The sequence below is a fragment of the Campylobacter sp. 10_1_50 genome, assembly GCF_000238755.1.
In the GTDB taxonomy this organism is placed as follows: Bacteria; Campylobacterota; Campylobacteria; order Campylobacterales; family Campylobacteraceae; genus Campylobacter_A; species Campylobacter_A concisus_R.
In genome coordinates, this window is the sequence record NZ_JH414888.1 from 581,735 (window position 1) to 696,775 (window position 115,041).

Here is a 115,041-nt window from a genome sequence, read left to right on the forward strand (position 1 = left end):
TTTACGCCGTTTATCTCTTTTACTATGACCTCAGGTCTGCCAAGTAAAAACTCATAGCCCTCGCGGCGCATATTTTCAGCCAAAATGGTGATCTGAAGCTCGCCACGGCCGCTTACTTTAAATTTGCCCTCGCCGATGTTTTCATACTTCATCGCGATATTTGTCTTCATCTCATTTGCAAGGCGCTCATCGATCTTGTTTGATGTGACGTGTTTGCCCTCAGTGCCTGCAAGTGGGCCGTCATTTACAGAAAATACAACACTAAGTGTTGGCTCTTCGATATGGAGCGGATCAAGCGGATGTGGGTTATTTGGATCAACGACGCTATCGCCAACGTCAAGTGCGTCAAAGCCAGCGATCGCTACGATGTCACCAGTGCCAGCCTCGTTTATATCGATCCTGTCAAGTCCCATAAAGCCGATGAGCTTTGAAATTCTACCAGTTGTCTTCGTGCCATCAGCTTTTGCAAGCATGACGTTTTGGTTTTTAGCTATCTTGCCGTTAAAAATCCTCGCGATGCCGATCTTGCCGACGTAGTTGTCATAATCAAGCGTGAAAACTTGAAGCTGAAGTGGGTTCTCGTCACTACCGCTTGGAGCTGGTACGTGAGCTAGGATAGTCTCGAAAAGTGGCTGCATATCTTTGTTTTCGTCGCTTAGTTTTAGCTTTGCGTAGCCATTTTTAGCAGCTGCATAAACGACTGGAAATTCTAGCTGTTCATCATTTGCGTCAAGTGCGACAAAAAGGTCAAAAATTTCATTTATAACGCGGTCTGGATCGCCTGCAGGCTTATCTATCTTATTTACGACGACGATTGGGCGAAGTCCAAGTGAGAGCGCCTTTTTGACGACAAATTTAGTTTGTGGCATAACGCCTTCTTGCGCATCGACAAGTAGTAAAACGCCATCAACCATCTTAAGAACACGCTCTACCTCGCCACCAAAGTCGGCGTGGCCTGGGGTGTCGATGATGTTGATCTTTGTATCTTTGTAGCGAATGGCGGTGTTTTTAGAAAGGATCGTGATGCCACGCTCTCTTTCGATGTCGTTGCTATCCATTACACGCTCGCCAAGGTTTTGATGCTCGTTAAATGTTCCTGACTGCTTCAAAAGCTCATCAACCATTGTTGTCTTACCGTGGTCGACGTGCGCGATAACGGCTATATTTCGTATCTTTTCCAAATGTTTCTCCGTTTATTAGTTTGATATTTTTCGCTTTATCAGTTTTAAAATAGGGGCAGATTATATCCAAATTTTTATAAATTTTAAGCTGATATCAAGAAATTAATTTTTGGAATAGATTTTGCATGTAAGCGTTAAGTTTTTAAATTTAAAGGGATTAAATGCAAGCTTACACAGCGAAAAACAACGTAGATTTGCTAGCTCCTGCGGCTACTAAAAAGCCTGCGGCTGCGAAGAAGTCTCAAAACAACGGCGAGTTTTTGTCGATGGTTTTGGATGCGGCTGCGAGCAAGGCAAATAGCGGTCAAAAGATCACCGAAAAGGATGTCAAAGAGATAGTAAAAACTGTTGATATCCAAAAAGAGACGATAGAAAAGGCGCAAAACGAAAGCGTGGCAAAAATTTCAGCCGCACTTGAAGAAAATTTGGACGAAGATACAAAAAATGAGCTCTATGAAAATGCAAATTTCATGCAGCTTTTGCAAGTTTTAGAAATTCTAAATGGCAATGAAAAAGTAAGCAAATTTCCAAATTTCAGCGACAAAATAGCAAATTTCTTAAGTGTGCCCCAAAATGTCGAAGAGCTTAGCAACGTTAAAAGCGTTAGCGATCTTATCGACCTTGCTAAGAAATTTGACCTTGGCCTTGAAAATATAGAAATTTCAAATGAAGATGTGCCAAAACTAAACGAGATGTTTAAAAATTTGGGCAAGCAGGAATTTTTCACGCCGATAAAGACCGAGGACAAGCATTTTTACCTAAAAGAGCTAAAAAACGAGGTCGAGCAAACTATTATCAAAAACGAGCCAAAAGAGGTCGTAAAGCTTGATACTTTGCTAAAAGAGGTTGTGGCAAATCCAACTGGTGAAGTTAAAAATTTAGTCAAAGAAGAGCCTAAAAAGCTAGATGATAGTGAAGTAAAGCTTGATGATGAGATAGTGGACGTTGAGCCAGATGAGCAGCCAAAAGAGCCAAAAGTAAAGGTAAATTTACACGAGCAAAAGGCGCAAAAAGCCCCAACTCTTGAGTCGCTACTCTTTCCAGAAAGAGAGCAGATGAGCGAGGCTGAGCCAAGCGAGGAGACCTTTAGCAGCGACAATAAATCAGAGCTAAATCAAATGGTAAAAGATATCGCAAACAGCGCTAAACACCAGCTTCAAACAAAGGCGGAGATAAAAGAGACGCTTAGCAACTTCTCTTCTACGCTAAAAGAGCAGGTGCAAAACTACAAAGCGCCGATCACTCGCTTTAACATCACGCTTAATCCGCTAAATTTAGGCGAGGTTGAGATCACGATGGTAAATCGCGGCAATAACTTGCATGTAAATTTTAGCTCGACCACAGCTACGATGAACCTCTTTTTACAAAACCAAGCTGAGTTTAAAAACAGCCTTGTAAATATGGGATTTACCGAGCTTGAAATGAATTTCTCAGATCAAAACCAAAGACAAGAAAAAAGAGAACAAGCAAAGAACAAATATAGCTCAAATCAAAGCGACGAGAGCGAAAACACTCAAGCGGAACAAAGCTTGCTTGAGCTAGTAATACCAAGATATATTTAGGAGAGATTATGGCTTCAGTTTCAGATATAACTACACAAACAACGCAACAAAAAAATGCCGAGAAAAAGGCAAAAGCAAGACAAGACGCTGCAGCTAGCACAGGAACTAATCCAAATGGACAGCTAGATAAAGATGCATTTATGAAGCTACTTTTAACAGAGCTTCAGCACCAAGACCCAACAAGCCCTATGGATACTGAAAAGATGCTAACGCAAACTAGCCAGCTAGCGTCAGTCGAGATGCAAGAAAATACAAACAAAGCGATGAAAGAGCTAGTAAATCAGCTAAAATCAAACGCAAATGCCTACGCTATCTCAGCCCTTGGCAAGATGGTTTCAACTGGCTCAAATGCAGTCACACTAACAGATGAGAAAAAAGATGCAAAATTTGCGCTTTACTTTAAGACAGACCTTGCAAATGGCAAAATCGAGGTCAAAAATGCAAATGGTCAAGTCGTAAGAACAACTGATCTAAATGAGACAAATGCAGGCGTTCATAACCTAGCTTGGGACGGCAAAGACGCGTCTGGCAACCAAGTGCCAAATGGCTCATACACCATTTCAGCGACTTATACTGGCAAAGATGGCAAAGAGTATAAAACACAAGTAGGCAACTACCCAGTCGAGGCGGTGAAATTTGTAGATGGCAAGGCTATGATGAAGGTAGCTGGCGAATACGTTTCAATGGATAAAGTATCTGAATATTACGAGGGCTAAAAGCCATGATGAGAGGTTTTTACAACGGGGTTAGCGGCATAAAGACGCAAAGCTTTGGCATGGATGTTTGGTCAAACAACATCTCAAACATAAACAATGTCGGTTTCAAAGCTTCAATCCCTGAGTTTAAAAATTTGATCAACCAAAACCTAGTCTCGGCTGGCAGTGGCCCAACTAGCGATCAAGTGGGACTTGGAGCTACCAAGCAAACGACTGCGCTTGATATGTCAAATGGTAGCTTTCAAAACACTGATAACAACTTTGACCTTGCCATAGGCGGAGATGGCTTCTTTGGCGTTGTCGATAAAACAGGCAAAAACTACTATACAAGAACAGGCACTTTTGACATAGATGCGGCTGGAAATTTAGTAGATACTAGGGGAAATTTACTCCTTGGCACGCTTGCAAATTTCACTCCGACCACGCCAAGTGCAACCGCTCTTAAAAAATATGGTCAAACCTCAAGCGCCCCACAAGCTTACACGGTCTCGCAAGAGGAGCTAAGTCTGGGCGATCCTGGCTCACAAAAGGGCATAACACTGCCTCATTTTTTATTTATGCCAGCTGAGGCTACTACAAACATCAGCCTAAAAGGCAACCTAAACTCAAGCCGTATAACAGATAAAAAAACGACAGCGCTTGATGCTAGCCAATACGCCTACACGCTTGATAATACAAACAAGACGATCTCACTAAACGGACAGATCCCGCTAAGCACCACATCACTTGGCGCAAAAGCTGGCGACAGCGTGGTCGTAAAAGTAAAAGATGGCGATGGTAAATTTAGCGAGTTTTCAACCACGCTTGAGAGTGACGGCACTTGGCAGATAAACGACAAGAGCCTTAAATTTATGGATTTTGCAAATTTAGAGGTAAATGCTGAAGTCACCTCGCTCGTTGAAGTGCCAAACAAAGAGAAACTAACCTCTGATATCTATAACGCAGACGGTACAAAGAGTTTGGTCACTATAAATTTAACCAAGCAGATCCCTCAAGCTGGCGACCAGACTATCTGGGACGCGGTGGCAACGATAACTGACGCTAGCGGAGCCGTGCAAAACACAGCAATGGGCTCGCTTACATTTAATGGCAGTGGCAGGCTTGTCGCAAATACACTAACAAGCGTTGGCGCCGTAAATTTAAACTTCGAAGGCGACGGCGATGCGGACGTTTATAACGGCATGACAAGCTCAGCAAACGCTAGAAAAGACTTCAACATAAAAAGAGATGGCTACGCTGAGGGGCTACTTTCAAAATATAGCGTCGATGACCGCGGCAACATCATGGCAAATTTCGACAACACTCGAGCATTCCCCGTGGCAAAAGTAGCGCTTTATCACTTTATAAATGATCAAGGCGTGGCAAAGGTTGGCGACAATCTCTATGAAGCCACAGCCAACTCTGGCGAGCCATTTTTTTACAAAAACAAAGCTGGCGAGACTGTCTATGGGGCGCAAATTTTAGCAAACAAGCTTGAGATGAGTAACGTCGATCTTGGTCAAGCACTAAGCGAAGTTATCGTCACGCAAAAGGCCTACGAAGCGAGTGCAAAAAGCATCACTACAAGTGATGAGATGATACAAACTGCTATCCAGATGAAGAAATAATCCTTAAAGTAAATTTGGGCGAGCAATCGCCCTATTTTTATAACTTTAAATTTACTTTATCCCTTTCAAATCCCCTAAAATACTCACTTTTCTCTAAATATAGCAATATAATTTTAAGCGTGCTGGTTATAAAATTCATTTAATTTCTTTTTTTAAGGATTGTCAAATGAAAATGCTATTTTTAGCCCCAGTGCTAGCATGTAGTCTTGCCTTTGGTGCTGATGTGATCGCAAAAGATGCGAACATAACACTTGATGGCAAGATGATCGGTAAGATCGAGGTTTTAACGCCAGTTGAAGTCGTCGAAAAAGGCGATAAAACGAGCAAGATCAAGGTTAGTGGTGTCGTGTCGGCAAACTACTTGGCTCAGCTTCAAAGAAGCGTAGAAGATCCTGAAGTTTTTGTAGCTTTTGATGACGAGAGCGAGACAAATTTCAAAAAAGTAAAAGATCTTGAAGATGACTACGGCGAGGTTTGGTACCAAGTTGATGGGCTTTATGAAGTGCCAAATGACGCGCTTGGTGGCAACAAAAAAGAGCTTTACGCAAAGGCAAAGAAAATTTACGAAGAGACCTGCTCGGCATGTCACAGGCTGCATGAACCAAACAGCTTCACAGCCGCTCAGTGGCCAGCAAATTTATCTGGCATGGTCGATGCTAAATTTGTCGCACTAGATGAAACTGATCTAAATTTAGTGCTTAAATACCTACAACACAATGCCAAAAAAGTAAAATAAATTTTCATAAGGGAGAAAATATGAAAAGACGAGATTTTATAAAATTTTCTGCACTTGCTGCCACAGCAGCGCAGGCAAACAAGATAGAGGGCGTGAGCAAGACCATTTTTGACCAAAACAAAACCTTTGGCGCAAATAGATTTGGGCTATTTTGGGCAAATACCAACTCAAACCAAATCGTCTCTGTTGATCCATTTGAGGGCGATAAATTTCCAAATACCATGAACAACAGCTTGCCAGACCTCATCCAAAACGAAAGCCGCGTGCTCTATCCATACGTAAGAAAGAGCTACCTAAAGGCAAAAGGTGCAGCAAAGAGCGAGCTTCGTGGCAAAGAGGAATTTGTGCGTGTTAGCTGGGACATGGCCCTTGATCTAGCAGCAAAAGCCTTAAAAGAAAATTTTGACAAATATGGCCCTGAGAGCATCTACGGCGAGTGTTACTGGTGGGGCGGTAGCGGCAAGATCAGCTGGGGTAGGACTGTTGGTCACAGGATGCTAAAAGTGCTTGGCGGATACGTCGAAGAGAGCGGCGACTACTCAACTGGAGCTGGTCTTGTCATCATGCCTCACGTTTTAGGCAACAGCGCCGTTTATGATGCTCCGACAAAGTGGGAGGCTATCGCTAAAAACGCTAAAAATGTTGTATTTTGGGGCACTGACCCACTTGTAACTGGTCAAATTTCATGGCAGCCAACAACACATGATGGCTATCTTGGCATCAAAAAGATAAAAGAGGCAGGTATAAAAACTTATAGCGTTTGCGTCTTTAAAAACGACACCACAAGATACCTTGGCTCTGAAGCTATCATCGTTCGTCCAAATACCGACGTAGCAATGATGCTTGGCATGTGCCACTATCTATATGAAAACAAGCTTTATGACGAGGAATTTATCAAAAAATACACAGTTGGCTTTAATAAATTTAAAGACTACCTACTTGGCACAACCGACAAGGTGGTAAAAGATATCAACTGGGCGAGCAAAATTTGTGGCGTAAAAGCTGAGGATATCGCTAAATTTGCAACAGCACTTGCAAAAGAGCCAAGTGTCATAATCGCAGGCAGGTCGCTTCAAAGACAAGATCACGGCGAGATGAGCTTTTGGGGCATAGTAACACTTAGTGCGATGCTAGGTCAGATAGGCAAAGAGGGTCTTGGATTTGAGTTTAACCTCAACTACGCAAATGGCGCTACAGACAAGATCGCTCCGTCGCTAAAAGGCATCAGCACCAGCATCAGCGAGAAATACGACAACGTAGATGGCGCTCCTTGGAAGAAATTTAAAAACGTCACCATCCCATCTTCAAGATCGATCGAGGCTTTGCAAAACCCTGGCAAAGAGATAGACTATGACGGCTCAAAGATCAAGCTACCACACATGAGAGTGGCTTACATGGCGTCTGGATCGATGTTTACAAGGCATCAGGATGTAAATAACGCCGTAAAAGCATGGCGTAAATTTGACACCGTAATAACCGCTGAGCCATTTTGGACAAGCACAGCAAAACTAAGCGACATCGTCTTGCCAGTAGCCCTTGAAGTCGAGAGAAACGACATCAACCAAAGCGTGCCTACAAACGAATACATCGTAGCTTACAAGCCTGTTGTTGAGCCTATGGGCGAGAGCAGGAGCGATTACTGGATCTGCTCACAAATCTGCAAACGCTGGGGCAGAGAAGAGGTCTTTACAGAGGGCAAAGATGAGCTTGGCTGGGCGAAAGAATTTTACGCAGACGCAGCTGAGCAAGCTAAAGGCATAAATGTCAAGATGCCAAGCTTTGATGATTTTTGGAAAGAGGGATATGTTAGATTTGAGCAAGATGACGAAGCTAGCAGATACTACACAAGGCTTAGTGCTTTTAGAGAAAATCCTCACAAAAACCGCCTAGGCACGCCATCTGGCAAGATAGAGCTCTACTCTCCAACTATCGCTAAATTTGGCTACAAAGACTTTGCACCGCACGTTGCTTGGATCGAGCCGTTTGAGTGGCTTGGCAGCGAAAAGGCTAAAAAGTATCCATTTAGCGTCACAACCCCACACTCAAGATACCGCCTCCACTCACAGCTAAATAACTCAATAATCAGAAACTACGCTGAAGTATGCGCACGCGAGCCAATGCTAATAAACGTAAATGACGCCAAAGCAAAAGGCATAGCAACTGGCGACGTGGTGAGAGTATTTAACGACAGGGGCGAAATTTTAGTTGGTGCGCTTGTCACTGACATCATCCCAGAGCACGTCATCGCCATCTGCGAGGGTGCATGGTACGATCCTGAAGTGCTAGGCGAAAAGAGCCTTTGCAAGCACGGCTGCGTCAATGTCCTAACTCGCGACAAAGGCACATCTAGCATCGCTCAAAGCAACTGCGGACACACAATCCTTGTAAATTTAGAAAAATATAAAGGCGAGATCAAACCAATCACTGCATTTTCTAAACCAAAAATTTTGCAATCTTTGTAGAATTTATATAAATTTAGCCCTCGCTTGGGGGCTAAATTTGATCATTTGCTGCTTTTAATCAAAATTATCTTGTTATTTAATTTGATCCATAGTTAGTCAATCAACCTGCCCTAAAGCGCTAAATATCACTTATTAAAAACAACTGGCGCTAGAATTTATCTATAAAACCAAAATGATCACTACTAAATTTAAATTTTGCAAATTTAGGCACGCTTTATCGCCTGATCAAAAGGCCACTAAGCAAACAAATTTCTATATCTTTAAAAAAGGCAAACTGCTACCCTGAAGTGCTTTTGGTTCAAGATGATTGCAGAGTAAATTTCAAAGTTAGTGTAAATTTGGCTAAAAATTTGCTAGTAAAATTTTAGATTTAAGTCTGAAGCGATTAAATTTCGCCGTAAATTTTCGTGCTGCTAAGTTTTCTCGTCAAATTTAATGAGAGAAGAGCAATCAACCAACTCCATTGTCGCTAGTTCTTAAAACACTGCAAGCGACACAAGGAAACCATTTTCTAATTTTCTACTAGCATAAATTCACAATTCACCCTGTTTTTACTCTTTAAATTTAGCTCAAGATACAAATTTACTAGTAGAATTTAGCTCCAGAAATGTTTAAAATTAGGCGCAAATTTCTATTTATGGTCAAATTTAGTAAGCGCATACAAACCATAGCTATCCTCTATTATCACGAGCCTTCAAGAATATTGCCGGCATATAATCCGCAAAAGAAAGATATTTCTCAGATAGCTTAAATTTAGTGCTTTCATAGTCATTTTTTCATTTTAGTGTTACAGCAGCAAGAGAAAATGGCTCCTTAAGATGACATATTTGCTTTTAAACTCGAAAATAGTACCACGCTTTACAACCATATATTTTATTGTTACAGGCACTAAAAAGCTCTTTAAAACAAGATATTTACTTTGATTTATCTCACAAAAAGACACAAATAACACTACTAGCAAAAAAACAAACCCTACATCTTGTCACCATTTTACAGGCAACTATCAAGCTCGCATTTACACCAATAGATCTTTCTGTCCCGCGCTGATTGATCTTGTTTAAGCCAAAAGTATGTTATAAAATTCGTCAAAAATGGCTCAAAATAGTTCATCAAGCCCACCAGCGCGCGTCTTTAAACGTTACTAAAAACGGCAACCTCGACACTACCGCACTTGCTCTAGGTTTTTATTATCTATTTATTTCTAATGGCGTAAGAATTTGATCTATAAATTTTATAAATTTAATGCAGATTGTTTGATAAGTGAAAATTTCTACTAAATTTTAAATAAGCAAATTTGATAAATTCAAATGAAAATCGAGTTTTTGATAATTTTAAAAATGGAGTTTAAAAAAGATGGTGCGGATGAGAGGACTTGAACCTCCACGCCGTGGGGCACCAGATCCTAAGTCTGGCGTGTCTGCCAATTTCACCACATCCGCACAACAATAATAAGTGGTACGCCCATCAGGATTCGAACCTGAGGCCTACGGCTTAGAAGGCCGTTGCTCTATCCAGCTGAGCTATGAGCGCATAAAGTCTTTCAAGTGGCGCGCCCGATAGGAGTCGAACCCATAACCTACAGATCCGAAGTCTGTCGCTCTATCCAATTGAGCTACGAGCGCCCAAAATGGGGTGAGTGATGGGAATCGAACCCACGACCCTCAGGACCACAATCTGATGCTCTAACCGACTGAGCTACACTCACCATTTAACATGGTCGGGGTGAAAGGATTCGAACCTTCGGCCCTCTGGTCCCAAACCAGATGCGCTAACCAGACTGCGCTACACCCCGCCTGAGTCGTGTTTGTAAGTTTATGCCACTACCTCATTAAAAAGTCGCATTTTATCTAAAAATATTATTCTTGTCAAGGAAAGAATAGTTTTTGTGTTTAATTTTATAATTTTTTATGTATTTCCAAAATGGCTTTAACTCTTAAATTACTATATTTTATTGCGTTTTGAAATAATTTAATAATCTTTAACACTATAATAAATACTTCTTATCCAGTGTATTAAATTTAGATGATTATCTAATAATTCTATTAATTACAATACAAAACAATATACTAAAAACCCAATAATTAGTTGTAAAAATATTAGGCATAGAGACTTATTATAAGTTTTATCCGTAAAAAACTTCTTAGAGCAATGACTAGAATGCTACACTAAGACCGCTAACAGGATATTCTCCAGTTTCACTTTCTTTTTCAACACCAGCTGCATTTATATATTTAAATTGATTATTTAATAATTTTTCGATACCTTTATTGCCTAATATTTTAAGACAAAGACTATCGTTTTGGTTTGCTCCTTTTTCAACTTTTATAACAGCAGGTTTTCCTTTGGTATCACCGGTATCGGTTACAAAATCTACCAAAGTAAATTTTATACATTTTTTGCCAGCAGCTGTCATATCAGCTATTTTTTTATTATTACCATCAATCTCTAATGGTACATTTGTCATTTGGCTTATATCAGAAGAAAATTTACCTTGTGATGTATAATATGTAGTTAAATCAGAGAGAAGGGTTTGAATATTTGCTGTAACCTTAGCTATTTCAGCATCATCTCTTGTTGCAGTTAGTCTTGGAACAGCAACTGTAGCTAGTAATCCTAAAATAACTATTACAAATATTAATTCAATCATTGAAAAACCTTTTCTCATGTTTACTCCTTAAACTAATTTGTATTTATTATACATTCTTTTAAGCAAATAAACACTTATTTTAATGATTTTATTTACAAATTAATCAATTTGTTATCCAAAAAGATATTTTAAGATATAATGATAAGCTAGTTAAAGATATGGAGATTTTAGTGAAAAAAATTTTATTTTGTTTACTGATGTTTTATTGTACTTTGATAGCAAATACCTCTTTTGAGCCTGTGCTTTCATCAGAATACGATGAGAAAAAGGCTTACATAGGCAAGAAACTCTTCTTTGACAAAAGATTAAGCACAAAAGAAAACTACTCTTGCGAAACTTGTCATAACTTATACTGGAACTTAAGTGGATCAAATTCGTCTCTAACTAGTCAAAAGGGGGTATTAAATCCACCAAGCGTGCTAAATGCTGCTTTAAATTTTATGTTTTTTGTTGATGGTCGAGCCAGAAGTCTAAAAGAACAAGTAAGCGAATCTATAATATCAAGAAATGAACTAAATTCAAATCAAAACGATATAGTTGAAAAAGTAAAAAACATAAGTGAATATGTAGTATTATTTAAGAGTGCATTTAATGATGGAGTAAACTATGAAAATATAGTAAGCGTATTAGTTGAATTTGAAAAAGCTGTTTTAAGTATTGACTCTCCTTTTGATGAATATTTAGCAGGTAATAATGATGCCATAAGTTTAAAAGCAAAAAAAGGATTTCAGCTATTTACGAAAGTAGGCTGTATAGCTTGTCACACTGGTAGAAATATAGGCGGAAATTTAATGCAACGTGTTGGGTTGAAAGACGCCAATGACATTAAACGCCTTTCACGCGTACCATCACTTAGAAATGTAGCAAGAACAGCCCCTTACCTAAGTAGTGGTGACATGAATGATCTAAAGGAGGTCATAAGCTTTGTAAGCTATCATCAACTACTTCACGCTTTAAATAATGAAGAGATTGAACAAATTTATCAATTTCTGCTAACACTAAACGGACGCAAGCCTAGGATATTAAATGAATAATAAACAAGCAAACCTTTTCTTAAAAGCCTTAATTATTTTAATAATAATATTTATATGTAGTGCGACTTACATTTATAAAGTAAATCAAACAATGAATATTATTGGTAAATTTAACGATACTATTTTAAATCTTATACTAATAAACAATAGATTGAAATTTACACTAGAAAATAATATACTTCGTCTAAACTATGATAACGTAAATAAAGACCTAATAAATTTTGATAGCAATTTAAGTAAACTTAATAAATTAAATAGTCTCATTCAAATCTTTCAAACAGAAAAAAGCTCTAAGTTTTTAAAGAACTTAAATGATGACTTTACTAGAAAAAGAAGACTAGTAGATAGATCGAACTATGCTAGTTCGTCTATGGCGACTTATATAATTTCAAGCGAGTTTGAAATAAATACAGAACAAAAATTTACTCCACTTAATGGAATATTTTATGCGATAAAAAGCACAGCTATAATTAATCCAGCAACATTAAACCAAACAGAAGAACAAATAAAAAAATATAAAGATCTCTATAAAAATGATTCAAAGGCAATATTGATATTAGATAAAGCCTCTTTTGCACTAGATTTTGCAAAAAGCCTAAACACAATAGCAGAAGAATCAAACAACATAGAACTTTGGAAAAATTTAAAAAATTTTAGAGAATACACTCTTGCATCTCATATGACAATGCTTCGTAATGTCGTAATCGCCCAATTCTTATGTCTAATAAGTTTTACATTTATATGTATATTGTTTTTTTATCAATCAAAAGCGATCAAACGTCATCTAAAAAAAATAAAACTTTTAGAAGATACTATAGATACCGCATATAGCTCAGTAATTTTTTGTGATACTAACAACAAATTTTTATATGTCAATAAAACTTTTGAAACAAAAACAGGTTATAAGATGCGTGATCTTATTGGTAGAACACCTAGTATTTTAAAATCAAATATGCACCCAGAGAGCTTTTACGCTGAGATAAAAAATGCTATAAAAAACCATATCTCTTGGGAAAGTGAAGAACTGATAAGCAGAACAAGAAACGGAAATTTGATTTATGAAAAAGTGCGTTTTGCGCCATTTTTCTTTGAGGGCAAGCTAGAGGGCTACATGGCTATAAAGCTTGATAGGACAAAAGAATTTAATATACTTGCTGAGCTAACTCAAAAAAATGAGCAGATAAAAATTCAATCCTCAATCGACAAGCTAACTGGCTTTGGAAACTATTTTGCTCTGACTGAGATGATAGAGGCGAAAAAAGATGGAATTGTGATCAGCATAAGCATCAAAAACTATAAGATGCTGCGATTTTTCTACCAAAACAAGGTCATCGAAGCCATGCTAAAAGCGGTGGCAAATACGCTAAAACTCTGCGTTGATACCTACTCTATAAATGCTGAGCTATTTAGGTTTCAAGATGATGCGTTTTACATCTGGTATCAAGGCGATGACATCGTTAGAGATATCGGCTTTATAAAAGAGTATTTTAACTTTAGCAGGATGAATATCGAGATAGATGGTAAATTTGAAAACCTACCTGGCATCAAGATAACTCTTGGCGTCTCTTTGTCAAATGACACACCGCAAACAAACCGCCTAATGCAGTCAATCCTAGCCAATCAACAAGCAAGTGATAGCGGCAACGAAATCTACTACTACTTAGAAAATGACGCGATCGAGATGAGATACTATAAAAACCAACTCATAACCGAACTCATCGAGTACGCCCTAGAAAACGACAAGGTGATAGTCGAGTGTCAGGGAATTTTTAACGTGCATGAAAATGAGACAGAGGCTAAATACTACGAAGTTTTGGTGCGCATAGTCGATCAAAACGGCAAGGTCCGCTACCCAGGCGAGTTTTTAGAGATCGCGATGAAAACGCAACTTTATCTTCAGATAACAAAAAAAGTGATCGCCCTAGCCTTTGATCTAGTGAAAAAATATCCAGACTATACGTTTTCTATCAACCTTTCAAGCTCGGATCTAACTGATCCAGGTGTTAGAGAAATTTTAGATGAAAAGCTAGAGAGCTGCCCAGATCCTAGTAGAGTTTGCTTTGAGATGCTAGAGAGCGAAGAGCTTAGCGACTACGGCATGGCAAATGAATTTATAAAAAGAGCTAAGAAATATGGATGTAAAATCTCAATCGACGACTTTGGCTCTGGCTACTCTAACTACTACCGAATTTTAGAGCTTGATATAGACAACATCAAGATAGATGGCTCGATCATCAAAAAGCTACCAACCGATGAAAACGCAAGGGTTTTGGTCGAGGCTATCGTGAGCTTTGCAAGAAGACAAGGCTATAAGATAGTGGCTGAGTTTGTGAGCAACGAAGAAATTTTAGAATATATAAAGAAATTTGGAATTTCGTATGCGCAGGGATTTTTACTAGGCAAGCCACATCAGATGTAAATTTCGCAGTTAATTTAGAGCCTTTTAAAGGGCTAAATTTAACTGCTTTTTGCTTTTATACTTGCAAGAAACCTCTTTTTAAATTTTGCTAGACGTGAAATTTGATCTCTTTTTATAAAACGAAAATTTAAGAACTTGTTTTTAGAAAGCTTGAAATTTGGATTAACTAGATTTTAAAGCTTATGTGGATAAGATTTTGACTTTTAGAAGTGGTGACCCATACGAGACTCGAACTCGTGTTACCGCCGTGAAAGGGCGATGTCCTAACCGCTAGACGAATGGGCCACGGTCGGTTATGAAGTTGGGATTATATTATTTTTTAACTTAAATTTATATAAAAGGACAAATCGTTGAAGAAATTTTCACTTGTTTTATTATCTGCTCTCATTTTTTCAGGCTGTGTTGCGACTAAAACGCCACAAAGCTCACAAGCTTTTCAGGTCACTTTATTTTCTCCGATGATAAAGATAAATGATGTTGGATTTTTTCACATTTATAAAAATGATCTAAATTTGCAAATTTATAGCTCTGGCGTAAATACCGCAAATATCAATATAAAGGACAAAATTTGCGTAAATAGCGCTTGTTTTAAAAAGACCGAATTTAACGAGAAATTTTTTCTAGCGCCGCATTATGAGAGTCTTTTTGAAGAGATTTTACAAAGGCAAAAAATTTATGACGGCAAAGGTCTAAGCACCACAGAGTGCGGCTTTAGACAAGATCTAAGTTCTTATTTTATAAAATACGAAGTTTGCGATAACTACGTCAAATTTATCGACAACAAAAATAAAATAAAAGTGATAATAAAAGAGTTAAAATGAGATACATAGGGGCTCACGTAAGTGCGGCTGGAGGCGTATCTAACGCACCGATAAATGCTGTAAAAATAGGAGCAAATGCCTTTGCGCTTTTTACAAAAAACCAGCGTCAGTGGAGCGCAAAGGAGCTAAGCGAGGGCGAGATAGAGCAGTTTAAAGCAAATTTAAAGGCCTCTGGCATAAGCGCCAATCACGTCTTGCCACATGCAAGCTACCTCATAAATTTAGGCCATCCAGAAAAAGAGGCAAGAGCTAAATCCCTTGAAGCCTTTATCGATGAGATAGAGCGAGCTAGCAAGCTTGGACTAAAGCTTTTAAATTTCCACCCTGGCTCACACCTAAAGCAAATAAGCCAAAATGAGTGCCTAGATAACATCGCAAGATGCATAAACGAAGCGCTAAAACGAACAAGCGGCGTAAAGCTTGTCATCGAAAACACAGCCGCACAAGGCTCAAATTTAGGCTTTGACTTTGCGCAGCTGGCGTATTTGATCGAGCGAGTGGATGATAAGAGCAGAGTTGGCGTTTGCATCGACACTTGCCACGCATTTGCCGCTGGGTACGATCTAAGAAGCAAAGAGGCTTACGCTAAGACGATGAGCGAATTTGACGCGATGATAGGCTATAAATTTCTATCTGGCATGCACCTAAATGACGCTAAATTTGGGCTTGGCTCAAAAAAAGATAGGCACGAGAGCCTTGGTAAGGGCGAGCTTGGGCTTGGCGCTTTTGAAAATATAATAAATGATGATAAAATAGGCGAAATTCCCTTGATTTTAGAGACGATTGACGAGAGTATTTGGGAAGATGAGATCAAAATTTTAAGAAACCTAGAAAAGGAAAAGCTATGAAAAGAGTGCTTTTAAGCATTGTTGCGACGTGTTCTTTATTAAATGCTGGGGGTTACAAGGTCCCTGAGCAAAGTACTGATTCTTTGGGGCTTGCTGCTAGTAATGTAGCCTTTAGTTTTGGGGCTGATGCGGCTTATTTTAACCCTGCAAATATGATGTTTTTAGACGGGCTTCACCATTTTGAAAGCACGCTTGGTTGGTTTCATATAAATTCCATCGACTTTAAAAGCGATGATGGCAAGAGCTACAGCTCAAAGAAATTTGACTCACTAGCTGGCACATTTAGCTTTGTAACGCCAGAAATTTATGAAAACTGGAGATTTGGACTAGCCCTTGCTGTGCCTGCTGCTATTGGCATCTCGTGGGAGGATCCAGAGACTGCTTTTACTGGCAAGAGGTTTAAACTACAAGTTGTCGAGCTAAATCCAACTGTAGCTTACCGCATAAATGACAAACTTGCCATTGCTCTGGGCGCTAGAGGCGTTTATAGCAAGGGCAAGATAGCAAGTGACTTTGGGCATTTTGGCTACAGAGAGATACAAGGTGATGGCATAAACTACGGCTACAACGTCGCTCTTACATATAGACCTATCGAGGAGCTAAGCTTTGCAGTGACTTACCGCTCGAAGGTAAATTTAGAACTTAAAGGTAGCGCTGATGCTGATTTTAACGCGCCGCTAGCAGCTATAAGCTATCATGGCAAAACAAGAGCTGAGATCCCACTGCCTGCACAGCTAGTGCTTGCGACTGGATATAAATTTAGCGACTTTACTCTTTTGCTAGCTTTCGAGAGGACTTACTGGTCTAAATTTAAAGATTATGACTTTGAATTTGATGATAAGACGGCTATTCATTCACACCACCCTGCTTTTAAAATGTTTATGGACGATCCAGTCGTTAAAAACGCAAAGGATACAAACACATATAGGATAGGCCTTGCCTATGACGTAAATGAAAAACTTAGACTAATGGCTGGCTTTTCATACGATGAGGATATAACTAGCAGCGAGCACACTGGCTTGGAGCTTCCAAACACCACCTCTCAGGCATATTCGTTTGGGGCAAACTATAAATTTACGCCAAATTTAGAGCTAGGGCTAGGCTATCTCTATCAGCACCGAGAAAAAAAACGTGCGACAGATATAAAAACTGGCACTGGCTCAATGTCTGGCGAATTTGACGCAAGTAGCGTCCAGATAGCTGCAATGACATTTAAATACTCTTTCTAGGGCTAAAAATGCAATACTCTTATAATAATTTTTATGAAATTTTGACCAAAGTAGCAAAAGAAAGTCCAAACCAGATAGCGATCTTTGATGAAAAAGAGAAGCTAAAATACCACGAACTAAAGCAAAATGTCGATAAAGTGGCGGCTTACTTGCAGCTTTGTGGGGTAAATTTTGGCGACAAAGTGGCTATGGCGGTGGCAAATTCGAAAGAATTTATCATCTCATACCTCGCCATCACGGCTATCGGCGCGGTCGCAGTGCCGATGAACACCTTTTTAAAGACAAATGAGTTTGAGTATATATTAAACGACTGCGGCGCAAGGGTGCTCTTTGCCTCCAGCTCGCTTGCAAAGGAGCTAATAGCACTTAGTGAGCTTGAAATTTTAAGAAAAATAATCTGGATCGGTCAAACGCCAAAAAAACTTCAAAGTGCCTCAAAGGACGACTATGTAAGCGTTGATGAGGAGTATGGCGAGAGTGCTTATCTCTCTTCAACTCCACAAATTTCAAAAGAGGATATGAGCAATGGCTATGAAAATAACGGCGTTGTAAAAAATGTAAATTTCAGCGAAGCGCTAAATCATAAATACACCCTAAGCATCACAAAATACCCTAAAATAGACGATCTCATGCACATCATCTACACCTCAGGCACCACTGGCAAACCAAAGGGCGCGATGATATGCTACAAAAATATCCTATCAAATTTAGTCGGCGCACACGAGCGCTTTAAAGTTAAAAAAAGCGATAGATTTATCGTATTTTTACCGATGTTTCATAGCTTTACGCTAACGGCGATGGTGCTTTTGCCGATATATGCGGGCGCTTCGATGGTGCTTGTAAGATCAGTTTTTCCATTTTCAAATGTGCTAAAGCAGACGCTACTTAAAAGAGTCACCGTATTTTTGGGTATCCCAGCTATATATACAGCCATTGGCAAGGCAAAAATTCCTTGGTATTTTAGATGGTTTAACCGCATAAGGCTATTTGTAAGTGGCGCTGCTCCGCTTGCTAAGCAGACTATCGATGACTTTAGAGTGAAATTCCCGCGTGCAACGCTCGTTGAGGGATATGGCCTTAGCGAATGCTCTCCGATCGTGGCAGCAAATTTATTTGACAAGCAAAAGCTTCTAAGTGTAGGCCCTGCGCTAAATGGCTATGAGGTTAAGATCGTAGATGATGAGATGATGGAGCTTCCACTCGGCCAGATCGGCGAGATCATCGTAAAAGGTGACTGCGTCATGCAAGGCTACTACGGCATGCCAGGTGTGACTGATGAGACCATCATAAATGGCTGGCTAAAGACAGGGGATCTTGGCAAGATCGATGAAGAGGGCTTTATCTACATCGTTGACCGCAAAAAAGACCTCATCATATCAAAGGGCATAAACATCTATCCACGCGAGATCGAAGAGGTCATCTATAAGCTAGAAGCCGTTGAAGCTGCAGCAGTCATCGGCGTAAAAGACGTGCACGCAGACGAAGAGGTCGTAGCTTTCATACAGGTAAAAGATGGCATGGATCTTGATGAAAAGACGGTTAGAGAGCATCTAAAGAAAAATTTAGCAAATTTCAAAATTCCAAAAAGTATTTATTTTGCCGAAGAACTGCCTAGAAACGCCACTGGCAAGGTACTAAAACGCGTGCTAAAAGAGCAGATAAAGGATAAAATTTAGTGAAGTATTTGCTTGATTTTCTAAACCAAGATCTTAAAAAAAGTAAAATTTACGAGCTTATAAAGTGTGGCGATGAAGAGGGAGAAATTTTAAAATACCTAAGCAAAGCCTACGTGCAAGGCACAGCTAGCATGAGCGTTTTTGAGCTGCTTGGAGCCGTTTTTGGCACGCAAAACGACAAGCAGCTTTTATACCTTAAATTTATAAAAAATTTGCTGGATAGCGGCTGGATAGTACAAAACTACGGCCTCTTTAAAATGCCAGAGAACTCGCAAAAAAGCTCAAACCAAGGGCTGCTTTCGCTACTTCACTCTGAAATTTCACTCTCAGCTACATTTTTAAAAATTTTAGAAGATGGCAATGCTGATATAAATTTACCAGAGCTTGCGCCTTATGAAGATCATTTGGAGTATTTAAAAGATCAGTTTTTAAAGATAGAGCTTTACTCAAAGGCTGCGATATTTGAAGGTGGCTCAAATGACGCTAAAAAGCGCATAAACGAGCAAATTTCTGAGCTTACAAAACGCATAAACGAGCGAGTAAAACTAAGCAAGATCAGCCTAAAAATAGAGCAAATTTTTAAAGAAAATTCGCTTGATGAAAAAGAGCAGATCATATTTTTAGCCCTTTTAAAAGAGGAGTACGCGGGCGACTTTGAAAACGGCCGCGACCTAAACACGCTAGTTGGGCTAATAAGCAAAGACGAGCTTGAACGCATAAAAAATCGCACTCTTTTAGAGGATGGCTCAAGGCTCATCGAGGGCGCACTAATCGACTACGACGAGGTTTTAAACGCTTATGGCAACGTTAGCAAGAGCTTTTTTATAAACGAAGAAATTTTGCAAAGCATAATGCACCCAAAAAATGACAAAAACAGCAAGAAAATCAAGATCGAAAGCCTAGTAAAAGAGCAAGAAATTTTTGAGCTCATTGAGCCAGTAACGAGCCTAGAAGACGTCGTGCTAAACGAAAAGACAAAGCAGCTTTTAAGCACGATACTAAAGCAAGTCGATAAAAAAGTGCTTGCTAGACTTAGCAGCTGGGGCATAAAAACTAGAAAAAACATAGACGCCAAGATCATCTTTTACGGCGAGCCTGGCACTGGTAAGACGATGAGCGCAGTTGGGCTTGCAAAGAGCCTAAAGAAGCAAATTTTAAGCTTTGACTGCTCAAAAATTTTAAGCAAGTATGTCGGCGAGAGCGAGCAAAATGTAAGGAAAATTTTTGATACTTACAAAGAAATTTGCAAAAAAAGCGGCAGTGAGCCAGTGCTCTTACTAAACGAGGCCGATCAGTTTTTAAGCACGAGAGTGGAGAGCTCAAGTGGGGCTGAGAAGATGCACAATCAAATGCAAAATATCTTTTTAGAGCAGATCGAGCGCTTTGAGGGCGTGCTGATCGCCACGACAAATTTCTTACAAAGCCTTGACGTGGCATTTTCTAGAAGATTTGACTATAAGATCGAGTTTAAAAAGCCTGATTATAACGGCAGGCTCGCCATTTGGCGTAAAATTTTGCCTGAAAATGCGAGCTTTGAAGATGGCTTTAGCGTTGAAAGGCTGGCTGAGTTTAACCTAAGTGGCGCGCAGATCGTCCTTGTGCTAAAAAACACCGCATTGAAAGTGGCGATAAAAGATGATGGGATTTTTACCTTTGAGGACTTCAAAACCACGATAGAGCGCGAGCTAAACTCAAGCTTTGGCGAGGATAAAAAGATGGGATTTGGCTCTTAACTTTTCCCTTAATTTATAAATTTGACTTAGCACTACAAAAATCACTGACCTTTATAAGAAATTTGCTTCACTCAATAAAATTTAGACGAGTTTTGCCGCTAAAATCATGAAAAGAGAGAGTTAAATTTAAGCTTTGGCGATAAGAAGTGCAGATGATTGCCGAGAGTGTTAAATTTTGTTTTTATACAGAGTATGCCCCTAAAAGCAACATGGAAAGTGAGCTAAATTCGAGCTTTGACAAGAAAAAGGATAAGCTTGCTCTTGGGTTTTTAAAGCTATACTGCAAGGTTTACGCTGTAACAAAGACAAAGTACGGATATCAAATTTGCTTTTATCTATTAAATTTACAAGAAGCCTGCCACCAAAAATTTATAGAAAAGGCGAAGCGAATTCGATCTTTGGCGTAATTCTCTTATGTTTTTTTTAAATATACGCTTTGCGTCACAAGGCAAAGTCTAAAGCGTCGGTACTTGCCAAACTAAACGTGGAATTTTTTACAATTAAATTTTGGCAAAAACACGGCAGGATAGATACCCACCCATAGGCTTTTTGCATAAATTTAACTCACTCGCTTACCTCAAATTTACTACCGCGCCCTTTACAAACAAGCAGTTGGTCTCAAATTTTAAAAATTTATCCGCTATCAACTGCCCTACTTTTTCATCTATTGCGGACTTTTTACATTATCGACGATTGCTGATCTAAGTGTGAAATTTTGCTTTTTATTAAATTTGAGCGAAAAACTACAGCTTAGCAGATGCCAACTTATAGGCACTAGCATAAATTTACTACCTTAGCCTTTGCAAAATAGTATTTTTATCCAAAAACCGCAAAATTTTGAAATTTATCCACTCTGCCTTAAACATCAAGCGTGCAAAGTGTATATCTAGTTGCGTATGCTTTTGCATTAATTTTGTTTTTATCTATGCAAATTTGCAAAAACCACAAGCATGACAAATGCACTCATAACCGCCTAATGTAAATTTAGCTCACCGCTTCAAATTTACTACCGCATTTTTTATCAAAAATCCAAAAAATTTTAAATTTTATCCGCCGTTTGAAGCGTGGGCGTGAGTGCTTTTTTATAACGTTTTATCACTTTTCCTAACACAAAAGCCGCTCACTTCATGAAATTTAGCCTCACAAAATCCTATAAATTTCAAATTTTCTACCATACTTTTTACAGCAGCGCCTTTCGCACCAAAAAATGCAAAATTTACCGATCTTTTTAATAATAAAATTAAAAGGCTATGAAATTTTAGTAGTCAAATTTATACAGAATTTACTGATTGATCTTATCAAGCAGCTCTTCGACCTCTTCAAGCGCAAAGGCCTCTTCTGAGCTTTGTTTTAAGAAGCTCTCCATAAATTCTTTCTTCGATATCGCAAGGTCAAGCTCCTTGTCGCTACCCTTTTGATATGCGCCGATGCGAAGCAAGACCTCATTTTCTTTTAAAAGCGAGTAAAGGCGCTTAAATTTCATCGCATTTAGCTTGTGCTCTTTGCCTATCACGTCGCCCATTACACGCGAGGCCGAGTTTTGGATATTGATAGGTGGGTAGATGCCAAAGTCCGTTAGCTCGCGGCTTAGCACGATGTGTCCGTCTAGGATAGAGCGGCTTTGGTCAGCTATCGGGTCGCTCATATCATCGCCCTCAACTAGCACGGTGAAAAACGCCGTGATACTGCCCTTGCCCTCCTCTTTGCCCGCGCGCTCCATCAGCTGTGGCAAGAGTGTGAGCGAGCTTGGCGGATAGCCCTTTGAGGTCGGTGGCTCGCCAAGCGCAAGGCCGATCTCACGCTGCGCCATCGCAAAACGCGTCACACTATCCATGATGAAAAGCACGTCGTTGCCCTGTTGTTTGAAGTATTCAGCCACGCTCATCGCACAAAATGCGCCGTATTTTCGCATGAGCGAGCTATCATCACTTGTCGCTACGATGATGACGGTGCCCTCTAGGTCGCCGCCTAGGTTTTTTTCAATAAATTCAGGCACCTCACGGCCACGCTCGCCTATTAGCGCGACTACTTTTATTGGAGCTAGCGTATTTTTTACGATCATACCCATGAGGGTTGATTTGCCAACGCCTGAACCTGCGAAAATTCCCAGCTTTTGCCCTTTGCCGCAGGTAAGCAGCCCATCTATCGTCTTTATCCCAACGCTAAAAGGCTCGTTTATAAGACCCCTTTTCATCGCATCTATCGGCGCTCTCATGATCGGCATATATTCAGTCGTATCGATCGCCCCTTTGCCGTCAACGGGCTTCATAAATGGATCGACCACGCGACCAAGTAAATTTGGCCCCACAGGTATGCTCATACCCTGATCGCTCTCATAGACAAAGTCGCCTATCCTAAAACCCTCGACAAAGCCAAATGGGCTGATATAAGCGCCATCTGTCTTTATCTGCGTGACCATGCCAAGGCCGTTTTTGCTCTTGTCTTTTGCGACTATGCGCACGATGTCACCGATACTTGGGCGAAGTCCGGTGATCTCTATCGTAGTAGCCGTGATCTTTGTGATGACACCGAAGGTATTTGAGAGCTTCACGCCCTCTTTAAGCCTTGAATTTATGCGCTCTAAACTCAAAAATGCGTTTCCCTAGGCGAATTTATCAGCGAAAAAAACTCTCGTCTTGTGTCTGCGTTTTTGATAAAGCAGCCTCTAAGCGCAGAGGTCGTGGTAGTCGAGTTTATCTTCTCAACTCCCCTCATCTCAACGCACATGTGCCTTGCCTCGACGACTACTCCAACGCCTTTTGGAGCGATAACGTCCTCAAGCGCCTTTGCGATCTGCTCGGTCATCTGCTCTTGAATTTGCAAGCGTCTGGCATAGATATTTACCATGCGTGGAATTTTACTAAGACCAACGACCTTGCCATTTGGGATGTACGCCACATGCACGCGGCCGATAATAGGCAGCAAATGGTGCTCACAAAGGCTGTAAAACTCGATGTTTCGCATTAAAACCATTTCGTTGTTTGAGCTGGTAAATAGCGCGTCACCAAGGACTTCTTTTGGGTCCTGATCGTATCCGCTAGTTAGAAATTTAAAAGCCTTATAAACGCGCTCTGGGGTTTTAATAAGCCCCTCTCTGTTTGGATCTTCGCCGATGATAGTTAGCATATTTTTAACTGAATTTTCAAAACTCTCTTGCATAAATTTTCTCCATAATTTTATCGCCAAATTCTACGTTAAAACGCCTTTTATATCTATAAAAATTTACAAATTTACAATGAAATAAGGAAAATTCTGCTATATTTTGGGCTAAAAATTTGTATTCATAAAGGAATTCGATGGAAATCAAAACCAAAGCTCTAGATAGCGTAAATACCCTAGCAAGCACGACTGTAAGTGCAGATGCTATAAAGTCTAGCGTAGAAAAACTAGCAAAAAAAGCAGCAAAAACTATGAAAGTAGATGGCTTTAGGCAAGGCCATGTGCCAGTCGCTGTCGTGCTAAAACGCTACGAGAAAGAGCTAACAAACGACGCTGAGCAAGATGTCTTAAGAGATGTAGTCGAAGAGGCTATCAAAAAAGCAGGCAAGAAAAATGACGACCTTATCGGCGAGCCTATCGTTTCAAAATTTGATAGAAAAGATGACAAGATCGACGTTGAGCTAACTGTTTCATTTAAACCAAGCGTCGATGTGAGCGGCTATGAGAGCTTGATACCTGAGTTTTCAAACCCACGCGTTTTGAAAAAAGATATCGATGAGAAAAAAGCTGAACTTCTAAAAATGATAGCTCCACTTGAAAAAGTAGAGAGCAAAAGAGGTCTAAAAGTTGGCGATTTTGCTAAATTTGACTTTGAAGGCTTTGTTGATGGTGTTGCATTTGAAGGTGGCAAGGCTGAAAACTACGTGCTTGAGATCGGCTCAAATCAATTTATCCCAGGCTTTGAAGATGGCATGGTAGGCATAAAAGCTGGTGGCGAAAAAGATATCGAGGTTAAATTCCCAGAAAACTATGGCGCTGCACATTTAGCTGGCAAAGACGCTGTTTTTAAAGTCAAACTTCATGAAATTCAAGAGAGAAAGATCCCTGAAAAACTAGACGAAGAGATGCTAAAAACTATCCTTCCAAATGAGGAAAACCCAACAGAAGAGCTACTTGAAGAGCGCATAAAAGAGCAAATTCGCCAAGAGAAAATTTATAAACTTATAAACGAAGAGCTAAAACCAAAATTTGCTGAAGCTGCGGTTGAGAAATTTAAATTTGACGTGCCAAAAAATATCGTCGAGCAAGAGATCGATATGCAGTTTAGAAACGCATGGAGCTCATTTACTCCAGACGATATGAAGAAATTTAGAGAAGACAAAGACGCTCTAGCCAAAAAACGTGACGAATATAGAAAAGACGCTGAAAATAGCGTTCGCCTAACTTTCATCATCGATGAGCTAGCTCGCGTAAAAGGCGTGAAAGTGAGCGACCAAGAGGTAGTTCAAGCGATCTATTTTGAGGCATATAGAAGCGGTCAAGATCCAAAAGCACACCTTGAGATGTACCGCAACCAAGGCATGCTCCCAGCTATAAAGATGTCGATGATCGAAGAGAAGCTATTTAGCGAGCTTTTCAACAAAGAAAAAGACGAGAAAAAAGCAAGCAAAAAAGAGAAGGCTGAGTAATGAGCTATTACGTTCCTGTCGTAGTTGAAAGAACTAGTAGAGGTGAGCGAAGCTATGATATATACTCCCGTCTTTTAAAAGACAGGATCGTTATGCTAAGTGGCGAGATAGAGGACGGCATGGCTGCTTCTATCGTCGCTCAGCTGCTATTTTTAGAGGCTGAGGATCCAGACAAAGATATCTACCTTTATATAAACTCACCAGGCGGCGTGATAACAAGTGGCTTTAGCATCTATGACACGATGAACTACATAAAGCCTGATGTTTGCACTATCTGCATCGGTCAGGCCGCAAGTATGGGTGCATTTTTGCTAAGCTGCGGCACACCTGGCAAAAGATATGCACTGCCAAATTCTCGTATCATGATACACCAACCACTTGGCGGTGCTAGAGGACAAGCGACTGATATCGAGATACAAGCTCGTGAAATTTTACGTTTGAAAGAAATTTTAAATGGAATTTTGGCAAAAAATACAGGCCAAAAGCTAAGCAAGATCGTAAAAGATACTGAGCGCGACTTCTTTATGAGCTCAGCTGAAGCTAAAGAATACGGACTTGTCGATAAAATTTTGGAGAAAAGTTTTAAATAAGGTCAAAAGTGATAAAGATAGATAACGCACCAGATCCTAATAAAAAATCAGCTGAAACAAAGCCAGTTATTAAAAAAGAAAAGGTAAATATCTATAAATTTTCAGAGGACGTTTTGCACGAGTTAAGCGACGATAACGTCCCATCTACACCGACAAACTACTCTATCTACTTTGAAAAGATGCTTGATAAGCAATCAGATGAGTTTAGAAAAGAGATAGGTGATACTATTGTAGCAAGTTCTGAAAGCTCAGTGCCAACTAATAGTAATATCTCTATTGAAAAAGAGGTAAAGCAGGGCTTCATACAGATAAAAAGTATGCTTCAAGCAGTCGTGCTCATCTATAAAAATTTAGGTGTTATGAGAGGTCTAGTACAAAAGCATATAGATGAGCTCAAAAATAATACAAACATCCTTGCACTTCAAAATATTCTAAGTGCTTTCAATCAAGATCTTGTTAGACTCAATGAGATTATGCATAAGCACCTTGATATTATAAAAGTAAGTTATAATGAAATTGGAAAAATGTTTAAATCCATTGAAGAGCAGTCTATTTACGATACAAACTACGAAGTTTATAACAAAAACTTTCTGCTTGTTACAGTACAAAGTGAAGTAGAAGCCATTAAAAGATATGGTTATAGCGCATCATTTTTACTAGTTAAATTAAAAGATAGATTTGCAAATCGAGTTAAGAATTTAAAAGAGCGGAATAATATGCTTAAAAGTATGTCGCAACTTCTTTTAAGAACTTCACGCAGAAGCGATATAGTCGCTCACTACGGTGATGGCTGCTTTGCTATGGTGATGAAATACACTGATGAAAGTGGCACAAAACAAGCATGCACGAGAATTTTAAATATGCTCTCGTCCATATCTTGGAGAATAGACAACGAAGAATGCAAACTAGATATACAAATCGTCTCAAGTATGATAACTAAAAAAAGGAGCGCTGAAGAGTTGATTTCATATACACTTGACCAGCTGATAGTCACACAAGATGACGAGCAACCTATATTTTTAGACGAGAAAGCAGATAATTAGTTTGATCCTAGAAGTTTTATCCTATCCAAATAAAAAACTTTATGAAATTTCAAAAGAGGTTGAGGTTTTCGATGAGAAGCTTCACAAACTTCTTGATGATATGTATGAGACGATGATCGCAAAAGAAGGCATCGGTCTTGCAGCCATACAAATAGGCGTTGCAAAGAGAATTTTCATCATAAATTTAGCCAACGAAGAGGGCGTGCAAGATAGAGAAAATTTAATCGAGATCATAAACCCAAAATTTGAGCTACGTGAGGGCGAGTGCGTCTATCAAGAGGGCTGCCTTAGCGTGCCTGGCTACTACGAGGACGTTAAACGAAGCGAGGTAGTTGCTATCAAATTTCAAGACCGCTTTGGTAAAGAGCAGACCTTAAAAACTGATGGGCTACTAGCGATCGCTATCCAGCATGAAAATGACCACCTAGACGGACATCTTTTTATAGAAAAAATAGGCTTTAACAAACGCAAGAAATTCGATAAGGAATACAAAAAGCAGAAAAAAGAAAAGACATCATGAAGTCCCTAAAATGTGCTACTTACGGCGACGGACTAAAGATTATTGATGTTGAGTCGATCTTTTCTCGTGGGCTTCCTGGCTTTAGTATCGTAGGACTTGCAAGCACCAGCATCAAAGAGAGCACAGAGCGCGTAAAGGCGGCACTTTTAGCGCTTGACTTTGCCTTTCCAGCTCAGAAAATAACCATAAATTTATCCCCCTCAGACCTGCCAAAAAGCGGCTCACATTTTGACCTAAGTATCGCCCTTTTAATCGCACTTCAAAAAGCAAAAAGCTTGGAGAAAATTTTTGTTTTTGGCGAGCTTGGACTTGATGGCAGTGTAAAAAGCACGGCAAATTTGTTTTCGATCCTACTTTTTTTAAGCACGCAGGTGCAAAAGGCTAAAATTTTAGTGCCAAAAGAGATAGCCGCCAAAGCTTCGATGATCCCAAATTTAGAGATTTATGGCGTTAGCACACTAGAGGAGGCAATAAAGTTTTTTAGTGACGTAGAATTTGCTAAAAGCATGCATTTTAGCGCCACACACGAGCTATTTTCAAATGTGATAGAAATTTCTGGCAAAAGATATGTTCCAAATTTAAATTTCGAGCTTGATTTTAAGGACGTCTTGGGTCAAGAAAGAGCCAAAAGAGCCTGCGTCATCGCAGCTGTTGGCATGCACAATATCTTATTTGAAGGTAGCCCAGGCAGCGGCAAGAGCATGTGCGCAAAACGCCTCGTCTATATCATGGCGCCACAAAGCCTAGAAGAGGTGCTAAAGTCCGCCGCCTACCGCTCGCTAAATTTGCAAGATAGCGAATTTACAAGCACTAGAGCCTTTCGCTCGCCGCACCACACATCGACAAAAAGCTCGATCTTTGGCGGAGGCTCAAACGTCGCAAAGATCGGCGAGATCGCACTTGCAAATGGTGGAGTTCTATTTTTTGATGAGTTCCCACACTTTTCTAAACAGGTGATAGAAAGCCTCAGAGAGCCGCTTGAGGACAATCAAATCCACATCGCAAGGGTAAATTCAAAAGTGACTTATGAGACTAAATTTATCTTCGTGGCCGCTCAAAATCCCTGCCCTTGTGGAAATTTATTCTCCCGCAACCTAAACTGCAAATGCAGCGAAAATGAGATAAAAAACTACAAAGCCAAAATTTCAGCCCCAGTGCTTGACCGCATAGACTTAAAAGTCGCGATGGATGAGAGCTCGCCAGATGACAAGGCTAGTTTGAGCTCACAGCAGATGAGCGAAATGGTTTTAAAAGCCTTTATCTTTCAAAAAAAGCGGGGTCAAGATGAGCTAAATGGCAAACTAAATGACGCGCAGGTGGCTAAATTTTGCACGTTAAACGCCGAGGCAAGTGAAATTTTGCAAAAGGCCGCCACGAAGTACAACCTCTCTCAAAGAGGCATAAAAAAGACGCTTAGAGTGGCTAGAAGCATCGCCGATCTTGATGAGAGCGAGCAAATTTTAAAGCCCCACATCCTAGAGGCGCTTAGTTTTAGGGCATAGAATGAAAAATTTATATTTAGACACGAGAATTTTAGACGAGCGAGCAGGCGAGAAATTTGACCTTAGCGAAGAGCTTTTGATGGAAAATGCAGCCACAGGCATAGCAAATTTCATACGCAAGAAATTTAAAAAAGGCGTGAGGGTGCTTGGCATTTGCGGTGGCGGAAACAACGGCGCTGACGTGCTTTGCGCTTTAAGGATGCTAGAGGGCGAGTATGAGTGTGAATTTATCCTAGCTAGTAAAAATTTAAAGCCACTAGCCACCAAGCAGCTCGAACGTGCTAAATTTGCTGGCGTGCGAGAGAGCAAAGATGTAGAAAGTAGCTTAAATAGCGCAAAATGCCTCATAGACGGGCTTTTTGGCTCAGGGCTAAATAGAAATTTAGACGAAAAGCACATAGAGTTAATCTCAAAAATAAACGCTAGCCCCGCTTACATCATCGCTTGCGACGTGTCAAGCGGGCTAAATAGCGAGGGCAAGGTACTTGGCGCTTGCGTAAGAGCAAACGCTACTATCACGATGGGAGCTAGAAAGCTAGCTCTTTATAGTGACGCGGCAAAGGACTGCGTGGGCAAGATAAAGGTCGCTACACTTGGCATAAGCGCGCAAAACTACGAGTGCGAGAGCGACTATCATCTGCTTGAAAAATGCGATCTCATGCTTCCAAATAGAAAAAATCAGTGCGTAAATAAAGGCGACTTTGGCCACGCATTTATCATATCTGGCGAGCACATAGGAGCAAGCAAGCTTTGCGCAAAGGCGGCATTTGCCTTTGGGGCTGGGCTAGTTAGCGTGATAGGCGAGCAGGATTTAAATTTACCAACGCACATCATGCAAGCTAGCAAGATAAGTGAGAAAATGAACGCTGGAGCCCTTGGCATGGGGCTTGGCAAAAGGGGCGTAGAAGAGCTTGAGGTGCAAATTTTAAAGGACAAAAAGCTTGTGCTTGACGCTGATATCTTTTACAGCCCAAAAGTGCTTGACCTACTAAGCGAAAACTGCGTCTTGACACCTCATCCAAAGGAGTTTTGCTCTCTTTTAAAAATTTGCAAAATAGCCGATATAGATGTGCAAACTTTACAAGAAAACAGATACGCTTACGCGAGGACTTGGAGCGAGAAATTTAAGGCTGTTCTTGTGCTAAAAGGGGCAAACACCATAATCGCCAAAGATGGGCAAATTTACGTCATGCCTTATGGTAAAAGCGCGCTTGCAAAAGGCGGCAGTGGCGACGTGCTAAGCGGTCTTGTGCTAGCACTTTTGGCTCAAGGCTATGAGCCTCTTGATGCTGCCATCTCAGCCACTTTAGCTCATGCGCTTAGCCTTAGAAATTTTGGCAAAAACAGCTACTCGCTGGAGCCAACAGACATCATCAAAGGAGTAAAATGCTTACGAAAAAGATAGCCGTGCTTTTTAGCGGCAGTGGCTCAAATTTAGAAGCGATACTTAAAAAAGTTCATAATCAAATTTTTAACGGCGTAAAGATCGAAGTTTGCCTTTGTATCTGCAACAAGCCTGGTGCTTTTGGTATCGAGCGAGCTAAGAAATTTGGACTTGAAACGCTCGTCATAGAGAGCGCTAAATTTAAAAATCGTGAGGAATTTGACGCTGTTTTGGTGGAGCAAATTTTAAAAAGTGGGGCCGATCTAACGGTGCTTGCGGGCTTTATGAGGATACTAACGCCAGTTTTTACGGCGCAGATAAAAGCCATAAACCTTCACCCCTCTATCCTGCCGCTTTTTAAGGGCGCGCATGCGATAAAGGAGAGCTTTGAGAGCGACATGATGATAGGCGGTGTGAGCGTGCACTACGTGAGCGAAGAGCTTGACGGAGGCAAACTGATCGCGCAAAGGGCGTTTGAGCGCGAGGACGGCATGAGTTTAGATGAGTGGGAGGCTAAAATTCACGCCATAGAGCATGAAATTTTGCCTGAGAGCATAATAAAAATTTTAACAAAGGAAGTAAATGTTTGAGTGGTTGAGTTCGCCAGAGGCGTGGATATCGCTACTTACGCTAACTGGCTTGGAGATAGTTTTAGGCATAGATAACATCATATTTATCGCTATTTTAGTAGGCAAATTGCCGCCAGAGCAAAGGGGCAAGGGCCGCATTTTAGGGCTTGGCTTTGCGATGATCACTAGGATCATCCTGCTACTTTCGCTATTTTGGATCATGAAGCTTACAAAGCCGCTCTTTAGCATAGGCGAGCTTAGCATCACTGGACGCGATCTAGTGCTCATAATAGGCGGTCTATTTTTGATAGTAAAATCATCAATGGAGATCCACGCAAACGCCACTGGCAAGCATGAAGAGGCTCACGAGAGCAAGTCTCATCCAGGATTTTTCGCGACTATCCTTGAGATAGGCATTTTAGACATAGTCTTTTCACTCGATAGCGTTATCACCGCAGTTGGCATGGCTCAGCACATCGATATCATGATACTTGCCGTCATCATCGCAGTTGGCGTGATGATGTTTGCCTCAAAGGCGATCTCAGAATTTGTCGATAACAACCCGACCATAAAAATGCTAGCGCTAGCATTTCTAGTGCTAGTTGGCTTTGCGCTCATACTTGATGGCTTTGGCGTGCATGTGCCAAAAGGCTACATCTACTTTGCGATGGGCTTCTCGCTAGCGGTTGAGTGCCTAAATATCTACGCTAGAAAAAGGGCATCAAGAGATCAAAAATAAAAATGTGAGCCAAAATGCAGATAAAAAATTTAGATCACATAATGATAGTCGTAAACGACGTTAAAGAGGCGCTTAAATTTTACTGCGACATTTTAGGCATGCGACCAGCCCAGAAAGACGGTCACATTAGCCTAAATTTTGGCTCACAAAAGATAAATTTACATAGGTTTGAGGGCGAGTTTTTACCTGCGGCAAAGCATCCAACAAAGGGTGGCGCTGATATATGCTTTTAGCTAAAAATGACATAGAGGACGTGCGCTCGGAGCTTCTTGCAAAAGGAGTGAATATAGAGCTTGGCGTCGCTAGGCGAAACGGAGCACTTGGGGCAATGAAGAGTTTGTATATTTATGGCAAAAATTTAATAGAGCTTAGCCCAGATGAAATTTAACAAGAAGACAGCTTGGACCTACTAAAAGACCCGCTAAATAAACTAATCATCTCGCTCTCGCTGCCAGCTGGCGTGGGCATGATGTTTAACACGCTTTACAACGTCACTGGCACATTTTTCGCCGCTAAAATTTCTACCCTTGCAGTTGCTGGCATGGCGATGAGCTTTTTGCTCTATCTAAGTGTCGTTGGCATCGGTCTTGGCTTTGGCTCGGCACTCACCGCGCTAATAGGCAACAGCCTAGGCGCAAACAAACCAAAAATGGCTAAGCTTTATGCGGCAAATGGCATCGTTTTTGTGCTTCTTTTTGCCTTATTTATGGTGCTTTGTGGCTACTTGCTAGCGCCAAATTTACTAATTCTTTTAGGCGCTGATCATCACTACATCAATGAAGCACTTGACTACGCTGGCGTCATCTTTCTTGCAGCTCCATTTTTCCTACTTATAAAATCGCTTAATGGCATACTGGTCGCACTTGGCGATACTAAAAGCTACCGCAACTGGCTATTTTGCGGCCTTTTTATCAACGCATTTTTTTGCTATCTTTTTGCCTTTATCTTTGCTCTTGGCGTAAAAGGTCTTGCTCTAGCAACGGCTAGCGTGCAGTTTTTAGGCATGATCTATCTCTTTTTTAAAGTTAGAAAAAGCAAGATGATAGAGCCTAGAAATTTAGGCTACTTCGTGCCAAATTTAGCCGTCTGGGCAAAGATACTAAAGCAAGCTTTGCCAGCTTGTCTAAACTACCTCTCAATGTCACTTGGCTCGCTCGTGCTTTTAAAATTTGTAAGCTTTTACGGCGTCAATGCAGTGGCAGGTTATGGCATAGCTTTAAGGATCGAGCAAATTTTAGTGCTTCCAACCATCGGCATGGCAGCAGGAGTGCTTAGCATCATCTCAAGAAACTATGGCGCTAAGAGCTTTCAAAGAGCATTGCAGTGCTACAAACTATCGCTTCTTTTTTTGCTCATCTACTGCGCCTTTGCCTACATCTTCATCAGGCTTTTTGGCGAGAGCGCGATCAAGCTCTTTGATGGCACGCCAGCCGTGCTAGAAGTGGCAAAGCTCTACCTTGGCATCAACTCACTTGCCTACATGGCTTACGGCACGATAAACATCTCAGGCAGCACGCTACAAGCGATAAAACGCCCAGTGGCGATCTTTTTGCTAAATGGCTTTAGACAGCTCGTGCTTCAATGCTCGCTCTTTTACGTGGTAGTCTTTTGGCTAGGACTTGAGATCAAATTTATGTGGTTAGCACTCTTTTTTAGCGTCTATTTTACGGCGATTTGCTTTTTGGCTTGGACGCTTTTTAGGTTAAAAAGAGCTACGAGCGCAAGCTTTTAAATTTAAAGCTAAACGCAAAAAAGCAAAGTGAGGCGACTAAGATGATGCTAGCTCCGCCTGTGAGGTTGAAATAAAAGCTGATCACAAGCCCGATAAAGCAAAAAATGATAGAAAAAATAGTTGAGATTAGCATCATTAGCCCAAGTCTTTTGGCAAAAATTTGAGCAATATATGGCGGTATGGTAAGTAGCGCGATGACAAGTATTAGCCCCACGACGCGGATCGTAGCCACCACGCAAAGCGCCATCATACAAACTAGCAGATAGTGAAAAAATGTCGTATTGACCCCGCGAAGTTTTGCAAACTCCGCATCAAAGCTGATCGCCACAAACTGGCGGTAAAAAAGCGCGATAAGAGCCAAAAACAAGAGGTCTAAAACGCTCATAAAGATAATATCTGTGCCGCTAACTGCAAGGATCGAGCCAAAAAGATAGCTCATAAGATCGGCGTTATAGCCAGGTGTGAGGTCGATGAAAATAATGCCAATCGCCATGCCAATCGCCCAAATAGCGCCTATTACGGAGTCTATGTTTGTCTTATCTTTTAGCGTGATCGTGGCGATGATGAGCGCTAAAAATAGTGAAAATATGCTCGCTCCAAAAAGTGGCTCGAGCGAGAAGAAAAATGCAAGCCCTATGCCGCCATACGCGCCGTGTGCGATGCCTCCAGCGATAAAAGTCATCTTATTTATCACCACAAGCGAGCCTATCATGCCGCATATTATGCTTACTAAAATGCCCGCAATAAAGGCATTTTGCATAAAATTTAACTCTAAAATTTCGCTCATTTTCTCTCTTTAAAATTTAAAAACATTGCTTTTTGTTTTTTCACAACCGCACTCGCCAAGTGCGATCTCGACATCACAAAAATGGCTATGCGTTCTAGCTAGATGCTCGATAAATTCCCTCTTTGCAAGGTTTTCATGCGTTTTGTGGATGTGTAAATTTTTACTCACGTAAGCGATCTTTGTAGCATAATTTAGCACGATATTTAGGTCGTGACTGACTAAAACCACACCCACGCCATTTGCGTTTATGCCCTTTAAAATTTCATAAATTTCAGCCTGCCCTTTTGTGTCGATGCTGGCTGTTGGCTCATCTAAGATGAGTACTTTTGCGTTTGCGCAAAGCGCTCTAGCGATATAGACGCGCTGCCTTTGACCACCACTTAGCTCGCCGATCCTTGCGTTTGCAAACTCCCTCATGCCGACCTTCTCAAGAGCACTTAGCGCTAAGGCTTTTTCATCTTTTGAGTAAAAACCAAAGATTTTTTTATCGATTAGCCCCATTAAAACGACTTCTAAAACCATCATCGGAAAGCTTTGATTTGAGAGGAAATTTTGCGGCACGTAGCCTATAAATTTGCTAACCTCGCTTGGCTCTTTACCAAAGAGCTTTATCTCGCCACTTTGAGGCTTAAGCAGACCCAAAATGAGCTTTAAAAGCGTGCTTTTGCCCCCGCCATTTGGACCAATTATCGCTAAAAACTCGTCGCTACTATACTCTAAATTAATATCCTCTAAAACGACTTGTTTATCGTAGCTAAAGTTTAAATTTCTAATTTTTATAATATCTTTCAAAATAGACTCTTTTGCGTAAATGTCGTGACAAAAATGAAAAGTCCAAGCCAAAGCATGATGCCAAGGGCTGCAAATTCTGCGTAGATTTTAAACTTTTTTAGCTTAATGTTCGTGCTGATCTTTGAGCCAAAAACTGCCGCTACAAATATCACCACACTCATGCCAAGCGCCATAAATACGCCACTTATTACGCCTGCAAAGTAGCTACCTATCTCATTTGCCAGCACAAAGACAAGTATCGTGCCTGGACAGGGCACAAGAGCTGCAGCGGCCGCTACTAGCCACTCCTCTTTGCTCTTTGGCTTTTTGGTTGAGCAAATTTGACAGCCACATTCACTTTTAAATTTTGTATTTTTACTCAAATTTTGGCTTAGATTTGATCTAAAAATATAAAATTTAGTCTCATTTTTGTTTGAAAGGTAAAATTTGATCTTTTTAACGAGCATAAAAATCGCTACAAAAAAGATCACGACGCCAGAAAACGCAGTCGTTATGCTAGCAGTGTCCTTTGTGAGGTCGCTGCTTACTTCACGAAGCAGTAAAAAGCTAGCAAAGACAAAGACAAATGCGCCCACGACGTGCAAAAAGCCGATCTTTAGTGCAAATAAAAACGCCCTTTTGTAGCTGCCACCAGTTGCGGCAAAATATGAGCTTGTTAGCACCTTGCCATGGCCTGCTCCAGCAGCGTGCAAGAAGCCATATCCAAATGAGATAAATGCCAAAAATAGCAGCGCAAGCGGGCTTTTATAATCCACGCTTCTTAAAATTTGCTTTAGCCTATCAAGCAAGCTTAGGCTAGTTTTTGAGACGATGTCAAATTTCGCCTCATCGATCTTATCTATCTGGCTTAAATTCTCATCGCTCGCGCCTACCACTGGCTCTTTTAGTAACTCTTTAAGCGCTGGCTTCTCGTTGTGAGCTTTGGCTGCTTCTTTGCTTGAAAATGTAAAAAATATCAAATTTGAGTTTGAATTTGGTATCGCCCAGAAGCTTTTACCCACCAAAAATGCGTTATTTTGCGTAAATTTGAAGTTAAAATAGCCCTCTTTGTCCTCCATATCAACCGACACGACAAGTCCGTCAGCGATCACTAAATTTGTCTTAAAACTCACGTCAAATTTAAGCCTGCCCTCATCAAAATAGAGTTTGTAATTATTTAAATTTGGCTCTATTTTAGTGGCGTTTTCGTCCTTGTAATAATACTCAATCTGCGTCAAATAGTGCCTTGGCACGAGGTAGTCTAGTAAATTTAAGCGGATCTTTCTAAGCTCTTTTTCATCTATCTTTTCATCTTGATTTAGGTCAAAATTTTGCTTCATCAGGTCTGAGAAATTTTGCGAAAAGGTCCAAGTAAAGGCTATCTGTGTGATATTATTTTCGTGTGCGACAAATTTCGCGCTAACGTGAGCTGTTGGGCTATAAAGCGAGCATAGAGCACACCCGAAAGCATTTATCGCAAGTAGGCAAATGACGATCAGGCGTGCTAACATTTTTATAGACTTTTTGCGAAAATTTCAGCCGTTTTTTTCATCTCGACTAGCCAGTTTTCAGGCAGTTGGTCTATCATGACGACCTTTGAGCCAGTCTCTTTTGCGATCAAATTTGCAGCCTTTGTTGGAAACTGTGGAGCCACGAAAATGACCTTTACACCGTGCTCTTTGGCTTCTTCTATAAGCTCTTTTAGCTCAGCTGGCTTTGGCTCTTTGCCCTCTATCTCGATGGCTATTTGCTCTAAGTTATAGCGCTTTGCAAAGTAGCCCCAAGATGGGTGATATACGATAAATTCGCGAGTTTTGACATCTTTTAGCTCGTTTTTGATAAAGCCATCAAGCTCGTCAAGACTAGCTTTAAATTTAGCCAAATTCTCCTCATAAAGCTTTGCATTTTGTGGGAATTTCTCTATTAGCGCCTTTGCTATGTTATCAGCTTGAGTTTTTACTAGGATAGGGTCAAGCCAGATGTGTGGGTCAAGGCCGTCATGGTGGTGATGATGGTGCTCGCCCTCGTGGTCATGGTGCTCATGCTTATGCTCGCCCTCGTGCTTGTGCTCGTGGTGCTCTTCATGTTCATGCTCCTCGCTCATAGCGATCTTTTCGATGCCCTCTTGCGTCTTTACGATGCGTAAATTTTTAAACGTCTTTGAGAAGCGATCTAGCCACGCGTCTTCAAACTCGATGCCAATAGCAAAGTAAAGCTCGCTCTTTTCAAGCTCCTTCATCTGCTTTGGTTTTGGCTCATAGGTGTGCGGATCAGCGCCTTTGCCAACCATCGCATTTACATCTAGCGTATCTCCGGCGATCTGCTCGACAAAAAATTTCGTCGGCAGTATGCTAGTAGTCACAACCGGCTTTGCAAAAAGAGACAAAGCACAAACAGCTAAAAAAACGATAATTTTTCTCATTATCTCTCCTTTAAAAAATAATTGCGAAGTTTAGCAAAATGCAACTTGGTTGCAACTTAAAAAGCAAATGCCTAAATTTAGCCTTTTCTTTTAAATATAGTTTAAATCTTTTAGCGTTAATATACGAAAAATGAAAAGGGCAAAGATGAACGCGAGAAATTTCTTAGAAGAGCGCAATATCAAGGCTACGACGCTTCGCATAAAGCTCGTTGAAATTTTGCAAAACGCCAAAGCACCGCTAAGCTACGACGAAATTTTGCAAATTCTTGACGCAAACAAGACGACCTTTTATAGAAGTATGGAAATTTTTGAAAAAGAAAATCTCGTGATAAAAACCGAAAACAACCACAAGAGCTACTACGAGCTAGCAAATGAGGCCAAAGCCTACTTCATCTGCGACATCTGCCACAAGGTGACAAACATCGATATGCCCCACCTAAGCGTCGCTAAAAATATAAAAAGCGCCGTGATAAAGGGCGTTTGCGACGAGTGCGATCACGAGTAAAGCGCGATGATCTCAGCCGGGATAGCTTTTGGGCGGTTTGTCTTTAGATCGATATAGACAAACTCTGTCTTGCCAGTTGCTATTAGCTCGCCATCCTTTTTAAACTCAAAATATCTGCAAGATGTCGCCTTGCCTTCAGTTTGCGTGTAGGTGTGAATTTCTATCTCATCCATCAGCTTTGCGCTTTTTATATATTTTGCTTCATTTTTTCTAATGAGCCAAATTTCACCTCTTTTATACTGCGCCTCAACCGTGTCGCCAACAGCGGCAGAGTGGGCAAATGCAGCCTCTTGCATAAGCGTGAAATAATAGACATTATTCATATGTCCGTGCATGTCGATGGCTTGTGGCGGGATGATAACGCGATATATAAAATCTCTCATTTTTGACCTTTTTTGCTAAAATTATAACCAAAAAGAGGAGCTAAAATGCAAAATTTATGGGATAAAAAGGCGTCAAACTACCAAAGATTTGACGGCAAGATCAGCGCTATCCAGCAGCAAATTTATGGAAAAGCCTTGGCTTGGGGAGTTGATTTTAGTAGCAAAGATATCCTTGATATCGGCTGTGGCACGGGTGTTTGGAGCATATTTTTATCAAAAACGGCTAAGCATATAACAGGCATCGATAGCTCAGAAAAGATGATAGAAATTTTAAACGAGGACGCAAAGAGATTTGGCGTGACAAATTTAACCAGCGAGGTTTGCTCGTGGAGAGAATTTAAGCCAGCAAGGCTCTTTGATATCGCCATTTGCACGATGAGCCCGGCCATTGTGAGCGATGAAGATTTTGCTAAATTTCAAAACTGCGCCAAACAAAAGCTCTATCTTGGCTGGGACAAGCCTAGAAGCTCTGATCTGCTTGAGCCATTTTTTGAAAAATTTGGCCGAGTGCTCTCTCAAAAAAACGTAGTAGGTAGGCTTGAAGTATGGCTAAATGAGCAAGGCATCGCTTTTAAGAGTGAAATTTTAAACGAAACTAGGATCGCTAGACGAAGCGTGCAAGAAGCAGCTGAAAATATCTGCTGGCACCTTGAGATAAACGGAGCTAAAAACTACGATGAAAAGACGGTTTTAGCGATGTTAAAAGAGAGATTTGAGGGCGAGTTTATAGATGAGAAAATTGACTCACAGATGAAGCTTTTTGTCTTTTAGAGCTTAAATTTAGAGCAAATTTGCTTGCCAAATTCGCTAAAAATGACGCCAAAGATGATGAGCATGGCTCCAAAAATTTGCCAGATGTTAAGTAGCTCGCTAGCAATAAAATAGCCAATTAGCCCAGCAGAGACTGGCTCTAGGCAGAAAAACAAGGCTGCCTTGCTAGCAGTCGTATATCTTTGAGCGATCGTTTGTACAAAGTAGCAAAATATGGTGCCAATCACAGTCGTGATAAATATCGCTATGAAAAATTCCCTATCAAATTTTGGCACGATACTGCCCTGAAAAAGCGCAAAAACAAGCGAAAGCAGGGCATTTGTAAGAAAGACCACAAAGACAAGCAAATAAAGCTCGCTCTTTCTTACAAAGTGGCCATTTAGCGTAGTATAAAGCGCGTAAAATATCGCGCATACAAGCGCTAGTGCCTCGCCGCTCCCAAGTGCTAGCGTGGCGCCACTTAAGAGCCAAAGCCCAAAAATAGCGATCATAGCGCCCAAAATGGCAAAAATGGTTATCTTATTTTTAAAAAAGATAGCCGCCATAAAAGGCACTATCACGCACTCAAGTCCCGTGATAAAAGCGACGCTCGAGCTAAAAGTGAGCTTTAGAGCGTAAGTTTGCGTGGCAAATGATAAAAAGAGCACCGATCCAAGGATAAGCCCGTAAATGACGCTTTTTTTGTCAAATTTCTTAGTAAATTTAAGCGCGACAAAGCCCATAAAGATGGCCGAGAGAAAAAACCGGCAAAAAAGCATGACAAAGACGCCATTTGTCTTTAGCGCATTTGCCATGGGTAAAAACGTAGCGCCCCAAACGACGGCAACTACGATAAGAGCGATGTCGGCTTTGTTTTGAGCGCTTAAATTTCTCATTTAAAGATCGAGTCAAGCACCTTTTTACCGCTATCTAGGTTAAAGCCGCTTCTTAGCCCCTTCTCCTTCTCGCTCATCACGTTAAATAGCCCATCTAGCGTCTTTCTCGTGATATAGGCGTTTAGATCCTCGCTCTCATCTGGCACATATTCGCTTGCGCCTAAATTTTTAGCTAGGCTTTTGACTGATTTTATCGTTTCGTTGTTTTTTGCTGAGCCGCCGATGAAAGAATTTAGCCCATTATAGGCAGTCGCAAAGCTATTATCACTCATCATTTTTTCAATTATCGGCGTAAATGCCGCCTTTAGCTTTTGGCTGGAGCTTTTCTCTAAATACTTCGTAACGCTATCACTGCCGCCATTAAAGAGCTTTTTGACATCAGCTTCGCTCATATTTTTTATGCTCTCGCTAAAAATTTCAGCAGCCTTTGGCACGGCCGTGGTCGCAGCGTTGTTTATCGACTTGCTAAGGTCTTGCGCCCACTTCTCACCGCCCACTTTTTTGGCTAAATTTGACGCCATTTCAAGGCTTTTTGGAAGCGGGATTTTAGCTGTGGCGTTGTTTATAAAACCCTCTTTTGAAAGCTCGCTCACAGCGGCATTTAGTGCCTCGCTAACTAAGCTTTTATAGTCGCCACTTGATGCGTGAGTGGCGATTTTCACGCCTTTATTTATCATATCATCCATGCTTGCGGCTTGTAAATTTAAAGCAAGCGCGCCACAAAGTATAACAAGAGATCTTTTCATATTCTCTCCTTTTTTAAATTTAAAGCAAAATCATACAAAAAATATCTAAACGCTTAAAATAAATTTAATATTTTTGCACTAAAATTTGCTCTTTTTTTAAAGGGAATTTATGCAGCTTTTACTTCTTAGCTTCGCTCTTAGCATGGATAGCGCAGCTCTAAATATGGCAAACGGCGCAAGGTATAAAAGCCTTGGCTTTGGCAAAATTTTATTTATCGCTTTTATGCTTGGCTTTTTTCAGTTTCTCATGCCGCTTCTTGGCTATTTTCTGGGCATTAGCTTTGCTAAATTTATAAGCTCCATTGATCACTTCATCGCATTTTTTATACTTTGTTTTCTTGGCTTTAAAATGCTAAAAGAGGCCTGTAGCAGCGAGGTTGGCGAGTCATTAAGCATGGATATTAAGACTATTTTTGTGGGTGCATTTGCCACGAGTATCGACGCACTCGCCGTTGGTGTCACGCTTAGCTTTGAAGCGGTTAGTATATTTAAAAGTGCGCTCATCATCGGCGTAGTCTGCTTCGTGCTAAGCCTAGCCGCCTTTTACATCGGTAAATTTATGGGTGAAATTTTAGAGAAAAAGGCACTTTTTTTAGGCGGAGCGATACTTATATTTCTAGGCTTTAAAATCCTCATCACCCACCTGCTTGAAGAGGGCGTGCTCTAAATTTCTATCTCTATGCCAACTGGGCAGTGGTCGCTACCAGCGATCTCTGGCAAGATAAAGGCGTCTTTTAGCCTATCTTTTAGCCCCTGTGAAATGAAGAAATAATCAATCCTCCAGCCGACGTTTTTCGCCCTTGCGTTAAAGCGGTAGCTCCACCACGAGTAGGCGTCCGCAACGTCGCCATTTACGGCTCTAAAGGTATCTATAAAGCCACTTTTTAGCACCTCATCTATCCACGCGCGCTCGATAGGCAAAAAGCCTGAAGTTTTGGCATTTGCCTTTGGATTTTTCAGGTCGATCTCGCGGTGAGCGGTATTTACATCGCCGCAAAATATCACCTCTTTGCCGCTTCTTACAAGCTCTTTACAGTAAGCTAGAAATTTCTCGTAAAAGTCCATCTTGTAAGCTAGTCTCTCGTCGTCCTTTTGGCCGTTTGGAAAGTAGATGTTAAAAAGCACGATATCATCAAATTTATGCTCCAAAACTCGCCCCTCTGTGTCGTCAAAAAAAGCCGCCTTTTGCGTTTGCACGTCAAATTTAGCAAGGCTCATCACACCAGAGTAGCCAGCCCTTGCGCCTGAATTTACACTGATATCTTTAAAGCCAAGGTTGTAAATTTCTTTTGGCACGTCATCCTCTTTGACCTTGATCTCTTGCAGTCCCAAAAAATCAGGCCTAACCTCATCAAGCCAACTAAAGCCATCTTTTGCCACAACTGCGCGCAGCCCATTTACGTTCCAGCTAATAAGTTTCAAATTTCATCCTTTTTTTAATTATAATTATGCCAAAAATCACAAAAAGGAAAGTTATGAGAAACCAGCCAGAGTATAAATTTTTAAAAAATTTTGGCTACGCAAGAGAGGGTTTTGCTGAAATTTTTAAAAACGAAAAGAGCTTTCGCATAGAAATTTGCATATTTTTGATAGCTACGATATCGCTATTTTTTTGGAAATTTGATCTTATTTTTAACCTATTTTTGATCTTTAGCATGGCATTTGTGCTAGTTTGCGAGTGCTTAAACTCAGGTCTAGAGCGAGTGACTGATCTTGCAAGCCCAGACTATCACGCCCTAGCAAAGGCGGCAAAGGACGCTGGAAGTGCGGCCGTGATGATCGCAAATTTCTTATGTGGCGCGCTTTGGTGCGTAGCTGTGTGTTATAAAATTTGGGGCTAGCGTGAAAGAGCAAATTTACAAAGCGCTTCTTGGCGAGAAAAAGGTAGAGATCATAAATTTACTTTGCGAGCTAAGCGATGAAAATGGCTTTATCATGCTTAAAATTTCAGACATTTGCGAAAAGCTAAATGTTAGCAAACCAACCGTGATAAGCACGTTTAAGCTACTTGAAGAGAAGAAAATTTTCGAGCGAGTAAAAAACGGGGTTTATAGATTTAAAAATTTATAGTGGCAAGCAAATGCCTGCCACTAGTAGTTTTAGCCGATAGTCTCAGCAGCGATCATGCCAAATGTCAAGCAATCAGTAATAGCCACTGATCCTAGACGGCTGGCTCCGTGAACGCCACCTGTGATCTCGCCAGCTGCATATAAATTTGGTATAGGCATAGCTGTTTGAGAGTTCATGACTTGGGCTTTTGTGTTGATATTTAGGCCGCCCATTGTGTGGTGAACTTTTGGCGTGCCACGCTCTGCGTAAAATGGCGGAACTGAGATATCAATGCCCTTTGTCGTAGTCGCAACAACTGGCTTACCAAAGTCCTCATCAACGCCTTTTTTGACAAATTCGTTGTATCTTGCGACCGTTTTTTTGAGCTCATCAACTGGGATCTTATACTCAGCTGCCAAAGCATCAAGTGTGTCAAATTTCTTGCAAATTCCAGCTGCGATAGCCTTTTCATAGTGAGCTGGGAGCATGTGAGGAAGAGCTCTTGAGTCGCAGAAGTTGATAGGGAAGTTTTTATCATCTTCGCCTTTTTCGTGGATGACTTTAAACATCGCTTCAGTTCTTGTCCTGCGGTCAGCTAGCTCGTTCATGTAGCGTTTGCCAGTTCTTGGATTGACTGAAATTCCAAACGGAAAAGCGCCATTTACGTTAAACATCGATCCCACGCCAAAGCCTGTCTCATCGGCACATCCCCAAGGGCCATACTGGATCCAGCTTGGCTGAACTGGATAAGCGCCCGCTCTAAATGCCGCTAAAAGCGCGCCAGCTGTTGAGCCTGGTTGGTTTGTTGAGTCTGTCTCAGGTGTGATCCTTGGATCTTGAAGGCGTCTAAAAATTTTATCTCTACAAAAGCCACCAGCTGCTAGTACAACGCCCTTTTTAGCTTTTATATATTTTGTATCGCCGCCTTTGTTTTCGACGTCGTCACTCATCAAATTGCCATCAAATTTGTAGTTTTCTCTAACGATGACGCCCACAACTGCACCCTTGTCATCAAAGACAAAATCATCAAATTTTGTCCTTTTTTTGATCGATGCGCCTTCTAACTTTTCAAATGTCGCAGTCATAGGAAGCACGATGCCAGCGCCGCTGCCGACCTCTGTTTGAAGGCTTCTTGGCACTGAGTGACCACCTGCGTGAGTGATCTGATCGATATATTTTGCACCACAATCAAGTGTGAGTTTGTAAGCATCTTGCGCTCTCTCGCCGATCTTTGCCAAAAGATCAACGTGGTTGATGCCGCGACCTGCTTTCAAGCAGTCTTTGATAAATAGCTCTGTGCTATCTTTTATGCCAGCTTTCTTTTGCATGTCGCTATTTGGAACGGCAAAAATTCCGCCGTTGATGACAGAGTTACCACCTGTGCGGCCCATCTTTTCGATCAGAACGACTTTGTTGCCTTTTTTGGCTGATGTGACACCAGCAGCAAGAGCTGCAAAGCCTGAGCCGATGATGACTACGTCATACTCTTCGTCCCATTTGACATCTTTTTCGTTCATTGGGCTGGCCATTAAATTTGTAGCGCCCATGCCAAGCGCTGTGGCTCCGATAGCGCTAAATTTCACAAAATCTCTTCTAGATAAAACTGAATTTTTCATGCTCTCTCCTTTGAAATAAGATAATTGCTATTAAGCATTATAGGGTAATTTATTAAAATTTGCAATTTAATTTTTATAATTAAATTTTTATTAAAGCTAATTACGAGTGGGGCGTAGTTTGGTAATATTTAACGGGGTTATATTCATTCAAATTTGACTTTATATTTACGCTATATAGGCAATTAAAGTAAATTTAGTATAAAATTTGGAGATTTTATTTTTAAATTTACAAAAAATAAGTATTAATTAAATTTTGTATTTTGAAAAATTTATGAGAAATTTTAGGATTTGATTTTAGATATTTACTTAAGTTTAGAAATTAATTTAACTAGAGGATCGGAGCAAATTTGCCCCGAGAAATTATTTAACACCAACTATGATTTGAGTTGCTTTGATGATAGCAGTTACTTTGTCGCCTGCTTTTAAAGCTAAGTTATGAACTGACTCTCTTGTGATGATAGCTGAAATTTTGCTGCCATTTGCGTCGATGATAACCTCAGCATTTACAGCGCCGTCTTTTATCTCGCTAACGACGCCTTTGATTTGATTTGTTGCGCTAAGCTTGATGCTATCGTCTTTTGAAACGATAACGCTTGAAGCTTTGAATAAAAATATAGCTTTTTTGCCAACTTTAAGATCAAGAGCTTTCTCACTATCAACTGTAATAGTTGCTTTTAGTACTTCACCACCTGCTAGTTTGCCAGCTATTAGCGAATTTACCGCACCTGTTCTTACTTCTGATATCTCAACATTTAGTTGATTTCTTGCACTTAGTGACATATTTTCTCCTTATTTTGATTTAATGTTTGGGTATTATAGAGTATTATTATTAATGCGAACTTATGATCAATCAATAAAATTTTTTAATATCACAAGTAAAGATTTATAATTTACCAAAGCCCAAAATATCGCATTAAATGAACTAAAATCTAAAAATTTAATTTAAATTATTTTTGAAAAATATATGAATAAATATTATTTTTTATTATAAAACAGACAAAATAAGATCGTTTCAAGATCAGATGATTTTAGATCTTAGTTTGTAGATTTTTGATTTTTAATGACTTGTTGAGAATTTATAAATTTTGCGCTTAAATGCCAGCTTCAAGCATCGCTTCTGCTTGATAGTGAGTGATAAGCGGCTCGATGATCTCGTCAAATAATCCTGCAGCCATGATCGCATCAAGGCGGTAAAGTGTTAAATTTATGCGGTGATCGCTTATGCGGTTTTGCGGATAGTTATAAGTTCTTATCCTGCCTGAGCGGTCTCCAGTGCCGACTTGACTCTTGCGCTCGCTAGTCTCTTTAGCAAGTCTCTCTTGCTCTTGCATCTCGTAAAGTCTAGCTTTTAGCACCTTCATCGCAGCTTCTTTGTTTTTGTGCTGGCTCTTGCCATCTTGGTTTGTGACAACAAGTCCAGTTGGTATGTGCGTGATTCTAACGGCACTATCAGTTGTATTTACTGACTGACCACCGTGACCCGAGCTTCTCATAACATCAACTCTTATATCATTTGGATTGATCTCGATCTCGCTGTCTTCAACCTCTGGCATGATAGCCACAGTCACAGCCGAGGTGTGCACCCTGCCCTGACTCTCAGTCTCTGGCACTCGCTGAACCCTATGTGTGCCACCTTCAAATTTTAGCCTAGAGTAAGCACCTTTGCCCTTTATGAGCACGATGATCTCTTTAAAGCCGCCAGTGTTGCCCTCGCTTTGGCTAACGATCTCAAATTTATATCCACGAAGCTCTGCATATCTGATGTAAGCGTTAAAAAGATCCCCAACAAATAGTGCAGCCTCGTCACCACCAGTGCCTGCGCGAATTTCTAAAAATATATTTTTATCATCGTTTGGATCTTTTGGAAGAAGTAAAATTTTAATCTCTTCTTCAAGCTTCTCTCTTGAAATTTCTAAATTTTTAAGCTCATCTTTTGCAAGTTCGCCAAGCTCAGAGTCCTCAAGTAGGGCTTTATTCTCTTCGATATCGTTTAGAATTTGTAGATATTTTTTTGCAGCAGTTGCGACTGGTTCGATGGATGATTGCTCTTTTGAGAGCTTTGTCATCTTTTCGATATCGTTTGCTATATTTGGATCGCTTAGAAGCGTAGAAATTTCATCATAGCGATCCAAAAATGGATGAAGTTTATCAGCAAACATTAAAATTTAATAGATTAAGCAGCTTTTAGAGTATTTACTAATTGAGCAAGGCGACTAACGCGACGAGCAGCAGTTTGTTTCTTCAAAAAGCCTCTACTTACGAAGCTGTGGATGCTTTTGTTAGCAACTTTTAAAGCTTCATTTGCAGCTTCAATATCTTTAGCTTCTACAGCTACACGCACTGCTTTTGTGATATTTTTAAGTCTAGTGCGGTAAAATCTGTTTCTCTCAGTTCTTTTTATAGTTTGTCTAGCTCTTTTTTCAGCAGATTTATGGTTTGCCATAATATACCTTTTTTGATAATTTTAGTCCGTGATTATATGAAAAATATATTTAATTGTAACTGAATTTAAGTCTGTTTTAAAACAAATAAAATTTTAGATTTTAAATTTGATAATTTCTGATAAAATAGCACCATTTTATAATAAAAAGGATAAATTGATGAAACTTTTTGGAACAGACGGAGTTCGTGGTAAGGCTGGCGAAAAGCTTTCAGCTCAAACATCTATGCGCCTTGCAATGGCTGCTGGAATTTACTTTAGAAAGACCTCAGCGACAAATGTGATTTTGGTTGGAAAAGATACTAGAAAAAGCGGCTATATGATAGAAACCGCCATCGTTGCAGGGCTAACTGCAGTTGGCTACAACGTCCTTCAAATAGGCCCTATGCCAACGCCTGCAATCGCATTTTTAACAGAAAATATGCGCTGTGATGCTGGCATAATGATAAGCGCCTCACACAACCCATACTACGATAACGGCATCAAATTTTTTGATAGCTTTGGCAACAAGCTTGATGAAAAAATAGAAGCTGAAATAGAGAAAATCTTCTACGACGACGAGCTCATCGCAAATGCCCAAAAAACGATGACAGAGATCGGTGCAAACAAGAGGATCGACGATGTTATCGGCAGATATATCGTGCAGATCAAAAATTCATTCCCAAAAGAGTTAAATTTAAAGAATTTACGAGTAGTTTTAGATGTGGCAAACGGAGCTGCTTACAAGGTCGCACCAACTGTATTTAGCGAGCTTGGAGCTGATGTCATCGTCATAAACAACGAGCCAAATGGTAGCAACATCAACCAAAACTGCGGCGCACTTCACCCAGAAGATCTAGCGAGCGAGGTAAAAAGGCTTCGTGCTGACATCGGCTTTGCATTTGACGGCGATGCTGATAGACTTGTCGTTGTCGATGAAAACGGCGAAGTTGTGCATGGAGATGCGATACTTGGCTCACTTGCAGCATTTTTACACGAGCAAAAGGCGCTAAAAGGTGGAGCCATCGTGGCTACGGTGATGAGTAACGCCGCACTTGATGACTATCTAAAAGCTCACAAGATCAAACTACTTCGCTCAAATGTAGGCGATAAATACGTGCTTGAGATGATGAAAGAAAATGGCATAAATTTTGGTGGCGAGCAAAGCGGCCACGTCATATTTAACGACTACGCCAAGACTGGAGACGGCCTTGTTACTTCGATGCAAGTAGTTGCTATGATGCTTAAAAAAGGCAAAAAAGCTAGTGAAATTTTTGGTGAGCTAAAGCCGTATCCTCAAATTTTGCTAAATTTAAAGATCACAGAGAAAAAGCCGCTTGATAAGATAGAGGGGCTAAAAGAGCTTGAGGCTAGCCTTGCAAAAGAGGGCATAAGATCGCTCTTTAGATACTCTGGCACTGAAAATTTGATCAGACTTTTGCTTGAGGGTAAAAATCAAACTTTAGTTGAAAAACGCATGGATGAAGTTGAGAAATTTTTTGTAAAAGCCCTAAATGCGTAAAAGCTTAGTTAAATTTTTCATCGCGTTTTTTCTCATTTTTATCGTTGATCAAGCGATAAAGATGATATTTATAGATGGTTTTTCGTGGGAGGGCGAGTTTTTCTCGCTAGTTCTTACATATAATAAGGGCGTTGCATTTTCGATGTTTGCCTTTTTAGATGAGTGGCTTAAATTTATCCAGATAGCTCTCATTTTAGGTGTTTTTGTCTATCTAGTCGTTGAAAAAAAACTGCTTTGCTCACATGCCGTTTGGCTTGGAGCTTTGCTAGGAGCTGGCAGCTCAAATATCACAGATAGATTTATCCATGGCGGCGTCGTGGATTACGTCTTTTGGCATAAGTGGTTTAACTTTGCAGTCTTTAACTTCGCTGATGTGATGATCGATCTTTGCGTCGTGATGATACTTTGGCAAAGTTTTAGAAAAAGGAGAGAGAGTGGGAAATAATATCTACGTCGCATACGCGCTTTGGCTACTTACTGGCTGGCTTGGGGTGCATAGAATTTACCTTGGTAAATTTATCACTGGCTTTTTGATGATGGGACTATTTTTCGTTGGCTACTCTACGTTTTATTTCATTATAGGCATACCATTTTTAATAATTTGGGGCATTTGGTGGCTTATCGATGCATTTTTAGTTGGCGCTTATGTTGAAAAAAATTTACAAAAAGTCGAGCTAAAAGAGAGACTAAAACTAAAAGATAAAGAGGACGACTTAAAAAGGCTTTACGAGCTTTTTGAGAGTGGTGCGATCAGCAAGGCTGAATTTGAAGCTAGAAAAGAGATACTTTTTAGATAAGGAGACGTTATGGCAGAATATTATCTTTACTTAAAATACCTCCACTATTTGTTTTTCATCTCGTGGATGGCAGTGCTGTTTTATCAGCCAAGGCTCTACGTTTATCACGTAGAAAACATGGACAAACCTGACTTTGTAAAAGTGGTTGAGGTGATGGAGTATAAGATGTATCACTATATCGGCTGGGTCGCACTCATCGGCTCATTTGTCACTGGTATATTGATACTTATTGCGATGCCTGATCTTATAAAAACTGGCCACATCCATGTCAAAATTTTAGTTGTCATCTTAATGGCTATCTATCACCTAGACCTTGGACGCTACATGAAGCAGCTCAAAGAGAAACGCTGTAACAAAAGTGGCATCTTCTTTAGAGCTTACAACGAAGTGCCAACTATTGCGATGCTCATCATCATCTGGGTAATGATAGTAAATCCATTTTAAAGGAATTTGATGAAGAAATTTTTAGCATTTATCGCTTTGCCAGCGCTCTTGCTCGCAGCTACTCAGTACTTTGAGCCGATGCAGATAAAATTTGACAACAGACTCTACTCGCTAGCAGGCTCAGCCAAACCTGTGCCAAATTTATTCACGCAGGAGTACTTACTCCCTGGCGAGAAGCTAGATAGTTTTAGCTACATGCTCTCGCTAAATACCCTTAAATTTGACGCTACGCCAGAGCAAGCGGTCGAGCAAAAGATAAATGATCTAAAAGAGCTAAAAGCAAAAGGGCTAAAAGTGGCTTATAAAAAGGGCTCGCTCGCAAATGAAATTTATCTTGATATCACGATATTTTCAAACCTAAATGGCGTGCCAACAGCCGAGCACTCGATATATCGCTACACCAAACAAGGTGGGATTTTAGTCCTTTTTACCATCCAAAGGCGTGCTTATAAAAAAGAGGGCATTCAAAGATTTGCTACAAATTTCACGATCGAGTCGCAAGACTTTAGCAAAAAAGCCCTAGCCACACCTTTCCCGCAAATCATCAGCAAATAAAGAAATTTGAGTGTAAATTTAGCCTTTGCACTCAAATTTTAAAACCAGACTTAACAAATTTATCTAAAAATAAAACGAATAGTTATATGATAAGAAAAACTCAAAAAGGATAGCCTATGATACATAAAATTCTTATCGCAAATCGTGGTGAGATCGCAGTTAGGATAGTCAGAGCTTGTAGGGATTTACACATCCAAAGCGTAGGAATTTACACAGCACCAGACAGCGAGTGCTTGCATGTAAGGATCGCTGATGAGGCCTATCAAGTGGGCGAAGATCCGATCAAGGGCTATCTTGACGCCAAAGCTATCGTAAAGCTTGCTAAAGAGTGCGGGGCTGACGCGATACACCCAGGATACGGTTTTCTAAGCGAAAACTACGAATTTGCAAAGGCGGTTGAGGATGCTGGGCTCATCTTTATCGGTCCAAAAGCTGAAGTCATCAAGAAAATGGGCGATAAAAACATCGCTAGATATCTGATGAAGAAAAACGGCATACCGATAGTGCCAGGTACCGAAAAGCTAAATGATGAGAGCATGGACGCCATAAAAGAGCACGCCAGACGCATCGGCTACCCTGTCATCTTAAAAGCAAGCGGTGGTGGTGGTGGCCGTGGTATCAGGGAGGTCTGGCAAGAAGAAGATATGCAAGATGCCTTTGAGTCGTGCACCAGAGAGGCAAAAGCATACTTTAACAACGACGAAGTTTTTATGGAGAAGCTTGTCGTCAATCCTCGCCACATAGAGTTTCAAATTTTAGGCGATAACTACGGCAACATCATCCACCTTTGCGAGCGTGACTGCTCTATCCAAAGGCGCCACCAAAAGATCATCGAGATCGCACCTTGTCCATCTATCAGTGAAAATTTAAGAAAGATCATGGGCGTGACCGCAGTGGCTGCTGCAAAGGCTGTGGGCTACTCAAACGTAGGAACGATCGAGTTTTTGCTAGATGACTACAACAACTTTTACTTCATGGAGATGAATACCCGTATCCAAGTGGAGCACGGCATCACTGAAGAGATCACAGGCCATGATCTTGTCGTTAGGCAGATAAGGATCGCAGCTGGCGAAATTTTAGAGATCGAGCAAAGCGACATCAAGCCACGCGGCTACGCGATAGAAGCAAGGATCACGGCTGAGAATGTCTGGGAAAATTTCATCCCAGCACCAGGCACGATCGAGGGCTACTACCCAGCTCTTGGCCCATCTGTGCGCGTCGATAGCCACGTATATAAAGACTACACCATACCGCCATTTTACGACTCACTTATCGCAAAACTGATCGTCAAAGCAACCGACTACGACCTTGCTGTAAATAAGCTTGAAAGAGCACTTGAAGAATTTACCATCGAGGGCGTGCGAACTATCATCCCATTTTTGCTAACGATCAGCAAAAGTAAGGAGTTTAGAAGGGGATTTTTCGATACTAGCTACGTTGAGAAAAACTTAAAAACTATCCTTGAAAACACCTATGATGATATGAACAAAGAGCCAAATGACGACCTAGAAGAGGTCATCGTAGAGGCGATAAAAAGATATAAAAAGAAGAGATAAATTTATCTCTACTGTGGCTTTGGCGATAAATTTCGCCAAGGCTAAATTCTCGCGCAAACTGCGTAAATTTTAACTCCATCATTTGCCACAGCATAGAGCCTGCCGCCGCTTACTAGCATGATCTGATCTGCGCTAAGTCTAAATTTCTCAAACTCTATCTCTTTTAATAGCAAGCCATCTTTAGCGCTTATCAAAACTGGCTTATTTTTGCGGTTTGCGAGCAAAATTTGACCATCGACCCAAACAAAATGCTCCGTGCCGCTGGTTTTAAACTTAAACATCACTTCGCCACTTTTTGCATCCACGGCGTATAGATCTCCGCCCTTGCCAGCGGTGCCAAAGTAAAGCACCCCATCATTCAGGCAAACTGGCGTGTAGAGATATGCGCCAAGCTTTAGCCGCCAGATGGTCTTGCCTATCCTTGTGCCCTGCTCTTTACGTGGCGCACTTGCGTTTAAATTTTCATCTTTTGCTTCGCTTTTGAAATCTGCGCTGTCCAAAATTTCTTTGCACTCCATCATAAATGGCGAGCTCATCCGCACGCAAAAACCATCAAATTCATACGTTTTAGCGTCGTTATATATCTCTTTTACAGGCTCCTTAGCAACGCCAAGCTCGCTCATCAGCCCGTCACTTATCTTTATAAGCTTTGCTGGGGAGTTTATATAGCCCTTGTAGTATCTAGTATTTAGCACGAAGTAGCCATTTTCTGGGTAGCAACGCGCATTACTAGCTATAAAAATTTCGCTTTGTTTGTAGGCAAGCGTTGATCTTTTATGTTCGCTAAAGTCGCGCGAAAATGTATCTAATAGCACGTAGTTTGGCGTTAGTTTTTGAGCTATCTCTAGCTCGCTAGGCACCCCAAAAGCAAAATGCACAAATGCAATGCGCCCATTCATCTCGTAAATGCCAGTTACGCCGTGTCCGCGAAACTCCACGCTAGGCATATCAAGAGGATATGATCTAACCACGCTAGCTCCTTAAATTTATGGCGATTATAACCCAAATTTAAAAGCGCGCTTGGTTAAATTTGATAAAATTTGCCAAATTTAGCAAATTTAAGGAGCGATATGTTTTTAAAACTAGACGAGATCGCTAGAAAACTAGATCAAATTTTATTGCCGCTAGAGCAAGAGGGCATGAGCGGCATGAGACTTTTGCCCCGCAAAAGGATGCTTTGGCGTTTATGCAAGCGCAAAAGAGCCTTGGCGTAAATTTCCCAGCTAAATTTACAGAGCTAATGAGCAAATTTGAGCTTGGCAATTTTGAAATTTGCAATGTCAGTTTTGGCTGTAGAGGCGACTATGCAAGCGAGCTAGTGCGCCTAAACAGCGTAGATGAGTTTGGTGGCAAATGGTGGCAAGGCGGAGCTCGTCCAGCAAATTTGATAGTTTTTGCCGTGGGAGATCCTTGGATATTTTTGCTTGATTGCACGAGTGGTGCGGTCTATGCGTGGCTGCTTGGAGATAAAAAGCTTTGCAGCAGACGCGTTGCGAGTGACTTTGAAAAATTTTTCATAGCGGTTGCCAGCACCTATATAGCAAGGCTAAATGATGAAGTCATGACATCAGCCCAGCAAATCCTAAATTTTGTCCAAGCAGACGACACAGCACTTTCTTTTTGGCAAGAGATGGCGCAAATTTAGTAAATTTTATAAATTTAGTTTCGATATGTAACACTCATTGCCCAAAATAAAAATATTAAAATATCTTTAAATAAAAATTTTTTCTAGCCGAGCTAATATTTAACTACAAAAAAAAAAAAGGAAGCAAAAATGAGCGAGTACATCGAACAAACGATGGAGTGGATAAAGAAGACCAACCCAGGTCAAGGCGTCTTTGTCCAAGCTGCGACTGAGGTTTTAAACAGCCTAGAGCCGCTTATCAAAAGAGAGAGCAAGTACCAAAAACACGCGATCCTAGAGCGCATCGTCATCCCTGAGCGCACGGTGATCTTTCGCGTGACATACACAGGCGATGATGGCAAGCCAAAGGTAAATAACGGCTACCGCGTGCAATTTAACTCAGCTGTTGGCCCATACAAAGGTGGTCTAAGGCTCCACCCAAGCGTCGATCTTGGCGTGCTAAAATTTCTTGGATTTGAGCAAATTTTCAAAAACTCGCTCACTGGCGTAAATATCGGCGGCGCAAAAGGCGGCAGCACCTTTGATCCAAAGGGCAAGAGCGAGGGCGAGATAATGCGCTTTTGCCAAGCATTTATGAGCGAGCTATATCGCCACATCGGCAACACCGTGGATGTGCCAGCAGGCGACATCGGCGTGGGCGCTAGAGAGATCGGCTATATGTTTGGCCAGTATAAAAAGCTAACTGGCAGATTTGATGGCATCCTAACTGGCAAGGGGTTAAACTGGGGCGGCAGTCTAGCGCGCACAGAGGCTACTGGATACGGACTGGTTTATTTCACTCAAAACATGCTAAAAAAAGCTGGACTTGATCTAGAGGGCAAAAAATGCAGCATCAGCGGTAGCGGAAACGTCGCCATCTACACAGTCGAAAAGCTCTATCAAGCAGGCGCACTGCCTATCACCGTCTCTGACTCAAACGGATACGTCTATGACGCTGAGGGCATCGATCTAGCGGTACTTAAAGAGCTAAAAGAAGTAAAACGCGCTCGCCTTAGCGAATACACCAAATTTAGACCAAACGCAAAATATGTAAGCGTGAGCGAATACAAAGAGGGCAGAAACGGCGTCTGGGACGTGCCATGCGACGGAGCCTTCCCGTGTGCGACACAAAATGAGCTTCACCTAGCTGACATAAAAGTGCTTTACGCAAATGGCTGCCGCTTCGTGGCTGAGGGCGCAAACATGCCAAGCACGCTTGATGCGATAAATTTCATGCTCGCGCAAAAAGACTTTCACTTTGCTCCGGCAAAAGCAGCAAACGCTGGCGGCGTAGGCACGAGCGGACTTGAGATGATGCAAAATGCTGGCATGACTTCGTGGAGCTTTGAAGAGGTCGATCGCAGACTACATGGCATCATGAATCACATCTTTGAACTAAGCTACGAAACAAGTAAAGAGTTTGGCGATGAGGGCAACTTGGTGCTTGGCTCAAATATCGCTGGCTTTAGAAAAGTGGCTGATGCGATGATAGATCAAGGATATGTGTAGGCCAATTTGGCTCTGTAAATTTACGTCCAAGTTAAATTTGGACGTAAATCAATATAAGGCTGGCTAGGGTTTTTAGCCAAAATAGAATTTGCCTTTTGCACGGCAAATTTTACTAGCAAGCCAGCAAATTTACGCAAGCTTGAAGCATTTTATGCCGTGTTTGTTTTGACAAAATTTTGCTGGCGTGGCGGATGTGGATTTGAAGCTTGGTTAAATTTCACCAAAGTGGCGAGCAGATCACTTTTTTAGAGCTTTTAATAGAAATTTTGTCAAAAGAGCTGATACGGCAGCAAATGGTGGAGTGGCAAGGTTTGAGCAGTAAAATTGAAAGCTTTTACTGTGGAGCATCCTGTGGATATTTTGCTTGATTGTACGAGTGGTGCGGTCTATGCGTGGCAGCTTAGAGATAAGAAGCTTTTTAGCAGGCGCTTTGCGAGTGATTTTGAAAAATTTTTTATAGCACTTGCAACTTTGACATACAAAATCTTACCAGAAAGCGAGCAAAACCTAAAATTTTTCAAACAGATAACAGAGCATTTTTGGCAAGAGATAGTTAAATTTTATAAATTTAAGCCACACCTAAATTTCTCTTATCAAATTTTGCTACCACATAAAACAAAAGCCGTCAAATCCTTTGCAAAAAGCATTTTAAAGCGATAAAAACTACTCGCATTTTTACAAGAAAAACCAAATTTCACTTATTAAATTTAACCAGCTATTAGGCAAAATTTAGCTCAAAGCACTCGCATAAACACTACAAATATCGATTTTACTCAAAAGAAGCTTTCATTTCTACTCTAGTATGCGGCTCTCACCCAGTCAAATTTCTGTAAAGCATCCATGCGAACGATAAAAAATCGAACAAATTCCAACAAGCAAAAATTAAAATTTTATAAATTTAAGCTATAAACAAAGAAATTTCTTGCTAAATTTAGCTCCAAATAAAATAAAAGCAGTCAAAAGATTTGCAAAGGGCACTTATTAAAGCTATATTTCTCTCGTCAAGTTCAGCAACCTATTAGATGAAATTTAGCTCACGGCACTCGCACACGCACCATAAATCTACAAACTCACAAGAAGTTCAAATTTACTCTAATAGCCTGCGTTTGCTTGGTCAAATTTCAATAAAGCACTCACGCAAGCGATGTCAAAATGATTAAATTCTGCTAAGCAAAGATTAAAATTTGCTAAATTTAAGCTACAAATAATCAATTTTCTTACCAAATTTAGCCTGCAATTAGACAAAATTTGGTTTAAAACACCCACGCAAACACTTAAATTTACAAACTCACAAGCCACATCAGCCTGGCAAACGCCCTTGCGTAAATTTAGCAGATATAAAAATGATAGAATTTTTGAAAATAGTTATTTGTGAGATTTTGTATTAAAATTTAATGCAAAAAAGAGCAAGCCCTAGCCTGCCCTTTGTGAGAATTTAACCCTTTTTTGGAGTTACAAGCATATTTACATAACGACCTTCTATTATAGGCTCTTTGTCGCGGTCAGCTTCATCTTTGATCATCTCCCAGACCTTCTCAAGCATGGCTACGCCAGCTTCTGGGGTGCTCATCTCGCGACCCTTTAAAAATACACGAAATTTAACGTGTTTGCCATCTTGCAAAAACTCGCTTGCGTGTTTAACCTTGTAGTTTATATCGTTTTGGGCGATCTTGACAGAGAGTTTTATCTCTTTTATCTCGATGGTTTTTTGCTTTTTCTTGGCCTCTTTTTGCTTTTTCTCTTGCTGATAGCGGAATTTGCCATAGTCCATTATCTTGCAAACTGGCGGCTTCGCGTCTGGCGCTATAAGCACTAGATCAAGCCCAAGCTTATTTGAGATCTCTAAAGCCTCATCTCTTGAGATGACACCGTATGCCGTGCCATCATCCCCTACACATCTTACCTCTCTCGCCCTTATGTCCTCATTGAGCAATACTTCATTTTCCTTACTCAAAAATGTACCTCACTAAGTTTCTCCTTCGTTAAATTTATAAATTCCGCCAAGCTCATATCGCTCTGCATCCTAGCCTGTCTGTCGCGCAGCGCAACGCTTTTGTTCGCTACTTCGTTGTCTCCTAGCACGACTATCATAGGCACCCTTTGTTTTTCTGCCGTTCTTATTCTCTTATTTAAACTCTCATTTTTACTTGCGATCTCGCTATCGACGTTGATCTTTCTTAGCTCGCGTGAAATCTCTTTTGCGTAGTCTAAATGCGCGTCGCTAATAGGCACGATGACGACTTGCGTAGGAGCTATGAAAAATGGTAGCTCGCCAGCAGTGTGCTCAAGTAAAATTCCTATAAATCTCTCAAAACTACCAAGCAGTGCTCTGTGAAGCATTACAGGGCGCTGTCTTTCGTTATTTGCGTCGATATAGCCTAGATCAAAGCGCTCTGGCAAGTTAAAATCGACTTGTATCGTGCCGCACTGCCACTTTCTCTTAAGCGCGTCAGTTATCTTAATGTCGATCTTTGGACCATAAAATGCGCCACCGCCCTCGTCGATGCCGTATTTAAAGCCATTTTCATCAAGGGCTTCTTTTAGCGCTTTTGTAGCAGTTTCCCAAATTTCATCGCCACCGATCGCTTTGGCTGGCTTGGTTGAAATCTCCATCTCGTAATGAAAGCCAAAATTCTCCATTATCGTGCCAGCAAATTTTAAAATTTCTAAGATATTTTCTTTGATCTGGCTTGGCATACAAAAGATATGTGAGTCATCTTGTGCAAATTCTCTAACCCTAAAAAGTCCATGAAGCACGCCGCTTTTTTCATGGCGGTGCACGACGCCATACTCGAAAAATTTAAGCGGTAAATCGCGGTAAGAGCGGATGTCACTTTGATAGACTTTGATGTGGCCAACGCAGTTCATCGGCTTGATGCCATACTCTGTCTCATCGATCGTTGTAAAGTACATATTTTCTTTGTAGTTTGCGTAGTGACCGCTTCTTCTCCACACATCAGCCTTTAAAAGCTCAGGACCTCGCACTGGCTCGTAGCCGCGGTCGCGGTGAGCTTTGTATAAGAGCTGCTCTAGTTTTGATCTTAAGCGTCCGCCATTTGGTAGCCAGATAGGCAAACCGCCGCCCACCTCTTCATCAAATGTAAATAGCTTCATCTCGACGCCAAGCTTTCTATGATCGCGCTTCTTAGCCTCTTCGATGATGCGGATGTGCTCTTTTAGGCTCTCTTTGTCTGCGTAAGCTGTGCCGTAAATTCTAGTTAGCATCTCACGGCTCTCATCGCCGCCAAGATACGCGCCAGCCACGCGTGTGAGCTTGAAGAATTTTAAAAATTTAGTATTTGGCACGTGTGGTCCGCGGCAAAGATCCTCAAAATCGCCTTGTGCGTAGCTACTCACTTCGCCATCTGGAATTCTTTTTAAGACCTCTTGTTTTAGATCGTCGTTTTTAAATTTCTCACTCATATTAGCTTTGGTTGAGCAGGTTTTAACGATGTCAAATTTCTTCTCAGCAAGCTCTTTCATCTTATCTTCGATCGCTGCTAGATCGCTCTCGCCTAGCTTCGTGCCCTCATCATCAACTCTAAAATCATAATAAAATCCATCTTCTACGTTTGGTCCGACAAAGAATTTCGCCTTTGGATAGAGTGATTTGATAGCTTGTGCCATGAGGTGTGCACATGAGTGTCTGATAACGTGTAGTGCCTCTTTTGAGTTGTCGAAATAGATAGGCTCAGCACTACTCTCACGCCCTGCGATACTTTGAGTATCGACTATTTCGCCATTTAGTTTGTATGCGATGATATCGCTCATTGTTTTTCCTTATATCAAATTGTCTTTTTTACGATAAAAGAACGATTAAGGATTTTATCGAAATGGGCTTTAAGCTAAACTTAATAATTGCTAAGCAAATTTTTATAAATTCTTTTTAAATTTAGTAAAATTTGAGCCAAAATTTTTGGATTTTAAAATATATTTTTTTACATATAAAGATAAATATCCCTAAAATATGCATATTTTATCAATATACTTTATTATATTTTAAGATTATCCTTGATAATATTTGCTCCTGAAATGAATTTAGCAATTTCTCGTCTTTGCATTACTTAAATTCATTTTTCTCCCGACAAATTTAGTGCTAGGAAGTGGTTAGCCTAGCACTTTTCTTTTGCAAATTTAACAAACACCGGTTTTACTATTCTGACGTAGTCTTTTGCGTTTAAGATGAGTGATCTATCAAGAAGCCCTGCATTAAAGGCGATCTCCTCGTTTCGCTCTAGCAAACTCTCGTCCACAACAAGGTGCAAATTTTTATGAAAGCTAAATGGCGGAACCGAGCCAAAAACGCAGTCAGCCAAGGCTGTAACCTCATCTGGGCTAGCAAGGCTTGCTTTTTTGCCGTCAAATTTTTGCGCAAGCGCGTCAAGATCAGCCTGCTCGTCAGCTGGCAAAACCGCAAGCAAGTAAATTTTACCAGCCTTCATCGCTGGCTTTTCATCATCTAGCAAGTAGCCATCTAGCACATTTTCATCTTTAAAAATTTGCCTAAATTTCTCCTCATCTACGCCCTTTATAGAGCACACCAGCGCCTTTGCACCCTGACTCATCTTTGTGCCCCTTATCTTAGCGACCTCCTCTGAAGTCCTAGCACTCTCATGCTCTATCACTCTAAATTTAGCCCCATTTTTGTTAAGAAGATCGTGGATTTTATTAAAAATTTGCTCTGACACAGCTCTTTCCTTTGGATAAATTTAGTTAAAATTATAGCGCTAAAACCAAAAAAGGGCAGGAAAATGCAGATAAATTTAGACGACGTAAAGATCGAACCAAGCTGGAAAGAGGTGCTAAAAGATGAGTTTTTGAGTGAAAATTTCGCGCGCATCAAAGAGAATTTCTTAAAAGCAAAGAGCGCTGGCGTAGTCTATCCACCAAGCGGGCTTATATTTAACGCATTTAACCTAACGCCGTTTCACGATGTCAAGGTCGTCATCCTAGGCCAAGACCCATATCACGGCGCAAATCAAGCCATGGGGCTAAGCTTTTCAGTGCCAAGTGGCGTAAGAGTGCCGCCAAGCCTTGTGAATATTTATAAAGAAATTTACGCCGATCTTGGCATAAAAGAGCCAAATAGCGGCGACCTTACAAAGTGGGCAAAGCAAGGCGTGCTGCTTCTAAACTCGACTTTAAGCGTAAGTGCTGGAGCGGCAAATTCTCACGCTAGCTTTGGCTGGCAGGGCTTTACAGACGCCGTCATAAGAAAGATAAGTGAAAATTTACAAAACGTAGTTTTTATGCTCTGGGGCAACCCAGCCAAGGCAAAAGCACCACTTATAGACGCCAGCAAGCACCTCATTTTAGAAGCAGCCCACCCAAGTCCGCTAGCTCGTGGGGCATTTTTTGGCTGCAGGCACTTTTCAAAGGCAAATATCTACCTAGCAAACCACGGCAAAACGCCCATCGAGTGGGACTTAAACGCTCAAATTTGAGCTATTTTTTAAGCTCACTAAGAAGCTTATTTACCTTTTCTAGCTCGCTTTTGCAAAATTTCTCATCGTTATTTTGCATTATCATCGCCTCTTGACCGCTTTGTCTTTGCTTAAACTCATCAAATTTAAGCTCAAAAAGCCTTAGCGCCTTCTCATCACCTGCAAGTCGTTTGCTCTCTTTGGCATAAAGCTCGTCAAGATAGAGCCTGCTTTGCTTGACATACTCCTTGCAAACCTCGCTTGCACCAAATAAATTTACGCCCAGCAAAAGGGCAAAAATTAGAGATTTTTTCATATTTTTCCTTGAAATTTTTGCGTTATACTAGCCTTTAAGCACTTAAATTTTAAAATATTTTGCAAAAAAAGGATGAAAAATGAGGCGAAAAGATAGAGAGCTTAGTCGCGATGAGGCACTTGAGATTATCGATGATTGCGAATACGCGGTGATCTCATGCGTGGATGATGAGGGAGAAATTTTTAGCGTGCCGATCTCGCCTGTTAGAGTTGGCAAGAGCATTTTTATCCACGGAGCGACCGCTGGCAGCAAGGCAAAACTGCTTCAAAATGGGCGAAAAGTGGAGTTTGTCTGCGTTAGCTTCAACAAGGTCCCACACCTAAATGATAGCGAGCTAGAAATGATAAAAGACGACGGCAAGGCGCTTGGTGGCAAGGTTTTTACGACTGAATATAAAAGCGCTATCGCAAAAACAAGAGCCTACGAAGTGAAAGATGATGTCAAAAGATATGAAATTTTAAAAATTCTCAGCCAAAAATACACCGCCTACGCGATGAGCACCTTTGACGTGGCGGCCGAGTATGGGCTAAAAAACATGAAAATTTACGAGCTAAAGATAGAGAGCCTTAGCGCAAAGGCTAAAATTTTGCCAAAAGCGGTAAAGGAGTAAATTTGAGCTCACTTGCACTGATGTTTAGACCAAAAAACTTGGATGAAATTTGCGGTCAAAAGGCGGTTAAAGCGGCATTTTTAAAATTTATAGCCACAAGCAAGATACCGCACTCCATATTTTATGGTCCAGCAGGCTGTGGCAAGACGAGCTTTGCAAGGGCTGTGGCAAGCGGGGCAAACTACGATTTTTACGAGTTTGACGGCGGAAATTTAAAGATAGATGACTTTCGCAAAATTTTAAAAAACTATGAAAACGCCCTAAACAAGCCACTCTTTTTCATAGACGAGATCCACAGGCTTAGCAAAACCCAGCAAGAAGCACTGCTCATCCCCATGGAAAACTACAAAGCCCTAGTTATCGGCGCTAGCACGGAAAATCCCTTTTTCACGCTAAGCTCAGGCATCAGGAGTCGCTCGATGCTCTTTGAGTTTAGACCGCTTAGCAGTAGCGATTTTGAGGAGCTTCTTGACAAGATAAGAGAGCAAATTTCATTTAGCATTGACGAGGAGGCAAAGGAGTATCTCTTTAAAAGTAGCGGCGGCGACGCAAGAGCTATGCTAAATTTATTAGAATTTACCGTCACGCTTGATGAAAATGTGAGCATAGAAAATTTAAAAACACTTCGCCAAAACGCCCTAAAAGAGGGGGCAAAAGAGGATGATACGCACTACGAGCTAGCAAGCGCTTTTATAAAAAGCCTACGTGGAAGCGACGAAAATGCCGTCATATACTACCTTGCAAGGCTCATAGACTCTGGCGAGAGTGCGGACTTCATCGCTAGAAGGATGGCGATATTTGCTAGCGAAGACATCGGCAACGCAAACCCAAATGCGCTAAATTTAGCCGCAAGCACGCTAAGCGTGGTAAAAGAGATAGGCTTTCCAGAGGCTAGGATCATACTGGCTCAGTGCGCCGTCTATCTGGCTAGCTCGCCAAAGTCAAACTCCAGCTACAACGCGATAAATGCCGCCCTAAGATATGTGCAAAGCGAGGAAATTTTAAAGATCCCGCCATATCTGAAAAATCACACAAAAGAGAGCAAAGACTACCTTTATCCGCATGATTTTGGCGGCTGGGTCGAGCAAAAATACCTAGAAAAACCGCTCGTTTTTTACAAAAGCAAGGGCATAGGCTTTGAAAAAACGCTAAATGAGTGGCTAGAAAAGATAAGGTCAAAGGGCTAAATTTAGGCTTTACTCTTTAAATTTAAAAGGGCTATTTTAAGGATGAACGAGCAAAATTTAACATATATCGCAAATTTAAAACTAAAAGACGTGCCATGGGATAGACTAAGCTGCAGTTACGGCACGGCGGAGCTTTTTGCGCAAATTTTAAACACACTTACAAAGGCTGTAAAAAAGAGCAAATTTGATGAAAAAGAGCTTAGCGAGCTACTTGATGAAATCTTTGGTGAGTGTGAATATCAAGAGACATTTTGGCACGCAACGCCATTTGCGCTCGTTTTTTTAGTGAGAATTTATAAAAGTACGCTAGGCGAAAAAGGCGAAGCAGCTAAATTTATCTCACGTAAGCTTGAACTCTTTTTTAAATTTATGCTTGAAATTTGCGAAAAAATAGAACAGATGGATCATGCAAAGCCGCTTACTAAAATGGAGCAAATGCTAGAGCCAAAGTATCTTGATATCGTGGATCAAGACGAGCTAAGCTATGACGATAGGCTATTTTACAGCTTTTATTACTATTCACGCATGGTTTTACAGGGCGCTTTTGTAAAAATTTAGCTAGGCCATAATTTTTTAGCTATTAATTTAAATTTTATATTTTTTCAAATATACTTCTCAAATCCAAATCAATCACGAAAGTTAAAAAATGCCTACAAATTTTGCTGAAATTTTAAATAACTGCGTTGAAAGTGTAAATTCATTTCTTTGGGGTCCATACTTCCTCATCGCCCTACTTTGCGGCACTGGACTATTTTTCACCATTAGACTTGGCTTTGTTCAGATTTTTAAATTTAAGATGGGTTTGGGCAAGCTTTTTGGAAATTTCTCACTGCACGGTGAGGCTGCTGGCAAGGCTGGTATGAGCTCGTTTCAGGCAGTAGCAACCGCTATCGCGGCGCAAGTTGGCACTGGCAACCTCGTGGGTGCGACGACAGCGCTTATCATGGGTGGTCCTGGAGCCATTTTTTGGATGTGGTGCGCAGCCTTTTTGGGCATGGCTACAAATTTCGCTGAAATTTGCCTCGCTCAAATTTATCGCACCAAAGATGACAGCGGCCACACGATAGGCGGTCCAGCCTTTTACATAAGCCGCGGATTAAAGGGCAAATGGGCGAAATTTCTAGCTGGATTTTTCGCTATCGCTATCATCATCGCACTTGGCTTTATCGGCAACATGGTTCAGGCAAACTCCATATCAGACGGCTTTAGCGGCGCTTTTGGCATACCGCAGTGGCTAACAGGGGCGTTTTTGGCTCTCATTTGCGCGCTAATTTTCATAGGCGGCGTAAAGGCAATAGCAAGGGTCGCTGAAAAGATCGTGCCGCTAATGGCGCTACTTTACATCATCGTTGGCGTGGTTATCATCGCTTTAAATTTTCACCAAATCCCAGAAGCGATCTCGCTAATATTTAAAGCTGCGTTTGATCCTTCGGCTGCCTGGGGTGGGGCAACTGGAGCTAGCATCGCAGCCGCTATGAGATACGGCATCGCAAGGGGACTTTTTAGCAACGAAGCTGGCATGGGCTCAACTCCACACGCACACGCTGCTGCAAACGTCAAACACCCAGTCGATCAAGCTGTCCTTGGCATAATGAGCGTCTTTATAGACACCTTTGTCATCTTAAATATAACCGTTTTTGTGGTGCTAACCGCAAACGTCATCAGCTTTGAAAACGGTAAGGCAGTCTTTACTGGCATCACCTTGGTGCAAGAGGCGTTTTCGTCACATATCTTTGGCAAAACTGGCGGTTATAGCTTCGTGGCGATCTGCCTATTTTTCTTCGCATTTACGACGATCATTGGCTGGTACTACTTCGCTGAGATCAACGTGCGCTACCTTTTTGGCGCAAAGGCGGTTAAAATTTTTAAAATTTTAGTTGTTGTTTTTGTATTTTTAGGCAGCTTGCAAAAGGTCGATTTTGTCTGGAGCTTGGCTGATATGTTTAACGGTCTTATGGTCGTGCCAAATTTGATCGCCATTATCCTTCTAAGTCCAGTCGTAGCTAAACTTTTAAAAGATCACGACACTGGCAAAGAGTACGACGTAAAAGAGTATTTGAAGTAGATTTATCTCACTAAAAAAGCTATCTTTGATTTTATGTAGTAAGAAATTTTAATGATATTTTGTCTTTATTAGTTTAAACAAAAGATAGGAAAAAAGAATTAAAGTTAAATTTACACAAATTCCAAAAGCACTTTGAATAATTAGCACCAAACCTATCATTTCAGGGAAAAAGCACATTACAACCATAGCTACTACAAATAATAAATTTACATCCAGTGATTGATTTATAGAGATTTTTAGGCTATCTATGCTTTTTTATCTACACAAGCAATAAACTCATACATCCTTAAAATTTTTATCCCAAAATGAAAGCCCAGACGATATAAAAACAACATTATTAAGAGAAATATAAAAACGTTTGCGTTTGGTACGTTTAATGCCAATGGCACAAGCACTAATGTCAAATAGGTATAATATGTTTTTAGTGAGTATTTTGGCTCAAAGTGAGTGAGATATTGCAAATTTAGCTCCTTGCTAAAACTAATGATACATCTTGTATCGTTGTTTTGCTGCAAAATTATATATGAATTATTTTTAAATGCTTATAGAAACTGAAAATGATTGAAAATAAATGGTGGCCCCGAATGGACTCGAACCATCGACCACTACCATGTCAAGGTAGTGCTCTACCAACTGAGCTACGGGACCAAAGATTTGGGATTATATTTCATTTTCCTTTTTATTTAGCTTAATTGCCATTTTCTTTTAAATTCAACTTCATAAAACTGGTCTATATTTTAGTACTCTAAAATATTATTAATGCAGATTTAATCAAGCAAGGACTATAATTTCATAAAAATAAGTTTAAGCAAAAATATTAGTTTTTCATTGAAATTTGATGTTTATAAAATCTTAAAAGAAAGGAAAAGGGTATGAATAAGCTTAAATTCATCGCTATTTTTGCCTGTTTATTTTCGCTTCATCTCTTTGGTGCCGATATACCAAAGGGCGATCTAAACGTCACAAAAGTAGTAGTCTCTGATGAGCTAAGAGCCAAATATAAGATCAAACCTCATCATGAACACCTAAGCTTTGACTGCGTTGATTGTCACCAAAACCAGGGCGATGATCCTAGCAAATTTAAAGCGATCGGCGACGCTGGCTGCCTATCCTGTCATAAGAGCAAAAAGCTCTTAGCCCAGAGGCTAAAATTTATGGATACTCTAAAGGCAAATCCTCACAACTCTGTTCACGATGGTCCGACTTTGTACTGCGACGAGTGCCACAACGAACACAAACCATCTACAAACATGTGCTCTGAGTGCCATGAACACGAGGTGCCACAATGGATGAACGGAGTAACACCATGAAAATTTCAAAAAAATTACTAGCGCTTATAATCTTCATAAGCGGAATTGTTGGATTTTTAGTCGTTCTGCCAGTTCATTACGCACTTGATGAGACGAGTGGGGATAAATTCTGCATCGTTTGCCACGAGATGGATCCTATGGTCATCGCCTACAACGACGATATCCACAGCGGCAAGGGCAAAACTGGTATCAAAGCAAGATGTGTGGATTGTCACATACCGCATGACAACATCGCAAAATACGCCCTAACAAAGGCGAAAAATGGCATTTTAGAGGGCTGGGTGCATTTCTTTGGCGATCCTAATGCTATTGACTGGCACAAAAACCTCAAAAACCGCGAGCATTTCGTCTTTGACAACGGCTGCACAAGCTGCCACACAAACGTGATAGATAGTAACAACACTTCAGCGCAAGCTCAAAAGATGCACGCGCACTACAAAAAGCTTCTTGGCAGCGATAAAGAGCTAAAATGTGTAAGCTGCCACTATGACGCAGGTCACGGCGCTGGTTTTAGAAACTACCTTGAGTACTGGAAGCCATCGTATAAAATTTACGATAAAAAGATGATCGAAAAGAGGATCGAAACTAAGCAAAAATTCTTCAAAGATGAGTACAAACCTACAAAAGACGAAGAGGAATTTTTAAAACAAAAGGCTGAAAAAGACGCCAAAAAACCAGCTGGTGGCGGTGGTCTAGCTGGCTAACAAAGAAGCTTTGCTGCTCTTAAGCGACTTTTGGCAAAATATCATCCTAAATGCATCGCTTTACCGCTTTGGGTTTAGGATGATGCAGCTAAAAAGCGCGTGCTCAGTCATCAAGGACTTTGAGCGCGGCAATGGATAAAGAAATTTAAACCTTGATCTGGCTAAATTTATAAGAGATAGCCAAAACATCACTCCAATTATGCTTTTGTTAGATGAGAGCACCCCTAGCGTTTTTAAGAGGATTTACTACGCTAGGGTTAATGATTTTATCATTAAGCTATTTTGTCCTGAAGAGTTTTTATTTCACGTTTTTAGGCTTTGTAAGGTGCTTTTAGGCTCTAAATTTGAGCTAAAAATGGCCTTTCTTTGACAAAGACTCCCTTTGCGTAAAAAAAGAGGGCGAGGTCATCTATCTTGGCAAAAAAGAGAGCCAGCTGCTTGAAATTTTATGCAAAAACTCACCACACGTCGTCACCTACGACGAGATAGATCACCACCTATATAAAAACGAAACCTTATCGCAAGACCGCATAAGATCGCTCGTACGTGAGATAAGAGCTAAGATGCCAACTATCTGCCTAAAAACCGTGCGAGGCACTGGATATAAGGTGGAGTGAGGGGGTTTAGTCAAATTTAGATCTTATTTGGAGTTAAATTTCTATACTTTTGGATCAAATTTGCTTAAATCCTGCACCCGTTTGACAACTTGTAACAATCTTTTATTAACTCATTATTTTTTTCAAAGCATCCTAGGATAGGCTTTTGATAAAGTAGCGTCTTTTTTCACAATATAAGCAAGTTATATCGCCTATTACAAAGCACTTTTTACGAAAATATATCGTTTTTACTACAAACAAATTTAGTATTATCCATTGACCATCAAAACAATGGCTTTTTTTAATTTGTAACAAAGAAGCCAAAAATCGCTAATGATAACTACTATTTTTTGTGGATTTGTGGCACCATTGCACCATCAAGAAAGAATTTGTAGAAATTTATAACAAGAGCTGGCTTTACACCAACTCTCTTATGCTTTTTGTAAGCTCCAGGCTCGCTTCGATCTCGGCGCGCTTTGCCATGACACTTTCTATATTTATGCTTAAATTTAGCCCATTTTCATCGCCAAATTTCTTTAGCTCGCACCAAATTTCTTTAATGATCTCGCAGCTACTAGCTAGGTAGTCAGAGCTTAAATTTAGCCTCTCCTCAACCGAGCTTGGCACGCTCACTCCGAGCCATTTGATAAATTCAAGCGTTTTTGCATTGCCTGCTGTGCTAAATGTAAGAAATATCGGCTCGCTTATCTTTGCAGCCGCGCAATCCTCTAAAAATTTACGCGCTAGCTGTGCGTCAAATATCGCTTGTGATATGAAAAATTTAGCTCCAGCTGCGATCTTTTCACGCATCCTTTGTGGCTCATCGCCCTTTTTGCCGTGACGCTCTGCGATACAGACACCGCCTACTGCTAACTCTTTAAATTCGCTAGCGATCTCATAGGCGCGAGCTAAATTTAGCCTAACTTTTTGCGTACTAGAAGTTGCCCCCACTAGAACGTTTAAATTTGAGCTTTGAGCCTTAAGTGCTGCGCGAAATTCATCCTCGCCGTATCCGCTAGCCACGTGGTAAAATATACTAGGAGTAGCGACGTTTAGGTACTTTTTATAGTAAATTTCTGGGCTTAGCGTCCCACTAAACTCAAATGTCCTCTCGCTATTATTTCTCTCGCTCTCGTCTTGCACCTCGTAAAGCACGAGTCCGTCGGCCTTGATATCATTTATCCGCCCCGTCCAGCGCTCTGAGATCTCACGCAGCTTTGCCTCTTCAAATTCAGCCTTTGGCGGCGTGAGTCCATAGAGTACGAGCCCTTTTTCTTTATTTAAAAATTTCTCTTTTAGCATTTTCGTAACTTTGATTTTAAATTTGCAGGATTAGCGTCTAGAAGAGCCTAGACGCTAAAATTTGTATTATAGTCCTCTTACGATCTTGACAGCTTCTATCATGTTTTTAAGGCTTGGCTCGACCTCTTCCCATTTTCTAGTTTTTAGGCCGCAGTCTGGGTTGATCCAGAGTTGCTCTTTTGGTAATACTTCAAGCAGAGCTTTGATCTGAGCGACGATCTCCTCGACACTTGGCACGCGTGGGCTGTGGATGTCGTAAACGCCAGGTCCGACCTCTTGTTTGTAGCCAACGGCTTTGAAAATTTTAAGTAGCTCGTTGCCACTTCTTGCAGTCTCGATACTGATAACATCAGCATCCATAGCCTCAATGGTCTTAATAATATCGTTAAATTCAGAGTAGCACATATGCGTGTGGATCTGAGTTTTTGCCTCAGCTGAGCTTACTGAAAGCTTGAAGCAATCAACCGCAAATTTCTCATAAGCTGGGATATTTTCAGCTCTTAGCGGATAGCCCTCTTTAAACGCTGCCTCATCGACTTGGATCACTCTGATGCCCGCATTTTGAAGGTCTGCAATCTCGTCATAGATACAAAGTGCAAGCTGTTTTGCCACCTCACTTCTTGGAAGATCATCACGCACAAAGCTCCAGTTTAGCATAGTCACAGGACCTGTTAGCATGCCCTTCATTACGTGCTTTGTGATGCTTTGAGCGTATTTCATCCACTTAACAGTCATCGGCTCTGGGCGGCTTACGTCACCAAAGAGAAGTGGTGGCTTGACGCAGCGGCTGCCGTAGCTTTGTACCCAGCCATTTTGGCTAAATGCATATCCGCTGATCTGCTCGCCAAAGTACTCGACCATATCGTTTCTCTCTGGTTCGCCGTGTACTAGCACGTCTAGGCCGATATCTTCTTGAAATTTCACGCAGTGATCGATATATTTTTTGATGCCTGCCTCATAAGCAGCCGCGTCGATCTCGCCTTTTTTGAAATTTTGGCGAAGTACGCGAAGATCAACCGTTTGAGGGAAGCTACCTATCGTTGTTGTTGGCAAGATGCCGTATTTTAGCGTTTCGCGTTGAATTTTGATGCGATCTTCAAATTTCTCGTCACGCTCAAATTTGCTTAAATTTTTGATACGTTTTTGAACGCTTTCAGAGTGGATGAGCTTTGAAGTGGCGCGAGTTTTAACAGCATTTTTGTTCTCTTCGTAAATTTTAGCCTCAGCCTCATCAAGCTTCTCGCCGTTTGCTAGTTTTGTGATGATCTTGATCTCATCAAGCTTCTCAACCGCAAAGCTTAGCCAGCTTTTGATCTCTGGGTTTAAATTTTCTTCATATTTTAGAGTGTATGGTACGTGAAGAAGTGAGCATGAAGTGCCGATGTAAAAGTCTTTGCCACCTATTTTTTCTGAAATTTCACGAACAAGTTTTACTTTCTCATCGATGTTGCTTTTCCAGATATTTCTGCCGTCGATCACGCCTGCAAATAGCGTTAAATGGCTATTTTTAATAGCCTCAAGTGCTTCAAAATTTCTCTTGCCATGGATAAAGTCAAGCGCGATGCCGTAAATTTTAGTTTTAGCCACTTCGCTAACTGCCTTTATCGCATGCTCAAAATATGTCGCAAACACGATCTTGATGTTGCTAGCAACGCCTGTTAGCTCGTTATAAACCTTTGTGATAAGTGGCAAAAGGTCGCTTTCGTTTTTGTCTGTTACAAAGATCGGCTCGTCAAACTGCACTAAAATTTCATAATCAAGCTTAGAAATTTGCTCAAGCAGCTTTTTATACTCGCCTACAAGCGCGTCAAGGTGCTTAAATGGGCAGCTGCCATCAGTTGTCTTTGAAAGAGCCAAAAATGTGATAGGACCGATCAAATTTACCTTGCCTTTTACGCCGTTAGCCTTCGCCTCTTTGTATTCATTTAAAATTTTGTCCACTTTTAGGCTAAATTTGCTCTCGCTGCTAAGCTCTGGCACGATGTAGTGGTAGTTTGTGTTAAACCACTTTGTCATCTCCATCGCAACGCCATTTTTGTTGCCTCTTGAGCAAGCAAAATATTGCTCCAAGCCGCTTAAATTTGCAAATCTTGGAGGTGTAGCGCCAAAAGCAATGATGTTATCAAGCATTAGATCGTAAAATGAAAAATCATTAACGCTAATAGCCGAAATACCAGCGTCTTGTTGATATTTCCAGTGTCTTTGGCGAAGTGTCTTTGCAGTCTCTTGCAAATTCTCTTCACTAAAACCCTCTTTGCCAGTCCAAAAGCCCTCTAATGCGCGCTTTAACTCTCTTTTTTCTCCGATTCTTGGAAAACCTAAAACATAACTTTTTATCATTTTATCCTTTTTAAATTTCTATTTTTAAAATTAAATCTGCGCAAGGCACAGCAACCTTGAATATTTTTATGCAGGTATATCCCTGCGACCCAAACCCCCAGCACGTTCAATGTTGTTGCGCTGCGCACAAGTCTGGGTCACACCACACGCGGCGGATGACACCCACTTCTTCTTAAACTAAAGTAAAATTTATAAAAAACCCTGCTAAAAAGATCCTTGCCAAATTTCAGGCATTGCTTAGCTTTGCTATTAAAAATGCAGTTACAATGCAGCGGACCTGCTAGCAAAAATGGACTTATCTCAATGTGAAAAAATGTAAAATCATTTAAAAATTTGCGTGTTTTTTGAAAATCGCTGATATGTTTTTTGCCGAGATTAATGAGCTTTACGCATGGGACAAGGCATCAGCGTTTTCCTTTGTAGTGAATTTTTGTCGCATTATAAACGCTCTTTGCCAAATTTTTGTTTAAATTTGGGCGCTACTAAATTTCACGCCCAAAACTTTTAGTCTTTTTTGCCTTTATTTAGAGATTTTAGCTTAGCATCCATATCAGCTGTAAGCATAGTAAAGACCTTGTTTGTAAGCTGCTGTGTTAGATCTTTAGCCTCTTGCATAGTCTTTTGGCTAAATTCATTTAAGAGTTTGTCTGCTTTTTTCTTATCTTTTTTGTAAAGTTTGACGTACTCATCTTCAAATTTAGCCTGTTTTACCGCCAACTCTTTTTCAAATTTAGCGTAGGCCTCTTTTACCACTGGCGAATACTTCTCATAATCAGTCATCACAAGGGTTTGAAGCTTTCTATAAACCCAGTAAATCGAAGTATCATCAGCGTCGTATGAGCCATCAGAGTAGCCTTTTATAAAGCCATCAAGCCCCTCGTAATACGGCAAATAAACGCTAAGATCAGCCATGCCAAGAGCGACGTAGGTCACACGGCCGATCTCTTTTGGTAGCCATGGGCGCACCTGCATGACGTGAGACTCGTATGTTCTAAAGACGCTTATAGCGCGGTAGATGTTTTTCTTATCTTCGTCTTTACTAACGTAGTTATCAAACGCAGTGCCGTCGTAGTGGGCTCTCATCGCAGCTTTTAGATCCTCAACACTTAGTTTTTTCTCTGGTTTTAAAAATACTGGGAATTTCTGACCATCGGCGAAGTCTTGTTTTAGGCTTGGGTTAAACATGCTTTGAACCCAGCAAACACGTGGGTAGTTGTAAGTCACATCTCTCTCATCATCCCTTGTATAGGCCTTTGTGAAGTTAAATTCTCCATCTTTTGCAGGGTCATAAGTCTTGTTATCGATCGCAAATTTGATAACATCTTTTGCGCCCATGAAATTTGGATCATTCTCTTTATAAGCGTGAAGTCTGCCTTGGTTTGCAGTGACGAAATACTCATCTTGTGGGATCTTTGAAGCGATCCACTTATGGCCTGTGCCAGTTTCAAAGTACCAAAGCTCATTTGCATCGACAAATACCACGCCAAAGCCCTCGCCAGCGCCTTTTGTCTCCACTATCTCGCCAAGAAGCTTAACGCCCTCTTTTGCACTCTTCATACGTGGCAAAAGTACGTCTGGGATGTCATCTTCTGTGATGCCGGTCTCTTCGTTGTATGGATCAACTTTTAAAAGCTCATCTTTTGCATAGATGGTCTCAGTGCCACTAAGTCCTACGCCAGCCTCGTTGTAGCCGACTGCTCCGTGAAGTTTTGTGTGTGAGTTTGCGATAGTTGTGTATCTCATGCCATCTTTTGGGAGTGGATATGTAAAGTCATTTGCGCCGTCATGTGCCTTTGAGCTGTGCATGCCAGTTTGGTTTTTCGTAGCTGGATGTATCAAAAAGACTTGCGCCTTTATAGCTTTGCTATCAGCACTTCTAGCCACTAACATAGAGCCATCGTTTGAAGCTTTATCTCCTACTAAAATGGTAGTGCATGCCAAGCTACTTGTGCCTAAAATCGCACTCATAGCGACGATTGATGCGAGAATTTTCCCTTTCATTTTTACTCCTTTAGTAAAATAAAATTTTCATATGTAATTATATGCCAAATTTAATAATTTAATTATAAATTTTAAAACTTTTTTAAGTTAAATGTAAATTTATTGCAAATTTTGTCTAAGTGAAATTTAAATTTTCTAAAGGATTTTTCGCTATAATCCAAATCTTACGCACTTGCGTATAAAATTTCAAAAAGGATTAGCATGCCAAAGATGAAAACCGTTCGCGGTGCTGCTAAGCGCTTTAAAGTAGGTAAAAATAAGATAAAAAGAGGCTCTGCTTTTAGAAGCCACATCTTAACAAAAAAACCTACTAAGCGTATGAGAGATTTGCGTGGCCCAAAATACGTGGACAGCACAAATGTCCCAGCCGTTCGCAAAATGCTCGGCGTATAAGCAGCTGTAGATTTAAGTTTTTGACAAAAAAGTCATTCAAACTCCCCCAAATTTAGGGGCAAGACTCACTTCGTGAGCGCCAATTTGTAAAAGGATAAATATGGCAAGAGTAAAAACAGGCGTAGTTAGAAGAAGACGCCATAAGAAAGTTTTAAAGCTAGCACGTGGCTTTTTCAGTGCTAGACACAAACACTTTAGAAAAGCTAAAGAGCAACTAGAGAGAAGTTTAGTTTATGCATACCGCGACAGACGCCAGAAAAAACGTGATTTCAGACGTTTATGGATCGTTCGTATCAACGCAGCTTGCAGACTAAACGACATTAGCTATTCAAGATTTATCAACGGCTTAAACAAAGCTAACATAGAACTTGATAGAAAAATTTTAGCTGATCTAGCTATGAATGACGCGAAGGCATTTGCGGCACTTGCAAAACAAGCAAAAGATGCTTTGAAATAACACCTTTTCTCCGCTTCGGCGGAGATCTTCTTTTTTTAAATCCTACAAATTTTCATCTAAATTTATTTTTATTTAGTGCTAACATAATCTCATTTGCAATCACATATGCCAAATTTACTGGCACAGCATTACCAATCATTTTATAGGCATCATTTAAATTTGTATAATAGAATTTAAAATTATCTGGAAAACCTTGAATTCTGGCACACTCCCTAACTGTCAATCTTCTATATAAATTTTCTTTACCAGGTTCAAAAATATTCTTATTTTTTTCTACTTTAGGCATAATTGGAGCTTGAGGGTGTAATTGACACTGTCTTCCAGAAGCTTGAACAGTAAAAGCTTGTTCATTCCACTGTCTAACTCTATTTCTACTCATAAAAATAGGTGAATATGCACCAATAAAATATTCATGGTTTAATACTTGACACTTATCACCGTTTGTTTTATTTTGGCTTAAAGCAGGTATTGCACTATCTTTTAGATCATATATAGCATCTTTAAAAGTCATCTTATAGCTATATGGTTTTGGTGGGTTTTTAAAATCTATATTTAAATCTTTTCTAAAACCTACATAAAATACTCTTTTTCTATCTTGTGGCACTCCATAATCACTAGCATTTAATAGATGGATAAATACGTCATATCCAGCTTCTTCAAATTGAGAAATAATATTTTTCACAGCACTATTATGTCTTTTTGCCATCATTCCTTTTACATTTTCTGCTAGAAAAAATTTTGGTTGTTTATCTTTTAATATTCGAATATATTGATAAAATAATTGTCCTCTCGGGTCATCAATTCCTTTTAGCGAGCCTGCCTCACTCCAAGATTGACATGGTGGTCCTCCTATGATTCCATCACAATCAGGAAATTTTGATGATGGTATAGTGCATATATCTCCTTTTATTAAATTCGTATTATGATTTTTTTCATACGTTTCCCATATCGTTTTATCATATTCATTGGCTGTCACAACCTTAAAACCAGCTTTTTCAAAACCTAAGTCAAGTCCTCCTGCCCCTGAGAATAAACTAATTAAATTCATATATAAAACTCCTTTATATAGCAAAACTTATTAGTTTAGCTTTTATAAGTTGAGCTGGATTATCAGGATTCTTGACTTCAACATTCTTTTTACTAACAATATCAGTCTTTTCTTCAATTAGTTTTTCAAGATCTTCTTTATTACTAAAACTTGCCCATTTTTTATCACTTATTAAACACATAAAATTAAATTTTTTATCTAGATCTCTCTTGCAAATATCATCTTTAAAAACTTTCCAAGGATTTTCAATCCCCCACATTCCTCTAATTCGTAAATACGTAACCCCTAACGGATCTACTTTATTAACCCTGCCTAATTCTTTTGTTTCAGAAAATTCAACAGTAGTGATCGCCTCTACACCATTTTTAATCTTTTGTCTAATTTTTTCATAGCATTCTTCAGAAGCACAAAATTCAGTTCCATATACCATACATAAGCTGTTTAATTTATTGTTTTTTACTACACCAACAGCATAAATTATATCTTTTTCATGCCAGTCCTCACAGTTTCTACAAGCACTGGAAAGCATAGGATTTTCTTTTCTTAACGTGTGTTTAGGATAACTACTATTTAAAGCCAGTGAAGCATCTTTTGATTCAATCTTTTTTACTTCTATCGCATCACCACCTTTTAAGATAATATCTGGCGGATTATTGCTATTTCCTAAATAAGAAAATATTTCACTCCATCTTTTATTTCTATCTTCTGGAGTTAAATTAAAACTATCAGCAAATAGATCTTTTATAAATTCTTCTAATGCGTCCCCTGCGTTGTTGGCTCTATTTTTATTAGAATAATGTGTTTTTATCTCCAATATAGGGTTATTTATTACATTTATAACTGCATTTATTAAATTACTCATATTTGTATTCCTTAATTAATAAGACTAAATTTCGATACTCGTATCAAAGCAGTGTTTCACCGCTCCGCTAAATAAGATTTTGCCGTTTTCTAGCCTAAGTCCAAGCTCCTCGCCGCTTTTTGGATAGACTTTTAGACATTGCGCTGCGTTTAAATTTAAAGTAGCGCCATAAAAGCAAGCCGCCATGCCAGTGCCACAAGCTAGCGTCTCGTCCTCCACGCCCCTTTCGTAGGTTCTTACCTTTAAAACTCCGCCATCAAATTTGGCTAAATTTACATTTGCATTGTATTTTTGGCGAAGTGCCCTGCACTCTTTGACGTCAAATTCATCTAAATTTTGCGTGAAATTTACAAGATGAGGCACGCCAGTATCGTAAAAGTACCAAGTTTTGCCGTTTTCATTTAGCGGTTCGCTTAAAATTTTTGGACTTGTTAGCACGACCTCAACGCGCTCATCTTTCACGCTTGCCATCACCTCGCCGCTACCAGTTAGCAGAGCAAATTCGCTTGAACTAACAAGGCCGTTTAGATAGGCATATCTAGCAGCCGCACGCGAGCCGTTGCCACACATCGCAGCATAGCTTCCGTCGCTGTTGTAAAACTCCCATTTCACGCCCTTTTCATAAGGCAAAAGCACGATGAGCCCGTCAGCTCCCACGCCGTTTGTTCGGCTACAAATTTGCCTTGCTAGCTCGCTTCTATCTTTGCTCAAAAATGTGTGAAATATGACAAAATCGTTGCCGCTAGCGTTATATTTTGAGACTTGCATGAGCCATCCTTCTATTTTTTGCTTGATTTTACTAAAATTTAGATAAGAATTTTTAATAAATTTAAAGGAGCCACTTTGAAGAGCTACATCTTAAATTTAGAAAAAGAGTTTTCTTTGATAGAAAATGGCTTTAAAGAGCAAGAAAATAGGGCTTTGGCTGACTATAAAGCAAAGGGAGCTGCGCACTGCAAAGAGCTTGCATACCTAGCATACGGCTCGGAGGTCTATCAAGTGCGGATGTATGCGGTTTTTCTCTTTGGACACCTATCAGATAGCGAAGAAATTTTGACGTTTTTGAGAGATGAAGTTTCAAAAGATGAAAACTGGCGAGTTCAGGAGGTGCTGGCAAAGGCGTTTGACGAGTTTTGTAAAAAAGTAAGCTACGAGCAGGCACTTTTTGTCATTGATAACTGGCTAGAAAACGGTAATGCAAATGCAAAAAGAGCCGTAACAGAGGGCCTTAGAATATGGACAAATAGGCCCTATTTTAAAGATAACCCAGATGAGGCCATTAGGCGCCTAGCCAGCTTAAAAGAAGACGAGAGCGAGTATCTTAGAAAGTCGGTTGGCAATGCTCTAAAGGATATAAGCAAGAAATTTCCAAATTTAGTAAAAACCGAGCTTGCTAGCTGGAATTTGGGTAGTAAAGAAGCCATGCAAACATATAAATTTGCTAGTAAAATTATCAAGAAATAGCGCAAATTTGCTTTAGAAATTTCTCTAGATCGAGTTTTAAATGCTCCCTATCGCTGCTATTATCTATAACAAATTTTGCCATTTTTTTCTTTTGCTCAATGTCCATCTGAAGCTCTACTCTAGCTTTTGCCTCATTTAAGCTTAGCCCATTTCGGCTCATTAGACGGCTTAGCAAAAGCTCTTTTGGCGCGTAGATCACAGCTACATTTTTAAATTCGCTGTAACGCTCTTTTTTTTCAAAAAACAAAGGGATATCTACAAAATAAACCTGCTCCAAACGCTCAAGCTGCGAAGCTTTGAAAAAAATTTCAGCCTTTATCTTTGGATGTAAAATTTGCTCTAAATTTTTAAGCTTTTTTGGCTCTTTAAAGACGATAGCACCCAGTTTTTTGCGATCTATCTTGCGAGCCTCATCTAAAATTTGCTCGCCAAAAGCTTCTACTATCTCACATTTACAAATTTCAAGCTGCTCGTGCGCGATAAGGTCCGCATCTATCACGCTAAAACCTCGCTCTTTTAGTAAATTTACAACCGTGCTTTTGCCGCTAGCGATCGAGCCTGTGATGACGTAGGCGTTTGGAAATTTCTGCAAACTCGCTCCATTTTTGAAAATTGATAACAATTTTAGCAACTTTTGGCTAAAGTTTTAAAAAATAACCAAAAGGGTGAAAATGATAAGTTATAAAGATGCCGGAGTCGATATAGATGCTGGAAACAGCTTTGTTGAGGCGATCAAGCCTTTCGTAAAATCTACGCAAACACCAAACGTCATAGGCGGTATCGGATCATTTTCAGGTGCGGTCAGACTGCCAAGCGGATATAAAAATCCAGCCATTTTAGGCGCGACCGACGGCGTTGGCACGAAGCTCCGCCTAGCTATCGACGCTAAGAAATTTGAGGGCGTTGGCGAGGATCTAGTCGCCATGTGCGTAAATGACCTCATCTGCAACTTCGCCACACCACTCTTTTTCCTCGATTACTACGCGACTGCAAAGCTTGAGATAGAAAGCGCCAAAGAGGTGGTAAAAAGTATCGCAAACGGCTGCAAAAAGGCGCAATGCGCGCTGATCGGCGGTGAGACAGCCGAGATGCCGTCGATGTATGAAAAGGGCGACTTTGACCTTGCTGGATTTGCCGTGGGTATCGCCGAGGCTGACGAGATCGACAGGAGCAAATTTGTAAAATCTGGTGACGTTTTAGTCGCACTTCCAAGCAGCGGCCTGCACTCAAATGGCTTTTCGCTTGCAAGAAAGGTTGTAAGCGAGCTTGGGCTAAAATTTGATGAAAAAGTGAGTGAGCGCAAGCTCATCGACGTGCTTCTTGAGCCAACTAGAATTTACGTGAGCGACTTTTTAAACCTAAAAGATAAGATCACAGCGATGGCGCATATAACGGGTGGTGGCATAGTTGAAAACCTACCTCGCGTCTTCCCTGCTGGACTTGGCGCGAAGGTGCAAAAAAGCGCTATAAAAACGCCTGAAATTTTTAAAATCCTAGCTCAAAAAGTAGAAGAAAGCGAGATGATGAGGACATTTAACATGGGCGTTGGCATGATCCTTGTTGTGCCTAAAGAAAACGTAGATGCTGTGCTAGAAAATAGCGATGGCTACGTGATCGGCGAAGTGGTAAGTGGCAAAGGCGTTGAGCTAGTTTGATGCAAGAAAATAGCAAAAAATGCTTGCTAAGGACCGAAAATAAGAGCTTTTTTTCCTTAGTGTTTATGCGTGTATAGGCTGTTTTGGCGTGCTAAAAAGCGAGATAAAAAAACTTGATCCTTACAGCTGGTGCGAGGTCTCGCGCACCTCTACTATGCTTTGCGTCACGCATGATAATGGCGAGAAATTTAGCCAAATTTTTATAAATACAGGAAAGTAACTTGGCAAAGCAAAAGGCAAAAATCGCACCGATCTGGGCTAGAGTAAAGGCCTCTATCATCGATCTTTTTATCATCGGCATGCCGATATTTTACATTAGCACATATCTCGTTCTTGGCGGTAAAGAGGCCTTTTTAAACAACCAGCTTGCCATCTTTGTGGTAAATAGCATCATCTCATTTATAATGTGCCTCTTTTTTAGCATAAAGGCGCAAACTCCGGGCTACAAAGCACAAGAAATTTATCTCATAAATTTACAAACCGGCAAAAAACTAAGCCTTTTTCACGCTATCTTACGCCAAATTTGCTTTGCATTTGCTGGCTTTAGCCTCATCGGACTTTGCCTTTGCTTTTTTAGAAAAGACAAGCTAAATTTACACGACATCATAACCCACTCAGCCGCCGTGCAAAAAGCAGCTTAAATTTACTTCACTCCGTGCCAAAGTAGGCGGTTTTTGCCTAACTTTGTATCGATACTCTCTTTTATAATCTCACAAATATACTCTTTTGAAAGCCCTATGTCTTGCTCTTTACTAGATCGTCACCAAAAAGCTACAATCCCGCACCACTCATCACATAGGGCTAATCTATGCGCTTAATTTTTTTATCTTGACAACAGCTTTATCACAAAATAATGCACATTTATCAATGTAAATTTAGCTGATGAAGTATTGTTTCAAATTCTTGGACATAAATCGCCCAAACTAGCTAGATAAATAGTGAAAATCAAGGCTAAAAATGAAGAAATTTAGTTACAAGCCACGAAAATTTTTGATTAAATTTAGCGTAAATTTTAAGCGCTTTGGGAGTAGAGTTTGACCTCGTTTATCAAAAACTCATAAACTCTTTGCTGCACTAAAATTTCCTCCTCGCAACCACTCATTAAGCGGCGAAGGTGCGAAAAGTCTATCTTTTTAGCATATCTTTTATGATCTTTCATATCTTTATCTATGCTTAAAAGAAGTGTGTCAAGCGTGATCCTATCGTTTCTTTTAACCCTTGCCACGTACTCTCTAACGGTTTGGATTAAGAAATCTTTTCTAGTCTGATCGTTTTCATAAATTTCATTTACGATGTCATTTAAGATGAAAAAATCATCCTCATCTGGGTCAAATTTAGCCGAGATAATCGCAGCAAAAATTTTGGCACGAAACTCTAAAGACTTGTGATGATAGACAAAAAAATCTCTAAAGGCCGATAAAAAACGAAGTTTGATCTTTCCTGACATTGTCCTACTTTTGGTGAAATTTATGTGAGATTATATACTCTTAAAGCTAAATTTTTAAAAATGTAACTATAAAACTAAATTTAAGTATAGTTTTTGTATGATTGCGAAGCTCCTTCTTAGACCTGTGCAATGCTTTTTATGAGCACCGCTTCAGGGTGGGAACACAGCAGAGCACTTGTATTAAGTGTGTGCCGCAGTCATCTGAGAGGGGGTCTTTCTAAACCAAAATGCTCATTAAAATCATCGCAAATTTTTAAAAAATCCACTCCATCGATCTTAGGTTTTTCGCTAAAAAATTTATACATATTATTAAAGCCGTCAGTTAGCTCTTTTGACTTGACGCCGTAGCTTATAGAAATTCCAGCTTCGATGTAGGCTGAGAGCTTATCGCAGTATTTTAGCGCTTTGCCATCGATCGGGTTAAATTTATCCTCATTTACATTCTCCATAGTCCCTTCGTGGCAGATGATCTTGCGCTCATAAGTCCTATTTTCAAACTCATCTTTGATAAATTTCTCGCCATCTTTTCTGATACCAAGGATATAGCTAAACTCATCTTTGATCTTTTCAGGCACAAATGGCAAAATCCTCTCATCAATAAGCCTCATCTCATACTCGCTGATGATCTCATTTAGCCCCTTTACACCGTATTTTACAGGGCTTATGATATCTCTTGTGAGGCTCTCTGGTAGGTCGTGAAATAGTGCGCAAAAGAAGTTATTTTCTAGCCGTTTTTTGCAAGCTTTTGCTTTTAGTGAGTAAAAGTAGCTAAGTATCGCAACAACTAGCATATGTCCTAAGACCGCAGTTTCAGGGATACGAGGCGTTTGTGCCCAGCGCTTTTGAAACCTTAGTCTGCCACTTAGATCTACAAGGCGGGCTAATTTTTGATTCATAGCGATCTTTCTAACGCCAATTAGTTCGTAATAATCCTCCATCTCCTCCTCAACCTTCGCCTTAAGCTCGTCGATGTCACTTAAAAACTGACTCGTTTGATAGACGATAGAAAATTCCCACCTCGTGGCAAGATAGCTGGCTGCTTTTAGTATAAGGCGCTCTTTTTCGTGAGTTTTGTCGTTTTTATAGTGGTTTTTAAATCTCTCCAAAAACTCGCCACCCTCGATATCTGAGATGAGCGTCTCAAGGTTACTTAAAACCCAGCTATTTATCTGCTCTTTTTTCGTCTTTTGGATGTGGTGAAAGACGTCAGGGCGTATGTCTGTGACTACGACCCTGCTTAAAAACTCAAAAATTCCAGCCTCGATGATGTAATTCATGTCGGCATTTTGCTCTTGTTTTGCTATGAAATAAGCGATGATAAATTTATGAGCCTGTTTGTCAAGCTCGACTAAATTTGTCATCTTTGGATAGTCGTTCCAACGTGATATAGATGCTGCTTTAAAGATATGTTCTATAAGCTTAGCACTTATCATTATTTATCCTTTTTGACTACTTTTGGCTTCTTATCATCGGCATAGCTTATCTTTCTAAAGCCCTCTTTGTTTGAGCTTCTTCTTGGCTTGTCATCTTTTTTAAATTTATCATCTCTGCTGCCTCTACTGCTAGCACGGTCGCTTGTGCTACGTCTCTCACGTGGCTTGTCGCTAAAGCTTCTCTCCCTACTTCTTGGAGCGTATTCTTTCTCTTCAGCTGGCTTTTTTACCACTAGATCAGAGCTGATCTCGATAACCGTATGGACATTTCCACGTGGATTAAAGTCGCCAACTATCTTCATAAATTTAGGCTCAAGCTTTTTTTCTAAAACAGAGTAAATTTCATTTATACTATCTTCGTGGCTAATGTTGCGGTTCATAAAGCTATTTATATAAAGCTTTATCGCTTTTAGCTCGACAACTAGCTTATTTGGGATGTATTCAAGGTATATGGTCGCAAAGTCAGGATAACCAGAACGAGGGCAAAGGCAGCAAAACTCAGGCAGAGTGATCTTTATGACGTAGTCCCTTGTTTGCTTATTTTCCCAGACCTCAAGGTCACTCTCTACGTCAAATTCTTTTAAAATTTTCTCGCCATACTTCATCTCTTCGCTCATTTTTTATCCTTTTTCTTTTAAATATCCAAGTGTTTAACGTCTTTTGCGTGGTCTTGGATGTAATTTCTTCTTGGCTCGACCTCATCGCCCATGAATAGATTAAACGTATCAGAAGCGCTTATAGCGTCGTTTATATCGATCTTTAAAAGTCTTCTGTTCTCAGGGTTCATCGTAGTCTCCCAAAGCTGCTCAGGGTTCATCTCACCAAGACCTTTGTAACGCTGGATGTATGCACCTTTTTTCGCATTTTTCTCTACTTCATCAAGCACGTCTATAACGTCACTATGCAAGTCTAGGCCACGCTCTTTTATCTTTTGGCTGATGTAAAGCGCCTCTTCATAGAGTGGATTTGTAAATAAATTTTCATTTACCACAAGCTCTTCTAGGCCGCTTTCAGTTTGGACATAAATTCTAACCTCATCATCGCTAACGTAGTGGTTTAGGATGTTGTGACCCTCAGCTTTTAAGAAGTCTCTTAAAATTTCAAAAATTTCATTGTAGCTTTTTGAGACGATGTCTGGATTTTCTATCATATAGCGGATCGCTGAAAGGACGTTAAAGCGTTTTTCAAGCTCTTTTAAGACGCTTCTATAAGCTGCAACGATCTTTAAGAAATCAATCAAATCAGCACTGCCAATGCCCTCTATATCAACGCCCTCGATGCCAGTTTCGATAAGAAATTCATTTAGCGCCTTTTCATCTTTTAGATAAATTTCTTTCTTACCTTTTTTATAGCGGTAAAGTGGCGGCTGAGCTAGGTAGATGTGACCGTTTTCTACAACTTTATTTAAAAATCTAAAGAAGAATGTTAAAAGCAGTGTCTGGATGTGGCTACCATCGACATCAGCATCGGTCATGATGATGATCTTATGATATCTAAGCTTTTCAGCGTCAAATTCATCTCCGATACCGCAGCCTAGCGCTGTTATCATATTTTTTATCTCATCAGACTTTAAAATTTTATCTAGTCTTGCCTTTTCAACGTTTAGAATTTTACCCTTAAGCGGTAATATCGCTTGAAAAACTCTATCACGTCCCTGCTTTGCAGAACCGCCCGCAGAGTCGCCCTCCACTAGGTATAGCTCGCTAATTACTGGATCTTTACTCTGACAATCAGCTAGTTTGCCAGGGAGCGTGCCTACACTTATGCTCTCTTTTTTACGAGTTAAATCCCTAGCTTTTTTAGCGGCCTCGCGACCACGAGCTGCCATTAGAGCTTTATCCATTATCGCTCTTGCTTCGATAGGATTTTCTTCAAAGTACTTTGTAAGCACGTCAAAAACCATCTTTTGAACGATAGGTTTTACGTAGCTTGAGCCTAGTTTGCCCTTTGTTTGTCCCTCAAACTGCGGCTCTGGTACCTTTACGCTTACAACTGCGATAAGTCCCTCACGGATATCTTCGCCAGTTATCTTTGTATCTTTTTCACGTGCAGCAGCATTTGCTTGAACGTAGTTTGTGATAACTCTTGTAAGGCCTGCTCTAAAGCCAGCTTCGTGCGTACCGCCATCTGGAGTTTTGATGTTATTTACAAAACTTAGTAAATTTTCACTATAAGTGTCGTTGTAAAGCAGTGCAAAATCAACCATAACATCATCTTCGCCGCCGCTAAATGAGACTGCTTTGCTGACAGCATTTGCCTTGTTCATATCAGTTACAAAGCTCTCTAACCCGCCCTCAAAATGAAAGCTCTCACTTCTGCCATTTCTTTGATCTTTGAAATTTATAGTTATCTTTGGGTTTAGATAGGCTAGCTCGCGAAATCTCTTTACTAAAATTTCATCATCAAATTCAGTCACTTCAAATATGCTATCATCTGGCCAAAACTCAACTTGCGTACCTGTGCGGTTTGTAGTTTTTATAACTTCAAGATCGCTTTGAGGGATACCTTTTGCAAATTCTTGTCTGTGAAGCTTGCCATCGCGTTTGATATTTACGACTAGCTTTTTAGAAAGGGCATTTACGACAGATACACCAACGCCGTGAAGACCGCCAGAGACCTTATAAGTGTCCTTGTCAAATTTACCACCAGCGTGAAGCACAGTTAGAACAACAGTCGCAGCTGAAATTTTCTCAGTCGGGTGCATATCTACTGGGATACCACGACCATTATCGCTAATGATTGCTGAGCCTTCACGTGTAAGCTCAACATCTATCGTATCGCAGTATCCTGCCATCGCTTCGTCGATAGAGTTATCAACGACTTCGTAGATCATGTGGTGAAGACCGCTTATGTTAGTATCACCTATATACATGCCTGGGCGCTTCCTGACCGCTTCAAGCCCTTTTAGTACTTTAATATTTTCTGCGCCGTAATTATTTTCCATCATAAACCTTTTTTAACTTATATATTTAATGGACTTATAACCGTTAAAAGCTCTTTTGAGCTAACAACGAAAGGTAAATTTTTATCTTTAAATCCAAACTCAAATTTCTCATCTTCTATGCTTTGCAAGAAGTCTATTAAATTTCTATTTTTTACATTTATGCTGATATCTTCTTCAAGTCCTGTTTGAAACTCTATCATCGTTTTTGCCTCAGAGTTGTCCTCTATGATGCTCTCAAATGTTATGCTCTCTTTTGAAAAAGTTATCTTCATCTGATCGCTTAGCATCGAGATAGTTTTGATGCCTTCAACCATCTTATCTCTGCTTAGCTCAAATCTTATAGCGATATCTTTTGGTATAACGCGCTCATAGTCAGGGAATTTGCCGTTTATCAGCTTTGTGAAAAACTCAAAATTTTGGCTTTGAGCGATGAGGACGTTTTCATCATAGTAAATTTCTATCTTGTCGAAAAATAGCTTTTGAATTTCATTTATCGCTTTTTTAGGGATGATTAGTGAAAATTCATTGCTCGCTTCATTTGCAAATTTAAATACAGCTAGCCTTTTTGTATCAGTACCGACTATATTTATATAGTTTTGTTTTATGTCAAGTAAGGCGCCGTTTAGCTCAAATTTTGGGTTGTTGCTATCGATGCATGGTAAAATTTTCTTTAAGCTTCTGCCTAGCATTATGGCGTCTATGTCAAATTTAGCCTTGCCATCTATCGTTGGAAACTCTGGAAAATCTTCAAATTTATACATTGGAAGTTTGTATTTTGAGTTTTTTTGCTTGATGTAAAGATAGTTATTAACAGTTTCAAGCGTTACCTCTTCATCTTTTAGGCTTTTGATGATGTCGAGTAGCTTTTTACCATTTGCAGTCGCATAGCCTTCATCAACGATCTTTGCGTTGCTTAGTTTATATGCTAGTCCTATCTCGTGATCAGTCGCTTTTATGTTTAAAACTCCATCTTTTGCAGAGATATAGATGTGAGAAGTTATAGCACTAAGATCTCTTTTTTCGAGATATGGATTAGTGTTTGTTACTATGCTCTCAAGCATGTTTTTGTTTATTAAAACCTTCATTAAATACTCCCTCTTATTTTTAATTTTCTTTTTGTTGTATTAGTTGGTAGCGTGAAAGTGTGAAAAGCATCTTTTCTCACGCCAGCATCGTTATTTAAAATGTGAAAAGAATTTTTCATTTCTTCACATTTATTCACGAATTTCATTCTGTTTTTATCCTTTTGTTAAAATTTTGTTCTTTATCTCAGTCACTCTGAGGTTGAAAATTTCGTTGCTCTCCATGAGCTCGTTTATCTTTTTTATGTTGTGACTAACGGCGCTATGGTCTTTCATACCAAAATAGTTTGCGATTTGCGGCATTGAATTTGTTGTAAGCATCTTTGCAAGGTAGATGATGATGCGTCTAGCCTCGACAATATTTTGCACTCTTGACTTGCTTTTTATGTCACTTGGCTTTATGTTTAGCTCTTTGCTCACGATCTCTATAATGGTCTCTAAATTTATATTTTCATGCTTCTCTTTGATGAGATCTTTTAGCGTGTTTTTAGCAAATTCAAGCGTTATCTCAACTCTCATCAAGCTTGCATAGGCGTTTAAATTTATGATAGCGCCCTCGATCTCACGGATATTATCGCCCATATTTGTAGCGATGTAGTCGATCACTTCTTTGTTTAGATAAATTTTGTCAAATTCACATTTTTTGATGATGATAGCTATCTTTGTATCAAGCTCAGGTGGCGTGATATCAGCCATTATGCTTTGTTCAAACCTAGACTTTAGCCTCTCATCAAAGCCTTTTAGTATCTTTGCTGGGCGGTCTGATGTCATGACGATCTGACCTTTTTTGGCGATGAGCTCGTTAAAGGTGTTGAAAAACTCCTCTTGAATTTTATCGGTTTTACCTAGAAACTGCACGTCGTCTATTAGTAAAACGTCGCAGTTTCGGTACTTTTCACGAAATTTAGTCATCGAGTGGCTATTTAGATGTGTGGTAAAATCAATCATAAACTGATCGCTCGTCACGCAGATGACGACCTTGCCTTGATCTAGGCAGTAGTTACCAACTGACTGAAGCAAGTGCGTCTTGCCAAGGCCAGTTGTGCCATAGATAAAAAGTGGGTTGTAAAGCACGCCAGGCTTGTCTGCGACTGCTTTTGCGTTTAGAAATGCAAACTGATTTGAGTCGCCACAGACAAAATTTTCAAATGTATATCCAGGGTTTAAAATGCTACTTTGTGCCTTGATCTGCTTTACATTTACTTGGTTTTGCTTTATGTTTTTTAGCTTTGTTTGGCTAGTTATCTCGACTTCTGGCTTTTTGCCGGTTTTTACTTCGTAAAGGTAGGCTATCTTTTCGGCGTATCTAGTTTTTATAAATTTAGCCATCAATTCACTCGTGGCGTTAAAAACTATAAAATCTTCGTTTGAAGCCTTTTCGTTAAATTTTAATTGTTTGATGTAGCAGTCAAATTCATTAGCTGATATTTTTGTCTGTAAAAGCTCTAAAATCTCGTCTGCTAGCAAATTTAAACCCTTTTGAAGTAATTAATTTTATTAGCGATTTTATCTTAAATTTAATAAAACCTTTGTTAAACTCCGATAAACTTTTTCACGGCGTGAAAAAGTCGTGAAAAAGTATTGAAAAGATTGTGATGAAAATTTTAGGAATCGATCCAGGCACTAAAAATTGCGGTTACGCGATACTTGAAAAGAGCAAATTTAAAACTATACTTCTTGAAGCTGGGCTTATAAAGATAAAGCCAAACACACTTCAATACCAAATAACAGAACTTTGCGAGGGGCTTGATCTCATCTTTAAAAACCATAAATTTGACGAGGTCGCGATAGAGGACATCTTCTTTGCCTACAACCCAAAAACGGTCTTAAAGCTCGCTCAGTTTCGTGGGGCACTTAGTCTTAAAATTTTGCAGCTTCATGGCGACTTTGCCGAGTATACGCCGCTTCAAGTAAAAAAAACCGTCACTGGCAAGGCAAAGGCTGACAAAGAGCAGGTGGCATTTATGGTGAAGAAAATTTTAGGTATAAATAAAGAGATAAAACCGCTTGATATCACCGATGCTATCGCGATCGCGCTAACTCACGCGAATAATTTAAGAATAAACTAAATTTGATAGGAAAAATATGGCAACACTAAAAGCTTTACTAATCGGTGATGTGAAAAACTACGGCTCGCAAAATGCGACTGATAAATTAAATTTACCTTGGAGCTCAGCTATTTTTAAAGTGGCTCAAAATGGCGAAATTTTCGCAAATGAGCTTGGCTTTGAGGGCGATAGCGTCGCTGATACGAAGCATCATGGCGGCCCTGAAAAGGCTGTTTTTGCAAATTCGTTTGCAAACTACGTCGAGTGGGAGAACTTTTTAGGTTTTAAAAATATGGCTTATGGGGCGATGGGGGAGAATTTATGCGTTGATGGGCTTGATGAGAGCTGTGTCTATGTGGGCGATATCCACAAGGTGGGCTCGCTTGTGCTTCAAGTCTCACAGCCTAGAAAGCCATGTTTTAAGCTCTCAAAAAGATGGGGCAATGAAAATATGGCTATTCACATCTTTGAAACAGGCCTTACTGGCTGGTACTACCGCGTCCTTACGCCAGGCTCATGCAAAGCAGGCGACGCGATAGAGGTTTTAAAAAGTGATCCAGTTCATATGAGCATTTTAGAGATAAATAGGCTCTTTTACGCGCCAAGTGAAAATTTAAATTTACTTGAGAAATTTAATACCCTTACCACTCTTACAAATGGCTGGCATGATGATATGAAAAGACGCATCGAGGGAATTTATAGCACTGAATTTATGAGAACACTATAAAAAAGCTATAAACATTTTCATTTTTACTCCGATTTTGTTTTACAAATAAATTTCAAACAAAATTTAAAGGAGTAAAGGTGTTTCGTTCTATCACAAATAAAATAGCATTTGCCTTGATGATCTTACTCATCATCTCGTTTTGTGCTATTTCTGCAGTCAGCTATTTTACGTCAGAGAAAAAGGTGGTTGAGCTTGTTAGCCAAAAAGAAGATCAAATTCTAAAAGATGTAAAAGGTGTCATAGATACGTTTTTTGATGAAAATTTAGAATACGTTAAAAAATCTTCAGCTGTTATCGATGAGTTGCAAAGTGGCGATGATATAATGAATTTCGTTTTGCTTGAAAAAAAGATATCAAATTCCATAATAACTTATGTATATTATGGTGATGAAGATGGACGCTTTTTTCAATCAGATGGTAAAAGAACAACCGTAGCTGATAAATATGATCCAAGAACTAGAGGTTGGTATAAGAGTACAAAAGAGAAAAATAAAGAAATTTATACCGAGCCAAGAGTTACTTCTACAAATGATCTAGTTATCACTTTTACTGCTCCTGTTACTAAAAATGGTAAATTTCAAGGTGTTTTTGGTATTGATATAGACATTAAAAAGTTAAGTGACAAGATCCTTGATATTGGTAAAACTAAAGAAGGTGGATATGCTTATATTATGAAAAAAGATGGAACTATGCTTATTTCTGATATAGCTTCAGAAGTTGGTACCATCTTGCCTGCTACAAAGGTCGTCTCAGAAAAGTATAACAATAAAGAATTTGACGAAAATGGTCTGATCTTATATAAAAACTCTAAAAACCAAGATGTAACAGCTAAAATTTTACCTATCAACGATGATGGCTGGCTTGCTGCTGTTGCAATAGGTGCGGATACCTTTTCAAACAACACTATACCTATCTTAAAAGCTCAGCTAATACTTGCGGTGCTCTTTATAGTCATACTCTCAGCCATTGTATTTGTACTACTAAAACGCTCACTTAAACCTATCGGAGTTATCCAAGAGAAGCTTTCTGATACATTTAAATTTATCACTTATGAGAGCAGCACTGCCCCAAGCAAGCTAGATATCCACACGACTGATGAATTTGGCGTGATGAGCGAAGAGATAAATAAAAATATCGACAAAGTCATAGCTGGTATCCAAAAAGATAATACTATGCTTGAAGAGCTAAATATAGCTGCAAATAATATGATAAGAGGAAATTTAGGCGTCAAACTAAGTGAGAACCCAAATAACCCATCTCTTATCAAACTAAAAGATTTACTAAACACTTTCTTTAGTTCTATTAGTAAAAATTTGGGTAATGTAATAAATATATTAAACGCTTACTCTAAAAATGACTATACTGCAAAGATTGAAATAGATGAAAACATTGAAGCTGATCTAAAAGCTATGATGCTTGGTATAAATAGCTCTGGTGTTGCTATTTGCAATATGCTAAATGATAACCTAAACCAAGCTCAAATTTTGGAAGAAAAAGCACAAATTTTATCTGAATCTATGAAGAATTTAACTTCAGGAGCAAATAAGCAAGCAGAGTCTATTCAAGAAAGTGCAGCAGCTATCGAAGAGATGTCAAGCTCAATGAATGCAATATCTCAAAAGACAGCGGATGTTATAAGACAAAGTGATGAGATCAAAAATATCATCATTATTATCCGTGACATCGCTGATCAGACAAATTTACTAGCCCTTAATGCTGCCATAGAAGCTGCTCGTGCAGGTGAGCATGGACGTGGCTTTGCAGTTGTGGCTGATGAGGTTAGAAAGCTAGCTGAAAGAACACAAAAATCACTTGGCGAGATCGAGGCAAATACAAATGTCCTTGCTCAATCAATTAACGAGATGAGTGAATCAATCAAAGAGCAAACAACAGCTGTTGATATGATAAATCAAAGTGTATCTCAAATAGATAATGTTACAAAAGAAAATATTTCAGTTGTTAATACTACAAACGATGTAACTAGCGAGATAGACGGCATGGCGAAGGTCATACTAACAGACGTTAGAAAAAATAAATTTTAATACCCAAAAATACTACTAGGCTCATGTAAATTTACGTGGGCCTTTAAATTTTAAATCTTTTTTACGCTAAAATTACCAAAAATTTAAAGGAGAATATATGCCACTACTTGATAGTTTTTGCGTAGATCATGTGAAGATGAAAGCCCCAGGAGTAAGACTAGCAAAGAGTATGAAGACCCCAAAAGGAGATGATATCAGCGTTTTTGACTTGAGATTTTGCAAGCCAAATGAAGAAATTTTGCCAGAAAAGGGCATCCACACTTTAGAGCACCTTTTTGCTGGCTTTATGAGAAACCATCTAAACGGCAACGGCGTGGAGATCATAGACATCTCGCCGATGGGCTGTAGGACGGGCTTTTATATGAGCGTGATAGGCACACCTAGCGAAGAAGCTGTAAAAAAGGCATGGCTTGCTTCGATGAAAGATATCTTAGAGGTCAAAGATCAAGATAAGATCCCAGAACTAAATAAATTTCAATGCGGCACTTACAAGATGCACTCGCTTGATGAGGCGCACGCCATAGCAAATAAAATTTTAGCACAAGGTCTAGTCATCATAAATAACGAAGAGATCAAACTTGACGTTGATGCTATGGGACTAAAAAAGCACTGATTTGAAGCCAGCTAAACAAGAAAATCAAGCCTATCTAAAAGAGCAAATTTTAACCTATCTTGGTAATAAACGCTCTCTTTTAGGCTTTATCGAGCGAGGCGTAAAATACGCAAAAGACGAGCTTAAAAAAGAGAAGCTTAGCTGCTGCGACCTCTTTAGCGGAAGCGGCGTGGTGGCTAGGTTTTTAAAACAAAATAGCGAATTTCTAGTCGCAAACGACTTGGAGCTTTATAGCTTCATCACAAACTCATGCTACCTGCAAAACGCCACAAATGAGCTAAAAGATGAGATAAATTTCTGGCAAAAAAAGCTTGAAAAAGAGATAGAAGATAAGCTTTCTGAGGGCTTTATAACAAGGCTTTATGCCCCGCAAGATGATGAAAATATAGCTTTTGGAGAGCGGGTCTTTTACACGAAAAAAAATGCCAAATTCATCGACACTGCAAGAAGGCTCATAGATGAGATATTGCCAGAGGAGATGAGAAAATTTTTCATAGCTCCACTACTTTATAACGCAAGCGTGCATGCAAATACGAGTGGAATTTTTAAAGGTTTTCATAAAAATAAAGAGGGCATCGGTCAGTTTGGTGGCAGGGGGCAAAATGCCATCTCAAGGATCACTTCTGATATAAATTTGACTAAGCCTATTTTTTCAAATTTTAGTGTGCCATTTGAGGTCTATCAAAAGGATGCAAATTTGCTCGCAAAAAAGCTTGATGGGCTTGATCTAGCCTATCTTGATCCGCCTTATAACCAGCATCCATACGGCTCAAACTACTTCATGCTAAATCTCATCGCAAGCTATGAAGAGCCAAGTAAAATTTCAAAAGTTTCAGGCATCGCAAAGGACTGGAACAGATCAGTTTTTAATAAAAAATCATCAGCAAGCGAGGCATTTTTCGAGCTGATAGCAAATTTAAAGGCGAAATTTGTGCTCATCTCGTTTAACTCAGAGGGCTTTATAAACCAAGACGAATTTGACAAAAACCTAAATAAAATGGGCAAAGTTCATCTGCTTCGCCAAAAGTATAACGCCTACCGCGGCAGCAGAAATTTAAAAGCTAGAAACATCCACGTAGACGAGCTTCTTTACGTTTTGAAAAAGTAAATTTAGACAAAAACACAATAAAACAAAAAATGATATAATCCCAAAAAAACAAAAAGGCATACTATGCAAACAATAACAATAATAGGTGATAATATCAGTCAAAAAGCTATTGAGGCATTTAAAGCGATGGCACAAGCTATGGATCCAAAATATAAAATCAAGTATGTCAATAGTTCAAAAGAGCAAGAGATACCGACAGAGCAGACATTGCTTGATTTAAAAAACGCAAAAAGTGTTGGATTTTACAAAAGCCATGATGACTTGATCAATGAAATAAAACAAGAAAATCATTGATGAGAATTTTAGAAATTTTTAGCTCTTATAAAAAGGATTTGAAGTTAGTTTTAAAGCAAGGATGGGATGAAAAAGCGATTTCAAAGGTGGTTTTTCAACTACAAAATGATGAAAAATTAGCTGATGATTTAAAAGATCATCAGCTTACTGGAAGTTTGAAAGAATTTAGAGAGTGCCATGTTTTTGGAGATTTGGTAATAATTTATCAAAGAGATGATGAAATTTTAAAGCTTTTTAAAATAGGCAGGCACCAAGATATTTTTAAAAGATATTAGAACACTTTTTTACATATCTAAATTTATACTTTGGTGCTGTTTTGCACTTAATTTTAACCCTCATCCTCTGGCAAGCACTTCTCAAAGATAAATTTATGCTCATTTGGCAAGGCGTAGTAGATAGCATTTGCTAAATTTCTTATCTCCCAAAGGGCTGATTTTGAGCTTCTTAGAGAGATGAAATTTTGCAAGCTTCTAGCGTTTATGCTCCATGTAAGCTCGGTTTTATAGCACTCTGGCAAGCAGTATTTAACTATATCAAGGCTTTTTGTGGTTGAAGCTAAAATTTCACGTAAATTTTCAAGCGCTTTTATGCTTGCGTTATCGACCATTTCGTCATTTGTTAGCACGATAAATTTAGCCGCACGCTCAAACTGCCCTACTTCAAATTTCTCCTCCTTTTTTAGCTCTTTTAGCGTGTAGCGGGTTGATTTGACGCTTAGGCTCGCTAAGCGGTGGCGGGCTAGCTCCTGAAGTAGTGCGCGCGAGATGCCTTGGATGTAGAAGTTGTAGTAAAGATGCTCTAGTGTTGAAGCGTGTTTAAATTTATTACCCACTCTATCTATCAGTTCGACATCTTTTTCGCCGCCATTATCGCCTTTTTCAAAGCTTTGCCAGCATGTGCGGATCGCGTGAGAGCAGATATTTAGTGGGGTGTGATTTAGAAGTGTTACTTGCATATTTTCTCTTTTTGTGAAATTTTTTAGCATTTTACAAAAAGAAGGCTGATTTTATTTGTAAATTTAAAAGGGAGCGAGCGCCCCCTTTGTTATTGTTTTAGTTGAAGAAGTGTGTTTAGCATCTCATCGCTTGTTGTGATCGTTTTTGAGTTTGCTTGAAAGCCTCTTTGGATGACGATAAGATCTGTTAGCGCACGGCTTAGATCGACGTTACTAGCTTCTAGTTTTGAAGCCGCGATCGTTCCTTTATCACCTGTGCCTGCTGCGCCGATGACTGCTTCGCCTGAGTTTGCAGTTTGTGAAAAGACGTTTCCGCCCTCACTTTGAAGACCCTCATTGTTTGTAAAGCTAGCAAGTGCCACTTGAGCTAGACCAAAGCTTTGGCCGTTTGTAAATGAGCCTATGATAGTTCCTGTTTCATCTACTTTCACGCCGTTTAATGTACCACCTGTGTAGCCATCTTGTGAGATAGACTCAGTTGATGAGTCTTTATCAAAGCTTGTTAGTCCATTAAAGTCTGTTCCCAAGCCAAAATTTAAACTAACATTTTGACCACTTTGTGAGCCGTTGTTAGCTGAAAATGTTATCGTAGCTGGGTGAAAACTAGCAAGTGAGCCGTTTGAGTTAAATCTAACTGAACCAGTCACGACGTTGTCTGGACCCTCACCTGTGTAGTTTATCTTAGCAGGTTCTGGCACTTGTATAATCATATTCCACTCTGTACCGCCATCTTTTGTAGTGCCTGTCTTTGCCCATTTTATACTAACTGTGTGTTTTGAGCCAAGTGAGTCAAAAATTTCAGCTGTTGAGCCGTGGCTTGACATCATCATCTTGCCGCTCGCTCTTAGTGCTTGACCTGGGCTTAGTGCGCCATCAAGTGCTTTCATGATGTTTGTAAAGCGAACATTTTCATTGACTGCTGGAGTAGTTGTGTTCTCTGCTGATTTTGTAAGAGCGGTAGTTGATATATATAAACCTTGATCGAATTTATCATTTGTTGGGTTTTCTAGCTGAAATTGACCTAGTTTATTAACCGTAAATTTTACGCCATCATTTAAGTCTGATAAGCTTTTTATCTTTTCTTGTTGAGCTGTCGCTGTGCCTGCAGCTCTTGCTTTATTTAGCTTGTCAGCATTAATCCTTGCCATAGAAGCAGCATTTATGGCAGTTACATTGGCTGCATTTACTGCATTATCAGCTGCTTCAGCTAGTTCAGCTGCTTTATTAGCCGCTTCTTTATATTTTTTACGTAAATCTTCTATATCAGTATTAACACCAGCTCCAGGTGCAGCTATAGCAGCATTTGCAGCTGTAATAATAGCTGCGATAACAGCCGAGTTAGCAGCATTTGCATTATTAACTGCAGTTGTTGCAGCAGTATTAGCTGCTGGTAGTGTTGCTGGTGTTCCGATTTGGTTATTTGCGTTATTGATTGCATTGTTTGCCGCTGTTGCTGCATTGTTTGCCGCTGCTAGGAGAGCTTGTAAGCCAGCAGGTACACCAGGTATTGCGCCGCCACCGCCACCGCCACCAGCTGCTGCTGCAATTGCAGCATTTAAAGCTGTTAGTGCATTGGCTGCTTCTGTGTTAGCAGCTGTTGAGGCTGCTGTTGCCGCTGCCGCTGCAGCATTTGCTTTAGTTATAGCTTCATTGTTTGCATCGTTTGTTTGTTGTATTTGTTCTATTAACTCATCCATTGATGTTACATTCAAGATAGTTCCGTCACCATTGTAATCAACGTGATATCTAGCATCTTCTTGCATAGCTCTACGAAGATCTTCTGTGGTGGTTACTTGTCTTGCGATCTTGTCGTTATTTGGATGAACGGTTGTTGTTTGTGAGCTTGTATAAGTATATTGGTATGCTGTTATAACATCTATACTTCCAAGACCAGTTGTGTCATCCCCATAAACTGTTAAGTGAATATTTTTGGTATCTTCAGTAGTACCAGAGTTATTTCTATTTATGAGAGTTAGTTTATTTCCCTCTGAAATTTCAGCTCTAACACCAGTTTTATTGTATTGAGCGTTGATAGCAGCTGCAACGTCACTAATATTAGTTATATTTTTATTTTCGATCTTTACGCCGTTTAGTGTTATATTTAATTTTTTCTGCCCTACAAATTGACCTATATTTTGTGGAGTATCACTTCCTATTGTGTATTTTTGAGTTTTAGCATTTGCGTAACTTATCCATATACCTTGACCTTCTCTTAGAGCAAGGCCGTTTCCAAGCTCGTCAAATGTCACGCCAAGATCGACGCCACGCTCTGTCAGCATTTGTTCTTTTTTTGAGTTTGTATAAAATTCATCGTTATTTACGTCGTTTTCATTATGAACTTCGTTAGCATTTAAAATTCCATCGTTATTAAAGTCACGTCCGCCTGCTACTGAGTCAAGAGCGTAGATAGGCGTGCTTCTTTGACCTATGCTATTACCTGAGTCAAGGTTGCCTTTTATCTTTACTTCTGTTGTAGCTCTTGCCGGAGTTGTAAGACCTTCTTTGATCACGATATTTTTTATCGGACCTGTTGAGTCGATAGTGCCAGTCTCTTCATCTCTTGTCCAGCCTTGAACGATATATCCGCTATTGTTTACAAAATTTCCCGCTTTATCACGGACAAAGTCACCATTTCTTGTATAGTATCTTGTAGTTCCACCATCTGGAGATACGACAAAGAAACCATTTCCTTGAAGTGCAAGGTCTGTCTGCTTATCAGTAGATGTTAGTGTGCCTTGTGAGAAAATTCTTGTAGTTGAGTTTATAGTCGTTCCTAGACCTATTTGCATAGCGTTTTGACCGCCTAGCTGGCCTTGTGGAGCAGTAGCTACTCTTGGAGTTTGGCTTAGTATATCAGCAAAATTTGCGCGGTTGTATTTAAAACCATAGGTATTGACGTTTGCGATATTGTTGCCTTCTACGTCCATGGCTATCTGGTGGGCTTGTAGGCCTGAAACACCAGACCAAAGTGATCTCATCATGAGCTTATCCTTTTTTTCTCGTTTTAAAATTTTTTATGATCTTTCTAAAGCAAAAGATGTTCCAAAATTTATATCGGCAAAAAGAGAAAAATTTGAAAATTTTTATAGATTGTATTTTTTAATATGCTTTTTCTCGTGATGAAATTTCTATTATCTCAATAGTTAAAATTTCATCTTGCTTAAGCCCTATTATGCGGTAATGTATGCCAACTCTCCAACGCCAGCGATCATCATAGCCTTGCATCTTTTCTGCGTTATTTGTTGCAAAAGGATTTTCTACTTTTTCGAGCTCTTTTAGAAAGGTGCGTATTTTTAGAGCTGCTCTTAGATCGCCTTTTGAAATTTTATCTAGTTGCTTGTCAGCAGGGCGCTTAATGACTATTTTATACACTAAACGCCCATCTCAGTTTTAACTTCAGCTATTAGTGCTTCCTGCTCCACTTTTGAGAGTTTTTTAAATTCTATATCGAGTTTTTTTATGCTTGGAGACTTTAAAAGTTCATAATCTTTTGGCTCATCCAGTTTGCTTTTTATCTTTTTTTTAAGATAAAGGATTAGTTCTGATTGTTTTTTTAAAGTATCTTGCAATGAATTTAGTTTTTTTTCTTCTTTTTCAAGAGAATTAAACAATGCTTTACGTGTCATCGTCTCGTATTTTGCATAGTCAATATTTGTTTGCATCGCATTTTCCTTTAAATTTTTTAATGATTTTAACACATTTATCCAAGTATCATGGCTCCTACGATGCCACCGATGATTAGTGGGATGTTGAAAAATATAAATGTAGGCACGCAAGTATCATATATGTGGTTGTGCTCACCATCAGCGTTTAGACCGCTCGTTGGTCCAAGTGTGCTGTCGCTTGCTGGGCTTCCAGCGTCGCCTAGAGCTGCTGCTATACCAACTAGCAAGATGATAGCTGGCACGCCAAAGCCAAGACTAAGGCAAAGTGGCACGTAGATAGAGGCTAAGATAGGGATAGTGCCAAAGCTAGTGCCTATGCCCATCGTGACTAAAAGTCCGATAAGTAACATCAAAAATGCTCCGCCTATCTTGCCGCCAGATACCAAGCTGGCGTATTTTACAAGCTCGTCTATACCGCCACTCTCTCTTAAAATGGTGCCATATCCAGCAGCAACAAGCATAATAAATGCGATAAAACCCATCATAGCAAGGCCATTATCCATGATCTTATCTACTTTTTTATATTCGATACCGCCAAAAACGACCATAACCAAAAGTCCAAGTAGCGCGCCAAGTGGCAAGAGCGAAGTGTAAATTTGCACGACAAAGGCGACAACCGCACCGGCTAAGACCGCCCACTCTTTTTTAGTCATCTCAAGGCTTTTTGCGCGCTCGATCTCATCAAGCTCGGCCTTTTCAAATTTAGAAGTTTTATAAATTCTTTTTTTACCATAAAAAAGTATGGCTAAGATGAGCCCCACAAACATCGAAGCCCCACCTATCCACATGACTGATGAGATGTCTGAGATGGTTGTATTTATGCCGTTGTTTGCTAGCTCTTTTTTAAGGATATTGTGAAAAAGCAGACCAAAGCCAACGCTAATGCTCACATAAGGCGCTTGAAGCCCAAATGTAAGAGCACAAGCCACCGCGCGTCTATCTATGCCCATTTTATTCATAAGAGCAAGAAGTGGCGGGATCAAGATAGGTATAAAAGCTATATGAACTGGGATCAAATTTTGAGACAAACAAGCGATAAATGCGATGGTTAGCGTAAAAATGACCTTGTTTGAGCTAAGAAATTTACTCATTGCATTTATCAAAATGGCTGTTAAATTTGTATTTGCTATGGCAGCTGCAAGAGCACCTAGCAAGATGTAGCTAAGAGAGGTTTCAAGGTTGCCTTGCATGCCGCTTATGAGGCTTTGCGTGGTCTCTTTTAGAGCTGTAAAAAAGCTCTCAAAACCGCTTGCAAATCCACTTTCAAATCCACTAAAACCATGCTTATACATAACCCCAGCAACAAGTGCAGAAACGAGGATAGAAAGCAGGATGTTAAAGCGTAGCAAACATAGCACCGTCATCACCAAAATGCTAAAAACAACAGGGTTAAAGAGAAGCATGTGTGTCCTTTTTGTATGAGTGCAAGAATTATACAAGCGCAGGGCTTATTAAATTTTAAAAAGAGTGGCTTAAGTGGGTATGTGTTAAGATTTTTGGCAAATTTTAAAAGGAAAAAGCGATGGATTTAGAGAAAATTTATAAGGACGCTGGGGCGTATTTGGAGGGACACTTTTTGCTAAGCAGTGGTAACCACTCGCAGTTTTATCTGCAAAGTGCTAAGGTGCTTGAAGACCCTGCACTTGCTGCAAAGCTAGCAGATGAGCTAGCGCGCGTGATAGAGAAATTTGGCATTAAATTTGATAGTGTTTGTTCTCCTGCACTTGGTGGAATTTTAGCTGGATATGAGCTAGCTCGCGCGGCGAAAAAGCGTTTTATATTTACAGAGCGCGTTGATAGGGTGATGAGCCTAAGGCGCGGCTTTGAAGTGAAAAAGGGCGAGAAATTTATAGTTTGTGAGGACATCATCACAACTGGTGGCTCAGCACTTGAAGCAGCCCACGTGATAGAGAGCCTTGGCGGCGAGGTGGTTGGCTTTGCGGCACTTGCAAACCGTGGCTTTTGCAAGGTTGCAAATTTAGGCAATGAAGCTAAAGTAAATGCAAAACTGCCAAGCGATAAGCCATTTTTTGCTTTGGGGAATTTTGAATTTGAAATTTACGAGCCAGAGCACTGTCCGCTTTGTAAGAGTGGTAGCAAGGCGATTAAGCCTGGAAGCAGAGGCAACTAAAGGCTACTAAATTTTACGTATTTTTTACGCTCAAAGCTTAAGATAATAATATTTGTAACTTATTCGTTATTTTGGGCTTTGAGTAAATTCTCTCATCAAATTTATTCTTTTTTCTTAAATTTCAAAAGTTAATTTATAATTAAGATTTGAATGTATAAAATGGCACGTAAATTTTTAGGAGATCCCAAAATGCAAGGATGTGTGCTATGAAAATATCTACAAAGATAATTCTTACTTTTGTTTTCTCAGTTTTGCTTGTTAGCTGTTTGCTCATCTTTTTAAATAGCAAATTTTCAAGCGATCTAACTCAGTTTTTCACCCATAAGTCTTACGACGAGCTGGTAAATGCCAGAAAAGAAAATTTAAGAGATGACGTCGAGACGATCAATCAAATGATGCGTGAAATTTATAATGGTGGCAAAGAAAAAGGGCTAAGCGACGATGAGATAAAAAAAGAAATTTTTAGAGTCGTCTCAAAGCTAAAATTCTTTAGCGATAAGACTGGCTATATCTTCATCTACGACTACAATGGCGTTGTTTTGATGCACCCTGAAAAGCCATCTCTTGTTGGTAAAAATTTAATCGGCTTAAAAGATCCAAAAGGGCTACTTCTTATAAAAGAGCTCATCGAAAAGGCTAAACAAGGCGGCGGATTTGTCACATTTGGCTGGGCGAAAAAAGAGGGCGAGGAGCCAGTGGAGAAGCTTGGCTATGCTGCAAATTTTGAGCCATATAAGTGGATGCTAGGAAGTGGCGTATATGTTGATGATTTGGCCGATGAGATAGAAAAGACAAAGGTCGTGCTAAACGAGCAAAATAGCCAAAATACAAGAACTTTTATCATCGCTTGTGCCGTGATAACGGTTGTTTTGATAGCTGTCGTGCTATTTATCTTAAGTAGGGCGATCATCAAACCTATAAAAAATATCGTTGCAAATTTAACCGAGATGTCAGATGAGATAAAAAGTGGCAAGGGCGATCTTACTAAAAAGCTTGAAGTTAGCGGCAAAGATGAAATTTCAAACATCAAAAGCTCTATAAATGACCTAACAAGCGAGCTAAGATCTGTTATAGAAAGTGTTAAAGGCCTAGCGCATGAGAACTCATCTATCGCCGAGCAGCTCTCTTCAACCTCAGCTCAAACTACAAATTTAACCAACAAATCTTCACTAATCGTCACAGATACGACAAATATGGCAAAAACTATGTCAGAAGAGATAAAGAGCTCATTTGAAGAGGCTAAGAAAAGCAAAGAAAATCTTGAAAGAACCTGTCTATATATAAATGATGTCTCAAACGATGTTTTGGGACTTAGTAAAAATGTAGATGAGGCTGCAAATAGCGAAATTTCACTCGCTAGCTCGATGAAAAGCCTAGCTGATCAAGCTAAAAATGTAAAAGATGTCTTAAATATCATCGATGACATCGCTGATCAGACAAATTTACTTGCTCTAAATGCTGCCATAGAAGCAGCGCGTGCGGGAGAGCACGGACGTGGCTTTGCAGTCGTGGCTGATGAGGTTAGGCAGCTGGCTGAACGCACGCAAAATAGCCTAAGCGAGATAAATGCGACTATAAATTTAATCGTTGAAGCGATCTCAAACTCAAGCCAAACCATCGGCGATAATGCTAAAAAAGCTGGAGAGCTTTGCAAAAAATCAGCCCAAATCAATGAAAAAATAGAAAATATGAACCAGCTAATGAACGAGAGCGTTAGCTTAAATGAGACTTCTACGAAGGACTATCTAGAGACTGGAAATAAGGTCGAAGAGCTGATAAAAGGCATCGTAAATATCGATGAAATTTCAAAACAAAACTCAAAAAGTATGGATGAAATCTCACTTGCAGCCGCTCATCTTTCAAAGATGACTGATAACCTAAACACTAGCCTTTCAAAATTTAGAACCTGATAAATTTAGCCAAATCTTTGGCTAAATTTAACTTTCTTTTTTAAATTTATCGCTTAAGTAGCGAGCCTATTTTTTACTTTAAGATTACGATTATGATGTAAATTTATGAAATAGTTTTTATTTTGTGTTATTTAAGTCGGCATTTTGGCTTAAGAGATGAGATGACGTATGCAAGAGTATGATATTTTAGATGTTTTATCAAACAAAAAGGTCCTTTGCTTAGAGGATGAAGAGGCGATTTTGCGAAATATCTGCGCCTCGCTGGAGCTCTTTTTCGCAGAGGTTAAAGGCGTTACAGACGGCTTTGATGCGCTTGAGCTTGCTATGAGCGGGGCGTATGACGTGCTAGTGCTTGATATCAGCGTGCCAAATATCGATGGTCTTGAGATCGCTAAAAAAGTAAGAGCTATCAATCAAAAAATCCCTATCGTGATCCTTTCAAGCCACGTCGAGCAAGAGTATCTGTGGCGCGCGGTTGAGCTAAAGATCACAAGATATCTCGCAAAACCATACGATAAAAAATCTTTTGTTAAAGCGCTTGAAGATGTGGCTTTTGAGCTAGTTGGACGCACGCCAACTATCAGGCTAAATGACGAGCTTGAGTATGATTTTGGCAAAAAAGCGCTTTATGTAAATGGCGAAATTTCTCATCTAAGTAAGAGCGAGAGCAAGCTTTTGGAGTACTTTTTAAACAACAAAAACCAAACTATCACTTATGAGCAAATTTTTGACTACATCTGGGACTACGAGCAGCCCACAAAAGAGGCTATAAAAACGATCGTAAAGGAGCTTAGAAGAAAGCTTGGCAAAGATGTGATCAAAAATTTATACGGCGTGGGTTATCTTTGTGAGATATAAATTTCAGTTAATTGTCGGTGCTTTTATCTTTGTCTATCTGCTAGTTTCGGCGCTTGTTTTAAATTTTTACAACGATCTTGCGATGAAAGACGCCAAAAAAGAGGCGTATTATGTTTTGGAGGGCATAAATTCAGTAAGAGAGTATATCGCTGGAGTTCAGCGTCCGCTAATCGAGCAGTTAAAAGAGCAGGGCATCTTAAAAGAGGACTTTTTTGACGAGAGGCTTCTATCATCTTCATATATAAGCCGTGAAATTTACAATATCCAAAAGAAAAAATACAACCTTGAATTTGACTACAAGCTAGTTGCCATCGCTCCGCTAAATAAAGCTCACGAGCCAAATGAATTTGAAGCTAGCGTCTTGCACGGCTTTAAAGAGAATAAATTTAAAGAATTTGTAAAGATAATAAAAGATGAAAATGGCTCACAGCTCTTTGTGGGTCTGCCTATAAAAAACCAAAGTCCAAGCTGCCTAGCCTGTCATAGCAGCGCAAATGCCCCACAACAAATGCTAGAAAAATATGGCATGGAGGGCATAGAGATCCCAGACGTGAACGAAACTGTCGCGATGATCTCTTTTAAGATACCAATACGCGCCATTTTTACCTATCACTTGCAAGAGGTCATCGTCATAATGAGCGCCATAACGCTTATCTTTGGGCTATTTTTACTACTTGTTTATAAGATGCATAGGCGAGGCGAGGAGAGCAAAAAGCAGACTGAGCAGCTAATGATACATCAAAGCCGCCTAGCCTCTATGGGCGAGATGATAGGCAATATCTCGCACCAGTGGAAGCAGCCGCTTGCTCAGATAAGCTCAGCTTTGATAAATTTAGAGCTCTATCAAGAGAGAAAAAAGCTTGATGAGGCGAAAATTTATGAGTTTATAGAAGAGACCAGCAAGCAGATAAATTTCATGTCAGAAACTGTTGATGACTTTAAAAATTTCTTTAGTCCAAATACCTTGAGAAAAGAGTTTAAGGTGCTTGAAGTGATAAATCAAACGATAAAAATTTTAAACGCAACGCTTAAAAAGTATCAGATCGAAGTGCAGCTTGACGTGAGAGAAAATTTTGAGGTATTTGCAAATTTCAATGAGATAATCCAAATTTTAATAAACATCATAAATAACGCAAAAGACGCATTTAAACAAAGCTATACAAAGCCAAGAGTGATAAAGATAAGCACCTTTTTAAAAGATAATCGCAAGAATTTATGCGTGCAAAATAACGCAGGGGCGATAAAAAATTCATTTTTAAAGGTCATCTTTGAGCCACACTTTAGCACAAAAGAGAGCGGTAGCGGGCTTGGACTATATATGAGCCGCCTTATCGCTCGCAAAAATAACGCCCTAATCTTTGCTAAAAATGTGGATGAAAACCACGTTGCATTTACAATTAGTTTCGAAAATTTATAATTTGTTAATTTTCCCCCTTTTCTGCCCTTTTTTGGTGTTAAGATTATCAGTATGAAATCATTTTGATTTTAGGATAAAAATTCAAAGGAGGAGACGTGAGAAACTTACACAAAGCCTTAGCAGGCTTACTCATGGGTGTTAGTATCTTTGCTTCACAAGCCTGTTGCGAAGAGCATAATATGCAGATGTCCGATAAAGCACGTGATGTTATCGCAAATCCTAAAGGCACACTGCAAAGTAGAGGTGTTGTCTCCTTGCAAGACTACGTCGTAGAAGAGCAAGAGATGTATAACTGGCTATTTAAAAACCACCCTATTTTTACAAAGTATGGTGGCAAAACCGTCGGCAAAATGGTCGTTCACGACCGTGGCTTAGAGTGGCTTGCCGAGGGACATGGCTTTGATATGTCAAAGCTTAGTAAAAGAGATGGTGGCAAGGGCTATAGCTCTATGATGTATAGAATTCCAGCCACCTCATCGCTTCAGTTTCCTAATAAATTTGTAGGTCCAGAAAAGTGCGGTGAGTGTCACCCAGCTCAGTATGAGGTCTGGAGCAGATCTCGCCACGCAACTACTATGCGCTTCCCTGGCGAGCACCCAGAGGTCAATAACAACCTAACTGAGCCAGTATTTGACAAAGATACCGCTTCTATCCTTCCAAAAGGTATCACTCCAGATGTCATCTATGCAACCGTTGGTCACTTAAGAACTAAGATGGGCTACGTTGATGCATGGCTACTTCGTGGTACTTACTACGTTGAGGGTGGTTTGCTAAGAGATGGCACAGGTCAGATCGTGGCTGGCGGTAACCAATGGCAAAGAACATGGGCGTTAAATTTAGACGACGCAACTGTTAAAAAGATAAAAGAGCTTGTCCCAGAATTTCCTGGCACGCTTGAAGAGTATGGCGATAATGGCGGATATGTTAGAGGTCTTGCCTCATACGCCGCAAAACATAAAAAGTCGATGTTTTTCCAAGCAAACTCATCATATTGTGAGGTTTGTCACCCAGTTAAATTTGACTTTAAGTCAAAAGCAGAATTTTACGCAGCACTTGGTAACGCCAAAGAGCTTCAAAAACACACTATCTCAAAAGGCGTAAGCTGTGAGGAGTGCCACGGAGCTGGCGGTCACCTTGATGGAGCTACAAATTTTAGAACATCAAACTGCGAACGCTGTCACCAAAGATTTAACTTTAGCCCAGATCTAATGCGAGCTAATCCGCTCAATAACGGCAAGCTAGATCTCTCATTAAGCTCTAAATTTAAATCAATGGGACCAGGATGCGGTTCTGAGGGCTCACAATCATACTTTACCGCTCACTACGATAAAGGTATGAGATGCGTCACTTGCCACGATCCACACGACAACACAGGTAACGTCGTAGGCGATAAGAGCGTAACTGGCATGAATTACAACCCAGATCAAGGCTATCTAAGTGCGTTCTACACTAAACCAAAGATCAAAAAAGATTGTAAAGATTGTCACGAGACTCAAGCATATATCGCATCAAAAGCAGATACTCACAAAAACAACACTTGTGCATCTTGCCACATGCCATTTATGATGAGCTGCGAGAATTTCTACGCTGTTCAGTTCCAAGACAACGCTGGCTTTGATACTCAAAGACGCTCTCACATCTGGAAGATCATGGTTGATCCAAAAGAGAAATCTCTTGTCCCAGGCGACGCTGCTAAGGGTCCAAGAGATGCTAAAGATTGGCACTTTGAGAGAGATAAAAATGGCCACAACTATGTTGATTTGATGTGGGCATGCGCTAGAACATCTTGGGCTGATAAAGATATGAAAGATAATAAAGGCTGCCATAGCCCAGTGCTATCTGAGCTAAAACCAACACTTCATTTTAAAAACCAAAAACAAGTTTATGATGAGGTTATGGGATGGCAAACTCCAGTTAAAAATGAATTCTCAGAGGTCAAAATAGGCATCGAGGGAATTTACTCACTACTAGAGACTAAAAAGCTAGATCCAAGTGATAAAGCAAGAGTTTATGAGCTTGTCCAAAACGCTCAAGAGATCATCGATATGGTTGAAAAAGATGGTTCGTGGGGTATGCACGGATTTAAATTTACAAAACAAAGACTAGATGCATCTAAAGAGTATATAAAAGAAGCTCAGAGAATTCTAAACAAAAATTTATAGCATTTAGGGGCTAGTTTTAGCCCCTTTAATCTTAAGGGTTTGAAATGAAAAACGGGTTTTTAAAATGTTCGCTACTTCTTAGCCTAAGCGTGGCTAGCATCTTGGCAAATGTCGATACAAACGACTCTTATGCCATAGGCGCAACAAGCGGTGGATATGTTTTAAAAGGACTGCTAGATCAAAAGCAACTAGGTGTTGGCTATGACGCTGATGCAGTGATAAAAGGCTTTAGCGATGCTCTAAAGAGCGAGCTAAAACTAAGTGATGATGAGATAGCAAAGCTACTAAACAAAAGGGCTGAAAGCTTAGATAAGATAGTAAAAGAAAAAGAGGCTGCCAAGCTAAAAGAGAATTTAGCCCAAGGCAAAGCCTATATGGAAAAAAATGCAAAAAACAAAAATGTAAAAACAACAAAATCAAATTTACAATATGAGATCATAAAAGGTGGCTCAAAAGGGGCTACACCAAAGCCTGAGAGCATCATCATAGTAAATTATAAAGCAAGTTTTGTCGATGGCAAGGTCTTTGACGAGACAAAAGAGGCTCCAGCTCATCTTTCGATGCTAAATTTGATCCCTGGACTTGAAGAGGGTCTTATGCTTATGAAAGAGGGCGAGAAGTTTAAATTTGTCATCCCATCTGAGCTTGCATACGGCGATAGCGGCATGGAGGGGATACCTGGTGGCGAGACTATCGTTTTTGAGATAGAGCTTATTAAGGTCTTAAAGCCTGGCGAACTAGCTGAGGCAGCAAGAAAAATTCATGAAAAAGAGCAAAATGAGGGCATTAAAAAGCCTCATTAAGGCATAAATGGAGTTAAAAATGCAAAATCAAAATAGCAGAAGAGCCTTCTTTAAACGCATGGCAGTTGTGGCTGCTGGTGCTAGCGTGGCAAGTAGTGGTTTTGCTTTTAAGAGTGAAGAGAGTGCGAAAAAACCACATTTTGGCATGATATTTGACCAAAACAAATGCGTCGGCTGCACGGATTGCGAAGTGGCATGTAGAAAGGTAAATTTAGTCCCAAAAGGACAGATGAGACTTTTTGTAGAGGATAAGACTGATCCAAAGAATTTGCTCGATAAAAGATATGTAAGAGTATCTTGTCAGCAGTGTGAGGATGCGCCTTGCGTGGCTGTTTGCCCAACAAAAGCCTGTCACAAGGACATAAAAACTGGCATCCAAACTACAAACATAGATGACTGCATCGCCTGTAAATACTGCATCGTAGCCTGTCCTTACGACGTGAGATATATCGACAAAGTCAATCACTCAGCCCAAAGCTGTAACTTCTGCATAGATACAAATTTAAAGGATAAAAAAGATCCAGCCTGCGTTGAGGCGTGCAGATATGAGGCTTTGGTCTTTGGCGATTTAAACGATGAGAGCTCGCACATTAGCCAGCTTTTAGCTGTCAAAGATAGCATAAGGCTAAGAGCAGAACTTGGCACAAAACCAAGCCTTAGATATATTCCTAAAGTAAAAGCGGGGGTGTAAGATGGATGGTGCATTAAATTTCACTGCGACATTTTCGCACGCAGTTGAGTGGGGCTGGCCGATCGCTGTTTATCTTTTGCTAGCTGGTATGAGTGGCGGAGCGCTAATAGCTGCCATAGTTCTAAAGCGTTACAAAAGACAAGATGGCTTTAGTCCATTTTTCAAGGCTGCTTCGCTTCTAGCCTTTGTTAGCATCATGCTTGGTATGGTTTGCTTGATAGCTGACCTTGAAAAGCCGCTTTTGTTTTGGAAAATTTTGATTAATTACAACTTCACATCGGTTATGTCTATCGGTGTAGCCGCGCTTTGCGTATTTATACCGCTTAGCTTTTTGATGTGTCTATACGCTTTTAATGCGGAGTTAAAGTCGATTTGCGGCTTTTTTGATGGCGTGATGAAAATTTTATCGCCACTTTATCCGCTCTTAAGCGCGCTTTGCCTGATTTTTGCGGTTATCATTTGCGCATATACAGGCTTTTTGATCTCGGTGCTCATTAGATTTCCACTTTTAAATACCGCTGTTTTACCAGCGCTTTTCATAGCTTCAGGGCTTAGTGCTGGCATAAGTGGTAGCAGCTTGATAGCGGCACTATTTTTCAAAGAAGATCCACACTCAAGCGACCTTGGCTCGCTTCATGGCGTGGAGTTTTACGTATTATGCGCTGAAATTTTACTCATTTTAATGCTTTTTGTATCGCTTTTGCTTGGCTCAAGCTATCAGCAAGGCGCAGCAGTTGCATTTTATAGTGGCGTTTGGGCTAAATTCTTTTGGCTTGGGGTTGTTTTAGTTGGCTTTGTCTTGCCTCTTGTTTTAAATTTCGCACTTGGCAAGATGAAATTTAGCTTCTACCTTGGCTCATTTGCAGCAGTCGTTGGCGTTTTATTGCTTAGGGTTTTTATACTTTATGCAGGACAGACTTATAGCATTTAAGGCTTAAGGGCAAGTGATGAAAATTTTAAACATTTATCGCTTGTCTTTAATATTATTATTTATCCTTGCTTTTGGTGCAGGGGTAGCAACCTTTTTGGAAAATTTTTATGACACACAGACGGCTAGAGTGCTTGTTTATGAAGCGCTCTGGTACGAGTGCATCATGGCAGCTTGCGCTATTTGCCTAGCCATTAGCATCGTAAAAACCAAGATGTATAAGAAATTTGGCGCATTTTTGATACATCTTGCTTTTATCGTGATCTTCATCGGTGCTGCGCTTACAAGATACTTTGGCGAAGAGGGCGTCTTGCATCTTAGAGTGGGTGAGAGTGGCAACTATATGCAAAGCACAAAGCCCTATTTAAGAGTGAAAATTTCAAATGAGAGCTTTGAATATCCACTAAAACTTAGCCTACTTGGCAAAAACGACTTTGGCTTCAAAAAAGATATAAACGGCAAAGAATTTATTATAAAGATAGTTGGCTACAAAAAGGATGAGAAAAACGCTCCAGCCACGCTTAGCATAGAGGCTGGCTTTGCTGGGCAAAAGAGCAAAACCGCCAAGCTAAAAGGTGGCGCTGGATATGATCTTGAGCCAAGCGTTTTGAGCTTTGACGGGCAAGAGGCGAAATTTTACTTTAGCTCAAGGGCTATAAATTTACCATTTTCACTAAGGCTTGATAAATTTATCCTAGAGCGCTACGCAGGGCTAAATAGCCCATCATCTTACACGAGCAGGGTAAGCATCGCAGATGCCGAGCATGAAATTTCGCTAAATCACCCACTAAGTATCATGGGCTATAAAATTTTTCAGTCATCATACGACGCTGACGAGCTTGGAAGCGCCTTTGAGATCAGCTTTGATCCTGGCAAAGTGCCAACTTACATCGGATATTTTCTGCTTTGCCTTGGCTTTGTGGGAAATTTATTTAGCAAAAAGAGCCGATTTTTTAGACTTTGTAACTTCATAAAAGGCACGCAGTTTGCATTTTTGACCCTGCTTTTACTAAATGCTACGCCAAATTTCGCAAGCGATGAGGCTACAAATTTTAAAGCTCACGCAGATAAATTTGCCAAAATTTTAGTTCAAACTGATAGCAGGATCGCGCCAGCTGGCTCTTACACAAGAGCAGTTCTTAGCAAAATTTCAACCAAAACCACGCTCTTTGGACTTAGTAGCGATGAACTGATGCTCTCTTTTGCCATCTCGCCACAAGAGTGGATGGATAAAAAGATAGTAAAAATCACGAGTGAGCGTGTGGGCGAGCTTCTTGGAGTTAGTGAGAAATTTGCTAGCTTTAATGACGTTTTTAACGAAAATGGCGAGTATAAGCTGGCTAAATTTGTAGAGGCTGCAAATGAAAAATCCGCCTCAAAAAGAGATAAATTTGATAGCGACGTTATTAAATTTGACGAGAGGCTAAATGTCTTATACCTTGCGCTAAAGGGCGAAATTTTAAAATTTATCCCCGCTAAAAATGGCAAAGCGATCACGTGGCTAGGCGTAAATGAAGCCTTTAGCAAAGATGAAATTTCAAACGAGTTTAAAAGCGTTTTAGGCGCTTACATAGAAAATTTAAGCCTTTGCGTAAAAAGTGGCGAGTGCGCGGGCGCCAATAAATGCTTGAAGCAAATTTCAAGCTATCAAAGAGGCACTCTAGGCTCTCTTGCGCCAAGCGAGACAAAGGCCAGCATTGAAGTGCTCTACAATCAAATGGAGATATTTAAATTTCTTATCTATTTTTACATGATCCTAGCTCTTGCTTCGCTCGCTCTTGGCTTTTATAGGATATTTTTTGGGAGGAAATTTAGATTTGAAAGGGCGCTTAGCCTTGCGTTTTTCACTGCCTTTGCGGTGCATGCTCTAAATTTAGCCCTACGCGCTTACATCTCAGGTCACGCACCTTGGAGCGATGCTTATGAGAGTTTAGTCTATATCTCGCTTATAAGCGTGCTAGCTGGAGTGCTATTTTTTAAGCATCAAAGCTTCGCTCTTGGCGCTGCTTCGCTCTTTGCAAGTGTTAGCTTGCTGGTAGCTCATCTAAATTTTATAAACCCACAGATAACAAATTTAGTCCCAGTTTTAAAGTCATTTTGGCTTAGCGTGCATGTAAGCGTCATCACCGCAAGCTACGGCTTTTTGGGCTTTGGCTTTGTGCTAGGGCTTGTGGGACTTATCTTGATGGCTCTAAAAAATGACAAAAACGAGCAAAAGCTTAGCGAGCAGATAAGATACCTCGCCGCCACCGACGAGCTAAGCCTCATCATAGGACTTAGCTTGCTAACTATCGGAAATTTCTTAGGAGGCGTCTGGGCGAATGAGAGCTGGGGCAGATACTGGGGCTGGGACAGCAAAGAGAGCTGGTCATACATCACGATCATCGTCTATGCCATAGTGCTTCATCTAAGGTTTATACCAAAGCTAAGGGGCGTTTTTACCTTTTTAACGGCTAGCGTGCTATCATTTGCTTCGGTGCTTTTTACATATTTTGGAGTAAATTTCTACCTTAGCGGACTTCACTCATACGCAAATGGCGAAAGTTTTGGCGTTTCAGGGCTAATATATTTGATCTTAGCGGCTCTTGCCTTGCTAATCGCCCTAGCCTACCGCGGTAGAGATATAAAAGTAGTTTAGGAGATATGATGAAGAGTTTGGTTTTACTGGTTGCTAGTTTGTGCGTTTTAAATGCTGGCTACATCAAAGAGGCTTTAAACGCAAAAGATGATCACAATAAACTAGCACAAATTTATAAAGATGCTTGCGACAAAGAGAAAAAGGCATCAGGCTGCTACAACCTAGCTGTGCTTTACAGCAGGGGTGACGGCAACGTCAAAAAGGACGAGGCAAAAGCGGCAATGCTCTATGAAAAGGCTTGCGATCAAAATTTCTCTATGGCTTGCAGCAACCTTGGCTACGTCTATGAAAAAGGCAAAGGCGTAGAAAAAGACCTAGCAAAAGCAGTTAAATTTTACGAAAAAGCATGTAGCGACAACGAGGGCTGCACGGAGCTTGGCTTGCTCTATGCAAATGGTACTGGTGTGAGAAAAGATCCAAAAAAGGCAAAAGAGCTTTATGAAAAGGCTTGCAAAGCAGGGGACGGCATGGGATGTAGCAACCTTGGCTACTTATATGCTCAGGGCGAAGGCACCGAGAAAGACTACGCAAAAGCTAAAGCAAACTACGAGATGGCCTGCGCAAACGAAGCTGGCATAGGGTGTGACAACCTTGGCTTTTTATATGTTTATGGGCAAGGGGTTGATCAAAACCTTACAAAAGCGACAAAGCTTTACGAGCAAGCGTGCATATACGCCTATGAAAAGGGCTGCAACAACTACGCTATCATGCTAGCTGAGGGCAAAGGCGTGAAAGAGGACGTAGAAAAAGCACGTGAAATTTTCACTAAAAGCTGCAAAAATGGCTTAAAAGAGGCGTGCGAGAATTTAGAAATTTTAGGAAAGAATTGATGAGTTTTAAAAACTGGGGTAACATGCAAGCAAGCCTAGAGGCGCTATATGTGCTTGATAGTGCCTTTTTAGAGCCAGATGAAGAGTATCTACGGCTCATTTCTAAAAGAGAGGATGAAAATAGCCTAAGATACGTGGTAGATAACGGGCAGGGCGATCTACTGGACGTGATATTTACGCGTGAGGCGGTACTTGTTAGAGGGTTTGACCATGAAAATGAGCTAAATTCGCTAAGTGCTGGCTCTGATAAAAGCTTAGTAGAGCAAATTTATAGTGGCGAGGCTGCTAAATTTCGCTCTTACTTCTTGCCAGATGAGATAGAGCAGACGACCTTTTTTATCTGGTATGACGGGGAGGAGCATCAAAATTTAGTCGGTGGCAATAACGGCGGACGCTGGCTACTTGGGTATGCATTTGATGAGTTTGATAAATTTAGCGAGTTTGTAAAGGGCTACTACGAGATAGACTTTGATGATGAGATGTTAAAAAAGCTCTATGAAAAGGGCGAATTAGAAAAAGAGAAACTAAAGGAGATAAGATGAAATTTATAGCTTTGTTGCTTAGTGCGGTTTTTGCCTTATGGGCTGGAAATTTGACGAGTGAGGCAAACATAAACGCCTATAAAGGCGCGAAAGAGCGCATCGAGCTACCAAAGGACGCAAGATGTGCGGTGTGTGGCATGCCTATAAAAAACAAGCAGTGGGCGACGCTTATAAAGGCTGGTGGCAAGGATTATTACTTTGATGGTGTAAAAGATATGGCGCACTTTTACTTTGCAGATGATGTGGCGAAAGAGGCTTATGTGAGTGATTATTACACGCTTGAAAAGATTGATGCAAAAGAGGCGTTTTACGTTCATGGCTCAAACGTTTTTGGACCAATGGGCGAGGAGTTTATCCCGTTTAAAGACGAAGCAAAGGCAAATAGCTTTATGAAAGATCACGCTGGCAAAGGTGTCATAAAATTTGACGAGATAAAGACATTTATCGGTAAATAAAGTGAAATTTCTAGCATTTTTGGCGTTATTTTTTGGGTTCTCATACACGCTTTTAGCGGCGCACTACCTTAGCTTTGACCACAAAGCAAAGCAAGATGAGCTAATAGAAATTTCAAAGATAACAAGGGCAAATTTAGCTTCTAGCTTTAGCCTAAAAGAGCAAAAGGGCTTTGTCTATGATAAGTAGAAATTTCATAAACTACGCCGTGATCTTGCTTTTTAAAGACAAAAAGGATCATCTCTTTAGCTTTTGCCTCTTTGCGCTCATTATCTTTGTACTAAGCTCGGTGCTTTTCATCTCTGGCTCGATCCAGCATGATCTCATAAGCTTAGTAAAAGATAGATCAAGCATCGTTGTTAGCGCCTTTCGTGCTGGCAAAAGAGACCTCATGCACCCTGGCTACATCTATGATATCTCAAAGATCGATGGCGTGGCTGAGGTTAGAGGCGTGGCGGAGGGAGAGTACTACTTCGTGCAAAAGCGCGTCTGGTTTCATCTATATGAGGATGATAGCTTGAAAGAAGATGAGATGATCGTTGGCGAGGGCGTAAAAGCCGCTATGAACGAGCTTTACTACGATGAGAGCTTTAACTTCTTAACTGAAGAGCGCATGATACCAGTAAAGATAGTAAAAACCATGCCAAAACAAAGCGCTCTTATCTCAAATAACGCGATATTTTTGCATCCAAAAACGCTAAGGGCTATCTTAAATTTAAAAGATGAAGAATACACAAAGCTCTATGTCGATGTGCCAAACGCTGACGAGATCAGCCAAGTGGCTTTAAAGATAGAAAATTTATATCCAAACTCATTTGCCATTAGCATAGAAGATGAGGTGGCAAACATTAGGCATCTTTACTACTATAAGGGCGGAATTTTTATGAGCATCTATGTTAGCGTTATGCTAATATTTTTCGTGCTGCTTAAAAACCAAATTTCGCTTGCTTACGGCAGTAAAAAGCGTGAGATAGCCATTTTACGAAGCATCGGCTTTAGTATAAAAGAGATCATTTTTTTAAAATTTATACAAAATTTCATCGTTAGCGTTAGTGCCTTTTTGCTTGGCGTTATGTTAGCTTATATCTTTGTGTTTGTTTTAAATGCTCCCTTTTTAAAGGGGATATTTTTAGGCGATGAGCTTTTAAATTTTACAAATTTCACGCCTATTTTGGAGTTTGATAAGCTCTTTTTGATCTTTGTCTTTGGCGTCATACCATTTTTGGCATTTGTCCTTATCCCGTCGTGGCGTGTGGCGTGTGGCGACATAAATGAGGGGCTAAAATGATAAATATAAGAGGCGTTAGCCTAGTCTATAACCAAGGCAAACAAAACGAGTTTTGCGCTCTAAAAAATATAAATTTAGATGTTAATAACGGCGAGTTAGTGATACTAAAAGGCGTTAGCGGAAGTGGTAAAAGCACCCTGCTCTCGCTTATAGCCCTACTTCAAAAGCCAACTAGCGGGGAGATTTTGATAGATGGCACTAACATCGCAAAGCTGCCTGACGCATTTTGCTCTGACTTTAGGCACAAAAGACTTGGGCTTATCTTTCAAAATTTTAACCTCATCGAGGGTTTAAGCGTCTATGAAAATTTGTTAGCTCCGTTTGCTCTAACAAATTTCAAAGCAAATGTGCGTGAAGAGATGATAAAAAAGGCTCTAAGCCTTGCAAATATCTCTCACAAAAGAGATGAAAATGTATCAAATTTAAGCGGCGGTGAGCGTCAAAGATGCGCGGTAGCTAGGGCTTTGTCAATGGATGCGGATATCATTTTGGCTGATGAGCCAACGGCAAATTTAGATAGGCAAAATGCGCGTGCATTTTTAGGCCTACTTGAATCATTTAAAGCGCTAAAAAAAAGCGTTATAGTCGCGACTCACGATAGCATTTTTGACGAGCTGAGTGCCACAGATAGGGTGGTTAGCTTGCAAAACGGAGAGATAGTATGAGCGTATTTTTATCAAACGCCGTTATCGCCTTTTTGTTAGCGGAGTTTGTGCTGTTAGTTTTGATGGGTATTTCGCTATTTTACGTCGTTAGGATCGTGAGATCATGGGACTATAACGCGCTAACATCGCTTCAATACTCACTTGAAAAGCAAAACTACCTTGTAAATACGATCTTGCTTTTTAGCGTCTGCACAAAGATCGTTTTGTTTATATTTTTCGCACTTTGTCTAAACGAGCTCTCTGACATCGTGCCAGGGGCTATGTGCTCGGCTGGCGTGATTGGCTCAAATAAATTTGGTGGCATCTTGATGCTCACTAAAATTTTGCTGATATTTGGGCTTGGTATCTGGCTGGTTATAAACAAACTTGACTTGCAGGCTCTAAATTTCCCATATCTAAAGAAAAAATATGCCATTTTCATCTGCCTTTTTGTGATGTTACTAATAGAGCTTGGCATGGAAATTTCGTTTTTTTATAACATCCCGCTAAAGGTGCCAGTCTTTTGCTGCTCGGTCACTTTTCAGGCTCCAAAGTTGCCATTTGGCTATACAAATTTTGGCTTAGTAAGCGCCTTTTTCGTGCTATTTTTTGTCATTTTGGTGCTAAATTTCTTAAAGCAAAGCATGGCAAGTTTTGTGGCAAATTTGCTATTTTTAGTGCTTAGCTACTACGCCATCACCTACTTTTTTGGCCTTTACGTTTATGAGCAGCCAAATCACAAGTGCCCATACTGCATGCTAAGAAGCGACTATTTTTACGTTGGCTACCTCATCTGGGGCACTTTGTTTTTGGGCATTTTTTACGGCCTCATGCCATATCTTGTGGAGATCATCACAAAGACAAACTACTCACACAAGCTTAAATTTTCATCGATCTGGCTAAGTGTTTGCGTGCTGATATGCTCG

Annotated in this window: 114 protein-coding genes, 7 tRNA genes, 1 other RNA gene and 3 pseudogenes (2 of these 125 only partly in view); 79 read left to right on the forward strand and 46 right to left on the reverse strand. The window is 40.1% G+C overall.

The annotated features are described in order from the left end of the window. Positions 1-1,181, reverse strand: the 5' portion of a protein-coding gene (gene typA / locus HMPREF1019_RS07205; protein WP_004317297.1) for a translational GTPase TypA. The gene continues 622 nt to the left of window position 1, outside the view; 1,181 of the gene's 1,803 nt are visible here — the first part of the coding sequence; the start codon lies at positions 1,179-1,181; the stop codon falls past the left edge of the window. 1,175 nt (positions 1,182-2,356) lie between these two features. Between typA and fliK the strand changes: the two are divergent. From fliK to HMPREF1019_RS07230, 5 genes and pseudogenes are all read left to right on the forward strand, one after another. Next, positions 2,357-2,743: pseudogene (fliK, locus tag HMPREF1019_RS10660) on the forward strand (flagellar hook-length control protein FliK); the annotation flags it as partial. An 8-nt stretch (positions 2,744-2,751) separates the two neighbouring features. After that, positions 2,752-3,459: a flagellar basal body rod modification protein gene (locus HMPREF1019_RS07215; RefSeq protein ID WP_009295055.1), complete on the forward strand. Its 708-nt coding sequence runs from the start codon at positions 2,752-2,754 to the stop codon at positions 3,457-3,459. Positions 3,460-3,464: 5 nt separating this feature from the next. Beyond that, positions 3,465-5,066: a flagellar hook-basal body complex protein gene (locus tag HMPREF1019_RS07220; RefSeq protein ID WP_009295056.1), complete on the forward strand. Its 1,602-nt coding sequence runs from the start codon at positions 3,465-3,467 to the stop codon at positions 5,064-5,066. Between the two features lie 166 nt (positions 5,067-5,232). After that, a complete protein-coding gene (locus HMPREF1019_RS07225; protein WP_009295057.1) occupies positions 5,233-5,802 on the forward strand; it encodes a membrane protein in 570 nt (189 codons plus the stop codon). A 20-nt stretch (positions 5,803-5,822) separates the two neighbouring features. Further along, positions 5,823-8,264, forward strand: a complete 2,442-nt coding sequence (locus HMPREF1019_RS07230; protein ID WP_009295058.1) for a molybdopterin-dependent oxidoreductase — start codon at positions 5,823-5,825, stop codon at positions 8,262-8,264. Positions 8,265-9,618: 1,354 nt separating this feature from the next. Here HMPREF1019_RS07230 and HMPREF1019_RS07235 read toward each other — a convergent pair. The 6 genes from HMPREF1019_RS07235 to HMPREF1019_RS09850 form a co-directional block, all read right to left on the reverse strand. Further along, a tRNA-Leu gene (locus tag HMPREF1019_RS07235) sits at positions 9,619-9,703 on the reverse strand. A gap of 14 nt (positions 9,704-9,717) precedes the next feature. Beyond that, positions 9,718-9,794 (reverse strand) — tRNA-Arg (locus tag HMPREF1019_RS07240). 15 nt (positions 9,795-9,809) lie between these two features. Next, positions 9,810-9,886: transfer RNA gene (locus HMPREF1019_RS07245), tRNA-Arg, on the reverse strand. A gap of 6 nt (positions 9,887-9,892) precedes the next feature. Then, a tRNA-His gene (locus tag HMPREF1019_RS07250) sits at positions 9,893-9,969 on the reverse strand. 9 nt (positions 9,970-9,978) lie between these two features. After that, a tRNA-Pro gene (locus HMPREF1019_RS07255) sits at positions 9,979-10,056 on the reverse strand. 360 nt (positions 10,057-10,416) lie between these two features. Continuing rightward, entirely contained in the window at positions 10,417-10,929 is a 513-nt protein-coding gene (locus tag HMPREF1019_RS09850; protein WP_009295059.1) for a type II secretion system protein, read from the reverse strand. A gap of 152 nt (positions 10,930-11,081) precedes the next feature. Between HMPREF1019_RS09850 and HMPREF1019_RS07265 the strand changes: the two genes are divergently transcribed. Beyond that, positions 11,082-11,945 (forward strand): cytochrome-c peroxidase, encoded by an 864-nt coding sequence (locus HMPREF1019_RS07265; RefSeq protein ID WP_009295060.1) that lies wholly within the window; start codon positions 11,082-11,084, stop codon positions 11,943-11,945. Between the two features lie 685 nt (positions 11,946-12,630). Then, positions 12,631-14,364, forward strand: a complete 1,734-nt coding sequence (locus HMPREF1019_RS07270; RefSeq protein WP_232210187.1) for a bifunctional diguanylate cyclase/phosphodiesterase — start codon at positions 12,631-12,633, stop codon at positions 14,362-14,364. A 210-nt stretch (positions 14,365-14,574) separates the two neighbouring features. Here the strand turns inward: HMPREF1019_RS07270 and HMPREF1019_RS07275 are convergent. After that, positions 14,575-14,649: transfer RNA gene (locus tag HMPREF1019_RS07275), tRNA-Glu, on the reverse strand. A 65-nt stretch (positions 14,650-14,714) separates the two neighbouring features. On the opposite strand from HMPREF1019_RS07275, the gene HMPREF1019_RS07280 reads away from it, so the two are divergent. From HMPREF1019_RS07280 to HMPREF1019_RS07305, 6 genes are all read left to right on the forward strand, one after another. Beyond that, a complete protein-coding gene (locus HMPREF1019_RS07280; protein WP_009295062.1) occupies positions 14,715-15,185 on the forward strand; it encodes a hypothetical protein in 471 nt (156 codons plus the stop codon). Then, entirely contained in the window at positions 15,182-16,033 is an 852-nt protein-coding gene (gene nfo, locus HMPREF1019_RS07285; RefSeq protein WP_009295063.1) for a deoxyribonuclease IV, read from the forward strand. Before HMPREF1019_RS07280 ends, nfo begins: the two co-directional genes overlap by 4 nt. Next, a complete protein-coding gene (locus HMPREF1019_RS07290) occupies positions 16,030-17,262 on the forward strand; it encodes an OmpP1/FadL family transporter (protein ID WP_009295064.1) in 1,233 nt (410 codons plus the stop codon). The genes nfo and HMPREF1019_RS07290 overlap by 4 nt, the downstream gene beginning before the upstream one ends. An 8-nt stretch (positions 17,263-17,270) precedes the next feature. Next, positions 17,271-18,938, forward strand: a complete 1,668-nt coding sequence (locus tag HMPREF1019_RS07295) for a fatty acid--CoA ligase (protein ID WP_009295065.1) — start codon at positions 17,271-17,273, stop codon at positions 18,936-18,938. Further along, positions 18,938-20,671 carry an ATP-binding protein gene (locus tag HMPREF1019_RS07300; RefSeq protein ID WP_009295066.1) on the forward strand — a complete coding sequence of 578 codons (1,734 nt, stop codon included), beginning with the start codon at positions 18,938-18,940 and terminating at the stop codon, positions 20,669-20,671. Before HMPREF1019_RS07295 ends, HMPREF1019_RS07300 begins: the two co-directional genes overlap by 1 nt. A 152-nt stretch (positions 20,672-20,823) precedes the next feature. Further along, entirely contained in the window at positions 20,824-21,078 is a 255-nt protein-coding gene (locus HMPREF1019_RS07305) for a hypothetical protein (RefSeq protein WP_009295067.1), read from the forward strand. A gap of 875 nt (positions 21,079-21,953) precedes the next feature. Here the strand turns inward: HMPREF1019_RS07305 and fliI are convergent. Both fliI and folE read right to left on the reverse strand, forming a co-directional pair. After that, positions 21,954-23,261, reverse strand: a complete 1,308-nt coding sequence (gene fliI, locus HMPREF1019_RS07310) for a flagellar protein export ATPase FliI (protein ID WP_009295068.1) — start codon at positions 23,259-23,261, stop codon at positions 21,954-21,956. Next, entirely contained in the window at positions 23,258-23,830 is a 573-nt protein-coding gene (folE, locus tag HMPREF1019_RS07315; RefSeq protein ID WP_004317386.1) for a GTP cyclohydrolase I FolE, read from the reverse strand. Before folE ends, fliI begins: the two co-directional genes overlap by 4 nt. A 137-nt stretch (positions 23,831-23,967) precedes the next feature. Between folE and tig the strand changes: the two genes are divergently transcribed. The 11 genes from tig to HMPREF1019_RS07365 are packed head-to-tail and all read left to right on the forward strand — an operon-like array spanning position 23,968 to position 33,378. Continuing rightward, positions 23,968-25,299 (forward strand): trigger factor, encoded by a 1,332-nt coding sequence (gene tig, locus HMPREF1019_RS07320; protein WP_009295069.1) that lies wholly within the window; start codon positions 23,968-23,970, stop codon positions 25,297-25,299. Continuing rightward, positions 25,299-25,889, forward strand: a complete 591-nt coding sequence (gene clpP, locus HMPREF1019_RS07325; RefSeq protein WP_009295070.1) for an ATP-dependent Clp endopeptidase proteolytic subunit ClpP — start codon at positions 25,299-25,301, stop codon at positions 25,887-25,889. Before tig ends, clpP begins: the two co-directional genes overlap by 1 nt. An 8-nt stretch (positions 25,890-25,897) precedes the next feature. Continuing rightward, positions 25,898-26,932: a GGDEF domain-containing protein gene (locus tag HMPREF1019_RS07330; RefSeq protein WP_009295071.1), complete on the forward strand. Its 1,035-nt coding sequence runs from the start codon at positions 25,898-25,900 to the stop codon at positions 26,930-26,932. A 1-nt stretch (position 26,933) separates the two neighbouring features. Beyond that, positions 26,934-27,452, forward strand: a complete 519-nt coding sequence (def, locus tag HMPREF1019_RS07335; RefSeq protein ID WP_009295072.1) for a peptide deformylase — start codon at positions 26,934-26,936, stop codon at positions 27,450-27,452. Next, positions 27,449-28,954 (forward strand): YifB family Mg chelatase-like AAA ATPase, encoded by a 1,506-nt coding sequence (locus HMPREF1019_RS07340; RefSeq protein WP_009295073.1) that lies wholly within the window; start codon positions 27,449-27,451, stop codon positions 28,952-28,954. The genes def and HMPREF1019_RS07340 overlap by 4 nt, the downstream gene beginning before the upstream one ends. Position 28,955: 1 nt before the next feature. Next, complete coding sequence (locus HMPREF1019_RS07345) at positions 28,956-30,359, forward strand: bifunctional ADP-dependent NAD(P)H-hydrate dehydratase/NAD(P)H-hydrate epimerase (protein ID WP_009295074.1); 1,404 nt, start codon at positions 28,956-28,958, stop codon at positions 30,357-30,359. Continuing rightward, positions 30,341-30,928 (forward strand): phosphoribosylglycinamide formyltransferase, encoded by a 588-nt coding sequence (gene purN / locus HMPREF1019_RS07350; RefSeq protein ID WP_009295075.1) that lies wholly within the window; start codon positions 30,341-30,343, stop codon positions 30,926-30,928. Before HMPREF1019_RS07345 ends, purN begins: the two co-directional genes overlap by 19 nt. Beyond that, entirely contained in the window at positions 30,921-31,646 is a 726-nt protein-coding gene (locus HMPREF1019_RS07355; protein WP_009295076.1) for a TerC family protein, read from the forward strand. The genes purN and HMPREF1019_RS07355 overlap by 8 nt, the downstream gene beginning before the upstream one ends. A 14-nt stretch (positions 31,647-31,660) precedes the next feature. Then, positions 31,661-31,879, forward strand: a complete 219-nt coding sequence (locus HMPREF1019_RS09730; protein ID WP_009295077.1) for a VOC family protein — start codon at positions 31,661-31,663, stop codon at positions 31,877-31,879. Next, entirely contained in the window at positions 31,870-32,034 is a 165-nt protein-coding gene (locus HMPREF1019_RS10010) for a hypothetical protein (protein ID WP_009295078.1), read from the forward strand. The genes HMPREF1019_RS09730 and HMPREF1019_RS10010 overlap by 10 nt, the downstream gene beginning before the upstream one ends. A 12-nt stretch (positions 32,035-32,046) precedes the next feature. Next, complete coding sequence (locus HMPREF1019_RS07365) at positions 32,047-33,378, forward strand: MATE family efflux transporter (RefSeq protein WP_009295079.1); 1,332 nt, start codon at positions 32,047-32,049, stop codon at positions 33,376-33,378. Here the strand turns inward: HMPREF1019_RS07365 and HMPREF1019_RS07370 are convergent. The 4 genes from HMPREF1019_RS07370 to HMPREF1019_RS07385 are packed head-to-tail and all read right to left on the reverse strand — an operon-like array spanning position 33,359 to position 37,358. Further along, positions 33,359-34,165: a metal ABC transporter permease gene (locus HMPREF1019_RS07370; protein WP_004317440.1), complete on the reverse strand. Its 807-nt coding sequence runs from the start codon at positions 34,163-34,165 to the stop codon at positions 33,359-33,361. The two genes, HMPREF1019_RS07365 and HMPREF1019_RS07370, sit on opposite strands and share 20 nt — an antisense overlap. 9 nt (positions 34,166-34,174) lie before the next feature. Next, positions 34,175-34,957: a metal ABC transporter ATP-binding protein gene (locus tag HMPREF1019_RS07375; RefSeq protein ID WP_009295080.1), complete on the reverse strand. Its 783-nt coding sequence runs from the start codon at positions 34,955-34,957 to the stop codon at positions 34,175-34,177. Next, positions 34,954-36,447 carry a nickel/cobalt transporter gene (locus HMPREF1019_RS07380; RefSeq protein WP_009295081.1) on the reverse strand — a complete coding sequence of 498 codons (1,494 nt, stop codon included), beginning with the start codon at positions 36,445-36,447 and terminating at the stop codon, positions 34,954-34,956. The genes HMPREF1019_RS07375 and HMPREF1019_RS07380 overlap by 4 nt, the downstream gene beginning before the upstream one ends. A gap of 2 nt (positions 36,448-36,449) precedes the next feature. Next, positions 36,450-37,358 carry a metal ABC transporter solute-binding protein, Zn/Mn family gene (locus HMPREF1019_RS07385; RefSeq protein ID WP_009295082.1) on the reverse strand — a complete coding sequence of 303 codons (909 nt, stop codon included), beginning with the start codon at positions 37,356-37,358 and terminating at the stop codon, positions 36,450-36,452. Positions 37,359-37,503: 145 nt separating this feature from the next. Between HMPREF1019_RS07385 and HMPREF1019_RS07390 the strand changes: the two genes are divergently transcribed. Continuing rightward, positions 37,504-37,863, forward strand: a complete 360-nt coding sequence (locus HMPREF1019_RS07390; RefSeq protein ID WP_009295083.1) for a Fur family transcriptional regulator — start codon at positions 37,504-37,506, stop codon at positions 37,861-37,863. Here the strand turns inward: HMPREF1019_RS07390 and HMPREF1019_RS07395 are convergent. Next, positions 37,854-38,246 (reverse strand): acyl-CoA thioesterase, encoded by a 393-nt coding sequence (locus HMPREF1019_RS07395; RefSeq protein WP_009295084.1) that lies wholly within the window; start codon positions 38,244-38,246, stop codon positions 37,854-37,856. The two genes, HMPREF1019_RS07390 and HMPREF1019_RS07395, sit on opposite strands and share 10 nt — an antisense overlap. Positions 38,247-38,291: 45 nt before the next feature. On the opposite strand from HMPREF1019_RS07395, the gene HMPREF1019_RS07400 reads away from it, so the two are divergent. Then, on the forward strand, positions 38,292-39,017 hold the full coding sequence (locus HMPREF1019_RS07400) for a class I SAM-dependent methyltransferase (RefSeq protein WP_009295085.1): 726 nt from the start codon (positions 38,292-38,294) through the stop codon (positions 39,015-39,017). Here the strand turns inward: HMPREF1019_RS07400 and HMPREF1019_RS07405 are convergent. After that, on the reverse strand, positions 39,014-39,892 hold the full coding sequence (locus HMPREF1019_RS07405; protein ID WP_009295086.1) for a DMT family transporter: 879 nt from the start codon (positions 39,890-39,892) through the stop codon (positions 39,014-39,016). The two genes, HMPREF1019_RS07400 and HMPREF1019_RS07405, sit on opposite strands and share 4 nt — an antisense overlap. Beyond that, positions 39,889-40,638, reverse strand: coding sequence for a DUF4197 domain-containing protein (locus tag HMPREF1019_RS07410; RefSeq protein WP_009295087.1), 750 nt, complete (start codon positions 40,636-40,638; stop codon positions 39,889-39,891). The genes HMPREF1019_RS07405 and HMPREF1019_RS07410 overlap by 4 nt, the downstream gene beginning before the upstream one ends. Positions 40,639-40,747: 109 nt before the next feature. On the opposite strand from HMPREF1019_RS07410, the gene HMPREF1019_RS07415 reads away from it, so the two are divergent. Further along, positions 40,748-41,305 (forward strand): manganese efflux pump MntP, encoded by a 558-nt coding sequence (locus tag HMPREF1019_RS07415; protein ID WP_009295088.1) that lies wholly within the window; start codon positions 40,748-40,750, stop codon positions 41,303-41,305. Here the strand turns inward: HMPREF1019_RS07415 and HMPREF1019_RS07420 are convergent. After that, complete coding sequence (locus tag HMPREF1019_RS07420; protein ID WP_009295089.1) at positions 41,302-42,060, reverse strand: exodeoxyribonuclease III; 759 nt, start codon at positions 42,058-42,060, stop codon at positions 41,302-41,304. The two genes, HMPREF1019_RS07415 and HMPREF1019_RS07420, sit on opposite strands and share 4 nt — an antisense overlap. Before the next feature lie 53 nt (positions 42,061-42,113). Between HMPREF1019_RS07420 and HMPREF1019_RS07425 the strand changes: the two genes are divergently transcribed. Further along, on the forward strand, positions 42,114-42,479 hold the full coding sequence (locus tag HMPREF1019_RS07425) for a diacylglycerol kinase (protein WP_009295090.1): 366 nt from the start codon (positions 42,114-42,116) through the stop codon (positions 42,477-42,479). Between the two features lies 1 nt (position 42,480). Next, entirely contained in the window at positions 42,481-42,708 is a 228-nt protein-coding gene (locus HMPREF1019_RS07430) for a replication/maintenance protein RepL (protein ID WP_009295091.1), read from the forward strand. Between the two features lie 29 nt (positions 42,709-42,737). On the opposite strand, the gene HMPREF1019_RS07435 is transcribed toward HMPREF1019_RS07430, so the two are convergent. From HMPREF1019_RS07435 to rpsT, 4 genes are all read right to left on the reverse strand, one after another. Beyond that, the gene (locus HMPREF1019_RS07435) at positions 42,738-44,303 is read right to left on the reverse strand and encodes a flavocytochrome c (protein WP_009295092.1); all 1,566 of its coding nucleotides are present in this window, start codon (positions 44,301-44,303) and stop codon (positions 42,738-42,740) included. Positions 44,304-44,663: 360 nt separating this feature from the next. Next, complete coding sequence (locus HMPREF1019_RS07440; protein WP_009295093.1) at positions 44,664-45,083, reverse strand: TOBE domain-containing protein; 420 nt, start codon at positions 45,081-45,083, stop codon at positions 44,664-44,666. 311 nt (positions 45,084-45,394) lie between these two features. Beyond that, the gene (gene prfA, locus HMPREF1019_RS07445) at positions 45,395-46,462 is read right to left on the reverse strand and encodes a peptide chain release factor 1 (protein ID WP_004317452.1); all 1,068 of its coding nucleotides are present in this window, start codon (positions 46,460-46,462) and stop codon (positions 45,395-45,397) included. 14 nt (positions 46,463-46,476) lie between these two features. Further along, the gene (rpsT, locus tag HMPREF1019_RS07450) at positions 46,477-46,746 is read right to left on the reverse strand and encodes a 30S ribosomal protein S20 (RefSeq protein ID WP_009295094.1); all 270 of its coding nucleotides are present in this window, start codon (positions 46,744-46,746) and stop codon (positions 46,477-46,479) included. A gap of 157 nt (positions 46,747-46,903) precedes the next feature. On the opposite strand from rpsT, the gene glmM reads away from it, so the two are divergent. The 6 genes from glmM (at position 46,904) to HMPREF1019_RS07480 (ending at position 51,596) form a co-directional block, all read left to right on the forward strand. Next, complete coding sequence (glmM, locus tag HMPREF1019_RS07455; RefSeq protein ID WP_009295095.1) at positions 46,904-48,244, forward strand: phosphoglucosamine mutase; 1,341 nt, start codon at positions 46,904-46,906, stop codon at positions 48,242-48,244. Next, a complete protein-coding gene (lspA, locus tag HMPREF1019_RS07460) occupies positions 48,237-48,689 on the forward strand; it encodes a signal peptidase II (RefSeq protein WP_009295096.1) in 453 nt (150 codons plus the stop codon). Before glmM ends, lspA begins: the two co-directional genes overlap by 8 nt. Further along, positions 48,679-49,041 carry an NINE protein gene (locus tag HMPREF1019_RS07465; RefSeq protein WP_009295097.1) on the forward strand — a complete coding sequence of 121 codons (363 nt, stop codon included), beginning with the start codon at positions 48,679-48,681 and terminating at the stop codon, positions 49,039-49,041. Before lspA ends, HMPREF1019_RS07465 begins: the two co-directional genes overlap by 11 nt. 9 nt (positions 49,042-49,050) lie before the next feature. Next, positions 49,051-49,485 (forward strand): CopD family protein, encoded by a 435-nt coding sequence (locus HMPREF1019_RS07470; RefSeq protein ID WP_004317437.1) that lies wholly within the window; start codon positions 49,051-49,053, stop codon positions 49,483-49,485. 9 nt (positions 49,486-49,494) lie between these two features. After that, on the forward strand, positions 49,495-50,040 hold the full coding sequence (locus HMPREF1019_RS07475) for a hypothetical protein (RefSeq protein WP_009295098.1): 546 nt from the start codon (positions 49,495-49,497) through the stop codon (positions 50,038-50,040). Positions 50,041-50,156: 116 nt separating this feature from the next. Then, positions 50,157-51,596 (forward strand): acetyl-CoA carboxylase subunit A, encoded by a 1,440-nt coding sequence (locus HMPREF1019_RS07480; RefSeq protein WP_004317286.1) that lies wholly within the window; start codon positions 50,157-50,159, stop codon positions 51,594-51,596. Between the two features lie 41 nt (positions 51,597-51,637). Here the strand turns inward: HMPREF1019_RS07480 and HMPREF1019_RS07485 are convergent, their stop codons facing one another. Next, on the reverse strand, positions 51,638-52,567 hold the full coding sequence (locus tag HMPREF1019_RS07485) for an outer membrane protein assembly factor BamB family protein (protein ID WP_009295099.1): 930 nt from the start codon (positions 52,565-52,567) through the stop codon (positions 51,638-51,640). Positions 52,568-52,666: 99 nt separating this feature from the next. On the opposite strand from HMPREF1019_RS07485, the gene HMPREF1019_RS10400 reads away from it, so the two are divergent. From HMPREF1019_RS10400 to HMPREF1019_RS10130, 4 genes are all read left to right on the forward strand, one after another. After that, the gene (locus HMPREF1019_RS10400; RefSeq protein WP_009295100.1) at positions 52,667-52,810 is read left to right on the forward strand and encodes a hypothetical protein; all 144 of its coding nucleotides are present in this window, start codon (positions 52,667-52,669) and stop codon (positions 52,808-52,810) included. Beyond that, on the forward strand, positions 52,783-53,241 hold the full coding sequence (locus tag HMPREF1019_RS07490) for an SMI1/KNR4 family protein (RefSeq protein ID WP_009295101.1): 459 nt from the start codon (positions 52,783-52,785) through the stop codon (positions 53,239-53,241). The genes HMPREF1019_RS10400 and HMPREF1019_RS07490 overlap by 28 nt, the downstream gene beginning before the upstream one ends. A gap of 129 nt (positions 53,242-53,370) precedes the next feature. Further along, positions 53,371-54,729, forward strand: a complete 1,359-nt coding sequence (gene gdhA, locus HMPREF1019_RS07495) for an NADP-specific glutamate dehydrogenase (protein ID WP_009295102.1) — start codon at positions 53,371-53,373, stop codon at positions 54,727-54,729. Positions 54,730-55,053: 324 nt separating this feature from the next. Further along, positions 55,054-55,389 carry a hypothetical protein gene (locus tag HMPREF1019_RS10130; RefSeq protein ID WP_050805238.1) on the forward strand — a complete coding sequence of 112 codons (336 nt, stop codon included), beginning with the start codon at positions 55,054-55,056 and terminating at the stop codon, positions 55,387-55,389. Between the two features lie 775 nt (positions 55,390-56,164). Here the strand turns inward: HMPREF1019_RS10130 and infC are convergent. The 3 genes from infC to HMPREF1019_RS07520 form a co-directional block, all read right to left on the reverse strand. Further along, positions 56,165-56,683 carry a translation initiation factor IF-3 gene (gene infC / locus HMPREF1019_RS07510; RefSeq protein ID WP_009295104.1) on the reverse strand — a complete coding sequence of 173 codons (519 nt, stop codon included), beginning with the start codon at positions 56,681-56,683 and terminating at the stop codon, positions 56,165-56,167. Beyond that, positions 56,680-58,500, reverse strand: coding sequence for a threonine--tRNA ligase (thrS, locus tag HMPREF1019_RS07515; protein WP_009295105.1), 1,821 nt, complete (start codon positions 58,498-58,500; stop codon positions 56,680-56,682). The genes infC and thrS overlap by 4 nt, the downstream gene beginning before the upstream one ends. A gap of 341 nt (positions 58,501-58,841) precedes the next feature. Then, complete coding sequence (locus HMPREF1019_RS07520; RefSeq protein ID WP_009295106.1) at positions 58,842-59,417, reverse strand: YbaK/EbsC family protein; 576 nt, start codon at positions 59,415-59,417, stop codon at positions 58,842-58,844. A 63-nt stretch (positions 59,418-59,480) separates the two neighbouring features. On the opposite strand from HMPREF1019_RS07520, the gene ung reads away from it, so the two are divergent. Next, complete coding sequence (gene ung, locus HMPREF1019_RS07525; RefSeq protein ID WP_009295107.1) at positions 59,481-60,173, forward strand: uracil-DNA glycosylase; 693 nt, start codon at positions 59,481-59,483, stop codon at positions 60,171-60,173. Position 60,174: 1 nt separating this feature from the next. Here the strand turns inward: ung and HMPREF1019_RS07530 are convergent, their stop codons facing one another. Then, positions 60,175-60,468: a hypothetical protein gene (locus HMPREF1019_RS07530; RefSeq protein ID WP_009295108.1), complete on the reverse strand. Its 294-nt coding sequence runs from the start codon at positions 60,466-60,468 to the stop codon at positions 60,175-60,177. 79 nt (positions 60,469-60,547) lie between these two features. Here HMPREF1019_RS07530 and HMPREF1019_RS07535 point away from each other — a divergent pair, with 79 nt between their 5' ends. The 4 genes from HMPREF1019_RS07535 to HMPREF1019_RS07550 all read left to right on the forward strand — a co-directional run bounded on the left by HMPREF1019_RS07535 (position 60,548) and on the right by HMPREF1019_RS07550 (position 64,330). Next, positions 60,548-61,078 (forward strand): pyridoxamine 5'-phosphate oxidase family protein, encoded by a 531-nt coding sequence (locus HMPREF1019_RS07535; protein ID WP_009295109.1) that lies wholly within the window; start codon positions 60,548-60,550, stop codon positions 61,076-61,078. A 20-nt stretch (positions 61,079-61,098) separates the two neighbouring features. After that, positions 61,099-62,265, forward strand: a complete 1,167-nt coding sequence (locus HMPREF1019_RS07540; RefSeq protein WP_232210188.1) for a replication-associated recombination protein A — start codon at positions 61,099-61,101, stop codon at positions 62,263-62,265. 42 nt (positions 62,266-62,307) lie between these two features. Then, entirely contained in the window at positions 62,308-62,823 is a 516-nt protein-coding gene (locus HMPREF1019_RS07545) for a hypothetical protein (RefSeq protein WP_009295111.1), read from the forward strand. Positions 62,824-62,911: 88 nt separating this feature from the next. Then, positions 62,912-64,330, forward strand: a complete 1,419-nt coding sequence (locus HMPREF1019_RS07550) for an alanine/glycine:cation symporter family protein (protein WP_009295112.1) — start codon at positions 62,912-62,914, stop codon at positions 64,328-64,330. 572 nt (positions 64,331-64,902) lie between these two features. On the opposite strand, the gene HMPREF1019_RS07560 is transcribed toward HMPREF1019_RS07550, so the two are convergent. Continuing rightward, positions 64,903-64,978, reverse strand: a tRNA-Val gene (locus HMPREF1019_RS07560). Between the two features lie 224 nt (positions 64,979-65,202). Between HMPREF1019_RS07560 and HMPREF1019_RS07565 the strand changes: the two genes are divergently transcribed. From HMPREF1019_RS07565 to HMPREF1019_RS10665, 4 genes are all read left to right on the forward strand, one after another. After that, positions 65,203-65,640 (forward strand): cytochrome c3 family protein, encoded by a 438-nt coding sequence (locus HMPREF1019_RS07565; protein ID WP_009295114.1) that lies wholly within the window; start codon positions 65,203-65,205, stop codon positions 65,638-65,640. Further along, on the forward strand, positions 65,637-66,344 hold the full coding sequence (locus HMPREF1019_RS07570; protein ID WP_009295115.1) for a cytochrome c3 family protein: 708 nt from the start codon (positions 65,637-65,639) through the stop codon (positions 66,342-66,344). The genes HMPREF1019_RS07565 and HMPREF1019_RS07570 overlap by 4 nt, the downstream gene beginning before the upstream one ends. Positions 66,345-66,354: 10 nt before the next feature. Beyond that, positions 66,355-66,483: a hypothetical protein gene (locus HMPREF1019_RS10535; RefSeq protein ID WP_262359241.1), complete on the forward strand. Its 129-nt coding sequence runs from the start codon at positions 66,355-66,357 to the stop codon at positions 66,481-66,483. A gap of 268 nt (positions 66,484-66,751) precedes the next feature. Beyond that, positions 66,752-66,961: a helix-turn-helix domain-containing protein gene (locus HMPREF1019_RS10665; protein ID WP_187364909.1), complete on the forward strand. Its 210-nt coding sequence runs from the start codon at positions 66,752-66,754 to the stop codon at positions 66,959-66,961. Positions 66,962-67,357: 396 nt separating this feature from the next. Here HMPREF1019_RS10665 and HMPREF1019_RS07580 read toward each other — a convergent pair whose 3' ends face one another. The 3 genes from HMPREF1019_RS07580 to HMPREF1019_RS07590 form a co-directional block, all read right to left on the reverse strand. Then, positions 67,358-68,242: a methylenetetrahydrofolate reductase gene (locus HMPREF1019_RS07580; RefSeq protein ID WP_009295116.1), complete on the reverse strand. Its 885-nt coding sequence runs from the start codon at positions 68,240-68,242 to the stop codon at positions 67,358-67,360. A gap of 66 nt (positions 68,243-68,308) precedes the next feature. Further along, entirely contained in the window at positions 68,309-70,582 is a 2,274-nt protein-coding gene (metE, locus tag HMPREF1019_RS07585) for a 5-methyltetrahydropteroyltriglutamate--homocysteine S-methyltransferase (protein WP_009295117.1), read from the reverse strand. A 504-nt stretch (positions 70,583-71,086) separates the two neighbouring features. Beyond that, a complete protein-coding gene (locus tag HMPREF1019_RS07590; RefSeq protein WP_009295118.1) occupies positions 71,087-72,583 on the reverse strand; it encodes a C69 family dipeptidase in 1,497 nt (498 codons plus the stop codon). A gap of 201 nt (positions 72,584-72,784) precedes the next feature. Here HMPREF1019_RS07590 and rpmI point away from each other — a divergent pair, with 201 nt between their 5' ends. Together rpmI and rplT are read left to right on the forward strand one after the other, a co-directional pair. Continuing rightward, the gene (rpmI, locus tag HMPREF1019_RS07595; protein ID WP_004317422.1) at positions 72,785-72,976 is read left to right on the forward strand and encodes a 50S ribosomal protein L35; all 192 of its coding nucleotides are present in this window, start codon (positions 72,785-72,787) and stop codon (positions 72,974-72,976) included. 100 nt (positions 72,977-73,076) lie between these two features. Continuing rightward, entirely contained in the window at positions 73,077-73,433 is a 357-nt protein-coding gene (rplT, locus tag HMPREF1019_RS07600) for a 50S ribosomal protein L20 (protein ID WP_009295119.1), read from the forward strand. 52 nt (positions 73,434-73,485) lie between these two features. Here the strand turns inward: rplT and HMPREF1019_RS07605 are convergent, their stop codons facing one another. From HMPREF1019_RS07605 to dapF, 3 genes are read right to left on the reverse strand one after another with little or no spacing between them, the layout of a single operon-like run. Continuing rightward, positions 73,486-74,481: a DNA cytosine methyltransferase gene (locus tag HMPREF1019_RS07605; protein ID WP_009295120.1), complete on the reverse strand. Its 996-nt coding sequence runs from the start codon at positions 74,479-74,481 to the stop codon at positions 73,486-73,488. A gap of 13 nt (positions 74,482-74,494) precedes the next feature. Then, positions 74,495-75,343, reverse strand: coding sequence for an NgoPII family restriction endonuclease (locus tag HMPREF1019_RS07610; RefSeq protein WP_009295121.1), 849 nt, complete (start codon positions 75,341-75,343; stop codon positions 74,495-74,497). Positions 75,344-75,367: 24 nt separating this feature from the next. Then, positions 75,368-76,111 (reverse strand): diaminopimelate epimerase, encoded by a 744-nt coding sequence (gene dapF, locus HMPREF1019_RS07615; RefSeq protein WP_009295122.1) that lies wholly within the window; start codon positions 76,109-76,111, stop codon positions 75,368-75,370. Positions 76,112-76,186: 75 nt separating this feature from the next. On the opposite strand from dapF, the gene HMPREF1019_RS07620 reads away from it, so the two are divergent. Beyond that, complete coding sequence (locus HMPREF1019_RS07620; RefSeq protein WP_009295123.1) at positions 76,187-76,807, forward strand: DNA alkylation repair protein; 621 nt, start codon at positions 76,187-76,189, stop codon at positions 76,805-76,807. On the opposite strand, the gene coaE is transcribed toward HMPREF1019_RS07620, so the two are convergent. Beyond that, positions 76,797-77,399, reverse strand: coding sequence for a dephospho-CoA kinase (coaE, locus tag HMPREF1019_RS07625; protein WP_009295124.1), 603 nt, complete (start codon positions 77,397-77,399; stop codon positions 76,797-76,799). The genes HMPREF1019_RS07620 and coaE overlap by 11 nt on opposite strands. Positions 77,400-77,478: 79 nt before the next feature. Between coaE and purM the strand changes: the two genes are divergently transcribed. The 3 genes from purM (at position 77,479) to HMPREF1019_RS07635 (ending at position 79,103) form a co-directional block, all read left to right on the forward strand. Further along, on the forward strand, positions 77,479-78,462 hold the full coding sequence (purM, locus tag HMPREF1019_RS07630; protein ID WP_009295125.1) for a phosphoribosylformylglycinamidine cyclo-ligase: 984 nt from the start codon (positions 77,479-77,481) through the stop codon (positions 78,460-78,462). Positions 78,463-78,550: 88 nt separating this feature from the next. Continuing rightward, a complete protein-coding gene (locus HMPREF1019_RS10540; protein WP_262359242.1) occupies positions 78,551-78,682 on the forward strand; it encodes a hypothetical protein in 132 nt (43 codons plus the stop codon). 1 nt (position 78,683) lies between these two features. Next, a complete protein-coding gene (locus tag HMPREF1019_RS07635; protein ID WP_009295126.1) occupies positions 78,684-79,103 on the forward strand; it encodes an RDD family protein in 420 nt (139 codons plus the stop codon). A 371-nt stretch (positions 79,104-79,474) separates the two neighbouring features. Here the strand turns inward: HMPREF1019_RS07635 and HMPREF1019_RS07640 are convergent, their stop codons facing one another. Continuing rightward, positions 79,475-79,909, reverse strand: a complete 435-nt coding sequence (locus tag HMPREF1019_RS07640) for a hypothetical protein (RefSeq protein WP_009295127.1) — start codon at positions 79,907-79,909, stop codon at positions 79,475-79,477. 113 nt (positions 79,910-80,022) lie between these two features. Between HMPREF1019_RS07640 and ffs the strand changes: the two genes are divergently transcribed. Next, positions 80,023-80,120: signal recognition particle sRNA small type (ffs, locus tag HMPREF1019_RS09870), an RNA gene on the forward strand. On the opposite strand, the gene HMPREF1019_RS07645 is transcribed toward ffs, so the two are convergent. From HMPREF1019_RS07645 to dnaA, 5 genes are all read right to left on the reverse strand, one after another. Beyond that, complete coding sequence (locus tag HMPREF1019_RS07645; RefSeq protein WP_009295128.1) at positions 80,107-81,342, reverse strand: HD domain-containing protein; 1,236 nt, start codon at positions 81,340-81,342, stop codon at positions 80,107-80,109. The genes ffs and HMPREF1019_RS07645 overlap by 14 nt on opposite strands. Next, positions 81,342-81,959 carry a preQ(1) synthase gene (gene queF, locus HMPREF1019_RS07650; RefSeq protein WP_009295129.1) on the reverse strand — a complete coding sequence of 206 codons (618 nt, stop codon included), beginning with the start codon at positions 81,957-81,959 and terminating at the stop codon, positions 81,342-81,344. The genes HMPREF1019_RS07645 and queF overlap by 1 nt, the downstream gene beginning before the upstream one ends. Before the next feature lie 17 nt (positions 81,960-81,976). Beyond that, complete coding sequence (gene gyrB, locus HMPREF1019_RS07655) at positions 81,977-84,286, reverse strand: DNA topoisomerase (ATP-hydrolyzing) subunit B (RefSeq protein ID WP_009295130.1); 2,310 nt, start codon at positions 84,284-84,286, stop codon at positions 81,977-81,979. Between the two features lie 17 nt (positions 84,287-84,303). Beyond that, positions 84,304-85,371, reverse strand: coding sequence for a DNA polymerase III subunit beta (gene dnaN / locus HMPREF1019_RS07660; protein WP_009295131.1), 1,068 nt, complete (start codon positions 85,369-85,371; stop codon positions 84,304-84,306). Positions 85,372-85,524: 153 nt separating this feature from the next. Further along, positions 85,525-86,835, reverse strand: coding sequence for a chromosomal replication initiator protein DnaA (dnaA, locus tag HMPREF1019_RS07665; protein ID WP_002940543.1), 1,311 nt, complete (start codon positions 86,833-86,835; stop codon positions 85,525-85,527). Between the two features lie 122 nt (positions 86,836-86,957). Between dnaA and ruvC the strand changes: the two genes are divergently transcribed. From ruvC to HMPREF1019_RS07700, 7 genes are all read left to right on the forward strand, one after another. After that, positions 86,958-87,437 (forward strand): crossover junction endodeoxyribonuclease RuvC, encoded by a 480-nt coding sequence (gene ruvC / locus HMPREF1019_RS07670; protein WP_087583362.1) that lies wholly within the window; start codon positions 86,958-86,960, stop codon positions 87,435-87,437. A 16-nt stretch (positions 87,438-87,453) separates the two neighbouring features. Further along, a complete protein-coding gene (locus tag HMPREF1019_RS07675) occupies positions 87,454-88,143 on the forward strand; it encodes an MOSC domain-containing protein (RefSeq protein ID WP_009295133.1) in 690 nt (229 codons plus the stop codon). Between the two features lie 77 nt (positions 88,144-88,220). Beyond that, entirely contained in the window at positions 88,221-90,185 is a 1,965-nt protein-coding gene (locus HMPREF1019_RS07680) for a methyl-accepting chemotaxis protein (RefSeq protein WP_009295134.1), read from the forward strand. A gap of 97 nt (positions 90,186-90,282) precedes the next feature. Then, a complete protein-coding gene (gene luxS, locus HMPREF1019_RS07685) occupies positions 90,283-90,798 on the forward strand; it encodes an S-ribosylhomocysteine lyase (protein WP_009295135.1) in 516 nt (171 codons plus the stop codon). A 1-nt stretch (position 90,799) separates the two neighbouring features. Further along, positions 90,800-91,906: a DNA adenine methylase gene (locus tag HMPREF1019_RS07690; RefSeq protein WP_009295136.1), complete on the forward strand. Its 1,107-nt coding sequence runs from the start codon at positions 90,800-90,802 to the stop codon at positions 91,904-91,906. 63 nt (positions 91,907-91,969) lie between these two features. After that, a complete protein-coding gene (locus tag HMPREF1019_RS07695; RefSeq protein WP_009295137.1) occupies positions 91,970-92,200 on the forward strand; it encodes a hypothetical protein in 231 nt (76 codons plus the stop codon). Continuing rightward, positions 92,200-92,475: a type II toxin-antitoxin system RelE/ParE family toxin gene (locus HMPREF1019_RS07700; RefSeq protein ID WP_009295138.1), complete on the forward strand. Its 276-nt coding sequence runs from the start codon at positions 92,200-92,202 to the stop codon at positions 92,473-92,475. The genes HMPREF1019_RS07695 and HMPREF1019_RS07700 overlap by 1 nt, the downstream gene beginning before the upstream one ends. 53 nt (positions 92,476-92,528) lie before the next feature. Here the strand turns inward: HMPREF1019_RS07700 and thyX are convergent, their stop codons facing one another. The 5 genes from thyX to HMPREF1019_RS07725 form a co-directional block, all read right to left on the reverse strand. Then, entirely contained in the window at positions 92,529-93,155 is a 627-nt protein-coding gene (thyX, locus tag HMPREF1019_RS07705) for an FAD-dependent thymidylate synthase (RefSeq protein ID WP_009295139.1), read from the reverse strand. 89 nt (positions 93,156-93,244) lie between these two features. Continuing rightward, a complete protein-coding gene (flgE, locus tag HMPREF1019_RS07710) occupies positions 93,245-96,136 on the reverse strand; it encodes a flagellar hook protein FlgE (RefSeq protein WP_034901526.1) in 2,892 nt (963 codons plus the stop codon). 118 nt (positions 96,137-96,254) lie between these two features. After that, entirely contained in the window at positions 96,255-96,527 is a 273-nt protein-coding gene (locus HMPREF1019_RS07715) for a type II toxin-antitoxin system RelE family toxin (protein WP_009295141.1), read from the reverse strand. Beyond that, positions 96,527-96,817 (reverse strand): hypothetical protein, encoded by a 291-nt coding sequence (locus tag HMPREF1019_RS07720; RefSeq protein WP_009295142.1) that lies wholly within the window; start codon positions 96,815-96,817, stop codon positions 96,527-96,529. Before HMPREF1019_RS07720 ends, HMPREF1019_RS07715 begins: the two co-directional genes overlap by 1 nt. A gap of 38 nt (positions 96,818-96,855) precedes the next feature. Then, on the reverse strand, positions 96,856-98,223 hold the full coding sequence (locus HMPREF1019_RS07725; protein ID WP_009295143.1) for a Na+/H+ antiporter NhaC family protein: 1,368 nt from the start codon (positions 98,221-98,223) through the stop codon (positions 96,856-96,858). A gap of 119 nt (positions 98,224-98,342) precedes the next feature. Here HMPREF1019_RS07725 and pyrE point away from each other — a divergent pair, with 119 nt between their 5' ends. The 17 genes and pseudogenes from pyrE to HMPREF1019_RS07805 all read left to right on the forward strand — a co-directional run. Beyond that, complete coding sequence (pyrE, locus tag HMPREF1019_RS07730; protein WP_009295144.1) at positions 98,343-98,951, forward strand: orotate phosphoribosyltransferase; 609 nt, start codon at positions 98,343-98,345, stop codon at positions 98,949-98,951. Positions 98,952-99,157: 206 nt separating this feature from the next. Beyond that, a pseudogene (locus HMPREF1019_RS10670) lies at positions 99,158-100,003 on the forward strand (cache domain-containing protein); the annotation flags it as partial. A 351-nt stretch (positions 100,004-100,354) separates the two neighbouring features. After that, positions 100,355-100,544: pseudogene (locus HMPREF1019_RS10675) on the forward strand (methyl-accepting chemotaxis protein); the annotation flags it as partial. Positions 100,545-101,029: 485 nt separating this feature from the next. After that, positions 101,030-101,719: a response regulator transcription factor gene (locus HMPREF1019_RS07740; RefSeq protein ID WP_002940643.1), complete on the forward strand. Its 690-nt coding sequence runs from the start codon at positions 101,030-101,032 to the stop codon at positions 101,717-101,719. Beyond that, entirely contained in the window at positions 101,709-103,136 is a 1,428-nt protein-coding gene (locus HMPREF1019_RS07745) for an ATP-binding protein (RefSeq protein WP_009295149.1), read from the forward strand. Before HMPREF1019_RS07740 ends, HMPREF1019_RS07745 begins: the two co-directional genes overlap by 11 nt. Positions 103,137-103,231: 95 nt before the next feature. After that, positions 103,232-105,298: a cytochrome c gene (locus HMPREF1019_RS07750; protein ID WP_009295151.1), complete on the forward strand. Its 2,067-nt coding sequence runs from the start codon at positions 103,232-103,234 to the stop codon at positions 105,296-105,298. A 44-nt stretch (positions 105,299-105,342) separates the two neighbouring features. After that, positions 105,343-106,101 (forward strand): FKBP-type peptidyl-prolyl cis-trans isomerase, encoded by a 759-nt coding sequence (locus HMPREF1019_RS07755; RefSeq protein ID WP_009295153.1) that lies wholly within the window; start codon positions 105,343-105,345, stop codon positions 106,099-106,101. Positions 106,102-106,120: 19 nt separating this feature from the next. Continuing rightward, positions 106,121-106,792 (forward strand): 4Fe-4S dicluster domain-containing protein, encoded by a 672-nt coding sequence (locus HMPREF1019_RS07760; protein WP_009295155.1) that lies wholly within the window; start codon positions 106,121-106,123, stop codon positions 106,790-106,792. A 1-nt stretch (position 106,793) separates the two neighbouring features. Further along, positions 106,794-107,723 (forward strand): NrfD/PsrC family molybdoenzyme membrane anchor subunit, encoded by a 930-nt coding sequence (gene nrfD / locus HMPREF1019_RS07765; RefSeq protein ID WP_009295157.1) that lies wholly within the window; start codon positions 106,794-106,796, stop codon positions 107,721-107,723. Positions 107,724-107,739: 16 nt separating this feature from the next. Continuing rightward, positions 107,740-110,358, forward strand: coding sequence for a cytochrome c biogenesis protein (ccsA, locus tag HMPREF1019_RS07770; protein ID WP_009295159.1), 2,619 nt, complete (start codon positions 107,740-107,742; stop codon positions 110,356-110,358). Positions 110,359-110,366: 8 nt separating this feature from the next. Beyond that, on the forward strand, positions 110,367-111,188 hold the full coding sequence (locus tag HMPREF1019_RS07775) for an SEL1-like repeat protein (RefSeq protein WP_009295161.1): 822 nt from the start codon (positions 110,367-110,369) through the stop codon (positions 111,186-111,188). Further along, complete coding sequence (locus HMPREF1019_RS07780) at positions 111,188-111,730, forward strand: hypothetical protein (RefSeq protein ID WP_009295163.1); 543 nt, start codon at positions 111,188-111,190, stop codon at positions 111,728-111,730. Before HMPREF1019_RS07775 ends, HMPREF1019_RS07780 begins: the two co-directional genes overlap by 1 nt. Further along, a complete protein-coding gene (locus HMPREF1019_RS07785; protein WP_009295165.1) occupies positions 111,727-112,185 on the forward strand; it encodes a nitrous oxide reductase accessory protein NosL in 459 nt (152 codons plus the stop codon). Before HMPREF1019_RS07780 ends, HMPREF1019_RS07785 begins: the two co-directional genes overlap by 4 nt. Before the next feature lies 1 nt (position 112,186). Next, a complete protein-coding gene (locus tag HMPREF1019_RS07790) occupies positions 112,187-112,372 on the forward strand; it encodes a hypothetical protein (protein ID WP_034901532.1) in 186 nt (61 codons plus the stop codon). Beyond that, entirely contained in the window at positions 112,362-113,471 is a 1,110-nt protein-coding gene (locus HMPREF1019_RS07795; protein ID WP_009295167.1) for an ABC transporter permease, read from the forward strand. Before HMPREF1019_RS07790 ends, HMPREF1019_RS07795 begins: the two co-directional genes overlap by 11 nt. Continuing rightward, positions 113,468-114,136: an ABC transporter ATP-binding protein gene (locus HMPREF1019_RS07800; protein WP_009295169.1), complete on the forward strand. Its 669-nt coding sequence runs from the start codon at positions 113,468-113,470 to the stop codon at positions 114,134-114,136. The genes HMPREF1019_RS07795 and HMPREF1019_RS07800 overlap by 4 nt, the downstream gene beginning before the upstream one ends. Then, on the forward strand, positions 114,133-115,041 hold the 5' portion of the coding sequence (locus HMPREF1019_RS07805) for a hypothetical protein (protein ID WP_009295171.1). Its footprint extends 45 nt past the window's final position; 909 of the gene's 954 nt are visible here — the first part of the coding sequence; the start codon lies at positions 114,133-114,135; the stop codon falls past the right edge of the window. The genes HMPREF1019_RS07800 and HMPREF1019_RS07805 overlap by 4 nt, the downstream gene beginning before the upstream one ends.

Bases quoted from the DNA above. Each gene is read 5' to 3' on its own strand.
- HMPREF1019_RS07215 (WP_009295055.1), top strand. From the start codon at position 2,752: ATGGCTTCAGTTTCAGATATAACTACACAAACAACGCAACAAAAAAAT.
- HMPREF1019_RS07220 (WP_009295056.1), top strand. From the start codon at position 3,465: ATGATGAGAGGTTTTTACAACGGGGTTAGCGGCATAAAGACGCAAAGC.
- HMPREF1019_RS07225 (WP_009295057.1), top strand. From the start codon at position 5,233: ATGAAAATGCTATTTTTAGCCCCAGTGCTAGCATGTAGTCTTGCCTTT.
- HMPREF1019_RS07230 (WP_009295058.1), top strand. From the start codon at position 5,823: ATGAAAAGACGAGATTTTATAAAATTTTCTGCACTTGCTGCCACAGCA.
- HMPREF1019_RS09850 (WP_009295059.1), bottom strand. From the start codon at position 10,929: ATGAGAAAAGGTTTTTCAATGATTGAATTAATATTTGTAATAGTTATT.
- HMPREF1019_RS07270 (WP_232210187.1), top strand. From the start codon at position 12,631: ATGCTTCGTAATGTCGTAATCGCCCAATTCTTATGTCTAATAAGTTTT.
- nfo (WP_009295063.1), top strand. From the start codon at position 15,182: ATGAGATACATAGGGGCTCACGTAAGTGCGGCTGGAGGCGTATCTAAC.
- HMPREF1019_RS07290 (WP_009295064.1), top strand. From the start codon at position 16,030: ATGAAAAGAGTGCTTTTAAGCATTGTTGCGACGTGTTCTTTATTAAAT.
- HMPREF1019_RS07295 (WP_009295065.1), top strand. From the start codon at position 17,271: ATGCAATACTCTTATAATAATTTTTATGAAATTTTGACCAAAGTAGCA.
- HMPREF1019_RS07305 (WP_009295067.1), top strand. From the start codon at position 20,824: ATGATTGCCGAGAGTGTTAAATTTTGTTTTTATACAGAGTATGCCCCT.
- folE (WP_004317386.1), bottom strand. From the start codon at position 23,830: ATGCAAGAGAGTTTTGAAAATTCAGTTAAAAATATGCTAACTATCATC.
- tig (WP_009295069.1), top strand. From the start codon at position 23,968: ATGGAAATCAAAACCAAAGCTCTAGATAGCGTAAATACCCTAGCAAGC.
- clpP (WP_009295070.1), top strand. From the start codon at position 25,299: ATGAGCTATTACGTTCCTGTCGTAGTTGAAAGAACTAGTAGAGGTGAG.
- HMPREF1019_RS07340 (WP_009295073.1), top strand. From the start codon at position 27,449: ATGAAGTCCCTAAAATGTGCTACTTACGGCGACGGACTAAAGATTATT.
- HMPREF1019_RS07345 (WP_009295074.1), top strand. From the start codon at position 28,956: ATGAAAAATTTATATTTAGACACGAGAATTTTAGACGAGCGAGCAGGC.
- purN (WP_009295075.1), top strand. From the start codon at position 30,341: ATGCTTACGAAAAAGATAGCCGTGCTTTTTAGCGGCAGTGGCTCAAAT.
- HMPREF1019_RS07355 (WP_009295076.1), top strand. From the start codon at position 30,921: ATGTTTGAGTGGTTGAGTTCGCCAGAGGCGTGGATATCGCTACTTACG.
- HMPREF1019_RS09730 (WP_009295077.1), top strand. From the start codon at position 31,661: ATGCAGATAAAAAATTTAGATCACATAATGATAGTCGTAAACGACGTT.
- HMPREF1019_RS10010 (WP_009295078.1), top strand. From the start codon at position 31,870: ATGCTTTTAGCTAAAAATGACATAGAGGACGTGCGCTCGGAGCTTCTT.
- HMPREF1019_RS07370 (WP_004317440.1), bottom strand. From the start codon at position 34,165: ATGAGCGAAATTTTAGAGTTAAATTTTATGCAAAATGCCTTTATTGCG.
- HMPREF1019_RS07380 (WP_009295081.1), bottom strand. From the start codon at position 36,447: ATGTTAGCACGCCTGATCGTCATTTGCCTACTTGCGATAAATGCTTTC.
- HMPREF1019_RS07385 (WP_009295082.1), bottom strand. From the start codon at position 37,358: ATGAGAAAAATTATCGTTTTTTTAGCTGTTTGTGCTTTGTCTCTTTTT.
- HMPREF1019_RS07390 (WP_009295083.1), top strand. From the start codon at position 37,504: ATGAACGCGAGAAATTTCTTAGAAGAGCGCAATATCAAGGCTACGACG.
- HMPREF1019_RS07395 (WP_009295084.1), bottom strand. From the start codon at position 38,246: ATGAGAGATTTTATATATCGCGTTATCATCCCGCCACAAGCCATCGAC.
- HMPREF1019_RS07400 (WP_009295085.1), top strand. From the start codon at position 38,292: ATGCAAAATTTATGGGATAAAAAGGCGTCAAACTACCAAAGATTTGAC.
- HMPREF1019_RS07405 (WP_009295086.1), bottom strand. From the start codon at position 39,892: ATGAGAAATTTAAGCGCTCAAAACAAAGCCGACATCGCTCTTATCGTA.
- HMPREF1019_RS07410 (WP_009295087.1), bottom strand. From the start codon at position 40,638: ATGAAAAGATCTCTTGTTATACTTTGTGGCGCGCTTGCTTTAAATTTA.
- HMPREF1019_RS07415 (WP_009295088.1), top strand. From the start codon at position 40,748: ATGCAGCTTTTACTTCTTAGCTTCGCTCTTAGCATGGATAGCGCAGCT.
- HMPREF1019_RS07425 (WP_009295090.1), top strand. From the start codon at position 42,114: ATGAGAAACCAGCCAGAGTATAAATTTTTAAAAAATTTTGGCTACGCA.
- HMPREF1019_RS07435 (WP_009295092.1), bottom strand. From the start codon at position 44,303: ATGAAAAATTCAGTTTTATCTAGAAGAGATTTTGTGAAATTTAGCGCT.
- HMPREF1019_RS07440 (WP_009295093.1), bottom strand. From the start codon at position 45,083: ATGTCACTAAGTGCAAGAAATCAACTAAATGTTGAGATATCAGAAGTA.
- prfA (WP_004317452.1), bottom strand. From the start codon at position 46,462: ATGTTTGCTGATAAACTTCATCCATTTTTGGATCGCTATGATGAAATT.
- rpsT (WP_009295094.1), bottom strand. From the start codon at position 46,746: ATGGCAAACCATAAATCTGCTGAAAAAAGAGCTAGACAAACTATAAAA.
- glmM (WP_009295095.1), top strand. From the start codon at position 46,904: ATGAAACTTTTTGGAACAGACGGAGTTCGTGGTAAGGCTGGCGAAAAG.
- lspA (WP_009295096.1), top strand. From the start codon at position 48,237: ATGCGTAAAAGCTTAGTTAAATTTTTCATCGCGTTTTTTCTCATTTTT.
- HMPREF1019_RS07470 (WP_004317437.1), top strand. From the start codon at position 49,051: ATGGCAGAATATTATCTTTACTTAAAATACCTCCACTATTTGTTTTTC.
- HMPREF1019_RS07475 (WP_009295098.1), top strand. From the start codon at position 49,495: ATGAAGAAATTTTTAGCATTTATCGCTTTGCCAGCGCTCTTGCTCGCA.
- HMPREF1019_RS07480 (WP_004317286.1), top strand. From the start codon at position 50,157: ATGATACATAAAATTCTTATCGCAAATCGTGGTGAGATCGCAGTTAGG.
- HMPREF1019_RS10400 (WP_009295100.1), top strand. From the start codon at position 52,667: ATGTTTTTAAAACTAGACGAGATCGCTAGAAAACTAGATCAAATTTTA.
- HMPREF1019_RS07490 (WP_009295101.1), top strand. From the start codon at position 52,783: ATGCAAGCGCAAAAGAGCCTTGGCGTAAATTTCCCAGCTAAATTTACA.
- gdhA (WP_009295102.1), top strand. From the start codon at position 53,371: ATGAGCGAGTACATCGAACAAACGATGGAGTGGATAAAGAAGACCAAC.
- thrS (WP_009295105.1), bottom strand. From the start codon at position 58,500: ATGAGCGATATCATCGCATACAAACTAAATGGCGAAATAGTCGATACT.
- ung (WP_009295107.1), top strand. From the start codon at position 59,481: ATGCAGATAAATTTAGACGACGTAAAGATCGAACCAAGCTGGAAAGAG.
- HMPREF1019_RS07530 (WP_009295108.1), bottom strand. From the start codon at position 60,468: ATGAAAAAATCTCTAATTTTTGCCCTTTTGCTGGGCGTAAATTTATTT.
- HMPREF1019_RS07535 (WP_009295109.1), top strand. From the start codon at position 60,548: ATGAGGCGAAAAGATAGAGAGCTTAGTCGCGATGAGGCACTTGAGATT.
- HMPREF1019_RS07540 (WP_232210188.1), top strand. From the start codon at position 61,099: ATGTTTAGACCAAAAAACTTGGATGAAATTTGCGGTCAAAAGGCGGTT.
- HMPREF1019_RS07545 (WP_009295111.1), top strand. From the start codon at position 62,308: ATGAACGAGCAAAATTTAACATATATCGCAAATTTAAAACTAAAAGAC.
- HMPREF1019_RS07550 (WP_009295112.1), top strand. From the start codon at position 62,912: ATGCCTACAAATTTTGCTGAAATTTTAAATAACTGCGTTGAAAGTGTA.
- HMPREF1019_RS07565 (WP_009295114.1), top strand. From the start codon at position 65,203: ATGAATAAGCTTAAATTCATCGCTATTTTTGCCTGTTTATTTTCGCTT.
- HMPREF1019_RS07570 (WP_009295115.1), top strand. From the start codon at position 65,637: ATGAAAATTTCAAAAAAATTACTAGCGCTTATAATCTTCATAAGCGGA.
- HMPREF1019_RS07580 (WP_009295116.1), bottom strand. From the start codon at position 68,242: ATGCTAAAAGAGAAATTTTTAAATAAAGAAAAAGGGCTCGTACTCTAT.
- metE (WP_009295117.1), bottom strand. From the start codon at position 70,582: ATGATAAAAAGTTATGTTTTAGGTTTTCCAAGAATCGGAGAAAAAAGA.
- HMPREF1019_RS07590 (WP_009295118.1), bottom strand. From the start codon at position 72,583: ATGAAAGGGAAAATTCTCGCATCAATCGTCGCTATGAGTGCGATTTTA.
- rpmI (WP_004317422.1), top strand. From the start codon at position 72,785: ATGCCAAAGATGAAAACCGTTCGCGGTGCTGCTAAGCGCTTTAAAGTA.
- rplT (WP_009295119.1), top strand. From the start codon at position 73,077: ATGGCAAGAGTAAAAACAGGCGTAGTTAGAAGAAGACGCCATAAGAAA.
- HMPREF1019_RS07605 (WP_009295120.1), bottom strand. From the start codon at position 74,481: ATGAATTTAATTAGTTTATTCTCAGGGGCAGGAGGACTTGACTTAGGT.
- HMPREF1019_RS07610 (WP_009295121.1), bottom strand. From the start codon at position 75,343: ATGAGTAATTTAATAAATGCAGTTATAAATGTAATAAATAACCCTATA.
- dapF (WP_009295122.1), bottom strand. From the start codon at position 76,111: ATGCAAGTCTCAAAATATAACGCTAGCGGCAACGATTTTGTCATATTT.
- purM (WP_009295125.1), top strand. From the start codon at position 77,479: ATGATAAGTTATAAAGATGCCGGAGTCGATATAGATGCTGGAAACAGC.
- HMPREF1019_RS07640 (WP_009295127.1), bottom strand. From the start codon at position 79,909: ATGTCAGGAAAGATCAAACTTCGTTTTTTATCGGCCTTTAGAGATTTT.
- HMPREF1019_RS07645 (WP_009295128.1), bottom strand. From the start codon at position 81,342: ATGATAAGTGCTAAGCTTATAGAACATATCTTTAAAGCAGCATCTATA.
- queF (WP_009295129.1), bottom strand. From the start codon at position 81,959: ATGAGCGAAGAGATGAAGTATGGCGAGAAAATTTTAAAAGAATTTGAC.
- gyrB (WP_009295130.1), bottom strand. From the start codon at position 84,286: ATGGAAAATAATTACGGCGCAGAAAATATTAAAGTACTAAAAGGGCTT.
- dnaN (WP_009295131.1), bottom strand. From the start codon at position 85,371: ATGAAGGTTTTAATAAACAAAAACATGCTTGAGAGCATAGTAACAAAC.
- HMPREF1019_RS07675 (WP_009295133.1), top strand. From the start codon at position 87,454: ATGGCAACACTAAAAGCTTTACTAATCGGTGATGTGAAAAACTACGGC.
- luxS (WP_009295135.1), top strand. From the start codon at position 90,283: ATGCCACTACTTGATAGTTTTTGCGTAGATCATGTGAAGATGAAAGCC.
- HMPREF1019_RS07695 (WP_009295137.1), top strand. From the start codon at position 91,970: ATGCAAACAATAACAATAATAGGTGATAATATCAGTCAAAAAGCTATT.
- HMPREF1019_RS07700 (WP_009295138.1), top strand. From the start codon at position 92,200: ATGAGAATTTTAGAAATTTTTAGCTCTTATAAAAAGGATTTGAAGTTA.
- thyX (WP_009295139.1), bottom strand. From the start codon at position 93,155: ATGCAAGTAACACTTCTAAATCACACCCCACTAAATATCTGCTCTCAC.
- flgE (WP_034901526.1), bottom strand. From the start codon at position 96,136: ATGATGAGATCACTTTGGTCTGGTGTTTCAGGCCTACAAGCCCACCAG.
- HMPREF1019_RS07720 (WP_009295142.1), bottom strand. From the start codon at position 96,817: ATGCAAACAAATATTGACTATGCAAAATACGAGACGATGACACGTAAA.
- HMPREF1019_RS07725 (WP_009295143.1), bottom strand. From the start codon at position 98,223: ATGCTTCTCTTTAACCCTGTTGTTTTTAGCATTTTGGTGATGACGGTG.
- pyrE (WP_009295144.1), top strand. From the start codon at position 98,343: ATGGATTTAGAGAAAATTTATAAGGACGCTGGGGCGTATTTGGAGGGA.
- HMPREF1019_RS07740 (WP_002940643.1), top strand. From the start codon at position 101,030: ATGCAAGAGTATGATATTTTAGATGTTTTATCAAACAAAAAGGTCCTT.
- HMPREF1019_RS07755 (WP_009295153.1), top strand. From the start codon at position 105,343: ATGAAAAACGGGTTTTTAAAATGTTCGCTACTTCTTAGCCTAAGCGTG.
- HMPREF1019_RS07760 (WP_009295155.1), top strand. From the start codon at position 106,121: ATGCAAAATCAAAATAGCAGAAGAGCCTTCTTTAAACGCATGGCAGTT.
- nrfD (WP_009295157.1), top strand. From the start codon at position 106,794: ATGGATGGTGCATTAAATTTCACTGCGACATTTTCGCACGCAGTTGAG.
- ccsA (WP_009295159.1), top strand. From the start codon at position 107,740: ATGAAAATTTTAAACATTTATCGCTTGTCTTTAATATTATTATTTATC.
- HMPREF1019_RS07775 (WP_009295161.1), top strand. From the start codon at position 110,367: ATGAAGAGTTTGGTTTTACTGGTTGCTAGTTTGTGCGTTTTAAATGCT.
- HMPREF1019_RS07780 (WP_009295163.1), top strand. From the start codon at position 111,188: ATGAGTTTTAAAAACTGGGGTAACATGCAAGCAAGCCTAGAGGCGCTA.
- HMPREF1019_RS07785 (WP_009295165.1), top strand. From the start codon at position 111,727: ATGAAATTTATAGCTTTGTTGCTTAGTGCGGTTTTTGCCTTATGGGCT.
- HMPREF1019_RS07795 (WP_009295167.1), top strand. From the start codon at position 112,362: ATGATAAGTAGAAATTTCATAAACTACGCCGTGATCTTGCTTTTTAAA.
- HMPREF1019_RS07800 (WP_009295169.1), top strand. From the start codon at position 113,468: ATGATAAATATAAGAGGCGTTAGCCTAGTCTATAACCAAGGCAAACAA.